General features: G+C 66.4%; 101 protein-coding genes, 2 rRNA genes, 4 pseudogenes and 1 riboswitch (1 of these 108 only partly in view). Of the genes and pseudogenes, 61 read left to right on the forward strand and 46 right to left on the reverse strand.

Annotation, left to right across the window (positions count from 1 at the left end):
• Positions 1–50: 50 nt before the first annotated feature.
• Positions 51–1,394 carry an MATE family efflux transporter gene (locus tag DWG20_RS14185; RefSeq protein WP_115434414.1) on the forward strand — a complete coding sequence of 448 codons (1,344 nt, stop codon included), beginning with the start codon at positions 51–53 and terminating at the stop codon, positions 1,392–1,394.
• 74 nt (positions 1,395–1,468) lie between these two features.
• On the opposite strand, the gene DWG20_RS14190 is transcribed toward DWG20_RS14185, so the two are convergent.
• Together DWG20_RS14190 and DWG20_RS14195 are read right to left on the reverse strand one after the other, a co-directional pair.
• Entirely contained in the window at positions 1,469–2,932 is a 1,464-nt protein-coding gene (locus DWG20_RS14190; RefSeq protein WP_115434415.1) for a protein adenylyltransferase SelO, read from the reverse strand.
• 90 nt (positions 2,933–3,022) lie between these two features.
• A complete protein-coding gene (locus DWG20_RS14195) occupies positions 3,023–3,934 on the reverse strand; it encodes a LysR family transcriptional regulator (protein ID WP_115434416.1) in 912 nt (303 codons plus the stop codon).
• Between the two features lie 287 nt (positions 3,935–4,221).
• Between DWG20_RS14195 and DWG20_RS14200 the strand changes: the two genes are divergently transcribed.
• The 12 genes from DWG20_RS14200 (at position 4,222) to rraA (ending at position 16,565) form a co-directional block, all read left to right on the forward strand.
• Positions 4,222–4,530, forward strand: a complete 309-nt coding sequence (locus DWG20_RS14200) for a DUF485 domain-containing protein (protein ID WP_115434417.1) — start codon at positions 4,222–4,224, stop codon at positions 4,528–4,530.
• Complete coding sequence (locus DWG20_RS14205; protein ID WP_115434418.1) at positions 4,527–6,191, forward strand: cation acetate symporter; 1,665 nt, start codon at positions 4,527–4,529, stop codon at positions 6,189–6,191. The genes DWG20_RS14200 and DWG20_RS14205 overlap by 4 nt, the downstream gene beginning before the upstream one ends.
• 52 nt (positions 6,192–6,243) lie before the next feature.
• The gene (acs, locus tag DWG20_RS14210) at positions 6,244–8,211 is read left to right on the forward strand and encodes an acetate--CoA ligase (RefSeq protein ID WP_115434419.1); all 1,968 of its coding nucleotides are present in this window, start codon (positions 6,244–6,246) and stop codon (positions 8,209–8,211) included.
• A gap of 183 nt (positions 8,212–8,394) precedes the next feature.
• Positions 8,395–8,976, forward strand: coding sequence for an electron transport complex subunit RsxA (rsxA, locus tag DWG20_RS14215; protein ID WP_115434420.1), 582 nt, complete (start codon positions 8,395–8,397; stop codon positions 8,974–8,976).
• Positions 8,973–9,545 carry an electron transport complex subunit RsxB gene (gene rsxB / locus DWG20_RS14220; protein WP_115434421.1) on the forward strand — a complete coding sequence of 191 codons (573 nt, stop codon included), beginning with the start codon at positions 8,973–8,975 and terminating at the stop codon, positions 9,543–9,545. The genes rsxA and rsxB overlap by 4 nt, the downstream gene beginning before the upstream one ends.
• Positions 9,542–11,449, forward strand: coding sequence for an electron transport complex subunit RsxC (gene rsxC, locus DWG20_RS14225; RefSeq protein WP_115434422.1), 1,908 nt, complete (start codon positions 9,542–9,544; stop codon positions 11,447–11,449). The genes rsxB and rsxC overlap by 4 nt, the downstream gene beginning before the upstream one ends.
• Positions 11,446–12,459, forward strand: coding sequence for an RnfABCDGE type electron transport complex subunit D (locus DWG20_RS14230; protein ID WP_115434423.1), 1,014 nt, complete (start codon positions 11,446–11,448; stop codon positions 12,457–12,459). Before rsxC ends, DWG20_RS14230 begins: the two co-directional genes overlap by 4 nt.
• Positions 12,456–13,082 (forward strand): electron transport complex subunit RsxG, encoded by a 627-nt coding sequence (rsxG, locus tag DWG20_RS14235; RefSeq protein WP_115434424.1) that lies wholly within the window; start codon positions 12,456–12,458, stop codon positions 13,080–13,082. Before DWG20_RS14230 ends, rsxG begins: the two co-directional genes overlap by 4 nt.
• A 9-nt stretch (positions 13,083–13,091) precedes the next feature.
• Positions 13,092–13,838, forward strand: coding sequence for an electron transport complex subunit E (locus DWG20_RS14240; RefSeq protein ID WP_115434425.1), 747 nt, complete (start codon positions 13,092–13,094; stop codon positions 13,836–13,838).
• Positions 13,835–14,467, forward strand: a complete 633-nt coding sequence (gene nth, locus DWG20_RS14245; protein WP_115434426.1) for an endonuclease III — start codon at positions 13,835–13,837, stop codon at positions 14,465–14,467. The genes DWG20_RS14240 and nth overlap by 4 nt, the downstream gene beginning before the upstream one ends.
• 100 nt (positions 14,468–14,567) lie before the next feature.
• Positions 14,568–16,013: a DegQ family serine endoprotease gene (locus tag DWG20_RS14250; RefSeq protein ID WP_115434823.1), complete on the forward strand. Its 1,446-nt coding sequence runs from the start codon at positions 14,568–14,570 to the stop codon at positions 16,011–16,013.
• A 138-nt stretch (positions 16,014–16,151) separates the two neighbouring features.
• Positions 16,152–16,565 (forward strand): ribonuclease E activity regulator RraA, encoded by a 414-nt coding sequence (gene rraA / locus DWG20_RS14255; protein ID WP_425451615.1) that lies wholly within the window; start codon positions 16,152–16,154, stop codon positions 16,563–16,565.
• A 156-nt stretch (positions 16,566–16,721) separates the two neighbouring features.
• On the opposite strand, the gene DWG20_RS14260 is transcribed toward rraA, so the two are convergent.
• From DWG20_RS14260 to pdhA, 10 genes are all read right to left on the reverse strand, one after another.
• A complete protein-coding gene (locus DWG20_RS14260) occupies positions 16,722–17,183 on the reverse strand; it encodes a GFA family protein (RefSeq protein ID WP_181880932.1) in 462 nt (153 codons plus the stop codon).
• Between the two features lie 175 nt (positions 17,184–17,358).
• Positions 17,359–17,739 carry an aspartate 1-decarboxylase gene (panD, locus tag DWG20_RS14265; RefSeq protein WP_115434427.1) on the reverse strand — a complete coding sequence of 127 codons (381 nt, stop codon included), beginning with the start codon at positions 17,737–17,739 and terminating at the stop codon, positions 17,359–17,361.
• A 76-nt stretch (positions 17,740–17,815) separates the two neighbouring features.
• Positions 17,816–18,649, reverse strand: a complete 834-nt coding sequence (gene panC, locus DWG20_RS14270; protein ID WP_115434428.1) for a pantoate--beta-alanine ligase — start codon at positions 18,647–18,649, stop codon at positions 17,816–17,818.
• A gap of 92 nt (positions 18,650–18,741) precedes the next feature.
• A complete protein-coding gene (gene panB / locus DWG20_RS14275) occupies positions 18,742–19,536 on the reverse strand; it encodes a 3-methyl-2-oxobutanoate hydroxymethyltransferase (protein ID WP_115434429.1) in 795 nt (264 codons plus the stop codon).
• 56 nt (positions 19,537–19,592) lie between these two features.
• Positions 19,593–20,207, reverse strand: a complete 615-nt coding sequence (locus DWG20_RS14280) for a deoxynucleoside kinase (RefSeq protein ID WP_115434430.1) — start codon at positions 20,205–20,207, stop codon at positions 19,593–19,595.
• A 32-nt stretch (positions 20,208–20,239) separates the two neighbouring features.
• Entirely contained in the window at positions 20,240–20,719 is a 480-nt protein-coding gene (folK, locus tag DWG20_RS14285) for a 2-amino-4-hydroxy-6-hydroxymethyldihydropteridine diphosphokinase (RefSeq protein ID WP_115434431.1), read from the reverse strand.
• Entirely contained in the window at positions 20,716–22,071 is a 1,356-nt protein-coding gene (gene pcnB / locus DWG20_RS14290) for a polynucleotide adenylyltransferase PcnB (protein ID WP_115434432.1), read from the reverse strand. Before pcnB ends, folK begins: the two co-directional genes overlap by 4 nt.
• A gap of 156 nt (positions 22,072–22,227) precedes the next feature.
• Positions 22,228–23,352 carry a dihydrolipoamide acetyltransferase family protein gene (locus tag DWG20_RS14295; RefSeq protein WP_115434433.1) on the reverse strand — a complete coding sequence of 375 codons (1,125 nt, stop codon included), beginning with the start codon at positions 23,350–23,352 and terminating at the stop codon, positions 22,228–22,230.
• Positions 23,353–23,404: 52 nt separating this feature from the next.
• Positions 23,405–24,385 (reverse strand): alpha-ketoacid dehydrogenase subunit beta, encoded by a 981-nt coding sequence (locus DWG20_RS14300; RefSeq protein WP_115434434.1) that lies wholly within the window; start codon positions 24,383–24,385, stop codon positions 23,405–23,407.
• Positions 24,378–25,451, reverse strand: coding sequence for a pyruvate dehydrogenase (acetyl-transferring) E1 component subunit alpha (gene pdhA / locus DWG20_RS14305; protein ID WP_115434435.1), 1,074 nt, complete (start codon positions 25,449–25,451; stop codon positions 24,378–24,380). The genes DWG20_RS14300 and pdhA overlap by 8 nt, the downstream gene beginning before the upstream one ends.
• 246 nt (positions 25,452–25,697) lie before the next feature.
• Here pdhA and DWG20_RS14310 point away from each other — a divergent pair, with 246 nt between their 5' ends.
• The 6 genes from DWG20_RS14310 (at position 25,698) to DWG20_RS14335 (ending at position 32,116) form a co-directional block, all read left to right on the forward strand.
• Positions 25,698–26,441, forward strand: a complete 744-nt coding sequence (locus DWG20_RS14310) for a 3'-5' exonuclease (protein WP_181880933.1) — start codon at positions 25,698–25,700, stop codon at positions 26,439–26,441.
• 248 nt (positions 26,442–26,689) lie between these two features.
• Positions 26,690–27,004, forward strand: a complete 315-nt coding sequence (locus DWG20_RS14315; protein ID WP_115434436.1) for a hypothetical protein — start codon at positions 26,690–26,692, stop codon at positions 27,002–27,004.
• A gap of 189 nt (positions 27,005–27,193) precedes the next feature.
• Entirely contained in the window at positions 27,194–28,582 is a 1,389-nt protein-coding gene (locus DWG20_RS14320; RefSeq protein WP_115434437.1) for an MATE family efflux transporter, read from the forward strand.
• Between the two features lie 7 nt (positions 28,583–28,589).
• On the forward strand, positions 28,590–29,618 hold the full coding sequence (murB, locus tag DWG20_RS14325) for a UDP-N-acetylmuramate dehydrogenase (RefSeq protein WP_115434438.1): 1,029 nt from the start codon (positions 28,590–28,592) through the stop codon (positions 29,616–29,618).
• Positions 29,619–29,919: 301 nt separating this feature from the next.
• The gene (gene leuA, locus DWG20_RS14330) at positions 29,920–31,608 is read left to right on the forward strand and encodes a 2-isopropylmalate synthase (RefSeq protein WP_115434439.1); all 1,689 of its coding nucleotides are present in this window, start codon (positions 29,920–29,922) and stop codon (positions 31,606–31,608) included.
• Positions 31,609–31,750: 142 nt separating this feature from the next.
• A complete protein-coding gene (locus DWG20_RS14335) occupies positions 31,751–32,116 on the forward strand; it encodes an esterase-like activity of phytase family protein (protein WP_115434440.1) in 366 nt (121 codons plus the stop codon).
• Here the strand turns inward: DWG20_RS14335 and DWG20_RS14340 are convergent.
• Both DWG20_RS14340 and DWG20_RS14345 read right to left on the reverse strand, forming a co-directional pair.
• Positions 32,113–32,694, reverse strand: a complete 582-nt coding sequence (locus DWG20_RS14340; protein ID WP_115434441.1) for a hypothetical protein — start codon at positions 32,692–32,694, stop codon at positions 32,113–32,115. The genes DWG20_RS14335 and DWG20_RS14340 overlap by 4 nt on opposite strands.
• A gap of 42 nt (positions 32,695–32,736) precedes the next feature.
• On the reverse strand, positions 32,737–33,669 hold the full coding sequence (locus tag DWG20_RS14345) for a LysR family transcriptional regulator (RefSeq protein WP_115434442.1): 933 nt from the start codon (positions 33,667–33,669) through the stop codon (positions 32,737–32,739).
• A gap of 175 nt (positions 33,670–33,844) precedes the next feature.
• On the opposite strand from DWG20_RS14345, the gene DWG20_RS14350 reads away from it, so the two are divergent.
• From DWG20_RS14350 to aguB, 3 genes are read left to right on the forward strand one after another with little or no spacing between them, the layout of a single operon-like run.
• Positions 33,845–34,939 carry a polyamine ABC transporter substrate-binding protein gene (locus tag DWG20_RS14350; RefSeq protein WP_115434443.1) on the forward strand — a complete coding sequence of 365 codons (1,095 nt, stop codon included), beginning with the start codon at positions 33,845–33,847 and terminating at the stop codon, positions 34,937–34,939.
• Positions 34,940–34,956: 17 nt separating this feature from the next.
• On the forward strand, positions 34,957–36,090 hold the full coding sequence (locus tag DWG20_RS14355) for a class II histone deacetylase (RefSeq protein WP_115434444.1): 1,134 nt from the start codon (positions 34,957–34,959) through the stop codon (positions 36,088–36,090).
• Positions 36,083–36,955 (forward strand): N-carbamoylputrescine amidase, encoded by an 873-nt coding sequence (aguB, locus tag DWG20_RS14360; protein WP_115434445.1) that lies wholly within the window; start codon positions 36,083–36,085, stop codon positions 36,953–36,955. Before DWG20_RS14355 ends, aguB begins: the two co-directional genes overlap by 8 nt.
• 76 nt (positions 36,956–37,031) lie before the next feature.
• Here the strand turns inward: aguB and DWG20_RS14365 are convergent, their stop codons facing one another.
• Together DWG20_RS14365 and DWG20_RS14370 are read right to left on the reverse strand one after the other, a co-directional pair.
• A complete protein-coding gene (locus DWG20_RS14365) occupies positions 37,032–37,799 on the reverse strand; it encodes an ABC transporter permease (RefSeq protein ID WP_115434446.1) in 768 nt (255 codons plus the stop codon).
• Position 37,800: 1 nt separating this feature from the next.
• Positions 37,801–38,469 carry an energy-coupling factor ABC transporter permease gene (locus DWG20_RS14370; RefSeq protein ID WP_115434447.1) on the reverse strand — a complete coding sequence of 223 codons (669 nt, stop codon included), beginning with the start codon at positions 38,467–38,469 and terminating at the stop codon, positions 37,801–37,803.
• A 117-nt stretch (positions 38,470–38,586) separates the two neighbouring features.
• On the opposite strand from DWG20_RS14370, the gene DWG20_RS14375 reads away from it, so the two are divergent.
• Entirely contained in the window at positions 38,587–39,330 is a 744-nt protein-coding gene (locus tag DWG20_RS14375; protein ID WP_147289970.1) for a hypothetical protein, read from the forward strand.
• A gap of 79 nt (positions 39,331–39,409) precedes the next feature.
• On the opposite strand, the gene DWG20_RS16190 is transcribed toward DWG20_RS14375, so the two are convergent.
• Complete coding sequence (locus DWG20_RS16190) at positions 39,410–39,829, reverse strand: hypothetical protein (protein ID WP_181880934.1); 420 nt, start codon at positions 39,827–39,829, stop codon at positions 39,410–39,412.
• Between the two features lie 409 nt (positions 39,830–40,238).
• On the opposite strand from DWG20_RS16190, the gene DWG20_RS16195 reads away from it, so the two are divergent.
• The 3 genes from DWG20_RS16195 (at position 40,239) to ppnP (ending at position 42,021) form a co-directional block, all read left to right on the forward strand.
• A complete protein-coding gene (locus tag DWG20_RS16195; protein ID WP_181880935.1) occupies positions 40,239–40,400 on the forward strand; it encodes a hypothetical protein in 162 nt (53 codons plus the stop codon).
• Between the two features lie 413 nt (positions 40,401–40,813).
• On the forward strand, positions 40,814–41,656 hold the full coding sequence (nadC, locus tag DWG20_RS14385) for a carboxylating nicotinate-nucleotide diphosphorylase (protein WP_115434449.1): 843 nt from the start codon (positions 40,814–40,816) through the stop codon (positions 41,654–41,656).
• A 53-nt stretch (positions 41,657–41,709) separates the two neighbouring features.
• The gene (gene ppnP, locus DWG20_RS14390) at positions 41,710–42,021 is read left to right on the forward strand and encodes a pyrimidine/purine nucleoside phosphorylase (protein ID WP_115434450.1); all 312 of its coding nucleotides are present in this window, start codon (positions 41,710–41,712) and stop codon (positions 42,019–42,021) included.
• A 61-nt stretch (positions 42,022–42,082) separates the two neighbouring features.
• Here ppnP and DWG20_RS14395 read toward each other — a convergent pair whose 3' ends face one another.
• The 8 genes from DWG20_RS14395 to DWG20_RS14430 form a co-directional block, all read right to left on the reverse strand.
• The gene (locus tag DWG20_RS14395) at positions 42,083–42,691 is read right to left on the reverse strand and encodes a CoA pyrophosphatase (RefSeq protein ID WP_115434451.1); all 609 of its coding nucleotides are present in this window, start codon (positions 42,689–42,691) and stop codon (positions 42,083–42,085) included.
• 9 nt (positions 42,692–42,700) lie between these two features.
• On the reverse strand, positions 42,701–43,324 hold the full coding sequence (locus tag DWG20_RS14400; protein WP_115434452.1) for a trimeric intracellular cation channel family protein: 624 nt from the start codon (positions 43,322–43,324) through the stop codon (positions 42,701–42,703).
• A gap of 124 nt (positions 43,325–43,448) precedes the next feature.
• A complete protein-coding gene (gene rho, locus DWG20_RS14405; RefSeq protein WP_115434453.1) occupies positions 43,449–44,705 on the reverse strand; it encodes a transcription termination factor Rho in 1,257 nt (418 codons plus the stop codon).
• Positions 44,706–44,842: 137 nt separating this feature from the next.
• Positions 44,843–45,169, reverse strand: a complete 327-nt coding sequence (trxA, locus tag DWG20_RS14410) for a thioredoxin TrxA (protein WP_115434454.1) — start codon at positions 45,167–45,169, stop codon at positions 44,843–44,845.
• 114 nt (positions 45,170–45,283) lie between these two features.
• Positions 45,284–46,885, reverse strand: coding sequence for an ABC transporter ATP-binding protein (locus DWG20_RS14415; protein WP_115434455.1), 1,602 nt, complete (start codon positions 46,883–46,885; stop codon positions 45,284–45,286).
• A 2-nt stretch (positions 46,886–46,887) separates the two neighbouring features.
• A complete protein-coding gene (locus tag DWG20_RS14420; protein ID WP_115434456.1) occupies positions 46,888–47,907 on the reverse strand; it encodes an ABC transporter permease in 1,020 nt (339 codons plus the stop codon).
• On the reverse strand, positions 47,904–48,959 hold the full coding sequence (locus tag DWG20_RS14425; RefSeq protein WP_115434457.1) for a microcin C ABC transporter permease YejB: 1,056 nt from the start codon (positions 48,957–48,959) through the stop codon (positions 47,904–47,906). The genes DWG20_RS14420 and DWG20_RS14425 overlap by 4 nt, the downstream gene beginning before the upstream one ends.
• 3 nt (positions 48,960–48,962) lie before the next feature.
• Positions 48,963–50,759, reverse strand: a complete 1,797-nt coding sequence (locus tag DWG20_RS14430; RefSeq protein ID WP_115434458.1) for an extracellular solute-binding protein — start codon at positions 50,757–50,759, stop codon at positions 48,963–48,965.
• A 203-nt stretch (positions 50,760–50,962) separates the two neighbouring features.
• On the opposite strand from DWG20_RS14430, the gene fabI reads away from it, so the two are divergent.
• Positions 50,963–51,751 (forward strand): enoyl-ACP reductase FabI, encoded by a 789-nt coding sequence (fabI, locus tag DWG20_RS14435; RefSeq protein WP_115434826.1) that lies wholly within the window; start codon positions 50,963–50,965, stop codon positions 51,749–51,751.
• 302 nt (positions 51,752–52,053) lie between these two features.
• Positions 52,054–52,209, forward strand: a pseudogene (locus tag DWG20_RS16515) (IS110 family transposase); the annotation flags it as partial.
• Positions 52,210–52,214: 5 nt separating this feature from the next.
• Here DWG20_RS16515 and DWG20_RS16520 read toward each other — a convergent pair.
• Together DWG20_RS16520 and DWG20_RS14450 are read right to left on the reverse strand one after the other, a co-directional pair.
• Positions 52,215–53,251, reverse strand: a pseudogene (locus DWG20_RS16520) (IS5 family transposase).
• Positions 53,252–53,320: 69 nt separating this feature from the next.
• The gene (locus DWG20_RS14450) at positions 53,321–53,890 is read right to left on the reverse strand and encodes a histidine phosphatase family protein (RefSeq protein WP_115434461.1); all 570 of its coding nucleotides are present in this window, start codon (positions 53,888–53,890) and stop codon (positions 53,321–53,323) included.
• Positions 53,891–54,078: 188 nt separating this feature from the next.
• Between DWG20_RS14450 and DWG20_RS14455 the strand changes: the two genes are divergently transcribed.
• Together DWG20_RS14455 and DWG20_RS14460 are read left to right on the forward strand one after the other, a co-directional pair.
• On the forward strand, positions 54,079–54,291 hold the full coding sequence (locus DWG20_RS14455) for a CbtB domain-containing protein (RefSeq protein WP_115434462.1): 213 nt from the start codon (positions 54,079–54,081) through the stop codon (positions 54,289–54,291).
• 10 nt (positions 54,292–54,301) lie between these two features.
• Positions 54,302–55,087, forward strand: coding sequence for a CbtA family protein (locus tag DWG20_RS14460; protein WP_115434463.1), 786 nt, complete (start codon positions 54,302–54,304; stop codon positions 55,085–55,087).
• Between the two features lie 136 nt (positions 55,088–55,223).
• Here the strand turns inward: DWG20_RS14460 and DWG20_RS14465 are convergent, their stop codons facing one another.
• Positions 55,224–56,708: a cobyric acid synthase gene (locus tag DWG20_RS14465; protein WP_115434827.1), complete on the reverse strand. Its 1,485-nt coding sequence runs from the start codon at positions 56,706–56,708 to the stop codon at positions 55,224–55,226.
• A 124-nt stretch (positions 56,709–56,832) separates the two neighbouring features.
• Between DWG20_RS14465 and cbiB the strand changes: the two genes are divergently transcribed.
• The 18 genes from cbiB to bluB all read left to right on the forward strand — a co-directional run bounded on the left by cbiB (position 56,833) and on the right by bluB (position 78,435).
• Positions 56,833–57,762 carry an adenosylcobinamide-phosphate synthase CbiB gene (cbiB, locus tag DWG20_RS14470; protein ID WP_115434464.1) on the forward strand — a complete coding sequence of 310 codons (930 nt, stop codon included), beginning with the start codon at positions 56,833–56,835 and terminating at the stop codon, positions 57,760–57,762.
• A complete protein-coding gene (gene cobD / locus DWG20_RS14475) occupies positions 57,755–58,738 on the forward strand; it encodes a threonine-phosphate decarboxylase CobD (RefSeq protein WP_115434465.1) in 984 nt (327 codons plus the stop codon). The genes cbiB and cobD overlap by 8 nt, the downstream gene beginning before the upstream one ends.
• A gap of 314 nt (positions 58,739–59,052) precedes the next feature.
• A riboswitch (cobalamin riboswitch) is annotated at positions 59,053–59,232 on the forward strand.
• A gap of 99 nt (positions 59,233–59,331) precedes the next feature.
• Positions 59,332–60,384, forward strand: coding sequence for a HoxN/HupN/NixA family nickel/cobalt transporter (locus DWG20_RS14480; protein ID WP_115434466.1), 1,053 nt, complete (start codon positions 59,332–59,334; stop codon positions 60,382–60,384).
• Positions 60,381–60,716: a (2Fe-2S) ferredoxin domain-containing protein gene (locus DWG20_RS14485; protein WP_115434467.1), complete on the forward strand. Its 336-nt coding sequence runs from the start codon at positions 60,381–60,383 to the stop codon at positions 60,714–60,716. The genes DWG20_RS14480 and DWG20_RS14485 overlap by 4 nt, the downstream gene beginning before the upstream one ends.
• Positions 60,713–64,786: a cobaltochelatase subunit CobN gene (locus DWG20_RS14490; protein ID WP_115434468.1), complete on the forward strand. Its 4,074-nt coding sequence runs from the start codon at positions 60,713–60,715 to the stop codon at positions 64,784–64,786. The genes DWG20_RS14485 and DWG20_RS14490 overlap by 4 nt, the downstream gene beginning before the upstream one ends.
• The gene (locus DWG20_RS14495; RefSeq protein WP_115434469.1) at positions 64,783–66,717 is read left to right on the forward strand and encodes a putative cobaltochelatase; all 1,935 of its coding nucleotides are present in this window, start codon (positions 64,783–64,785) and stop codon (positions 66,715–66,717) included. Before DWG20_RS14490 ends, DWG20_RS14495 begins: the two co-directional genes overlap by 4 nt.
• On the forward strand, positions 66,714–67,472 hold the full coding sequence (cobA, locus tag DWG20_RS14500; RefSeq protein WP_115434470.1) for a uroporphyrinogen-III C-methyltransferase: 759 nt from the start codon (positions 66,714–66,716) through the stop codon (positions 67,470–67,472). Before DWG20_RS14495 ends, cobA begins: the two co-directional genes overlap by 4 nt.
• A complete protein-coding gene (locus DWG20_RS14505; RefSeq protein WP_115434471.1) occupies positions 67,469–68,197 on the forward strand; it encodes a cobalt-precorrin-7 (C(5))-methyltransferase in 729 nt (242 codons plus the stop codon). The genes cobA and DWG20_RS14505 overlap by 4 nt, the downstream gene beginning before the upstream one ends.
• On the forward strand, positions 68,194–69,765 hold the full coding sequence (locus DWG20_RS14510) for a precorrin-8X methylmutase (RefSeq protein ID WP_115434472.1): 1,572 nt from the start codon (positions 68,194–68,196) through the stop codon (positions 69,763–69,765). Before DWG20_RS14505 ends, DWG20_RS14510 begins: the two co-directional genes overlap by 4 nt.
• A complete protein-coding gene (cbiD, locus tag DWG20_RS14515; RefSeq protein WP_115434473.1) occupies positions 69,762–70,910 on the forward strand; it encodes a cobalt-precorrin-5B (C(1))-methyltransferase CbiD in 1,149 nt (382 codons plus the stop codon). Before DWG20_RS14510 ends, cbiD begins: the two co-directional genes overlap by 4 nt.
• Positions 70,907–71,635: a precorrin-2 C(20)-methyltransferase gene (gene cobI / locus DWG20_RS14520; protein WP_115434474.1), complete on the forward strand. Its 729-nt coding sequence runs from the start codon at positions 70,907–70,909 to the stop codon at positions 71,633–71,635. Before cbiD ends, cobI begins: the two co-directional genes overlap by 4 nt.
• Positions 71,632–72,441: a precorrin-4 C(11)-methyltransferase gene (gene cobM, locus DWG20_RS14525; RefSeq protein ID WP_115434475.1), complete on the forward strand. Its 810-nt coding sequence runs from the start codon at positions 71,632–71,634 to the stop codon at positions 72,439–72,441. Before cobI ends, cobM begins: the two co-directional genes overlap by 4 nt.
• Positions 72,438–73,196: a cobalamin biosynthesis protein gene (locus tag DWG20_RS14530; protein WP_115434476.1), complete on the forward strand. Its 759-nt coding sequence runs from the start codon at positions 72,438–72,440 to the stop codon at positions 73,194–73,196. The genes cobM and DWG20_RS14530 overlap by 4 nt, the downstream gene beginning before the upstream one ends.
• Positions 73,193–74,737 (forward strand): precorrin-3B C(17)-methyltransferase, encoded by a 1,545-nt coding sequence (gene cobJ / locus DWG20_RS14535; protein WP_115434477.1) that lies wholly within the window; start codon positions 73,193–73,195, stop codon positions 74,735–74,737. Before DWG20_RS14530 ends, cobJ begins: the two co-directional genes overlap by 4 nt.
• Positions 74,734–75,858 (forward strand): CobW family GTP-binding protein, encoded by a 1,125-nt coding sequence (locus tag DWG20_RS14540; RefSeq protein ID WP_115434478.1) that lies wholly within the window; start codon positions 74,734–74,736, stop codon positions 75,856–75,858. Before cobJ ends, DWG20_RS14540 begins: the two co-directional genes overlap by 4 nt.
• 11 nt (positions 75,859–75,869) lie before the next feature.
• Complete coding sequence (cobO, locus tag DWG20_RS14545) at positions 75,870–76,475, forward strand: cob(I)yrinic acid a,c-diamide adenosyltransferase (RefSeq protein ID WP_245944729.1); 606 nt, start codon at positions 75,870–75,872, stop codon at positions 76,473–76,475.
• 2 nt (positions 76,476–76,477) lie between these two features.
• Complete coding sequence (locus tag DWG20_RS14550; protein WP_115434480.1) at positions 76,478–77,779, forward strand: cobyrinic acid a,c-diamide synthase CobB; 1,302 nt, start codon at positions 76,478–76,480, stop codon at positions 77,777–77,779.
• Entirely contained in the window at positions 77,776–78,435 is a 660-nt protein-coding gene (bluB, locus tag DWG20_RS14555) for a 5,6-dimethylbenzimidazole synthase (RefSeq protein WP_115434481.1), read from the forward strand. Before DWG20_RS14550 ends, bluB begins: the two co-directional genes overlap by 4 nt.
• A gap of 268 nt (positions 78,436–78,703) precedes the next feature.
• On the opposite strand, the pseudogene DWG20_RS14560 reads toward bluB, so the two are convergent.
• From DWG20_RS14560 to DWG20_RS14570, 3 genes and pseudogenes are all read right to left on the reverse strand, one after another.
• Positions 78,704–79,243 (reverse strand): annotated as a pseudogene (locus DWG20_RS14560) (IS5 family transposase); the annotation flags it as partial.
• 291 nt (positions 79,244–79,534) lie between these two features.
• On the reverse strand, positions 79,535–80,578 hold the full coding sequence (locus DWG20_RS14565) for an IS110 family RNA-guided transposase (RefSeq protein ID WP_115434482.1): 1,044 nt from the start codon (positions 80,576–80,578) through the stop codon (positions 79,535–79,537).
• An 87-nt stretch (positions 80,579–80,665) separates the two neighbouring features.
• Positions 80,666–80,971, reverse strand: a pseudogene (locus DWG20_RS14570) (transposase); the annotation flags it as partial.
• A gap of 599 nt (positions 80,972–81,570) precedes the next feature.
• Between DWG20_RS14570 and DWG20_RS14575 the strand changes: the two are divergent.
• The 13 genes from DWG20_RS14575 (at position 81,571) to DWG20_RS14630 (ending at position 93,839) form a co-directional block, all read left to right on the forward strand.
• Entirely contained in the window at positions 81,571–82,014 is a 444-nt protein-coding gene (locus tag DWG20_RS14575) for a YciI family protein (RefSeq protein ID WP_115434483.1), read from the forward strand.
• Positions 82,015–82,053: 39 nt separating this feature from the next.
• Complete coding sequence (locus DWG20_RS14580; RefSeq protein WP_115434484.1) at positions 82,054–82,467, forward strand: VOC family protein; 414 nt, start codon at positions 82,054–82,056, stop codon at positions 82,465–82,467.
• 118 nt (positions 82,468–82,585) lie between these two features.
• A complete protein-coding gene (locus DWG20_RS14585; protein ID WP_115434485.1) occupies positions 82,586–83,014 on the forward strand; it encodes a YciI family protein in 429 nt (142 codons plus the stop codon).
• On the forward strand, positions 83,011–84,297 hold the full coding sequence (locus DWG20_RS14590; RefSeq protein WP_115434486.1) for an RNA polymerase sigma factor: 1,287 nt from the start codon (positions 83,011–83,013) through the stop codon (positions 84,295–84,297). Before DWG20_RS14585 ends, DWG20_RS14590 begins: the two co-directional genes overlap by 4 nt.
• 601 nt (positions 84,298–84,898) lie before the next feature.
• A complete protein-coding gene (locus DWG20_RS14595; protein WP_115434487.1) occupies positions 84,899–86,392 on the forward strand; it encodes an AMP nucleosidase in 1,494 nt (497 codons plus the stop codon).
• A gap of 153 nt (positions 86,393–86,545) precedes the next feature.
• Complete coding sequence (locus tag DWG20_RS14600) at positions 86,546–86,968, forward strand: M67 family metallopeptidase (RefSeq protein ID WP_115434488.1); 423 nt, start codon at positions 86,546–86,548, stop codon at positions 86,966–86,968.
• Positions 86,965–87,264 (forward strand): MoaD/ThiS family protein, encoded by a 300-nt coding sequence (locus DWG20_RS14605; RefSeq protein ID WP_115434489.1) that lies wholly within the window; start codon positions 86,965–86,967, stop codon positions 87,262–87,264. Before DWG20_RS14600 ends, DWG20_RS14605 begins: the two co-directional genes overlap by 4 nt.
• The gene (gene moeB, locus DWG20_RS14610; protein WP_115434490.1) at positions 87,248–88,414 is read left to right on the forward strand and encodes a molybdopterin-synthase adenylyltransferase MoeB; all 1,167 of its coding nucleotides are present in this window, start codon (positions 87,248–87,250) and stop codon (positions 88,412–88,414) included. Before DWG20_RS14605 ends, moeB begins: the two co-directional genes overlap by 17 nt.
• Positions 88,404–89,366, forward strand: a complete 963-nt coding sequence (locus DWG20_RS14615; RefSeq protein ID WP_115434491.1) for a PLP-dependent cysteine synthase family protein — start codon at positions 88,404–88,406, stop codon at positions 89,364–89,366. The genes moeB and DWG20_RS14615 overlap by 11 nt, the downstream gene beginning before the upstream one ends.
• Positions 89,367–89,565: 199 nt before the next feature.
• The gene (locus tag DWG20_RS16285) at positions 89,566–90,147 is read left to right on the forward strand and encodes a hypothetical protein (protein WP_220271968.1); all 582 of its coding nucleotides are present in this window, start codon (positions 89,566–89,568) and stop codon (positions 90,145–90,147) included.
• 228 nt (positions 90,148–90,375) lie between these two features.
• Complete coding sequence (locus DWG20_RS16290) at positions 90,376–90,846, forward strand: hypothetical protein (RefSeq protein ID WP_220271969.1); 471 nt, start codon at positions 90,376–90,378, stop codon at positions 90,844–90,846.
• Between the two features lie 613 nt (positions 90,847–91,459).
• On the forward strand, positions 91,460–92,611 hold the full coding sequence (locus DWG20_RS14625; protein ID WP_115434492.1) for a porin: 1,152 nt from the start codon (positions 91,460–91,462) through the stop codon (positions 92,609–92,611).
• A 226-nt stretch (positions 92,612–92,837) separates the two neighbouring features.
• Positions 92,838–93,839, forward strand: coding sequence for a class 1 fructose-bisphosphatase (locus DWG20_RS14630; RefSeq protein WP_115434493.1), 1,002 nt, complete (start codon positions 92,838–92,840; stop codon positions 93,837–93,839).
• A gap of 72 nt (positions 93,840–93,911) precedes the next feature.
• Here DWG20_RS14630 and gspN read toward each other — a convergent pair whose 3' ends face one another.
• The 15 genes from gspN to DWG20_RS14705 form a co-directional block, all read right to left on the reverse strand.
• Positions 93,912–94,646, reverse strand: a complete 735-nt coding sequence (gene gspN, locus DWG20_RS14635; protein WP_181880936.1) for a type II secretion system protein N — start codon at positions 94,644–94,646, stop codon at positions 93,912–93,914.
• An 8-nt stretch (positions 94,647–94,654) separates the two neighbouring features.
• Positions 94,655–95,158 (reverse strand): type II secretion system protein GspM, encoded by a 504-nt coding sequence (gspM, locus tag DWG20_RS14640; RefSeq protein WP_115434495.1) that lies wholly within the window; start codon positions 95,156–95,158, stop codon positions 94,655–94,657.
• Positions 95,159–96,301, reverse strand: coding sequence for a type II secretion system protein GspL (gene gspL / locus DWG20_RS14645; RefSeq protein WP_115434496.1), 1,143 nt, complete (start codon positions 96,299–96,301; stop codon positions 95,159–95,161). It lies immediately after the preceding gene.
• Positions 96,298–97,200, reverse strand: a complete 903-nt coding sequence (gene gspK, locus DWG20_RS14650; protein ID WP_115434497.1) for a type II secretion system minor pseudopilin GspK — start codon at positions 97,198–97,200, stop codon at positions 96,298–96,300. The genes gspL and gspK overlap by 4 nt, the downstream gene beginning before the upstream one ends.
• Positions 97,197–97,721 carry a prepilin-type N-terminal cleavage/methylation domain-containing protein gene (locus tag DWG20_RS14655; RefSeq protein WP_147289972.1) on the reverse strand — a complete coding sequence of 175 codons (525 nt, stop codon included), beginning with the start codon at positions 97,719–97,721 and terminating at the stop codon, positions 97,197–97,199. Before DWG20_RS14655 ends, gspK begins: the two co-directional genes overlap by 4 nt.
• Positions 97,718–98,089 (reverse strand): type II secretion system minor pseudopilin GspI, encoded by a 372-nt coding sequence (gene gspI / locus DWG20_RS16200; RefSeq protein ID WP_181880937.1) that lies wholly within the window; start codon positions 98,087–98,089, stop codon positions 97,718–97,720. Before gspI ends, DWG20_RS14655 begins: the two co-directional genes overlap by 4 nt.
• On the reverse strand, positions 98,086–98,532 hold the full coding sequence (locus DWG20_RS14665) for a prepilin-type N-terminal cleavage/methylation domain-containing protein (RefSeq protein WP_115434500.1): 447 nt from the start codon (positions 98,530–98,532) through the stop codon (positions 98,086–98,088). Before DWG20_RS14665 ends, gspI begins: the two co-directional genes overlap by 4 nt.
• A gap of 5 nt (positions 98,533–98,537) precedes the next feature.
• Positions 98,538–98,978, reverse strand: a complete 441-nt coding sequence (gspG, locus tag DWG20_RS14670) for a type II secretion system major pseudopilin GspG (protein ID WP_115434501.1) — start codon at positions 98,976–98,978, stop codon at positions 98,538–98,540.
• Between the two features lie 2 nt (positions 98,979–98,980).
• Positions 98,981–100,174 carry a type II secretion system inner membrane protein GspF gene (gene gspF / locus DWG20_RS14675; RefSeq protein ID WP_115434502.1) on the reverse strand — a complete coding sequence of 398 codons (1,194 nt, stop codon included), beginning with the start codon at positions 100,172–100,174 and terminating at the stop codon, positions 98,981–98,983.
• A 4-nt stretch (positions 100,175–100,178) separates the two neighbouring features.
• On the reverse strand, positions 100,179–101,645 hold the full coding sequence (gene gspE, locus DWG20_RS14680; RefSeq protein WP_181880938.1) for a type II secretion system ATPase GspE: 1,467 nt from the start codon (positions 101,643–101,645) through the stop codon (positions 100,179–100,181).
• Positions 101,642–103,648: a type II secretion system secretin GspD gene (gspD, locus tag DWG20_RS14685; protein ID WP_115434504.1), complete on the reverse strand. Its 2,007-nt coding sequence runs from the start codon at positions 103,646–103,648 to the stop codon at positions 101,642–101,644. Before gspD ends, gspE begins: the two co-directional genes overlap by 4 nt.
• Before the next feature lie 10 nt (positions 103,649–103,658).
• Entirely contained in the window at positions 103,659–104,528 is an 870-nt protein-coding gene (locus DWG20_RS16035; RefSeq protein WP_147289973.1) for a hypothetical protein, read from the reverse strand.
• A 76-nt stretch (positions 104,529–104,604) separates the two neighbouring features.
• Entirely contained in the window at positions 104,605–106,530 is a 1,926-nt protein-coding gene (locus DWG20_RS14695) for a methyl-accepting chemotaxis protein (protein ID WP_181880939.1), read from the reverse strand.
• 802 nt (positions 106,531–107,332) lie between these two features.
• Positions 107,333–107,445: ribosomal RNA gene (gene rrf / locus DWG20_RS14700) — 5S ribosomal RNA — on the reverse strand.
• A gap of 123 nt (positions 107,446–107,568) precedes the next feature.
• Positions 107,569–110,021: ribosomal RNA gene (locus DWG20_RS14705) — 23S ribosomal RNA — on the reverse strand; it runs 450 nt beyond the window's last position.

Below are 110,021 nucleotides of genomic sequence, written 5' to 3' on the forward strand. Positions count from 1 at the left end.
TCTTCATTCAACGGGCCGGCCCTGACCGGCCCGTTTGTTTTCCTCTACCCATGCCGACCGCCACCCTTCACTACAGCCCGGGCTACCCGGCGCTGATCCGCTTCGCGATTCCGGTCGCCTGCGCCGGCATGGCGACGCCGCTGATGGGCCTGGTCGACACCGCCGTACTCGGCCGGCTCGGCGACCCGGCGGTGATCGCCGCCGCCGGCATCGGCGCCACCATTTTCACCGTCATCTACTGGTGCTTCAGCTTCCTGCGCTTCACCACCACCGGCCTCGTCGCGCAGGCGGCCGGCTCTCATGACGAAGACGAGGTCGTGCTCGCCGGCTTGAGGCCGATGCTCGCCGCCGTCGCCGGCGGGCTCGCGCTATGGCTGTTGCAATGGCCGATCGGCCTCGTCGCGATGAAGCTGCTGTCGCCGCCGGCCGAGGTCACCCCGTTGGCCGAGGCCTATTTCGACGCGCGCATCTGGTCGGCTCCGTTCACGCTGCTCGGCTACGCGCAGTTCGCGTGGCTGATGGGGCTCGGCAGATCGCGCACGGTGATGCTGCTGCAGATCGCGATGAACGCGCTGAACGCCGCGCTCGCCATCCTGTTCGTACTGGGTTTCGGCTGGGGCATCGCCGGCGCGGCGTGGGCGACGGTCGCGAGCGAAGCCGTCATCGGCGTCGCCACCGGCCTCCTGATCCTGCGCCTGATGCCGCTCCCGCGCTGGAAGGCGGCCTTCTCGCGCGCCTTCGTCGCTCACGCGTGGCGGCGGCTGTTCTCGGCCAACCTCGACATCATGATCCGCACGCTGTTGTTGACCGGCGCGTTCGCGCTGATGACCGAGCGCGGCGCGCAGATGGGCACGCTCGAGCTGGCCGCCAACCAGATCCTGCTGCAGGCCTTCATGCTGTGCGCGAACCTGCTCGACGGCTTCGCGATCGCCGCCGAGGTGTTCGGCGCGCGCGCGATCGGCGCCGGCGCGCGCGACGCGCTGATCGCCACCGTCAGGCGCGCAGCGTGGCTGTCGCTCGCTTGGAGCGCGATCCTCGCCGCAACGCTTGCCGTGCTCGCGCCGGTCTACCTGCCGCTGATGAGCGCCGACGTGTCGCTGCAGCGCGAGGCGCTGCGCTTCTGGCCGTGGCTCACCATCATGCCGCTCGTGTGCATCTGGGCCTTCTTCTGGGACGGCGTGTTCATGGGCGCGGTCGCGACGCGCACGATCCGCAACGCGATGATGGCGAGCTTCGCCGTCTACGTGCCCGCGCTGTTCGGCCTGTCCGCATGGTTCGGCAACCACGGCGTGTGGGCGGCGATGGTCGCGCTGATGGTCATGCGCAGCCTGATGCTGACGCTGGCTTGGCCTAAGCTGCGCGACGGCGTGCGCGACACTGCGCCGGCGCACTGACGCGCCGCCCAAACGTCACACGCCAAAAAGCTCGGCCAACCCTTTCGAGGTTGGCCGAGCTGCGTTGCCGGTGTTCAGCTCGAGCAGCTTACCGACAGCTCGCCCGCCCAGTCGGGCGGAAACGCCGCGTAGTCGTCGAACTCGGGCACGTCGTCGAACGGGCGGCGCAGGCAACGCAGCAGCCGGTCGACCTCGGAGAAGTCGCCTTCGCGCGCCTTGCGGATCGCAGTCTCGGCCAGGTGGTTGCGCAGCACGTACTTCGGGTTGACGCGATCCATCGCCGCCGCACGCTCCGCCGCCGGCCGCGCGTCGGCCGACAGGCGTTCGCGGTAGACGGCAGCCCAGGCGTCGAAGCCTTCGCGGTCGAGGAACAGGTCGCGCAAGGGTTCGTTGAGCGCGCCTTCGGCGGCGCAGAAGCCCGACAGGCGCCGCCAGAAGATCGTGTAGTCGACGCGGTTGGCGTGCATCAACAGCAGCAGCTTCTCGGCGAGGTCGACGTCGCCTTCGCGGGCTTCGGCGAAGCCGAGCTTGGCGCGCATCTTCGCCAGGTACGCGGTCTCGAAGCGCGCCTGGTAGCCGCGCAGCAGCGCGACGAGTTCGGCCTCCGTCACCAGCGGCAGGAAGGCGGATGCGAGGCAGTTGAGGTTCCACTGCGCGACCTGCGGCTGCTGGCCGTAGGCGTAGCGGCCGGCGTGGTCGGAGTGGTTGCAGATGTGCGCGGCGTCGAACGCGTCGAGGAAGCCGAACGGGCCGTAGTCTATCGTCAGGCCGAGCATAGACATGTTGTCGGTGTTCATCACGCCATGGCAGAAGCCTACCGCCTGCCAGTCGGCCAAGAGGCTCGCTGTTCGGGCGATCACCGCGTCGATCAGCGCGGCGTAGGGGTTGGCCGAGCCTTGTAGCTGAGGGTAGTGATGGCGGATCGTGAAGTCGGCCAGCTCGCGCACGCCGTCCTCGTCGCCGCGGTGGTAGCAGTGCTCGAAGTGGCCGAAACGCAGGAAGCTCTCGGAGACGCGGGTGACGACGGCGGCGGTCTCTACCGTTTCGCGGTAAACGGGGGAATTCGAACCGGTCACCGCCAGCGCGCGCGTGGTCGGGATGTTAAGGCCGGCCATCGCCTCCGAGCACAGGTATTCGCGGAGGCTGGATCTCAACACCGCGCGCCCGTCGCCCATGCGCGAGAACGGCGTCAACCCGGCGCCCTTGATCTGGATCTCCCAGTCGCGGCCCTCGAGGTCGCGCCATTCGCCGAACATCAGCGCGCGGCCGTCGCCGAGCTGGCCGGCCCACACGCCGAACTGGTGGCCGCTGTAGACGGTGGCGAGCGGCGTGGGTTCAACCTTGGCCGAGCCGGTCAACAGCGCGACGCCGTCGGGCTCGGCCAACCTTGCCGGGTCGAGCCCGAGCTCGAGGGCGAGGCTTTCGTTCAGGTGGACGAGGTAGGGGTCGGGCAAGGCGGTCGGCTCGACGGCGCGGTAAAAGCGCGGCGGCAGCGTCGCGTAACGCTGCGGCAGCGAGGCGAAGGGATGCGGTTTCATGCCCCGATTGTAGCCTTACACCCGCCGCGCGAACACGCGCAGGCGTTGGGGTTATCGGGGGTGGCTGGCCGAGCCCCGTGTCGCAAGAGGCTACGCTACGCCGGCGCGTGCGAGCACCGCAGGCGACAACCCCCACACCGGCGCGAGTTCGGCCAGCAGCACCGACAGCAGCGGATCGCCGACTCTCTCGGCCGGGTAGACGAACAGGAGCTCGGCCGACTTGTGGTAGCCGGGCAGGATGACGATGCGCCCGGCTGCCGCCAGCGCCTCGGCGCCCTCCCGGCGCGCGAGCGCGACGCCGACGCCGGACGCGACCAGTTCGAGCATCGTCGACAAGTGGTCGCATTCTGCGACCTTCTTCGGCGAAATATTCAGTTCTCGCCACAGTTCGGCGGTGATCTTCGACAGGCTGGAGAACTGCGACACGCCTATCCACGGCAACCGGCCGAGCTCCTTGGGCTGGCTCAGGTCGGCGCGTTTTTCCCAGCCTGCCGGCACCACCACGCACAGCGGCAGCTCGGCAAGCTTGACCGCGTGCACGTTCACGTACGGGTTCTTGCCGAGGTAAAAGCCGCAGTCGAGTTCCTTCTTGCGCACCAGGTTCAAGACGTCGCCGGTCACGCCGTGCTGCAGCCGCAATTCGAGCAGCGGGTAGTGCTCGGTCAGCGCCGCGACCCACGGCCCGATGCGCAACAGCTCGGGCGTCAGCGTCACGCCGATCTGCGCGCGGCCCGACAGCTGGCCCTTCAGCCCGCGCGCGTGGCTCAACAGCTCGCTCGCCGCGCCAAGGATGGCCTGCGCGCGCGGCAACAATTCCTGACCGGCGCGCGTCAGCCTCACGCCGCCGGCCGAACGCTCGAACAGCGGCATGCCGACCTCCTCCTCGACCGCCTTGATCTGCGCCGTCACCGCCGGCTGCGACAGGTGCAGGATTTCGGCCGCCTGCGTCAGGTGGCCCTGCTGGGCGACGGTCACGAAGGCGCGCAGTTGATAGATTTCCATGGGGGAGCCGATCCGGTAAAACGCGTCATAACGTAGGTATTTACCCTATTCTTGGCAGCGTTGATGCGGCTTGTCGAGCCCAGTAAAACCCTCGAAACTGGCGTCGGCGAAGGGGTTTATGGAGCAAAAACACCAGCGCAACGCCTTGAAAAATCTAGTTTTTTGCACTGCATCATTCGCGAGACAAATTTCGCCGATCAGAAAATGCGATTGGCACGGCGTTTTCGGCGTCCCTTACAGTCGGATCCAGCGAGCCCGCATGGGCCGCCGTCTCCAAGGAGGATGCAATGAACGAAGAGGTTCTGAAGCGCGTGCAATCCAACCCGAAGTTTCTAGAGCTCGTGCACAAAAAAACGAGCCTGGGTTGGGCCCTGACCCTGGTCATGCTGGTGATCTACTACGGCTTCGTGCTGATGCTGGCCTTTTCCCCGGCCACGCTCGGCACCCCGCTCGGTAGCGGCGTGATGACGGTCGGCATTCCGGTCGGGGTGCTGATCATCCTGTCCGCTTTCGTGTTGACCGGCATTTATGTCCGCAAGGCCAATACCGAGTTCGACCAGCTCAACCAACAGATCGTCGAGGAGGCCAAGCAATGAAGCGCTGGTTCACACCCCTGGCCGTAGCCGGCCTCGCAGCGGTCCCGGCGTTCGCGCTGGCCGCCGGCGCCATCGAAGGCGAAGTCAAGCAGGCGGCGACCAACTGGTCCGCCATCGTCATGTTCTTCATCTTCGTCGCGTTCACGCTCGGCATCACCTACTGGGCGGCGCGCCGTACCAAGTCGGCGAGCGACTTTTACGCGGCCGGCGGCGGCATCTCCGGCTTCCAGAACGGCCTGGCGATCGCCGGCGACTATATGTCGGCGGCGTCCTTCCTCGGCATCTCGGCGATGGTGTTCGACAAGGGCTACGACGGCCTGATCTACTCGATCGGCTTCCTGGTCGGCTGGCCGGTGATCCTGTTCCTCGTCGCCGAACGGCTGCGCAACCTCGGCAAGTACACCTTCGCCGACGTCGCGTCGTACCGGCTGAAGCAGGCGCCGGTCCGCATCTTCGCCGCCACCGGCACGCTGGTCGTCGTCGCGCTCTACCTGATCGCGCAGATGGTCGGCGCCGGCAAGCTGATCCAGCTCTTGTTCGGCATGAACTACACTTCGGCGGTGGTTATCGTCGGCGTGCTGATGGTGATGTACGTGATGTTCGGCGGCATGCTGGCGACCACCTGGGTGCAGATCATCAAGGCGGTGATCCTGCTCTTGGGCGCGAGCTTCATGGCCTTTATGGTGATGAATTCCGCCGGCTTCAGCTTCGAGGGCATGTTCGCCAAGGCCGTCGAGGTCCATCCTAAGGCGAGCGAAATCATGGCGCCGGGCGGCCTGGTGTCCAACCCGATCGACGCGATCTCGCTCGGCCTCGCGCTGATGTTCGGTACCGCCGGCCTGCCGCACATCCTGATGCGCTTCTTCACCGTCGCCGACGCCCGCGAGGCGCGCAAATCGGTGTTCTTCGCGACCGGCTTCATCGGCTACTTCTACATCCTGACCTTCATCATCGGCTTCGGCGCGATCTACCTGGTCGGCACCAACCCGTCCTTCCTCGACGACGCGGGCAAGATCATCGGCGGCAACAATATGGTCGCGGTGCACCTGGCCGATGCGGTCGGCGGCGACCTGTTCCTCGGCTTCATCTCGGCGGTGGCGTTCGCGACCATCCTCGCGGTGGTGGCCGGCCTGACGCTGTCCGGCGCGTCGGCGGTGTCGCACGACCTGTACGCCAGCGTGATCAAGAAGGGCCACGCCAACGAGGCCGACGAGATCCGCGTCTCCAAACTGACCACGCTGGCGCTCGGCGTGATCGCCATCCTCCTGGGCATCATCTTCGAGAAGCAGAACATCGCGTTCATGGTCGGCCTCGCGTTCTCGATCGCGGCCTCGGCCAACTTCCCGCTACTGTTCCTGTCGATGTTCTGGAAAGGGCTGACCACCCGCGGCGCGGTGCTCGGCGGCTTCATCGGCCTCGCCAGCGCGGTGGGGCTGATCGTGGTCGGCCCGACCGTATGGGTTGACGTGCTGCACAACGAGACGGCACTGTTCCCGTACAAGAACCCGGCGATCTTCTCGATGACGCTGGCCTTCGTGTTCACCTGGCTGTTCTCGGTGCTCGACAGCTCGCGCCAGGCCCGCGATGAGAAGGCCAAGTTCGACGCGCAGTTCGTGCGCTCGATGACCGGCATCGGCGCCTCCGGCGCGTCCAAGCATTAAGGCAATAAGCAAACCGGCCGCGCCCCCGGGCGCGGCCACCTAAGGAGATGCCATGTCCACCCTCGAATCGATCCTGAAGGAAACCCGCAGCTTTGCGCCGGCCGACGACTTCCGCCACAAGGCCGCCGTCTCCGGCATGGAAGCGTACAACGCGCTGTGCGAACAGGCCGACGACCACTACCTCTCCTTCTGGGGCGATCTGGCCCGCGAACTGATCACCTGGAAAAAACCGTTCTCGCGGGTGCTGGACGATAGCAACGCGCCGTTCTTCAAGTGGTTCGACGACGGCGTGCTGAACGTGTCGTACAACTGCCTCGACCGCCACCTAGCGCTCAACGGCAACAAGATCGCGCTGATCTTCGAAGCCGACGACGGCGAAGTCACCCGCGTCACCTACGCCGAACTGCACCGCCGCGTGTGCCAGTTCGCCAACGGCCTGAAGAGCCTCGGCGTGCAAAAAGGCGACCGCGTCGTGATCTACATGCCGATGTCGATCGAAGCCATCGTCGCGATGCAGGCGTGCGCGCGCATCGGCGCGATCCACTCGGTGGTGTTCGGCGGCTTCTCGGCCGGCGCGGTGAAAGACCGCATCCAGGATGCCGGCGCGAAAACAGTGATCACCGCCAACGAAGGAGAGCGCGGCGGCAAGAGAGTGCCGCTGAAGGCGACTGTCGACGAAGCGCTGGCGCTCGGCGGTTGCGACTCGGTCACCAGCGTCATCGTCTACCAGCGCACCAACGCCGGCGCCGAGTGGAGCGAAGGCCGCGACGTGTGGTGGCACAAGCTGATAGAAGGCCAGGCCGAGACCTGCGAACCGGAGTGGATGAACGCCGAAGACCCGCTGTTCATCCTCTATACGTCGGGATCGACCGGCAAACCGAAGGGCATCCAGCACAGCACAGCCGGTTACCTGTTGGGCGTGGCCAACAGCTTCCGCTGGGTGTTCGACTACAAGCCTAACGACGTGTTCTGGTGCACCGCCGACGTCGGCTGGATCACCGGCCACTCGTATATCTGCTACGGCCCGCTCGCCAACGGCGCGACGCAGATCGTGTTCGAGGGCGTGCCGACCTACCCGGACGCCGGGCGCTTCTGGAAGATGATCGAGAAGCACAAGGTCACCATCTTCTACACCGCGCCGACCGCGATCCGCTCGCTGATCAAGCTCGGCGGCGACCTGCCGAAACAGTACGACCTGTCGAGCCTGCGTCTGCTCGGTACCGTCGGCGAACCGATCAACCCCGAAGCGTGGATGTGGTACTACGAGGTCGTCGGCGGCAGCCGCTGCCCGATCGTCGACACCTGGTGGCAGACCGAGACCGGTGCTATCCAGATCTCGCCGCTGCCGGGCGCGGTCGCGACCAAGCCGGGCTCTTGCACGCTGCCCTTGCCGGGCGTGATGGCCGACATCGTCGACGAATCGGGCGCGCCGGTAGAGCCGGGCCGCGGCGGCTTCCTCGTGATCAAGAAACCGTTCCCCAGCCTCGTTCGCACCATCTGGAACGATGCGGAACGCTTCAAGAAGACCTACTTCCCCGACGAGTTCAACGGCCAGTACTACCTCGCCGGCGACTCGGCCAACCGCGACGAGAGCGGCTACTTCTGGATCATGGGCCGCATCGACGACGTGCTCAACGTGTCCGGCCACCGGCTCGGCACGATGGAGATCGAGTCGGCGCTGGTCGCGAACCCGCTGGTCGCCGAGGCCGCCGTCGTCGGCAAGCCGCACGACGTGAAGGGCGAGGCGGTGGTCGCTTTCGTCGTCCTCAAGGGCAGCCGCCCCGAGGGCGAGGACGCGAAGAAGATCGCGGCGGAACTGAAGAACTGGGTCGCGCACGAGATCGGCAAGATCGCGCAGCCGGACGACATCCGCTTCGGCGAGAACCTGCCGAAGACGCGCTCGGGCAAGATCATGCGCCGCCTGTTGCGCTCGATCGCCAAGGGCGAGGAAATCACGCAGGACACCTCGACGCTGGAGAATCCGCAGATCCTGTCCCAACTGCAGGAACCCGTGCAGTAAAGCGCCTCACTCCCTCGCGAGATCCGCCGCAGGGACTTCGGCCGCCCCCTCCAAGGGGCGGCCTTTTTTCGTTCCCGGGCTTGGCCGAGCCCCTTCTTTCGTAAAGCCCCTACCCTTCATGTGTTGAAGCCGCAAGGCCGCGGGTAGATAATTGTGCGTTTTGCCCAACCTTATCGGCAACGCATGGATCTCGGACATTACCTGCTCGTTCTGGTCGCCGCCGTCCTCGTCAACAACGTCGTGCTGGTGCGCGTGCTCGGCCTGTGCCCGTTCATGGGGGTTTCCAAGAAGCTGGAAGCGTCGATCGGCATGGGCGCCGCGACCGCCTTCGTGCTGACGCTCGGCGCCGGCACCAGCCACCTGATCAACGAACTGTTGACGTCGTTCGGCCTCGAATACCTGCGCACGCTGTCGTTCATCGTCGTGATCGCCGCCATCGTCCAGTTCACCGAGATGGCGATCCAGAAGACGAGCCCCTTGCTCTACCAGGTGCTCGGCATCTACCTGCCCTTGATCACCACCAACTGCGCGGTGCTCGGCGTGCCGCTGCTGAACGTCCAGGAGAAGCATAGCTTCGCCGAGTCGCTCGTGTTCGGCTTCGGCAGCGCGGCAGGCTTCTCGCTGGTGCTGATCCTGTTCGGCGCGATGCGCGAGAGGCTCGAGGGCGCCGACGTGCCAGCCCCGTTCAAGGGACCGGCGATCGCCTTCATCACCGCCGGCCTGATGAGCCTCGCCTTCATGGGCTTCGGGGGGCTAGTGAAATGACGAGCCTTCTTGCCGCCATCGCGCTGATGGCCTTGCTCGCGCTGCTCTTGGGCAGCGTGCTCGGCTACGCGTCGGTCAAGTTCCGCGTCGAGTCCGACCCGCTAATCGACAAGATCGACGCCATCCTGCCGCAGACGCAGTGTGGCCAGTGCGGCCACCCGGGCTGCCGGCCGTACGCGAGAGCGATCGCCGATGGCGTCGACGACATCAACAAGTGCCCGCCCGGCGGCGAGGACGGCATCCGCAAGTTGGCCGAGCTTTTGGGCGTCGACTACAAGCCGTTCGACGAGGGCGCCGCGCAGCCGAAACCCAGATCGGTCGCGATCATCGACGAGGAAACCTGTATCGGCTGCACGCTGTGCCTGCAGGCCTGTCCGGTCGACGCCATCCTCGGCGCGGCCAAGCAGATGCACACCATCATCGAGGCCGAATGCACCGGCTGCGAGCTGTGCGTCGCGCCGTGCCCGGTCGACTGCATCTCGATGCAGCCTGTCGAGGCGACGCTCAAGAGCTGGAAATGGGCGTATCCGGCCATCACTATCCATCCCGTCAAGGAAAGCGCCGCATGAGAGTCCTCCACGCCTTCCACGGCGGCGTCCACCCGCCCGAGAACAAGGCGCAGTCGACCGGCACGCCAATTGCCACAGCGCCTATCCCGCCGCGCCTTTTCGTACCGATGAGCCAGAGCCTCGGCAACGCGGCGCTGCCGTGCGTCAAGACCGGCGACGAGGTGCTCAAGGGCCAGAAGATCGGCGAAGCCGACGGCCGGCTGTCGGCCGCCGTCCACGCGCCGACCTCGGGCAAGATCGTAGACATCGCGCCGCACGCCTACGCCCATCCGTCAGGGTTGGCCGAGCTCTGCGTCGTGATCGAGCCGGACGGGCTCGACGCCTGGGGCGAGCGCAAGCCGCTCGCCGACTGGCAGGCGCTACCCGCCGCCGACGTGCGCGCCTTCCTCGCCGACATGGGCGTGGTCGGCCTCGGCGGTGCGGTGTTCCCGACCCACCTCAAGCTTTCCGCACCGTCGCTCGACACACTCGTCATCAACGGCGCCGAGTGCGAACCCTTCATCAGCTGCGACGACATGCTGATGCGCGAACGCGCCGCCGACGTCGTCGCCGGCATAACTATCGTCGCGACGCTGATGCGGCCCAAGGAAATCCTGATCGGCATCGAGGACAACAAGCCCGAGGCGATCGCCGCGATGCGCGAAGCCTGTAAAGGAAATCATTTCGAGGTCGTCACCGTACCGACCATCTACCCGAGCGGCGGCGCCAAGCAGCTGATCCGGCGGCTCACCGGCAAGGAAGTGCCGCACGGCACGCGCTCTACCGACATGGGCGTGCAGTGCTTCAACGTCGCGACCGTCTATACGGTGGAGCGCGCGATCGAGCACGGCGAACCGGTGACCAGCCGTATCGTGACGCTGACCGGCGACGTCGAACGGCCGCACAACGTCGAGGCGCTGATCGGCACGCCGATGAACTTCCTGATCGACTACGCCGGCCGGCGCACCGGCGTCAGCGAAGTACTGATGGGCGGCCCGATGATGGGCTTCGCGCTACCGGACGAGGACGCCGGCGTCACCAAGGCGAGCAACTGCCTGATCGCCAGGAGCCCGGCGCTGCTGCCCGATCGACCGCCGGCAATGCCGTGCATCCGCTGCGGCGACTGCGCGAGCGCCTGCCCGGCCGAGCTGCAGCCGATGGACCTCTACTGGTTTGCCAAGGCGAAGAACTTCGGCAAGGCGCAGGAATGGAAGCTGTTCGACTGCATCGAGTGCGGCGCGTGCAGCTACGTCTGCCCGAGCCAGATCCCGCTGGTCGACTACTACCGTTTCGCCAAGGGCGAGATCTGGGGCGCCGAGCGCGACAAGAAGGCCGCCGACCGCGCGCGTGCGCGCCACGAATTCCGCCAGTACCGCGTCGAGCGCGACAAGGAGGAAAAGGCGCAGCGCCTGGCCGAACGCGCCGCGGCGAAGGACCTCGCCGCGCCTAGCAGCCAGAGCACCCTGCCCGCCGACGACGCCAAGGCGGCAGCGATCCGCGCGGCGATGGAACGCGCGGCGAATGCGACCTCGGCCAACGTTGCTGCTCCGACGCTGAGCGACGACGCAAAGAAGGCGGCGATCGAAGCCGCGATGGCGCGCGCCGCCGCCCGAAAGGCAGAGAAGCAGGCCGGCGAAACCCAGCGCTCGGCCAACGTGACCCAACCCGCAGCGCCCGCCGGGATGGACGACGCGAAGAAAGCGGCGATCCAGGCCGCGCTGGAGCGTGCCGCCGCGCGCAAAGCCGAGAAGCAGGCCGCCGATACTCAAGAGCAGGGCTCGGCCAACAGGGTCAAACCCGCTGGCCCCGCCACGATGGACGACGCGAAGAAAGCCGCGATCCAGGTCGCCATGGAACGCGCCGCCGCGCGCAAGGCGGTGCGCGAAGCGCAAGACGCCGGACAGAAAGACAAGAACCGCCGATGACCTCCTCCCCCTTCATGGCCCGGCCGACGACGGTGTCGATGGTGATGCTCAAGGTGCTCGGCGCCTTGCTGCCCGGCATCGCGCTCTACGCGTGGTTCTACGGCGCCGGCATGCTGGTGCAGATCGCGCTGGCGAGCATCAGCGCGCTCGCCGCCGAGGCGGCGATGCTCAAGGCGCGCGGCCAGCCTATAGGCTTTTTCCTGAAGGACGGCAGCGCGCTCGTCACCGCGTGGCTGTTGGCGCTGTCGATGCCGCCGCTAGGCGCGTGGTGGATGATCGTCGTCGCGACGCTGTTCGCCATAGTCATCGCCAAGCAGCTCTACGGCGGGCTCGGCAACAACCCGTTCAACCCGGCGATGGTCGGCTTCGCGGTAATGATCGTCGCCTTCCCGGCGCAGATGGCGCAGTGGGGCTCGGCAGGCGCACACCTTAGCGCCGGGGACCAGCTCGCCTATATCTTCACGCGCGCGCTGCCGCCGGGCGTCGACGCGATCGCGTCGGCGACGCCGCTCGACCACCTGAAAACGCAGCTCACGCTCGGCGCGTCGGTTGGCGACACGTTGGCCGAGCCGGTCTACGGGCATCTCGCCGGCGCCGGCGGCGAATGGATCGCGCTCGCGTATCTGGCGGGCGCGCTGTTCCTGTGGCGGAAAAGGCTGATCCCGTGGCAGACGCCGCTCGCCATGCTCGCCGGCGTTGCCGCACTCGCGCTGCCCTTGTGGCTCGTCGACCCGGCGCACTTCGCGAACCCGCTGTTCCACGTCTTCGCCGGCGCGACGATGCTCGGCGCCGCCTTCATCGTCACCGACCCGGTGACTGGCCCGACCACGCCGCGCGGCCGCCTGATCTTCGGCTTCTCGGTCGGCGTGCTGGTCTATGTGATCCGCGTGTTCGGCGGCTTCCCCGACTCGGTCGCGTTCGCGGTGCTGATCATGAACATCGCCGTGCCCTTCATCGACCAGGCGACGCGGCCGCCGGCGTTCGGCGCCAAGAAGGGAGGCCGCGCATGAACGATACGCCGCAGTCTCAGGCGCGCCGCAGCGCGTTCACGCTGCTGGCGTTCGCCGTCGTGTGCACCGCGCTGCTCGGCGCAACCTACGCGCTGACTTCCGACCGGGTCGCCGCGAACGAGGCGGCGGCGCGCCGCGCGCTGATCGGCCAGACCTTGCCGGCGGGCAGCTTCGACAACGACCTGATCGCCGAAGCGCACCCGCTGAGCGCAGAGGACGCCGAAGCCCTGGGCCGCGACGACGGCGCGCGCGTCTACGTCGCGCGGCTCGCCGGCCAGACGACCGGCTACGTGTTCGAGGCGGCGGCGAGGAACGGCTACGGCGGGAGGATCGAGCTCCTGGTCGGTCTAAGTACCGACGGCGCGATCAGCGGCGTGCGCGTCGTGTCGCACAAGGAGACGCCGGGACTCGGCGACTATATCGACAGCGGCAAATCGGCGTGGCCGGGCCAGTTCCTCGGCCGGCGCGACGATAGCGACAAGGCGTGGAAGGTGAAGAAGGACGGCGGGCGCTTCGACGCGCCGGCCGGCGCGACCGTCTCGGCGCGCGCGGTCACCGGCGCGGTCGGCCGCGTCGCGCGCTACTGGCGCGACCATCAAACGCAACTGAAAACCCTGCCCTAGGGAAGCGCAATGCTTACAAATTCTTCACCGGCCGACGGCTCGGCCAACGCCGACAAGGCCCGCTGGCGCAAGATCGCCGCAGACGGCCTGTGGAAACAGAACCCCGGCGTCGTGCAGCTTCTCGGCCTGTGCCCGGTGCTCGCGATCAGCTCTACCGTCGTCAACGGCGTGTCGCTCGGCCTCGCGACCGCGCTCGTCACCGCGCTGTCGGGCGCGACGGTCGCTGCGCTGCGCCACTTCATCCCAAACGAGATCCGCAACCCGGTGTTCATCATGATCATCGCCGCGCTGGTCACCTGCGTCGACATGGCAACCAATGCCTACCTGCACGGCCTGTACGGCGTGCTCGGCATCTTCATCCCGCTGATCACGACCAACTGCATCGTGCTCGCGCGCGCCGAGGCGTTCGCATCCAAGAACCCGGTACGCGAATCGGCGCTCGACGGGCTTGCGATGGGCCTCGGGCTGACGCTGGTGCTGGCGGTGCTAGGGGCCTTACGCGAACTCATCGGCCGCGGCACGCTGTTCTCCGGCGCCGAGCTCGTGTTCGGCGACGCCGGCCGCGCACTCACCATCCACGTTGTCCCGGCCGAGCTGAACTACCAGTTCCTCATCGCGCTCTTGCCGCCGGGCGCCTTCCTCGGCCTCGGCTTCCTGATCGCGGCGAAGAACGCGTTCGACGCGAAGAGCAAGCATCGCGCGCTGCTGCGCTTGGCCGAGCCCCCTGCCCACCCCAAGCCCGAGGCCGCGCGATGAACGCCGAAAAACGCCGCCAGATCTTCGAGCGCCTGCGCGACGCCAACCCCAAGCCGACGACCGAACTCGAGTACGCGACGCCGTTCCAGCTCTTGATCGCCGTACTGTTGTCGGCGCAGGCGACCGACGTCGGCGTCAACAAGGCGACGCGGCAGCTGTTCCCTATCGCGCCGACCGCCGAGGCGATGCAGGCGCTCGGCGTCGAAGGGCTCGAAGACTACATCAAGACGATCGGCCTCTATCGCACCAAGGCGAAGAACGCGATCGCGGCCTGCCGCATCCTCGTCGAGCAGTACGGCGGCGAAGTGCCGCAAACGCGCGAGGCGCTCGAGGCGCTGCCCGGCGTCGGCCGCAAGACGGCCAACGTCGTGCTCAACACCGCCTTCGGCCAGCCGACGATCGCGGTCGACACCCACATCTTCCGCGTCGCCAACCGCACCCGCCTCGCGCCGGGCAAGGACGTCCGCGAGGTCGAGGACAAACTGATGAAGGTGGTGCCGGTGGAATTCCGCCATGACGCCCACCACTGGCTGATCCTGCACGGCCGTTACGTGTGCAAGGCGCGCCGCCCGGAATGCGAGCGCTGCCCGATCGCCGACCTCTGCGAATACCCGGCAAAAACGGTATGATTGCTATATTACGTCGCATTTTTGCGGCGCACACCTGACACCGACAAGAAAGGACAAGTCAGTGACTTCGCTGTTACGTTCCGCGCTCGTTGCCACGCTGATGGTCAGCACGCTCGCGGGTTGCGAGAAGGTCGAAAGCCTGTTCAAGGGCGGCAGCGGCGCGCCCGTCGCGGTACCGGCCAAGGAAGACGGCACGGTGCAGATGCTGCTTCCCGACTTCACGCAGCTCGTCGAACGCGAAGGCCCGGCCGTCGTCAACATCCAGGCCAACAAGCTCGAGCAGACCGCGCAGAACGAACTGCCGTTCCCGATTCCCGAAGACGACCCGCTGTACGACTTCTTCCGCCGCTTCATCCCGAACCCGAACGCGCCCGGCGGCGCGCCGCAGGAACCGCAGGGCTCGGAGAGCGTGTCGTTCGGTTCCGGCTTCATCATTAGCCAGGACGGCTACATCCTGACCAACGCGCACGTCGTGTCCGGCGGCAGCCAGATCAAGGTGATGATGACCGACAAGCGCGAGATGAACGCGAAGCTCGTCGGCCTCGACAAGCGCACCGACGTCGCGGTGCTGAAGATCGAGGCGTCCGGCCTGCCGACGGTCAAGATCGGCAACCCGGCCGGCCTCAAGGTCGGCGAATGGGTCGCCGCGATCGGCGCGCCGTTCGGCTTCGAGAACACCGTCACCGCCGGCATCGTGTCGGCCAAGGGCCGCAGCCTGCCCGACGAGAACTACGTCCCCTTCATCCAGACCGACGTCGCGATCAACCCGGGCAACTCGGGCGGCCCGCTGTTCAACCTGAAGGGCGAGGTCGTCGGCATCAACTCGCAGATCTACAGCCGTTCCGGCGGCTTCATGGGCATCTCGTTCGCGATCCCGATCGACATCGCGATCGGCGTCTCCGACCAGATCAAGGCCAAGGGCAAGGTCAGCCGCGGCCAGCTCGGCGTGCACATCCAGGAAGTGACGCAGGAGCTGGCGCAGAGCTTCGGCCTCGACAAGCCGCGCGGCGCGCTGGTGGTCAACGTCGAGCCGAACGGCCCGGCCGCCAAGTCCGGCCTGCAGATCGGCGACATCATCGTCACGCTGAACGACAAGCCGGTCGACAGCTCGAAAGACCTGCCGGTGATGATAGGCGCGCTGCAGCCGGGCACCAAGGTCAAACTCGGCGTGTGGCGCAAGGGCCGTGCGGCGGCGGTCGAGGTGCAACTGGGCGAGCTGTCCGGCGAGGCGCAGCCGACGCCGCAGCCGACGCCGCAGGGCAGCCAGCAGAGCTACCAGTTCGGCAAGCTCGGCCTGACGCTGGCCGAGCTGTCGACCGAGCAGCGCGACGAACTCGGCGTGCGCGGTGGCCTCCTGATCCAGAAGGCCCAGGGCCCGGCCGCCCGCGCCGGCCTGCAGCACGGCGACGTGATCATCGGCGTGAATCAGGCGCAGATCACCGACCTCAAGAGCTTCGAGAAGGCGGTCAACGCCGCCGGCAAGAACATCGCGCTGCTGGTGCGCCGCCAGGAAACCACGCTGTTCGTCCCGCTGCGCATCGAATAAGCCCGTATGGAAAGGCCGCCCGAGGGCGGCCTTTTTGCTGGGCACGCCCACCAGCGAAGATAAGGAGAACCCGATGGATTTTCTGACCACCGACCTCGTCGACGCGCACGAAGACAGCGTCGGCGTGCTCGACCCATCCTGCGGCCCTACGGCGGCACACCGCGCTTTGCCGGCCCCATCGCCACCGTCAAGCTGTTCGAGGACAACTCGCGGGTGCGCGAGGCACTAGCCCAGCCCGGCGAAGGCCGCGTGCTGGTCGTCGACGGCGGCGGCTCGATGCGCTGCGCGCTGCTCGGCGACATGCTGGGCGAGATGGCCGTGTCCAACGGCTGGGCCGGCGTCGTCGTCTATGGCTGCATCCGCGACTCGGTCGCGCTGGGGAAGCTGCCGCTCGGCATCCGCGCGCTGGCGACGCACCCGAAAAAATCACAGAAGCGTGGCGAAGGCCAGAGCGGCCTGACGCTGCATTTCGGCGGCGTCGACTTCGTGCCGGGCCACTGGCTGTACGCCGACGAGGACGGCGTCGTGGTCGCCGACCGCAAGCTGCTCTGAATGCGTTTTACCGACCGCAAAAAAGCTCGGCCAACCTTGAAGGTTGGCCGAGCTTTTTTCTGGCTTGCGTGACAGCGGATCTTTCGTGCTGCTCGCCGCAGTGAAAACCATCTTCCATGACTATCGATCCCGGCGTATCACCCCACTCGCACGGCGTCACAAGCCGACGTCGTCGTCCGGCAATCGCGGACGCCCGTGGTGCGACGGCAGCATGTCCATACGTGCCCTCAGATGCATCGGCAGCGCCGACAGCACCGTCGGCGCCGCCCACAACAGGTGCTCGCTCCACCAGGTGTGATGCTCGGGCAAGAGCCGCAGCGGCTCGTCGAGCGAGCAGACGGTCAGGTCGATCTCGTCCGGTGACGATGCGTGCTGGTAAGACAGGGTGGCACCGCAGTTAGGGCAGAAGCCGCGCTCGACCGCGGCCGACGAATGGTAGACCCGCATCGGCTCGCCCTGCCACTCGACCTCGGCCAGCCTGACGGTGAACCAGGTCACGAACGCGGCGCCGCTCGTCTTGCGGCAGCTCGTGCAGTGGCAATGCGTGATGTGGTAGGGCTCGCCGTAGACCCGATAGCGGACCGCCCCGCACAGGCAACCTCCTCCGATGACGCTCATCGCGCGTCCCCCGCATAGGCACCGCCCGGGGAAGGGTCGGCACTCTAGGCCCGTCGGTTATGAATTGTTATGAAATTCAATTCATTATGCGGGAACAATCGGGTAAAAAACAATGTGGTGCGGCCAGACAAACAGGACGCCCTCGGGCGTCCTGTTTGTCTGGCCGCCGCGACGGTCAGGCCGGCTGCACCGGCGTCTTGTTCACGAGCTCGGTGATGCGGTTCTTTTCATCGACGAACACCAGCCTGGGCGCGTGGTCCTTCAGTTCGGCGTCTTCGTACTGGCCGAAGCTGGCGATGATCAACAGGTCGCCCGGCGCGGCGCGGCGCGCGGCCGAACCGTTGACCGAGATGATGCCCGAGCCGCGCTCGGCGCGGATCGCGTAGGTCGCGAAGCGCTCGCCGTTGTTCACGTTCCAGATCTGCACTTCTTCGTATTCGCGGATGTCGGCGGCCTCGAGCAGGTTCTCGTCGATCGCGCACGAGCCGATGTAGTGAAGCTCGGCATGGGTGGTGGTCACCCGGTGCAGCTTCGATTTGAGCATATTGCGCTGCATGTATTGCTTTCCTTACGTCCTCGGTCTTTTCCGGTGCGACAGGGCGCTGCCGCCCCGTCCTGTGCCTCGCGGGAGATTAACGCGTCGCCTCGACGTTGTCGATCAAACGCGTACGGCCAAGGCGCGCCGCCGCCAGCACGACCAGGCGGTGCGCGCCGGCGTGGGCGATCTCGAGCGTGGCCGCGTCGCGCACCTCGACGTAGTCGACCTGCCAGCCGGCGCCTTCCAGATCGGCGCGTGCGGCGGCCTCGAGGTCGGCGTAGTCGCTGTTGCCGGCTTCGAGCGCGTCGCGGATCGCCGACAGCTTGCGATACAGACGCGGCGCCTCGGCGCGCTCCTGTTCGATCAGATAAGCGTTGCGCGACGACAACGCGAGGCCGTCTTCGGCGCGGCCGGTGTCGACCGGCACGACCTCGACCGGGATATTCAGGTCGTCGACCATCGCGCGGATCACGAACAGCTGCTGGTAGTCTTTCTTGCCGAAGCAGGCGACGTCCGGCGCTACGATGTTGAACAACTTAGTGACGACGGTCGCCACGCCGCGGAAGTGCCCCGGACGGAACGCGCCGCACAGCTCGCTCTGAATGTGCGGCGGTTCGACGTTGAAGTCCTGCTTGATGCGCGGGTAGAGTTCGTGCTCGTCAGGGTGGAACACGACGTCGACGCCCTCGGCCTCGAGCTTGGCGCAATCTTCCTCGAAGGTGCGCGGGTAGGCGCCGAAGTCCTCGCCCTGGCCGAACTGCAAGCGGTTGACGAAAATACTCACCACCACCGCGTCGCCGCGTTCGCGCGCCGCGCGCACCAGCGACAGATGCCCGTCGTGCAGGTTGCCCATGGTCGGAACGAAGGCGACGCGGCCGGCGTTCTTGCGCCAAGCGCGCATGTCGGCGATGGTCTCGATGATCTGCATGGATGGTTTCCTTGTTGCCGGTTGGCCGCGCCGAAGGGCTCGGCCAACCTTTGATTCGACGGGCGGCCGGGCCGCCCTGCGCTCGGCGCGACTCAGAACATGTGTTCGTCCGCGGGGAAAGTCTTCGCGCGCACGGCATCGGCGTAGGCCTTGATCGCGCCGGCGATGCTGTCGGCGCCGACCATGAAGTCCTTCACGAACTTGGCCTTCTTGCCCGGATAGATGCCGAGCATGTCGTAGACGACCAAGACTTGGCCGGAAACATCGAGGCCGGCGCCGATGCCGATGGTCGGCGTAGCCGGGATCGCCTCGGTGACGCGGCGCGCGACGTCTGACGGCATGCACTCCATCAGCACCAGGCTCGCGCCGGCGTCGGCGAGTGACTTCGCGTCGTCAAGCAGCCGCGCCGCGTCTTCGTCGGTCTTGCCCTGCACACGGTAGCCGCCCATGGTGTTGACCGACTGCGGCGTCAGGCCGATGTGCGCGCAGACAGGGATGCCGCGCTCGACGAGGAAACGCGTCGTCTCGGCCATATAGGCGCCGCCTTCGAGCTTCACCATGTGCGCGCCGGCCTGCATCAGGCGGGCGGCGCTGGCGAAAGCCTGTTCGCGGCTTTCCTGGTAGGAACCGAACGGCAGGTCGGCGAGCACCAGCGCGTTTTTCGCGCCGCGCGCGACCAAGCGGGTGTGGTAGACCATTTCATCCAGCGTGACCGGCAGCGTGGAGTCGGCGCCCTGCAGCACGGTGCCGAGCGAGTCGCCAACCAGCAGCACGTCGACGCCGGCCTCGTCCATCACTTGCGCGAAACTGGCGTCATAGCAGGTGAGCATGACGATCTTTTCGCCGTCCCGAGCCTTCTTGTGGAGGGTATTGACGGTAACTTTCATGCGGTTTCTTCCTCGATGCCGCGGCGGCAAAGAGAAAAGCCGCCGGGAGAGCCGTTTCAGACGGCCTTGTTGAAGTAGCTGCGCTGACCGCGCATGTCGGTGATGCAGCGCAACAATAGCTCGAAGTCTTCGTCGCTCGCAAGGTCGACGTGGTCGGCGTTCACGATCAGCAGCGGCGCGCGCTCGTAGCGGTGGAAGAAGGCGCTGTAGGCCGCATGGCTGCTCTCGACGAGGCCCTGCGGCACGCCGATGTCGGCGAGCTTTTCGAGGCTTTTTTCGAGGCCGGGCTGCAGGTAGATCGTGAGGTCAGGCACCGGGAACTCGGGCAAGAGCGTGTGCGCGAGGCGGCGGTACAGCGCCTGCTCGTCGCTATCGAGCACCAACTCGGCGTAGAGCGCGTCGCGTTCAAACAGGAAGTCCGACACCATCGGCTCGGCCAACAGTTCGCCCTTGAGCATATGTCGCGCGATCTCGGCGCGTTCGGAGAGGCTGTGCAGCTGCGTCGCGAAAGCGAGCGCCGGCTGTCCCTTGAGGAAGCGCGGCAGGAAGGGGTTGGCGTCGAGCGGGTCGGGCACGAAGCGCATGCGCCAGGCGCGCGCCAGACGCTCAGCCAGCTGCCGCTTGCTGATGCCGACCGGCCCTTCCACGACTACGTAACGGTATTCAGCCATCGCTTATCTCCTCGTCGCTATTCGGATGCCGCTCAACCCAGCTTTTCTATGCCCTGGCCGGCGAGCGAGGCCGCCAACGTCGCCGCATCGCCGTGCGCGCCGATCGCCAACTCGGGCGCGATCTGAGCCAGCGGCACCATCACGAAGGCGCGCTCGTGCATGCGCGGGTGCGGCAGCGTGAGTCGCTCGCTGTCCTGCGTGACGCCCTCGAACCACAAGAGGTCGAGGTCGAGTACGCGCGGCGCGTTGCGGAAGGTGCGTACGCGGCCGAATTTTTCTTCGGTCGCGTGCAGCGTGTCGAGCAGTTCGTCGGCCGACAGCGCGCTGTCGAACTCGGCGACCGCGTTGATGAAGTCGGGCTGGTCGAGGTAGCCGACCGGCGCGGTGCGGTACAGCGACGACGCCTTGACCAGCGCAAGACCGGGAAGCTCGGCCAAGGTCGAGATCGCGGCCTTCACTTGGGCTTCCGGCGCTTCGAGGTTGCTGCCGAAGGCGACGAAGGCGCGGCTCATGCGCCGTTCCCCTGGCCGTCGGCGGCGCCCGGGGCTTTCTTGCGGCGACGGCGCTTGCGTTGCGCGCCGGCGCGCGGGCCGTCGTCCTTGACGTTGGCGATCATGTCCAGACGCGTGTCGTCGTTCGCGCTCTGGAAGCGCGTCCACCAGTCGACCAGTTCGCGGTCGACCTCGCCGACCTCGGCGCGCAGCGCGAGGAAGTCGTAGGCGGCGCGGAAGCGCGGCTGCTCGAGGAAACGGAACGGGCGCTGGCCGCTGCGGCTCTCGAAACGAGGCTGCAGCATCCAGATCTCGCGCATCGTCGTCGAGAAACGGCGCGGGATCGCGAAGTCGTTGTCCTGCAGCGCCTCGACGTCGGCCATCGCCTCGAGCAGCGCGCCGACCGACTTCTCGCCGTTCTCGACGCGGCGCTGCCAGCGGTTGTAGACCTGGTGCCACAGCATGGTCGCGAGCAGGAAGCCGACCGACACCGGCTTGTCGGCGCGGATGCGCGCGTCGGTCGAATCGAGCGCGAGCTTGACGAAGGCTTCGCTGCCCGGCTCGTCCATCACGGCGGCGAGCAGCGGGAAGTTGCCGTGCGACAGGCCCTCGTCGCTCAGCTTCTTCAGGCACTCGAAGCCTTGGCCCGAGTGCAGCAGCTTGAGCAGTTCGTCGAACAGGCGTGCAGGCGGCTCGTTCTTCAACAGGTGGGCGTGCGAGCGGATCGGCTTTTGCGTCGCCTCGTCGATCTCGAAGCCGAGCTTGGCCGCCAGACGCACCGCGCGCAGCATGCGCACCGGGTCTTCCTGGTAGCGGCGCGCCGGCTGGCCGATCATCACCAGTTTCTTCGCGTTCAGGTCCTTCACGCCGTGGTGGTAGTCGATGACCGTCTCGTCGCTCGGGTCGTAGAACAGCGCGTTCACGGTGAAGTCGCGGCGGTGCGCGTCTTCCTCCTGCGAGCCGTAGGTGTTGTCGGCCATGATGCGGCCGGTCTCGTTCTTGTCGCCGACCTCGCCGCCGCGGAAGGTGGTGACCTCGATCGTCTCCGGACCGACCATCACGTGCACGATGCGGAAGCGCCGGCCGATGATGCGCGAACGGCGGAACAGGTGATGGACCTCTTCCGGCGTCGCGTTGGTCGCGACGTCGAAGTCCTTGGGGTCGACACCGAGCATCAGGTCGCGCACCGCGCCGCCGACCACGTAGGCCTGGAAGCCCGCCTCCTGCAGTCGGGTGGTGATCTTGAGCGCGGCGAAGCTCAGACGGTCGCGATGCACGCCGTGCTGGGTGACGGGATAGATTTTGGGCCTGATGCCCTGGCGCGAACGGGCGCCGGGCAGGTCGAATACGCGTCGGATAAGCTTGCGGATCATGAAAGAAATCGGCTGGGAAAGGTGGGATCGCAAGAAGATTGCAAGGGGCAGATTATAGCCGGAACGCCCCGGCAAATACAGGCGTAGCCGGCCGTCTTATCGAGACAGGCCCGCCGGAGCGCCGACCGGGCCCCGGCGGGCGTCGGTTTTACGCCCTCATTCGGCGCGTTCGAGGTCGGCGAGCAGCGCCGCGAGAAATCGCGCCGCCTCGGCGCCGGTGCAGGCTCGGTGGTCGAAAGTGATCGAGATCGGCAAGCTGCGGTGCAGACCGATCGCGTCGCCGACCGCCACCGCCTCGAGCCGCGCGCGGCCGGCGCCGACGATGGCGACCGTCGGCGGCATCACCACCGGGCTCGCGTAGCGTCCGGCGAACATGCCGAAGTTCGACAGCGTGATCGTGTGGCCCTTCAGCTCGGCCGGAGACAGCGAACGCGCCTTCACCCGTCCCTTCAGCGCGTCGAGCGTGCTGCGGCTTTTTGCGCGATCGAGCGACTCGGCGTGGCGGATCACCGGCACGTAGAGCGCGTCGTCGGTGTCGAGCGCGATGCCGATGTCGATATGGTCGAACACGCGGCGCGACAGCGTCTTGCCGTCGAACCACGCGTTGAGCGCCGGCACCGCGCGGCAGGCGGCGACCATCGCGCGCAGCAAACGCCAGGTGGTGTCCTCGCCACGGGGCCACGCGTGGATGTCGGCGTCGTCGACCAGCAGCACCGGCACCACCTCGGCGTGCGAGAGCGCCATGTTCTGCGCCATCGTGCGGCGCGGCCCGCGCAAGGCCTGCGATTCGGGCGCGGCCGGCGCGTCGTGGCGCGCGGCGGCCTCGACGTCGGCGCTGGTGATCGCGCCGTCCGGCCCGCTGCCGGTGAGCATGGCCAGATCGACGCCAAGCCGCGATGCGAGCGCCCGCACCGCCGGCGCCGCGCGCACCGCGACCGGCGCGGCCTTGGCCCCGGCCGGCGCCACGTTGGCCAAGGGCTTGTCCCTGGCTTGATGAGCGGCCGATACGTGACTGTCGCCGACCACCGTGCCGCTGTCGTCGGGCGCGCCGTCGTCGATGTCGACCAGCGGGTCGCCGAGCGGCACGATGTCGCCGACCTTCGCATACAGCTTGACGACTTTCCCGGCGAACGGCGCCGGCACGTCGACGATGGCCTTGGCGGTCTCGACCGACAACAGCGGCTGGTCGAGCACCACCTTGTCGCCCTCGCCGACCTGCCAGGCGACGATCTCGGCCTCGGCCAACCCTTCGCCCAGATCGGGCAGCGTGAAGGTCTTCATGGTCTTCCCCCTCAACGATTCTCAACGCGACGCCGCTCGACCCCCGGGCGTCTCAGCGATACGCCATCAGGCCGAGCGCGGCATCGACGATGCGCGCCGCCGACGGCAGGTAGTCGTCCTCGAGGCGCGCCAGCGGCATCACCGTGTCGTAGCCGGCGAGCCGGCCGACCGGCGCGACGAGGCTCATCAGCGCCTCGCTCGCGATCTGCGCGGCGATCTCGGCGCCGGCGCCGTAGAGCCTCGGCGCCTCGTGCACGATCAGGCAGCGGCCGGTCTTCTTCACCGACGCAAGTATCGTTTCCGAATCGAGCGGCCTCAGGCTCGCGACGTCGATCACCTCGGCGCTGACGCCCTGCTCGGCCAACGTTTGCGCCGCCTGACCGACCTCGACCAGCGCCGCCCCCCAGCCGATGAGGGAAATATCCGTCCCCTCGCGCCGCACGAACGCGCGGCCGAGCGGCAGCGCGACCCCGTCGTCTTCGACCGGCTCCTTGAGCAGGCGATAGAGCCGCGTCGGCTCGAGGAACACCACCGGGTCGGGATCGCGGATCGCCGCGAGCAACAAGCCGTAAGCGGACGCCGGGCTAGCCGGCGTGACGACCTTGATGCCCGGGATGTGCGAAAGCCAGCCTTCCGGGCTCTCCGAGTGGTGTTCGGGCGCATGGATGCCGCCGCCGACCGGCGTGCGCAGCACCATCGGGCAGGAGAGCCTGCCGCGCGTGCGCGTGCGCAAACGGCCGGCGTGGTTGATCAACTGGTCGAAACAGGAATACATGAAGCCGGCGAACTGGATCTCGGCGACCGGCTTCATGCCCTGCACGGCCATGCCGACCGCGCTGGCCGCGATCACCGTTTCGGCCAGCGGCGTGTCGCGCACGCGTTGTTCGCCGAAGCGCGCCAGCAGCCCGCCGGTGGCGCGGAACACGCCGCCGTTGACGCCGATGTCCTGGCCGATCAGCACCACGTCCGGGTCGTCTTCGAGCGCGCGCGCCAATGCGAGGTTCACCGCCTCGAGCAGGGTCAACTCAGCCATGATGCCCTCCTTCGCGGGCCGCCAGCTCGGCGCGCTGCGCGACGAGTTCGGCCGGCAGTTCGGCGTACAGGTAGTCGACGATGCTGGTCAAGGGCTGCGGCGGCGTGGCGAGGTACTCGGCGACCGCGGCCTCGAGCCTCGCCTGGTTGTCGGCGATCAGCGCCTCTTCGTCGGCCTTCGCCCACAGGCCTTCGCGCGCCAAGAGTTTGCGCAGGCGCACGAGGGGCTCCTCGGCCCACGCGGCGCTCACCTCTTCGGCGCTGCGATAGCGGCGCGCATCGTCGGCGGTGGTGTGGTCGGTGAGACGGTAGGACAACAGTTCGACGACGGTCGGCCCATCACCGCTTCGTGCGCGCTCGATCGCCTGGCCGACGACGTGGCGCACCGCGACGACGTCGTTGCCGTCGGCCTGCACGCCGGGAATGCCGCCGGCGATCGCCTTCTGCGCGAAGGTCGCGCACGCCGTCTGCCTGGCCGCCGGCACCGAGATCGCCCAGCCGTTGTTGATGACGACGAAGACCGTCGGCAGGCGCCAGATGCCGGCGAGGTTCACCGCCTCGTAGAAGTCGCCCTTCGACGTCGCGCCGTCGCCGAGCACGCACACGGCGACGCGCGCTTGCTTGCGGTGCTGAAAGGCAGCGGCGACGCCGGTCGCGTGGCCGCAGTGGCTGGCGATCGGCACCGAGATCGGGAAGTCTTCGCGCGGACCGGCGACGCAGCTGCCGCGTTCGTCGCCCGCCCAGTAGAGGAAGATCTCGACCGGGGTGACGCCGCGCCACAGGAAGGCGCCGGTCTCGCGATAGGTCGGCAACAGCACGTCTTCGGCGCGCATCACGCTGGCGAGACCGACGGTGGCGGCCTCCTCGCCGAGCGACGACGGAAAGGTCCGCAACTGGCCGGTGCGCTGCAGCGCGACCGCGCGCGCGTCGAAGGCGCGGGTGAAGGCCATCGTGCGGTAGACCGGGATCAGCGCGTTCAGCGCCAGACCCGGTGGCGGCTCGGCCAACTCTCCCCTCGCGTCGAGAAACTGGAAATAGGGTACGGAAAACTGTGCGGCGGTTTTCATCTGCCTCTCCTTAAGCAGAAGCCCGTCTTGCCGCCCGGATCCGGACGGCGCCCTTCACGGTGCGCGAGGATCGCCCGCGCGCCGTCGACATCATCTTTCCCGCTCGCGCGGGATACCCTCAGCATAGTAGTGTCCGGCGGCGATCCGGCAAGGTCGAAGCATGACGCGTCGCAACAGCCGGCGCGATTGCCCGGCGGGCTTTGCGCCGCCTACAATCTGACCTCGACAATCGCTGCCCTGCCCACCGTGACCCCCATCCTCAGCTTTGACATCGAAACCGTCCCCGACGTTGCCGGCATCCGCCTGCTCACCGGTTTCGACGACACCATCACCGACCACAACGTCGTCGAGTACGCGCTGCAGCGCCGCCGCGCCGAAATCGACGCCGACTTCGTCGCGCCGCACCTGCAAAAGGTCGTCGCGATCGCCGCCGTCCTCGGCAGCGACGAAGGCGTCGCCCTCCACAGCTTCGGCGCGCCGGAGCTCGGCGAAGCCGGCACGCTCGCCGCCTTCTTCGCGCTGGTGGAAAAACACGCGCCGCGGCTCGTCAGCTGGGCGGGAAGCGCGCAACTGCCGGCGCTGCACTGCCGCGCGCTGATGCACGGCGTCGCCGCGCCGCGCTACTGGGAACAAGACCGCCACCTCGACCTCGCCGAGCGGCTCGCGCTGGCGTCAAGGGAATCGCGCGTGTCGCTGGTCGACATCGCCCGGCTGTCGGGCCTGCCGGGCAAGGCCGGGCTCGACAGGCTCGCCATCTGGCACGCGTACGAGAACGGCCGTCTCGACGCGATCCGTGCAAAGAGCGAGACCGACGCGGTTTACACCTGCCTCGTCCACCTGCGCTTCGAACACCTGGCGGGCCGCCTCTCGCCCGACGCCTACCGGGCCGAAGTCGGACGCGTGAGGCGCGCGCTCGAGGCCGCCGACTCGGCCCGCTGGCGCGATTTTCTCGCCGCCTGGCCGCTTGACCCGCTCGGCGCCAGCCGGTAGATTCAAACCTCGCGCCGATTTGGGACTGCTTGCGGGCGCGTTATAAATGCCAGCTAAATGTCGAGGGATGAACCCGCGCAAGCCTGGCTTGTGCGGGTTTTTCGTTTTCCGGGCCGCGCGGCCGGGACGCCTCCCCTCGCATCACAGGCGCCGATTTAATCGACAACTTGCAGAGCGCCTCTCCCAATCTGCTAAAGCGTCGCCCGACGGGTCGGGCGGCCAGATTTCAATGCTTCAGGAGCCTTGCCATGTACGACTGCCAGCACGACCACTACACCGACTTTTCCGAACCTGTCTTCAAGGACTCGGCCAAGCTTGCGCTCGCCGGTTCGCTGATAGCGCGCTCTCTGCCGGGTCAGCCTCAAGCCGACGCCGCGTTGGCCGAGCTCGAAGCCTTCGCGCAACGACTGGGTTACAGCGTCGAGCGAAACGGCTCCACCGCGCGTGTCGCCGACGTCAGCCTCGTCGACGCGCTGCGCCTCAATGCCTGTTTCGGCCCGCACCTGCTGATCGACTGCGACCTCAGGGCGCGCCGCGCGGTGCGCCAGAGCCACATAGACTGAGGCCGCGCGACGGGGCCCGGCCGGATCGGCCGTCTCGCCCCACAGCGCTATATAACGGCGAAGTCACCACCGTCGACGCGGCCGCGAAGCGGGTTATAATCCCCGCCTTGCGGCCTGCGTCCGGTCTCCCACCGCGATGCGCAAGCCCGGCCAAGCCCGCGGCGTCACGCCCGCCCATCCCGGAGCCCTATGCTGTTCGAACTCAACCGCGCGTCGCGCCAGGAAATCGGGCTCGAAGCGAAGTCCATCCTCAAACTCGCGCTGCCGATGATGATCGCGCAGATCGCACAGGTCGCCACCGGCTTTGTCGACATGGTGATGGCCGGCCAGGTCGGCACCGACGACCTGGCCGCCGTCTCGCTCGGCGCCAGCGTGTTCATCATGAGCTACGTCACGCTGATGGGCGTCGTCAGCGCCTTGAACCCCATCCTGTCGCACCAGCTGGGCGCCGGCGAACACGAAAGCATCGGCGCGACCGGCCGCCAGGGTCTGTGGCTCGGCCTGTTTCTGGGCCTCGTCGGCATGCTCGTGATGCTCGGCTCGCGGCCGGTGCTCGCCGCGTGGCTGACGCTGCCCGCACACGTGGTCGACATGGTGAACCTGTTCGTCACCGGCGCGGCGCTCGGCATGCCAGCGGCGATGATGCACCGTTCGCTGCACGCTTACGCGTCGAGCCTGAACCGCCCGAAACCGATCATGTTCATGAGCCTGGCCTGCCTCGCTCTTGTCGTCCCGCTCAACTACGTGCTGATCCACGGCCTGTTCGGTCTGCCGGCGATGGGCGGCGCCGGCTGCGGCTGGGCGACCGGCATCGTGTTATGGGTGAACTGCCTCTTGCTCGGCGGCTATATCGCGCGCCACCGCTACTTCAAGCCGTTCGGCCTGTTCGAACGGTTCGATCCGCCCGACTTCGCGCGCCTTCGCGAATTTTTGAAGCTCGGCGTGCCGATCGGGCTGTCCTTCTTCGTCGAGGTCAGCCTGTTCTCGCTGATCGCGCTGTTGATCGCCCAGTTCGGCACCGTCGTCGTCGCCAGCCACCAGGCGGTGATCAACGTGTCGAGCATCGCCTACATGGTGCCGCAGAGCCTCGCCGTCGCGATCTCGGTGCGCGTCGGCCAGGCGAACGGCGCCGGCGACTACCGGCGCGCGCGCTTCGTGTCGGGCGTCGGCCTCGTCGTCGGGCTCGCCGGTGCGCTGATCACGATGGCCGGCGTACTCGGCGCGCGCCACGGCATCATCGGCCTCTACAGCAACGATGCGCGCGTGATCGCGATCGGCGCGAGCCTGCTCGTCTACTCGGCGGTGTTCCAGCTGGTCGACGCGGCGCAGTCGGTCGCCTCCGGCGCGCTGCGCGGCTACAAGCTGACCACCGTGCCGATGATCATCCACACGCTGTCGTTCTGGGGCGTCGGTCTCGGCCTCGGCATCCTGCTCGGCCTGACCGACTGGCTGCGCCCGGCGATGGGGGTGTACGGCTTCTGGAGCGCGCTCGTCGCAAGCCTGGTCGCCGCCGCCGTCCTGTTGATCGTCTACCTCGCCTTCGAGAGCCGCAGACGCCTGCAACGGCAAAACGTTTAGGACACGCATGAGCCTCACCTTTCACGAGCGCGTGTCGCTCAAGCCGTACAACACCTTCGGCATCGCCGTGTCGGCGCGCCGCTTCACGACGCTGCACGACCTTGACGACCTGCCGGCGCTGCTCGACTGCGCCCCGTACCGCGAAGGCCCGGTGCTGTTTCTCGGCGGCGGCAGCAACCTCTTGTTCACCCGCGACTACCCGGGCCTCGTCGTCAAACTGGAGCTGTCCGGCGTGCGCGTGCTCGCCGAAGACGAGACCGGCGTGCTGGTCGAAGCCGCCGCCGGCGAGGCGTGGCACCCGTTCGTAAGATTAACGTTGGCCGAGGGCTGGTCGGGGCTCGAGAACCTCAGCCTGATCCCCGGCACCGTCGGCGCCGCGCCGATCCAGAACATCGGCGCCTACGGCGCAGAGGTGAAGGACACGATAGAAGCCGTCGTCTGCGCCGACCTCGACAACGGCGGCGCCGAAGTCGTACTCGGCAACGCCGATTGCCGCTTCGCCTACCGCGACAGCGTGTTCAAGCGCGAGGCGGCCGGCCGGCTGCTGGTGACCGCGGTGCGCTTCAGATTGTCGAAGACGCCCGACGTCAAGACCGGCTACGGCGACATCGCCGGCGAACTCGCGCGCATGGGCATCGAGGGCGAACCGACGCCGCTTAACGTCAGCGAAGCGGTGATCCGCATCCGCTCGAGCAAACTGCCCGACCCGGCCGAGCTCGGCAACGCCGGCAGCTTCTTCAAGAATCCAATTGTCGACGCAACGTTGGCCGAGCAGCTCGTTGAACGCTTTCCGGCGATGCCGCACTACCCGGCAGGCGAAGGCCGCGTGAAGCTCGCCGCCGGCTGGCTGATCGATGCGGCTGGCCTCAAGGGCTATAGAGAAGGCGACGCGGCGGTGCACGACAGGCAGGCGCTGGTGCTGGTCAACCACGGCGGCGCGAGCGGCGTTGAGATCCGCGCGCTCGCGCAAAAGGTGCAGGACACGGTGTTCGAACGCTACGGCGTCGCGCTGGAGCCGGAGCCTATCGTGCTCTGACGCGCGCTTTTCCCCTGCAAAAAAGCTCGGCCAACCTTAGCAAGGTTGGCCGAGCTTTTTTCGTTTCCGACGTTCGACAGCACCCTTTCGCCGCCGGCCGGCTGTTGTCAAAACCCAACAGGAGAATCGCCCCATATCGGACAGCTTGTCGCAAAAAACACCCTGATTTCTACTGAACGTCCAATTATCCGTACCTGTCTATAGAGGTGACGGAGGGGCCGGTCAATGATTTTTGACCTTATGTCGACAACGCCACTAGCATAAGTGACCGTACCCCATCGCAATAGACAGGAGAACCGCCATGCTCGCCCACCCCGACCGCAAGTACCGAGCGTTCCAAGCCGTCGCGCTGCCCGACCGCCGCTGGCCGGACGCGCACCTGACTGCTGCGCCGCTCTGGATGAGCACCGACCTGCGCGACGGCAACCAGGCGCTGATCGAACCGATGAACGCCGAGAAGAAACTGCGGCTGTTCGAGACGCTGATCGCCGCCGGCTTCAAGGAGATCGAGGTCGCCTTCCCGTCGGCGTCGCAGACCGACTTCGACTTCGTGCGCCGCCTGATCGAAGACGGCCACATCCCCATTGACGTGACGATCGAGGTGCTGACGCAGTCGCGCGACGAGCTGATCGAGCGCACCTTCGAGTCGCTGAAGGGCGCGCGCCGCGCCATCGTCCACCTCTATAACGCGGTCGCCGAACCGTGGCGCCGCATCGTGTTCCACGCGAGCCGCGACGAGGTGAAGGCGATCGCCGTGCGCGGCGCCGAAAAGATGAAGGCGCTCGCCGACGCGAACCCGGGCACCGAATGGGTGTTCGAGTACTCGCCCGAGACCTTCTCGGCGGCCGAGATCGACTTCGCGCTCGAAGTGGTCGACGCCGTGTCCGAAGTCTGGCAACCGACGTCCGAACGCAAGATGATCGTCAACCTGCCGGCGACGGTCGAGATGGCGACGCCGAACACCTACGCCGACCAGATCGAGTGGATGCACCGGAACATGGCGCGCCGCGACGCCATCATCCTGTCGGTCCACCCGCACAACGACCGCGGCACCGGCGTCGCGGCGGCGGAACTGGCGCTGATGGCCGGCGCCGAACGCGTCGAGGGCTGCCTGTTCGGCAACGGCGAACGCACCGGCAACGTCGATATCGTCACGCTGGCCTTGAACCTGTACAGCCAGGGCGTGCCCCCGGGGCTCGACTTCTCCGACATCGACGCGGTGCGCCACGTCGCCGAGGAATGCACCGGCCTGCCGGTCCACCCGCGCCACCCGTACGTCGGCGACCTGGTGTTCACCGCGTTCTCCGGCTCGCACCAGGACGCGATCAAGAAGGGCATGAACGCGCAAAAACCGGATGCGGTCTGGGAAGTGCCCTACCTGCCGATCGACCCGGCCGACCTCGGCCGCAGCTACGACGCGATCATCCGCGTCAACAGCCAGTCGGGCAAAGGCGGCGTCAGCTACCTGTTGCAGCACGAGCACGGCTTCGACCTGCCGCGCCGCTTGCAGATCGAGTTCAGCCGCGCGATCCAGCGCGTCAGCGACCTGACCGGTTCCGAGGTCACCGGCGACGACATCTTCCACCTGTTCGCCAGCGAATACCTCGAACAGACGCAGCCTTTCGGCTACCGCGGCCACCACGCGACGCGCGGCGAGCACGACGTGAAGATCGAGGCCGAGCTGACCCTTTCAGGCGAGAAGAAGACGCTTGCCGGCCACGGCAGCGGCCCGCTCGACGCCTTCGTCAACGCGCTCGGCTACCCGATCGCCGTGATCGACTACCACGAGCACGCGCTGGGCAGCGGTTCGGCGGCGCGCGCGGTGTGCTACATCGAGATGCGCGTCGCGGGCGGCGCGACGCGCTACGGCGTCGGCGTCGACAAGGACATCGTGTCGGCGGCCTTGCGCGCGCTGCTGTCGGGCCTCAACCGCCACTGCCTCACCGAAGGGATGCCAAAGGCGGCCGTGCTGGCCACCGAAGCGAAATAAGCGCGGCGCCAGAAATCGGCAAAACGCTCGGCCAACCTCACGAAGGTTGGCCGAGCTTTTTTACATCCCCGCCTGGTCGCGGCGCCCGCCCGCACCGACCGTTTATACCAAAGCGCTCTAACAAAACAAAAATCGATTCCTTATGGTTCGTAACACTCTCGCGCCCCTCGACCGCAACGGCAAGGCGCTCGGCCAGTTCGTCTACCCGATCGAGCCGATCCCGGCCGTCCCGGGGGCCGGCCCGGCTAGCCAGAACGGCTTGTCGGAAATCCTCGCGATCGACGAGCACCGCTTCCTCGCGCTCGAGCGCATCGTGGTCAGCGGCAGCGGCGGCGTGAAGAGCTACGCCCGCGGTGCTCGCGTCGGACGACAACTTCGACCAGTTCAAGGCCGGCCAGGTCACGCAGTTCCTCGTGTTCGACGTCGCGCTGCGCAAGTAAGCACCCCATATGAAAAAGCTCGGCCAACCCTCGCAAGGTTGGCCGAGCTTTTTCAAGGCAGCGTTTAACGACGCCGCTTCAGGTAGGTCTCGGGGTCGAAGTCGTGCAGGTCGACCTTGCCGTAGTCGCGCGGCGGCGTATAGACGCGCGTCTTGGCCTTGCCCGGCTCGCTCGTGTGGAAGCTAGCCTCCTCGGCGCGCACCAGCTGCCAGCTGCGGTCGATGCGCGAGTAGTTGAAGGTATAGGCGTTGCTCCAGCGCCAGTTGCTGCCGCCGTAGTGCGACACGGTGAACGATTTGCGCTTCGCTTCGATGCCCCCGAAGGGGTCGCCGAACACGCCGCCGCAGCCGGCGCACAGCACCAGCTTGTCGTTGCGTTTTGCGAGCCTCAAGGCACCACCCTCGTCGCGGCGGATCAGGAGCAAGGGGCGCGCGTCCTCGCTGTTGCGAGCGGCGTCCGGGCCGGCCGTCTTCTTGTCGAGCACCAAGAGGTAGTCGTCGCGGCCGTCGCCGTCGAGGTCGGCCTTTGCGAGCGCCAGCGGCGCGTAGCCCTTGAGCACGAAGGGCTGGAGCTCGGCCGGCACGGCGACGGGCTCGGCCAACGTGATCGCCGGTAGCAGGGCAAGGCAGGACAAGAGGCGCTTCATCGACGACCTTTCATAAAGACAAACACATAACGCCCTGCCGGCTCAGCCCCAGCAGGCAGGGTCGAGCGGCGGAAACTGCTCGGCCGACCACAGCATCAGCTCGTCGATGAAGGCGCTCACCTTCGGCGACGCGCGGCGGCTCTTCGGGTAGACCGCATACACGTAGTCCTGACCGAAGCTCTCGCCGGAAAACAGGTAGGGCGTGAACAGCGGCACCAGCCTGCCCTCGCGGATATGGCCGGTCACGCTCCACGCCGGACAAGGCAGGATGCCGAGCCCGGCGAGCGCGGCGTCGAGTAGCAGGTTGAAGTTGTCCGACTCGATCGGCCCCTGCGGCACGACACGGACGCTGTCGCCCGCCGAGACGAAGCTCCACGCCGGGTTGAGCTGCGGGTGACGAAACACGAGGCAGGCGTGTGACTTCAGTTCGTCGGGCGACACGGGCGTACCGGCGCGCGCGAGGTAGTCGGGGCTCGCGCACACCCACACGCGGTTGTCGGCGACCTCGCGCACGATGTGGTCGGGCAGGTCCTGGCGGCCGAGCCGCAGCGCGAGGTCGAAGTCCTCGGCCTGGATGTCGACGAAGCGGTCGCACAGCGACACCGACAGCGACACCTCCGGATGGCGCGCGATGAACGCCGGACAGAAGCCGCCGAGAACGGTGCGCCCGTACGACACCGGCGCGGTCAATTTCAGCACGCCGCGCGGCATGCCGTCGGCCTCGGCGGCCAGACGCGTCGCCGCCGACAGCTTCATCAGCACCTCGCTCGCCGTCTCGAGATAGACGCGGCCGGCCGGCGTCAGCGTCACCTGGCGCGTGGTGCGCGTCAGCAACTTCATCCCCAGCGTGTCTTCGAGCGCGGTGATCGTCTTGGTCAACGCCGACGGGCTCTTGCCGAGCCTTGTCGCCGCCCTACTGAGGCTGCCGCACTCGGCCACCGCCACAAACGCTTCGAGTCCCGCGAGTCTGTCCATTTGTTCCAAACAGGAAATAAAGTTGTGCCGTTTCACCCCCTACCGGGACAAGGAGGGCCACCCTACTATCGCTTCAAGCCCATCGATCCGGGCCGCGATGCACAGAAGCGTAACACCCTTAAGCCACGGCTGCCCCATCGGGGCCGGCCAGTATGGATACCCGAGGAGCTCCGCCATGTCCCGTCTGACCCGCGCCGCCGGCGCCGTATCTTTCGCGCTCTTGTCCGGTCACGCCTTCGCCGCCGGCGGCGTGCTCAACGTCTACAACTGGGGTGAGTATTTCGCGCCCGACACCATCGCCCGCTTCGAGAAGGAGACCGGCATCAAGGTGAGGCTCGACACCTACGACAGCAACGAGATGCTGCAGGCCAAGATCCTGACCGGCAACACCGGCTACGACATCGTGTTCCCGTCGAACGACTTCATGGCGCGCCAGATCCGCGCCAACGTCTACCAGAAGATCGACAGGAACAAGCTTTCCAACTACCGCAACCTCGACCCGGCGGTGCTCAAGAAGGCGGCCGAGGCCGACCCGGGCAACCAGTACAGCGTGCCCTACATGCTCGGCACCACCGGTCTGGGCATCAACGTCGACAAGGTGAAGAAGGCGCTCGGCGGCAAGCTGCCCGACAACACCTACGACCTGATCTTCAAGCCCGAGGTCGCCGCCAAGCTGAAGGACTGCGGCATCGCGCTGACCGACGCGCCGAGCGCGATCTTCCCGATGGCGCTGCGCTACCTGGGCCGCGACCCGAACTCGAAGAACCCGAAGGACTACCAGGACGCGGCGGCCATGCTCAAGACCGTGCGCCCCTACATCCGCCAGTTCATCTCGACGCCGGTCATGAACGACCTCGCGCGCGGCAACGTGTGCGTGACGACCGGCTACTCGGGCGCGGTGCTGGTCGCCAAGACGCGCGCGGCCGAGGCCAAGAACGGCCAGCGGATCGCGTACGACATCCCGAAACCCGGCGTTCAGTTCTGGTTCGACAGCATGACGATCCCGAAGGACGCGAAGAACGTCGACAACGCCTACCGCTTCATCGACTACATCCTGCGCCCCGACGTCGTCGCGCGCATCAGCGACACGGTCAACTATCCGAACCCGAACAAGGCGGCGACGCCGCTGGTCGCCAAGCGGCTGACGGGCGACGCGAACATCTACCTCAGCCCGGAAAAAATGCAGGCGCTGTGGGTGCAAAAACCGTTCGAGCCGCAGCTGTTGAGCCTGCAGATGCGACTGTGGACCGGCTTCAAGACCCGCAAATGAGACGAGAAAACGACGCCATGATCGCCACCGGATTCGTCTACGACGAACGCTTCCTAGCCCACGACGCCGGCCGCATCGAATACCGCGGCGGCGAAGGCTCGGCCGACTGCGGCGAGGAGTTCGACTCCCCACAGCGCTTGCTGCACATCAAGCGCCTGTTCGACGCGGTAGGCCTGACGCCGCGCCTTGCTTCACTTTCTTGTGAACCGGCTAGCGACGAACAACTGCTGCGCGTGCACACACCGGCCTATCTCGAATCGCTGGCGACCATTTGCCGCGAAGCCGGCGATGCCGTCGTCAGCTTCGGCGACGAGGCGCGCGGCGACGGCAAGACTGAAGAAACGGCGCGGCTCGCCGCCGGCGGCGCGTGCGCGGCTATAGACGCGGTGCTGACCGGCAAAACGCCGCAGGCCTACGCGCTGTTGAGGCCGTCCGGCCACCACGCCGGCCCCGACTTCGCGATGGGCTACTGCTACTACAACAACGCAGCCGTCGCCGCGCGCCACGCGCAGGCGGTGTATGGGCTGAAGCGCGTCGCCATCGTCGACTGGGACGTCCACCACGGCAACGGCACTCAAACCTTGTTCTACGACGACCCGTCGGTGCTGTTCGTGTCGCTGCACGAGGAAGACAACTACCCGCTCGATGGCGGCGACGCAGCCGAGACCGGCAGCGGAGCGGGCGAAGGCCTCAACGTGAACATCCCGCTGCCCTCGGGATCGGGCAACACCACTTATCGAGCCGCCTTCGAACGCGTGGTGCTGCCGGTGCTCGCTGCGTTCGAGCCCGAATTGATCCTGATCTCGGCCGGCCAGGACGCCAACGCGTTCGACCCGCTCGGACGCATGCGCGTCACCCGCGACGGTTTTTCTGCGATGGCGCGCTGGGTTCGCGAAGCGGCCCAAACACTGTGCGGCGGCCGCGTCGTCGTGCTGCAGGAAGGCGGCTACAGCCTGCCCTACCTGCCGATCGCGACGCTCGGCGTGCTCGAAGGCCTGACCGGCTGGCGCGCCGACTTCGAAGATCCACACCGTGTGCACGACTGGCCGCTGAAGTCGGCCGAGGCCGCCGCGATCGACAGGGCAAGACAAGCGCAGGCCTGCCACTGGCCCACCCTCAACGTCAAACCGAAGGAAGATCAACATGCGTAACGTGACCGTCGCCGCCACCCAGATGGCGATCAGCTGGGATCTCGACGCCAACCTCGACAACGCCGAGCGCCTCGTGCGCGACGCCGCAGCGCAGGGCGCGAACATCATCCTGCTGCAGGAACTGTTCGCCGCGCCCTACTTCTGCATCGACCAGCTCGCCAGCCACCGCCGCCTCGCCCACCCACTCGAAGGGCACCCGTGGCTGCCGCGCTTTAAGGCGCTGGCCAAGGAATTGGGCGTCGTGCTGCCGGTCAGCTTCTACGAGCGCGCCGGCCAGGTCGACTTCAACAGCATCGTGATCTACGACGCCTGCGGCGCCGAGCTCGGCCTGTACCGCAAGACGCACATCCCCGACTTCCCGGGCTACACGGAGAAGTTCTACTTCTCGCCCGGTGACACCGGCTTCAAGGCGTGGGACACCGCGTTCGGCCGCATCGGCGTCGGCATCTGCTGGGACCAGTGGTTCCCCGAGTGCGCACGCGCGATGGCGCTGATGGGGGCGGAACTGCTGCTCTACCCGACCGCGATCGGCTCCGAACCTGCCGACGCGAGCGTCGACTCGAGCCGGCACTGGCAGGCGACGCAGTGCGGCCACGCGGCGGCCAACCTGACGCCGGTCGTCGCTAGCAACCGCATCGGCACCGAGCACGGCGAAGACAGCCAGATCACCTTCTACGGCAAGAGCTTCATCGCCGACGCCGACGGCCAGAAGGTCGCCGAGGCCGGCCGGACCGAACGCGAGATCCTTGCCGCGACGTTTGATCTGGACGCGCTCGCCGAGAAGCGCCGCACCTGGGGCGTGTTCCGCGACCGCCGCCCCGAGTGCTACGGCACGCTCGCGACCTACGACGGCGTGCGCGGCTGAGGCTTCGCCCCGGAAAACGAAACGCCCGGCAGAAAACCTGTTGGGCGTTTTACATTGCAAAGGTTGGCCGAGCTTTTCAGGTAAGCAGGCGCCGCCGCGTCAGCCACACGGCGGCGACGAAGGACACCAGCGCGTAGGCGGCGAGCACCGAAATGTTCAGGACGATGTCGGTCGGCACCTGCCCGTTGACCAAAGGCCGCGCCAAGTGGATCGCGTGCGTCAGCGGCAGCAGCGACGACACCGACTGCAACCAGAGCGGCAGCTGTTCGACCGGGTAGAACACGCCCGACAGCAGCATCATCGGGCTGACCACCAGCGTGAAGTAGTACATGAAGAAGTCGTAGCTCGGCGACACCGCGGTCACGACCAGCCCCATGCCGGCGAAAGTCAGCCCGGACAGCGCGACGAGTGGCACGATCCACAGCACCAGAGGGCTGTGCACCAGCCCCAGCGCGGCCATCACCAGCAGGATCGCGAGGCCGGACAAGAGGCTCTTCGAAGCCGCCCACAGCCATTCGCCGAGCACGACGTCGTCGACCGTCAACGGCGCGTTGATGATCGCGAGCCACGTCTTCTGCACGTGCATGCGCGAGAACGCCGAGTACAGCGCCTCGAAGGTCGCGCTGTTCATCGTGCTGTAGCAAACGGTGCCGGCGGCGAGGAACTGGATGTAGGGCACGCCGCCTATAGACGGCAACAGCGCGCCGATGCCGAAACCGAGGCCGAGCATGTAGAACATCGGGTCGGCGAGGTTGCCGAGCATCGACGGCAGCGCGAGCTTCTTCCAGACGAGGAAGTTGCGGCGCCAGACCGGCACGAAACGCCAGGACAGTTGCGGCAGCATGTCAGCCCTCCGGATCCTTGAGATAACGGTCATCGTCGAAAGTCGACACCCAGTGCGGACGGTAGACCACCAGCACCGCGGTCAGCAGGCCGGTCGTGAACGCCTCCGACCACGACAGCAGGAAGTAGAACGGCAGCGCGTCGGCCAACAGGTACTCGGCCTCGTAAGCGCCGGCCAGGCCCAGCACCGTGACGCCGGCCAGCGACGCGGCGAAATAGCTCGCGCCGCCGGCCAGGAACGCGTTCACGAACACGTAGACGAACAGGTTGGCCGGCAGCAGCCTGTGCGCGAGCCACAGGCCGGTTCCTGCGACGCCGACCGGCACCGCCACCATCGTCCACCAGTTGAGGCCGATGGCCAGCCAGCTGCCCGCGCCCATCGCCGTCGCACCGGCGAGTACCGCGGCGAGCGCCAGCAAGGCGAGCCACGGCCCCATCAACAAGGTCATGAGCGCCGCACCCAGCAAGTGAAAACTCAAGCCCGGCTTGAAGCCGCCCGACAGCGTCCACATCAGCAGCGTCAGCACCGTCGCGCCGGCCCACGCGTTGGCGCGGCCCGGCGTCAGCGTCTTCCAGTCTACCCGCCACGCGGCGCCGGCGAGCGCCAGCGCGGCCGCCCCCAGGGCGGACCACAGCAGAACGGCATCGAACAGGAAGGCGGGGACATTCATGCTAAATCGTGCGGGAAATGGACGGGAATCCTCCGATGATACACCGGCGCTCCGCTACTCTGGTGATGAGGGCCGACGTCCGACGCCGGCGCCCCCCACCGAAAGCACCGGATGAAGATGAACCGCCGACCGCTCGCACTGATCGCGCTCGCGATCGCGCTCGCCGCGCTGACCGCCTGGCTGTCCCCGCTCGCGCTGCCCGCCGGCTACCATGACTTCGCCGACCGGCGCGCGCTCCTTGGGTTGCCCAACGCCTCCGACGTGCTGTCGAATATCGGTTTCGCGCTGGCCGGCATTCTAGGATTGGCCGAGCTCGCGCGCGGCCGGCTCGCCGTAGAACGCGCCGCCCTGCCCGGCTACGCGCTGTTCTTCGCCAGCCTCGTGCCGACCGCGATCGGCTCGGCCTGGTACCACCTCGCACCCGGCGACGCGCGGCTGTTCTGGGACCAGCTGCCCATCGTGCTTGCCCTCGCCGGCCTGCTTTCCGCAACGTTGGCCGAGGCGCTTCGGCCGCAGCGCGGCGTCGTCCACACCGTCTTGCTGTCCGTGCTCGCCTCGCTTGCGGTCCTGCACGGGCGCGCGAGCGGCGACCTCGCGCCCTACGTCGCCATCCATCTCGCGCTCGTCGTCTTCGTCCCGCTCCTGCAAGCGCTCTACCCGACGCCTTTTCGCCAGCGCGTGTCGATCTGGCTGGCGATCGCTTTTTACCTCGTCGCGCGCGCGTGCGAGATCGCCGACCTTGCGCTCTACGACGCGTTCGGGCTCGTCAGCGGCCACACGCTCAAGCACCTGTTCATGAGCGTCGCCGCGCTCGCCGTGTGGCGGGGGTTGCCGCGCCGCCGCAGGCCCGTACAGCATTGAACCCTACCGCCTCCGTGTCGGCGGCGCACGCAAAAGCCCCCGGCTTGAACCGGGGCCTTTGTGCGAAGTCCCTCAGCCCCTACCTGCGGCCGCCCATGCCGCCGCGACCGCCACCGAAGCCACCGCGGCCGCCGCCGAAGCCGCCATGACCGCCGCCGAAGCCGCGGCCGTCGCCACCGCTCATGCCGCCGCCCCCCTTGCTGCCGCCGCTGCTCGTCCCGCTGCCGCCTGCTCCGCCGGCGCTCATGCCGCCGCCGCCCTTGCCGCGGCCGCTGCTGACCCCGCCGCCGCCTATGCCGTCGCCGTTCATGCCGCCGCTGGCCGTACTGCCGCCGCTGCTGATGCCACCGCCGCCTATTCCGTCGCTGCTGATGCCGCCACCGCCCGTGCTGCCGCCGCTGCTCGTGGCTATGCCGCCTATGCCGCCGCCTATCATGCCGCCGGTGCCCGTGCTGCCGCCGCTGCTCGTGCCACTACCGCCTATATCGCCGCCGCTCATGCCGCCGCTGCCCGTACTGCCGCTGCTGCTCGTGCCGCCTCCGCCTATATCGCCGCCTCCCGGGTTACCTCCGCCTCCCGGATCGCCTCCGCCTCCCGGATCGCCTCCGCCTCCCGGATCGCCTCCGCCTCCCGGGTTGCCTCCGCCCCCCGGATCGCTGCCACCAGGGCCGCGCGCACGGCGTCCGCCGGGCTCATGGCCGTTATCACGCGGGTAAAGCACGACGGTACTGTCTGCAACCACCAGATAACGGCCGGCGACTGCGGAATCGTCGAGCTTGTCCGACGGCGGGGGCGCCGTGTCAGGAATGACTTCCAGCTCGGTTGCGAATGCCGTTCCGCCCATCAGCACGGCGAGGGCAAGCGCTAATGCTTTGGATTTCATTTTTAGTCTCCCTGCGAAGAGTGGCATGGACTTCATCGCCGTTATGCTCGATGCGGACCGGCCCCGGCCTTGGTCCGTTCAAGAGAAGCCAACTCACTCGCCGATATGCGAAAAATGTGCCAAACGCATCGGCTGGCGCCGAAAAAAAGGCGAGCCGCCCCTCGTCGCGGGCGGGAAGACCGAATAAACCCTTATGAATCAGCACATTGAAAAGGCCATGCGGGAAGAACCCGTCCCGTCCGCGCCGCAACGGACGAGCCGGAAACCGCCGTCCCTGCGGCGAAGCGGCGACGGAACGCCACCGGCATCCCGTTCAAACCTGCGCCGGTTCCGGGACACTCCGCGCGCCGCCCCCTCCTTGCGGGACGCCGGCGGTCAAGCGCTGCGCGCGTTGCGGCCGGAAATCAAAAGCTGTTCCATTTTCGGGACAGTCCGACGGTTTTTTGCGAGGCCTTCACGGCCGGCCCCGCGACGGACGCCGCGCCTGTCGGCGGCACCCAAACCGTCCCGTTCCTGAGACAGCGGGCGGGATCTTTGCACGCCCTGAAAGCCGCCGCTTGCCGTTACAATATCGTTCTTTACGATTTCCGGATCACGACCATGTCCACCCTGCCCCCGTTCCACCTGATCGCCCAGCAAGTGAGCGGCGCGCTCGTCGAGGACGTCGGCGAGCGCGACTGGACCGCCGAACTGATCCCGGACCACAAGGTCGGCCGGGCAACGGTGATCGCGCGCCAGACGGCGGTGGTCTGCGGCCAGCCATGGTTTGACGAGTGCTTCCGCCAGGTCGACGCACGCTGCACCGTGACTTGGAGCGTGAAGGAAGGCGAGACGGTCGACGCCGGCCGCCTGCTGTGCGAGATCGAGGGCCCGGCGCGCGCGCTGTTGACCGCCGAACGCTCGGCGCTCAACTTCCTGCAGACGCTGTCGGCGGTCGCGACCGTCACCCGCCGCTATGCCGACGCGGTAGAAGGCACCCGCGCCCGCGTGCTCGACACGCGCAAGACGCTGCCCGGCCTGCGCCTCGCGCAGAAGTACGCGGTCACCGTCGGCGGCGGCGACAACCAGCGCATCGGCCTGTTCGACGGCATCCTGATCAAGGAAAACCACATCATGGCCGCCGGCGGCATCGCCGCGGCATTGGCCGAAGCGCGCCGCATCGCGCCGTCCCACGTCACGCTGCAGGTCGAGGTCGAAACCCTGGCCGAGCTCGACGAAGCGCTGGAGGCCGGCGCAACGCTCTTGCTGCTCGACAATATGAGCCTCGAAGACATGAGAGAAGCGGTAAGGCGCAGCGCCGGCCGCGCCGAACTGGAGGCGTCGGGCGGCGTCGATATCGCCAGCATCCGCGCGATCGCCGAGACCGGCGTCGACCGCATCTCGGTCGGCAAGCTGACCAAGGATATCGAGGCGGTCGACCTGTCGATGCGTTTCAAGCTGTAAGCAAGCCCATCCTCCAATAAGATTCAAACCACAACACAGACAAAGGAATCGCCATGTCCCAGTTCGACAACGTCAGCGTCGTCAAGAAAGCCAACGTCTACTTCGACGGCAAATGCGTCAGCCACTCGATCGTGCTCGCCGACGGCACCAAGAAATCGGTCGGCGTGATCCTGCCGTCCAGCCTGACCTTCAACACCGGTGCACCGGAAATCATGGAAGTGATCGCCGGCGAATGCCGCGTGAAACTGGCCGGCGACAGCGAAGCGAAGGCCTACAAGGCCGGCGACTCGTTTAACGTGCCGGGCGACTCGAGCTTCGACATCGAAGTGACGAGCACGCTGCACTATGTCTGCCACTTCGGCTAAGACGCCGCGCGCAAAAAAAGCTCGGCCAACGTTGGCCGAGCTTTTTTCATGACCGCATGTTTTACGCGTAGGGCTCGCGCCCGGCGAGCGTCTGTCCCAGCGCCCGCAGCATCGCCGCCGTCGCGCCCCATACACGGTCGGGCCCATACTGCAGCACCCAGTATTCGCCCTTCACGCCATTGCGTTCATAGCGTTCCTTCAGGAATCCGCCCGGCGCGCACGCCCGTTCGAGCGGCAACTCAAACACGCTGTCGACCTCGGCCGGCTGCGGCGTCAGCGCCACCGGCGGCACGAGCACGCCGACCACCGGCGTGATGTGAAATCCGGTCACCGTCACGTAGTCGGCGAGCCGCCCTACCACGCGCACCTCGGCCGGCGCGATGCCGACCTCTTCCTCGGCCTCGCGCAAGGCGCCTTCTACCGCGTCGCCGTCGCACGCTTCAAGCTTGCCGCCGGGAAAGCTGATCTGGCCGGCGTGCGTCGGCAGCGACAGCGTGCGACGCGTCAACAGCACCGTCGGCGCGCCGGCGTGCCAGATCAGCGGCAACAGCACCGCCGCCGGCGTCAGCGGCCCCGCCACGAGGTCGGCCGGCCGCGTGAACGGCACAGCCGAGGCCGCCAGGCGTTGTTGCAACCAGCTAACGGCGTCATCCGGGTGCTCGGGCCACATGGTTTTCCTTTATTCGGTGTTGGCGGGTTTGACGATCCTGGGCAGCGCCAGTTCTTTCCAGTGTGCAAGCAAACGTAGCGCCAGCCCGCCCCAGAACAGCGCCTGCAGACCCAGCGCGGTCACCGTGCCGAAATGGTCGAGCAGATACAGGCCGCCGGCCACCAGGATCGCCACCGTGCCGTAGAAGTCCTGGTTCAGGATGAACGGGATCTCGTTGACCATCATGTCGCGCACCATGCCGCCTCCGACGGCGGTGACAAAGGACAGCATCACCACGCCGAACGCGTTCAGCCCGAGCGACAGCCCAACCATCGCGCCCGTCAGGCTGAACGCGACGAGCCCGATCGAGTCGGCGACGATGAAGAGCCGCGCGATCAGGCCGCTCTCGCGCTGGTGCAGACGCATCACCCACGCGACGATGAGCGTCGCGGTGATGACGATCAAGGGCTCGGTGTCGTGAAACACCAGCGGCATGCGGCTGACCAGCGCGTCGCGGATCAGGCCGCCGCCGATCGCGGACAGCAGGCTGACGATCACCACGCCGAGCACGTCCAGGTGCTTCCTCACCCCGACCAAGTAGCCGGAAAAGGTGAACGCCACCGTCCCCACCACCGCGAACCAGTCCATCTGCATCAGTTTCCCTTTCGGCCCGCCCCGCCGGGCCGGCCGTGCCGTTCGGATTTCATCGTTTCATTATCGCGCAAAAAGAAAAGCGCCAGACCTCGGTCCGGCGCCTCGAATCGGAGAACGCAAGCGCTTAGCGACGCATCGAGTCGAAGAAAGCGGCGTTGCTCTTGGTGGCGCGCATCTTGTCCTGCAGGAATTCCATCGCCTCGAGGTCGTCCATCGGGTACAAGAGCTTGCGCAGCACCCAGATGCGCTGCAGCTGATCCTGCGGGATCAGCAGTTCTTCACGGCGGGTGCCCGAGCGATTGATGTTGATCGCCGGGAAAACCCGCTTTTCCGCCATTTTGCGGTCCAGATGGAGTTCCATGTTGCCGGTGCCCTTGAATTCCTCGTAGATCACGTCGTCCATGCGCGAGCCGGTGTCGATCAGCGCGGTGGCGATGATGGTCAGCGAGCCGCCCTCCTCGATGTTACGCGCGGCGCCGAAGAAGCGTTTCGGGCGTTGCAGCGCGTTGGCGTCGACACCGCCGGTCAGCACCTTGCCCGACGCCGGGATCACCGTGTTGTAGGCGCGGGCCAGACGCGTGATCGAATCGAGCAGGATCACGACGTCTTTCTTGTGCTCGACCAGGCGCTTGGCCTTCTCGATCACCATTTCGGCGACCTGTACGTGGCGGGTAGCCGGTTCGTCGAAGGTCGACGACACCACCTCGCCGCGCACCGAGCGCGTCATCTCGGTCACTTCTTCCGGGCGCTCGTCGATCAACAGCACGATCAGCTCGACATCCGGATGGTTGGAGGTGATCGCGTGCGCGATGTTCTGCAGCATCACCGTCTTGCCGGATTTCGGCGGCGCCACCAACAAACCACGCTGGCCGCGGCCAATCGGCGCGATCAGGTCGATCACGCGGCTGGTGGTGTTTTCCTCGGACTTGATGTCGCGCTCGAGATGCAGGCGCTCGGTCGGGAACAGCGGCGTCAGGTTCTCGAACAGGATCTTGTGCTTGGAATTTTCCGGCGGCTCGCCGTTCACCTTGTCGACCTTCACCAGCGCGAAGTAGCGCTCGCCCTCCTTCGGGGTGCGGATCTCGCCCTCGATGGTGTCGCCGGTGTGCAGGTTGAAGCGGCGGATCTGGCTCGGGCTGACGTAGATGTCGTCCGGGCCGGCCAGGTACGAGGTGTCGGGGCTGCGCAGGAAACCGAATCCGTCCGGCAGGACCTCGAGCGTGCCTTCGCCGTAGATGCTTTCGCCTTTCTTGGCCTGGTTTTTCAACAGCGCGAAGATCAGGTCTTGCTTGCGCAGCCGGTTGGCGCCGTCGATCTCGTTGGCGATCGCCATGTCGACGAGCTCACTGACGTGAAGGTGCTTGAGGTCGGATAAATGCATAAGGGAGGGAGTGCGAGCCTTGGCTACAGGGTTTGAGCGGTACGACAGGGAAGCGTGCGGACAACTAGGGGGACGGGCGGCTTTGCGCCGCCCGTTTTGATACTGCAGAGAATAGAAGCTTTACAACCGGGTGTCAATCAGATGTGGCTATCGAGGAAGGCCGTCAGCTGGCCCTTGGCGAGCGCGCCGACCTTGGTCGCGGCGACTTCGCCATCCTTGAACAGCATCAGCGTCGGGATGCCGCGGATGCCGAATTTCGGCGGCGTCTGTTCGTTCTGGTCGATGTTCAGCTTGACGACCTTCAGACGGCCTGCGTACTCCTTGGCGACTTCGTCGAGGATCGGGGCGATCATCTTGCACGGACCGCACCACTCGGCCCAGTAATCGACCAGGACCGGGCCCTCGGCCTTGAGAACATCCTGTTCAAAGGAATCGTCGGTAACGTGCAGGATCAGATCGCTCATAGCTTCCTCTTATCGTCAAAGCATTTCAGTTAGCGTTTATGGTAACAAGCGCGCGGCGTACGCGGCAAGCCCGGCGTCGGCATGATTTGGGTATGGGGGTGACCGTCCGACATTTCAAGGCAGCGATGGCGCGACTTCGCCTTCTCTGCCTTCTCTTCCAAGGCGCGCCGCTTCGACCAGCCTTCGAGTATACGCGTCGCGCGGCGCGGCGAGCAGCGCCGCGGCCGGCCCCTCCTCGACCACGCGGCCGTCCTTCAAGACCAGCACCTCGTGCGCGAGCGCCCGCACCACCGCGAGGTCGTGGCTGATGAACAGGTAGCTGAGCCCGTGCTCGGTCTGGAGCCTCAGCAGCAATGCGATCATCTGCTTTTGCAGCGTCGCGTCGAGCGCGCTGGTCGGCTCGTCGAGGATCAAGAGCCGCGGCTTGAGGATCAGCGCGCGCGCGAGCGCGATGCGCTGGCGCTGGCCGCCGGAAAATTCGTGCGGGTAACGGTGCAGCGCGTCGGGCGACATGCCGACCTCGGCCAACGTCGCTTCCACTCGCCGCGCGCGTTCGCCGGGCCTCAGGCCTGGTTCGTGCTGCGTCAAGCCTTCGCCGACGATCTCCTCTACCGTCAGCCGTGGCGACAGCGAGGCGAACGGGTCCTGGAACACCATCTGGTAGCCGCGCCGCGTCGCGCGCAGCGCCTCGCCCTTGAGGCCGTCGATCCGCCGCCCTTCGAGCTCGATCTCGCCTTGCGAGGCGACCAGCCGCATCAGCGCCAGCGCCAGCGTCGTCTTGCCCGAACCCGATTCGCCGACGACACCGAGCGTGCGCCCGGCCGGCACCGACAGTTTCACGCCGTGCAGGATGGGCACCGCCTCCTTGCGCCACCAGCCGCGACGACGCGAGAACGCCACCGACAAGTCGCGCACCGCCAGCCGCTGCGGCGCGTGCTCTCGATTGTCGGGCAGGGGATCGGGCCGGCTCGCCAGCAATTCGCGTGTATACGGATGCGCCGGGTGGGCGAACACGGCGTCGACTTCGCCGACCTCGACGATCTCGCCGGCGCGCATCACCGCGACACGGTCGGCGAAACGGCGTACCAGGTTCAGGTCGTGCGTGATGAAGAGTACCGCCATGCCGGTGTCGCGCTGCAATTCGTCCAGCAGGTCGAGGATCTGCGCCTGCACCGTCACGTCGAGCGCGGTGGTCGGCTCGTCGGCGATCAAGAGTTTCGGTTTGCCGGCCAGCGCCATCGCGATCATCGCCCGCTGGCGCTGGCCGCCGGAGAGCTGGAACGGGTAGGCGTCGACCCTGTGCTCGGGGTCGGGAATGCCGGTGCGCGCCAGCAGCCTGATCGCCTCGGCGCGCGCCTCCGTCGCCGGCAGCCCCAAATGCAACGCCAGTACCTCGGCGATCTGCGTGCCGACGGTCTGCACCGGGTTGAGCGCACTCATCGGCTCCTGGAAGATCATCGCGATGTCGCGGCCGCGCACCCGGCGCAGACGCCGCTCGGGCAGCGCCATAAGGTCGTCGTCGCCGAACACGACGCGGCCGGACAGCGTCACGTCGGGGTTCAGGCGCAGGATGGCCTGCGCGGTGACGCTCTTGCCCGAGCCGGACTCGCCGACCAGCGCGAGCTTTTCGCCCGGCGCGATCGCGAAGCTCGCCCCCTTGACGGCGGCTTGTTCGCCGAAGTGCGCGGTCAGGTTCTCGACGGTCAACAGGTTCATGTTCAGCCCTTGCGCGTGTCGAGCGCCGAACGCAGCCCCTCGCCGATAAAGATCAGCAAGAGCAGGGTCGCGGTCAGCACGGTGAAGGTGGACAGCGCGATCCACCAGGCGTCGAGGTTGTCCTTGCCCTGCGACAACAGCTCGCCGAGGCTCGGCGTCGACGCCGGTACGCCGAGGCCGAGGAAGTCGAGGCTGGTCAGCGCGAGGATCGCGCCGCTGACGCGGAACGGCAGGAAGGCCAGCACCGGCGTCAGGCTGTTGGGCAACAGGTGGCGCCAGATGATGCGCGGGTTCGACACGCCGAGCGCGCGCGCGGCGAGCGCGTATTCCATCTGGCGGTTCTTCAGGAACTCGGCGCGCACATAGTCGGCCAGGCCCATCCAGCCGAACAGCGCCAAGAGCGCGAGCAACAGGCCGAGGCTGGGGTTGAAGAACGACGAGAGAATGATCAGCAGATACAGCTCGGGCAGGCTGCCCCAGATCTCGCTCGCGCGCTGCAAAGTCAAATCCACCCTGCCGCCGAAGTAGCCCTGCAGCGCCCCCATGACGATGCCGACCAGCGTGCCGACGACGGTCAGCGCGAGCGCGAACAGCACCGACAGCCTGAAGCCGTACACCAGGCGCGCGAGGATGTCGCGGCCGCGGTCGTCGGTCCCCAATAGGTTGGCCGAGGAAGGCTGAGCCGGGTTGGGGCTGCGGGTGAATTCGTTGATCGTGTTGGCGCTGTACGGGTTGGGGGCGAACAGCGCCCAGTTGCCGGGCTCGGCCAAGCGGTCGCGGATATAGGGGTCGAGGTAGTCGGCCGGCGTGTCGAAGTCGCCGCCGAAGGCGGTCTCGTTGTAGTCCTTGAGCACCGGCACGTACCACTCGCCGTGGTAGCGGACGACCAGCGGCTTGTCGTTAGACAGCACTTCGGCGAACAAGGACACGCCGAACAGCACCGCGAACAGCCACAGGCTGACCCACGCGCGGCGGTTCTTCTTGAAGCGGCCCCAGGCACGCGCGAGCGGGGACTGGCTCATTGCCCGCCCTCCTCGAAGCTGACGCGCGGGTCGACCCACAGGTAGGACAGATCCGACAGCAGCTTGGTGACCAGCCCCATCAGCGTGAAAACGTAGAGGCTGCCCATCACCACCGGGTAGTCGCGGCGGATCACCGACTCGTACGACAGCAGGCCGAGCCCGTCGAGCGAGAACAGCGTCTCGATCAACAGGCTGCCGGTGAAGAAGGCGCCGATGAAGGCGGCCGGGAAGCCGGTGATCAGCGGGATCAGCGCATTGCGGAAAACGTGACGGTAGAGGATGGCGCTCTCGCTCAAACCCTTGGCCCGCGCGGTGTAGACGTATTGGCGGCGAATTTCCTCGAGGAACACATTCTTGGTCAGCAAGGTCATCACCGCGAGGTTGCCGACGGTCGACGCGGTCACCGGCAGCGCGATATGCCACAGGTAGTCGAGCACCTTGTCGACGAGGCCGAGCTCGGCCCAGTTGTCGCTGGTCAGGCCGCGCAAGGGGAACAGCTGCCAGAAGCTGCCGCCGCCGAACAGCACCAGCAGCACGACGCCGAGCACGAAGCCGGGAATCGCGTAGCCGACCAGGATGAAGGTGCTGGTCGCGAGGTCGAAGCGGCTGCCGTCGCGCACCGCCTTGGCGACGCCGAGCGGGATGCAGATCAGATAGGTCAGGAAAAACGTCCACAGGCCGAGCGACATCGACACCGGCAGCTTGTCGAGAATCAGCACGCCGACGCTCTGGTGGTGGAAGAAGCTCTCGCCGAGCTCGAAGCGCGCGAAGTTGCCCAGCATGTCGGTAAAGCGCGTCAGCGGCGGCTTGTCGAAGCCGTACAACGCCTTGAGTTGGCCGAGCTCCTCGGGCGACAGGCCCGACTGCCCCTTCAGCAAGGACCGCGTATCGACGGCGGCGGTTTCGCCGGCGACGCCGCTCCGGGTCAGGGTCTGCACCATCTGTTCGACCGGACCGCCCGGCACGAACTGGATCACCGCGAAGGTGATCGCGAGGATGCCGACCAGCGTCGGGATCATCAGCAACAAACGTTTGACGAGGTAATGGCCCATGCATCAGTTCCCAGGCTTCGCCCACCAGGTCTGGATCGCCCAGTTGGTGACGTCGTAATAGCGCGGCAGCGTCGCGGGCTGGCCGAAGCGGTCCCACCACGCGGCGCGGTGATAAGGGATATGCCAGTTTGGCACCACATAGCGCCCGGCGCGCAGCACGCGGTCGAGCGCGCGCGCGGCGCTCACCAGCTGCTGCCGGTTCTCGAAGCGCTGGAAGCGCGGCAGGATCGCCTCGATGCCCGGGTCGCACAGGCCGGCCCAGTTGCTCGAACCCGGCGTCTTCGCCGCCTGGCAGCCGTGGAAATTCTGCTGCTCGTTGCCCGGGCTCTGGCTCGCGCCGTAGACGACGACGGTGGTGTCGTAGGCGAAGTCGTTCATGCGGCGCTGGAAGATCGCCGGGTCGACCACGCGCACCGCCAGCTCGACGCCGAGTTTGCCCAACTGCTTCTGCCACTGCGCGACGATGCGCTCGTAGGTGCGCGAGTAGCTGAGGAATTCGAAGCGGAAAGGTTGGCCGAGCTTGTCGACCAGTCGCCCCCCCTGATAACGCCAGCCGGCCGCCATCAAGAGGCTGCGCGCGCGCTTGAGGTTTTCACGCACGCCGTAGCGGCTGTCGGACACCGGCGGCTCGACCGCGAGGCCGAACACTTCCGGGTCGAGTTTGGCGCGCACCGGCTCGAGGATCGCGAGCTCCTCCTCGCTCGGCCAACCCTGCGCGGCCATTTCGCTATTGCTGAAGTAGCTGCCGCTGCGCTTGTACTGGCCGTAGAACAGCTGGCGGTTCAACCATTCGAAGTCGAAAGCCAGCGTCAGCGCCTCGCGCACGCGCCTGTCGGCGAACAGCGGGTTTCGCAGATTGAACACGAAGCCCTGCATGCCGGACGCCGCGCCGTGCGGCAGCGTCTTCTTGACGATGCGGCCGTCGTCGAACTTGTCGCCCTGGTAGCCGCGCGCCCACTGCTTGGCGACGTTCTCGGCCGACAGGTCGAACTCACCGGCCTTGAACGCCTCGAGCCGTGCGGTTTCGTCCTTGTAGTAGCGGTAGACGATCCGGTCGAAGTTGTACATGCCGCGCCGGCTCGGCAGCTTCTGCGCCCAGTAGTCGGTGCGTCGCGCGAATTCGCTCTGGCGACCGAGCGCGTAGCTCGACAGCTTGTAAGGCCCGGTGCCGATCGGCGGCGTCATCGACACGTCGGCCAGCGTCTTGCCCTTCGGAATCCAGTCGCGCGAGAAAATCGGCAGCTGCGCGACGATCAGGTGCAGCTCGGCGTTCGGCCGCTTGAAATCGAAGCGAACCGTTTGCGCGTCGACGGCGACCGCGCGCGCAACGTCGCCGTAATAGAAGCGGTAGCCCGGCGTCGCGCTCGGGTCGCGCGTCAGCGTATCGAACGAGAACACCACGTCTGCCGGGGTGACCGGCTTGCCGTTGGAGAAGCGCGCGCGGGGATCGAGCTTGAAGGTCACCGACAGTTTGTCCGGCGCGAGGGCGATGTCGCGTGCGATCAGCGGGTAGGCGCTAAACGGTTCGTCCTCGCTCTGTGCCATCAGCGATTCGACCGTCATCGCGCTGATGCCGGCCTCCTTGTCGCCCTTGAGCGTGTAGGGATTCAGCGTGTCGTAGCCGCCGATCGCCGGCAGCACCAGGCGTCCGCCCTTGGGGGCGGCGGGGTCGGTGTAGTCGAAATGGGCGAAGTCGGCCGGGTACTTGGGCCGATAGCCGAGCGCCATCGACGGCGTCGCCGCGAGTTCTTGGGCGGCCAGCAGGGTGAGAGCGAAAATCAGCAGTCGGCGAAAGCGCATGGGCGGTCGGGGTCGCTCGGTCTTGTTTGAATTGTCTGTCATTGCGCCCCACAGGTCGGGATGCCGGAGCGCTCGCCCTGTATTCAATACCAAATCCCGGAGCGCGGCCAGCCCCGCCGGATACTGCCGGACCGTCCGGCCGGATATCGCGCCGGCACGAGCGTGGTTATAATGCCGGCACGTTTTCCTCACAAGGACTCATGATGGGTTTCCTGCAAGGCAAAAAGATTCTGATCACCGGCATGATCTCCGACCGCTCGATCGCCTACGGCATCGCTCAGGCTTGTCATCGCCAAGGCGCCGAACTGGCGTTCACCTACGTCGTCGACAAGCTCGAAGACCGTGTCCGCAAGATGGCCACCGAATTCGGCTCCGACCTCGTTTTCCGCTGCGACGTGCAGAACGACGACGAGATCAACCAGCTGTTCGTCGACCTCGGCCAACGTTGGGACGGCTTGGACGGTCTGGTGCACGCGATCGCCTTCGCGCCGCGCGAAGCACTGGCCGGCGACTTCCTCGACTCGCTGTCGCGCGAAGCGTTCCGGGTCTCGCACGACGTATCGGCGTACAGCTTCCCGGCGCTGGCCAAGGCCGCGCGCCCGATGATGAAGGGTCGCAACAGCGCCCTCTTGACGCTGACCTACCTCGGCGCGGTGCGCGCGATCCCGAACTACAACGTGATGGGTCTGGCCAAGGCCAGCCTCGAGGCGTCGGTCCGCTTCACCGCCAGCGCGGTCGGCAAGGACGGCATCCGCTGCAACGGCATCTCGGCCGGCCCGATCAAGACACTGGCCGCCTCGGGCATCGCCGGTTTCAGCAAGCTGCTGTCGCACGTCGCGCACGACGCGCCGCTACGCCGCAGCGTGACGACCGAAGAAGTCGGCAACGCCGCCGCCTTCCTCTTGTCCGACCTCGCGTCGGGCATCACCGGTGAAATCACCTACGTGGACGCCGGCTACAGCATCAACGCGCTGAACGTCGACAGCGAATAAGGTTTTCTTGTTGTAGGGAGTCGTAATAAGTGAAAACTCTGCTCACACTTTGAAAAAACGCCCCAACTTGGTGCAATGACCTAAGCCTCGGCCCTTACGGCTGAGGCTTTTTTATTTGGCAAGCACCGCACTCACCGAGATCAGGTATCGATTTCTACAGCGCCTGAAAAAACTGGCTAGACCTGTGAGAAAGGTATCCATGCAAGCGGCTTTGTTAATGGTATGGACGCCCCCTTCCTGAAGCGGCATCGCGGTGCCACAGTGAGATTGCTATCGCCTCACTGATCGAAGGGAGCGTCACCATGAACAGTAGAACGATCGGGCTGGATCTGGCCAAGAATGTGTTCCAGGTGCACGGTGTGGATGCGCATGGCAGAACCGTGCTGCGCAAGCAACTGGCGCGACACCAGGTGGCAGCCTTCTTTGCCAACCTGCCGCCCTGCCTCAGGGCTGTTCAACGCTATCAACCAGAGCACAGCCGGAGTAGCGCTTCAGGACTCCAGCCCAGCGTTTGCCGAGCTGCTTTGATATTCTCGTAACCCGCAACACGCAACAGGTTCAACGCCCACGTGCGCAGCTGGGCAAACACGCCAGGCTGCTTGCGGACCCGGCTCGCATCTTCGCCCAAGGCCACATCGCGCACATGATGCAACGCGTTCTCTATCAGCCAATGATCGCGAATCGCTTGCGCGGCGTCCTCCGCTGTCACTCTCCGGGTGCTGATAGCCCACGTCGTGTCGCTGCGCTCGCGCCAGTTCTGCAAGCCGGTATCAAAGAGCTGGGTCTGCCTCTGCACTCGAATCAGACAGCGTACGCCTGACCAATCGTGATCAAGCACTCCGGCGGAAATTGTCCAGACCGTGGTTCGCCGCCGCTCAATTACGCCGTCTGCACTCACCGAAGCCATCCGTTCATACTCGGAAATTTGGGACAACCGTTCCGACCGCATCGGCGCATCGCCGACCGAGTTGCCGGTGATCTCGATGGCCCGGATTTCCACGGTCTCGGCATCAATGCCCTGATGAACGTTGCGCCATTGGCGACGCTACTCCGCGCCGTACTTTTTCGTTATCCCTGAGCGAATTGAAAATTCGCACGCAGCCCACTCGCCCTCGCCCAGCATTTTGATGCCGGTACTGTCGATCAGTAGGTGCAGCCCCGAACGGGTCAGGCGAGCAGGGATTTGAACCGTCAGATACTGCTGGCGACGACAGAGCGTGCTGAAGTTCCGGTACGGTCCAATCCAGACCCGCCAGCTTGAGCAGGCTCTCCACCATGCCCACAGTCTGGCGCAAGGCCAGGCCGAACAGGCCTTTTATCGTCGGGCAGAACGGGGTGGCGGCATCGCTGAACTTTGGGGGGCGACCGCGCGGGCCGCTGGGCTCGCCTTGCCAGGCCATGTCTTTGTCTAGCCAGATCAACAACGAGCCCCTGCTTGAGCGCGGCGTTATAGGTCTTCCAATTCTTCGTGCGGTACTTGGCCGGGGTAGGTCGGGTCATCGGCTCAGCTTACCGGAACCGCTGGACAGCCGCTTCCGAGCCGATTTCTGCAACAGAGCCACCAACAACTCAACCTATCAGCGATTCACCAATCCGCAAACGCCATCTGTCCTTGAATGCTGTCAGCGCGACTCTCGACAAAGGAGCGACATCCACACTCGAAAAAGCGGTCAGAGGTGCCCCCACCGCCTCCAGCAGCAGCACCTTGATCACGCTTGCGTGTGTCACCAACAAGGTGCACCCCGGAAAGTGCACGGGATTCTTCAGCCTGTCGACGACCCGTCTGGCAAGCGCTTCGATGCTTTCTCCCCGATGGGGCGCGGTAGCGGGGTCGGCGAGCCAGTGCTGCAAGCCTTCGGGGTCGTCCCGAACAATCTCTTTCAGCGACCGCCCTTGCCAATCGCCATAGTCCAATTCCCGAAGCGCCGAGTCCACCGTTGCCGTCAACGACAACGCCGCTGCCGTCTCGCGCGCGCAGCGAGCGGGGCTAACCAGCACACGCTCGAACGACAGGGCATCGAGTGTCATGCCGGCTGGCAGATATTCCGGCCACTCGATGGGATCTTCAGCGCAAGGGAACATCCCCGCGCGCATCGCATGGGTCGGGGCATGGCACAGCAAGGTCAGTTCCGTTTTCATGAGGCCGGATGGAAGTTCTTTGACTTAGTCGTGCCCCATTCTAAAATGCGACACACTTGTGCGAGAAGAAGCGGGTGAGAATCCCGCGCGGTCGCGCCACTGTGAGCCTGACATCTAGTTTGCCGGCAAGCCAGACCTTCCGCACGAGCCACCTTTAACCGGGGCGCGTCATTCCCCAGGAGAATCAAATGCTTACGACTTCCTCTTTTCCCGTAGCGGTAGCGCCGGTAACGATTCCGGTCCGTGAATTGCTGCCTTGGGCCATTTTCACCGGATTGCTGCTGTTGCTCGCCATTTACTTTGTCGGTGTCGAGCAAGGCGCTACCTCGCTGTTCCCCGGCATGTACATTCACGAGTTCGTGCATGACGGCCGCCACCTGCTTGGCTTCCCCTGCCACTAAAGGACCCCCGATGATTAGAGATCTCCTCATTAGGGGCTTGATAACGGGCGTCGTTGCCGGCCTGTTGAGTTTCGGGTTCGCCAAAACTTTTGGCGAACCCCCGGTAGAACTTGCGATTGCATTCGAAGAGCAGCAGGCCCATGCAGGCCACTCACATCATGACGACCATGCACATGGCACAACGACGGCGGAGGCAGCAGAGGCCGAACCCGAGCTGGTGAGCCGGGACGTCCAGGCCGGCCTCGGACTTATCACCGGCGTCGTGGTGTACAGCGCCGCGCTGGGCGGCATTTTCGCGCTGGTGTTCGCCTTCGCTTACGGCCGGCTGGGAGCACTGCGGGCCCGTGCAACGGCCGCCACCCTCGCACTGTTCGGGTTCGTGACCATCACACTCGTTCCGTTCCTGAAATACCCTCCCAATCCCCCGGCCGTCGGCAATCCTGAGACACTCGACCTTCGTACCATCCTGTTCTTCGGGGTCATTGCCCTGTCCATCGCGGCAGCGGCGCTGTCAGTGTCGCTGTTCCGTCGCTGGCAAGCACGACGGGGTAGCTGGAACGCGGCACAGATTGCAATCGCAACGTTTGTCGGCCTGAACGCGGCCGCGCTATTCATGCTCCCTAGCTTCAACGATGTACCGGCAGCCTTCTCGGCGTCGCTGCTCTGGGACTTCCGGATCGCGACCTTCGGCGTCCAGGCGGTGTTGTGGGCGACCTTCGGGCTACTCTTCGGCGCACTGGCCGAGCGTCTCCTCGAGGCCAAGAGGCCTTCGCGCATGACACTACAACGAGGCTAGTGCTCCCCCGCTGGCCTTGCAGGTCCCAAACAAAACGCCACCGGGCTTCCCTGGTGGCGTTTTTTGCTTCCACGCGTCATCAAACCAATACAGACCCCAAAGCGAACCGTTCGGCCAAGCCGAACCCTTGCTCTGGCTAGCACGCGCCCTGCAACAGGGCCGAAGGCAGGAGTGCGGTGAGACGCTCCAGCTGGAGGTGCTGCTCAAGCATGTCGGCCAGGCGGTCAATATGTGCTTCCCGTTCGGCGCGGTAATCGAGCCGAACGGCCTCCTCCAACCCGGCCCAACGGAGCAGCGCAAGGCAGGCTTCCGGATGGTCGAGCAAGCCATGCAGATAGGTACCCAACACCTGTCCGTCGGCCGAAACGGCGCCGTCTGCCCCATCGGGCAGGCTGACGGCGGGGCGCTCAAGGGCTGGCCCGCTCGACACCCCCATATGGATCTCATAGCCGCTGACCGCCGCATCGGCGATAGCCAATCTTCCTTCCTGCCGTTCCAGCCGCTTGTGCGCTGTCAGCGTGGTTTCCATCTCAAGCAGGCCGAGTCCTGCCGTACTCCCGGCGGCGCCTTCAACCCCTAGCGGGTCATGCAGCATGCGGCCCAGCATCTGGAAACCGCCACAGATACCAATCAGTTTCCCGCCGAAGCGCAGGTGACGCAGGATCGCCGGCTCCCAGCCGTTGGCGCGGAGCCAGTCGAGGTCGTTGCGGGTGTTCTTGCTGCCCGGCAGGATGATCAGGTCGGCGGCCGGGATGGCCTGCCCTGGCCCGACCAGGGTGAACTCGACCTGTGGGTGCAGGCGCAAGGGGTCGAAGTCGGTATGGTTGCTGAGGCGCGGCAACACCGGCGCCACCACGCGCAGGGTCTGCGCGGTGCCCAAGGTTGGCCGAACGCTGCTTCGGCTCAGGCTGTCCTCGGCTTCAATGTGCAGCCCTTGCAGATACGGCAGCACGCCGAGCACCGGCTTGCCAGTGTAGTGTTCGAGCCAATCGAGCCCCGGCTGTAGCAGACCAACGTCGCCGCGGAAGCGGTTGATGACAAAGCCGACGACGCGGCGCTGCTCCGACTCGGACAACAGCGCGAGCGTGCCCACCAGGTGCGCGAACACGCCACCACGGTCGATGTCTGCCACCAGAATCACCGGACAATCGACCGCTTCGGCGAAGCCCATATTGGCGATGTCACCGGTGCGCAGATTGATCTCCGCGGGACTGCCCGCCCCCTCCACCACGATGCAGTCATAATGCCCGGCCAGGCGACGGTGCGACGCCAGCACCGCATTCATCGCCTCGGGTTTGTAGCGGTGATACGCGGCGGCGTCCATATTGCCGATCGCCCGCCCCTGCACGATGACCTGCGACCCGATGGTGCTATTAGGTTTGAGCAGGATCGGGTTCATGTCGGTATGCGGCTCGATCCCGCAGGCCAGCGCCTGCACGGCTTGCGAGCGCCCGATCTCGCCGCCGTCGATAGTCACCGCACTGTTCAGCGCCATGTTTTGTGGCTTGAATGGCGCGACCCGTACCCCACGGCGGGCTAACAGGCGGCACAGGCCGGTGGCCAAGGTGCTCTTGCCCGCGTCGGACGTCGTGCCCTGGATCATGATGGTTTTGGCTGGCATGGTTTTGCTCCGAACGCGCTTTTTTTTGTCGGCGGCTCTAAAATCGCGCCTTTCGAATCGGTTTTGCCCACTTGCAATGCAAGTCTCATCAAAACCGGGGCTCGTCATTATAGAGGCGCCGTTTGTGACCCCCTCCATTTTTCTGTTCCTCGCCGTACTGCTCGACAAGCTCTTAGGCGAGCCGCGTCGCTGGCATCCGCTGGTCGGTTTCGGCGCCCTGGTGCGCCGCATCGAGGCCGCCCTCTACCCGGCCACGCCCGAACTCGAACCCAGCTGGCGCATGCGGCTGCGCGGTCTACTGGGGATTGCGCTGTTGCTGCTGCCGTTCGCACTGGCGGCGGCCGGTCTAGCGTCACTTCCAGCCATCGGACCGATCTGCCAGGTGCTGCTGCTCTACTTGGCCATCGGTGCGACCAGCCTGGCCCAACACGCCCAGGCGGTGGTCGAAGCATTGATGAGCAACGACCTGCCGCTCGCAAGAGAGCGCGTCGGCATGATCGTCAGCCGCGACACCTCGGCGCTGAGCGAAGAGGACGTGGCCCGTGCCACCATCGAGTCGGTACTGGAAAACGGCAGCGACGCGATCTTCGCAGCGGTGTTCTGGTTTCTGCTCTTGGGTGCGCCGGGCGTGGTGCTTTACCGGCTCGCCAACACGCTGGACGCGATGTGGGGCTATCGCAGCGAGCGCTACGTGTATTTCGGTTGGGCGGCGGCCCGGTTCGACGACGTGCTGAATTACATTCCGGCGCGGCTGACCGCGCTGACCTATATCGTCCTCGGCAATGTCCGCGACGGCTGGCGTTGCTGGCGCGCGCAGGCACCGACTTGGTACAGCCCGAACGCCGGCCCGGTGATGGCGGCGGGCGCCGGGGCGCTGGGTGTAGCGCTGGGCGGTGCGGCGGTGTATCACGGCCAGCTCAAACAACGGCCGGCACTGGGCCTGCTACGTGCGCCAGACGCCAGCGACATTCAGCGGGCGATTCAATTGGTGGAGCGTGGATTGTGGCTGTGGGTGGTATTGGCTTTGATCGTGGGGGGGGTTCTGCATGCTTGAGCACGGCGGGGGAGTTATCGCGGCGGCGCGTCGTTACGGTATTCCGGAACGCGATTGGCTAGACCTATCCACCGGGCTGAACCCGCACGGCTGGCCGGTGCCCGCCTTGCCGGCTGACGCTTGGCAGCGTTTGCCAGAAACTAACGACGGGCTGGAACAGGCAGCGGCAGCGTATTACGGCAGCGCCTTGCTATTGCCCGTGGCTGGCTCGCAAGCGGCGATTCAGACCCTGCCGCTGCTGCGTGCGCCTGGCACGGCCGGCCTATTGAATCTGAGCTATGCCGAGCATGCCTACGCCTGGGAACGCCGCGGCCATCAGGTGCAGCGCTTTGCGCCCTCCGAACTGGACGCCGCAGTGAATACCTTGGATGTATTACTGCTGTGCAACCCGAACAACCCCACCGGCCAGATGTTTACTCCCGAGCAACTGGAAGGCTGGCGGCAACGCTTGGCGATGCGTGGCGGTTGGCTGGTAGTCGATGAAGCGTTTATGGATTGCACGCCTCAGTTCAGCATCTTGAACAAGGTTGGCGCGCCGGGCTTGATCGTGCTGCGCTCGGTGGGCAAGTTTTTTGGCTTGGCCGGTATACGAGCGGGCTTTGTATTTGCCTGGCGCGAACTGCTGGATGCCTTGCAGGAAGAATTAGGACCGTGGGCAGTCAGCGGCCCGGCGCGGGCGGCAGTAAAGCTCGCCCTGCAGGATATGGCCTGGCAGCAGCAAACGCGCGCGCGGCTGACAGCCGATAGGGAACGCTTGGCTAGCCTGCTGAACCGATACGGCCCCACCCCGCATGGCGGCTGCGCGCTGTTTCAATGGCTGGCCGGGCCGCATACTTTTGCTGCGCATACCTTCCTGGCCGAGCGCGGCATTCTGACTCGCTATTTTGCCGAGCCGGAGAGCATTCGTTTTGGTTTGCCGGCTAACGAAGCTGATTGGCAACGGCTGGAAACCGCATTGGCCGCTTATCTTTTGTAGGGCGCACTCGAAGCATCGCGGGCGAATCCATCACTGAGCGAATCAAAGATTCGCACGTAGAGATCCGCTCAGCAAAGCGCGGTGCGCCGAATGACATCCTTCGCCTCCCCCCATAATCCGCACCATCCTTAACCGCTTATCATGCGGCGCATTGCGCTTCACTTCGTTACGCTTCGAATGCGCCCTACGCAACTGCGACGTGCAATGACATTGACCAATCATCTCACTAAATAATTACCAAAACGGTTACAAACACGCCATCCGGCTATAGGATTCCCCTCAAAACCCATTCACAATCAAGCCGTTGTAACGTATCATCGGCCGCCTGTGACGGTGCCCTTTGAAGGGTGAAACGGGAATGCGGTGCAATGCCGCGGCTGCCCCCGCAACTGTAAGCGACGAGCCTGCGTTTAATTGCCACTGGAACCATCTGGGAAGGCCGCGCAGCGCGATGAAGCGCAAGCCAGGAGACCGGCCGTCACGCGTGTCGACGCGAGCAGCGACTGGGCGGGGTGTACCGGTGGATTGCAAGAATGGCTATGCGCCCATTCATGCCCTCGCTCGCGGCGACGTTACGTCTCCCGAGGGTACACATGACAGCTCCGCTCACCGGATTTACCAGCGGCCGCACTGCCAGCCGCCACGCCTTCCCGGTCGGCCTTCTTAGCCTATTGGTAGCCGCCAATCTTCTGGCTTGGCTCTGGGCGTTTAGCGCCTTCTCCCACCAGCCCGCCCTGCTCGGCACCGCCCTGCTCGCCTATTTATTCGGCCTGCGCCACGCGGTGGATGCCGACCATATCGCCGCCATCGACAACGTGGTGCGCAAGCTGATGCACGAACGGCAGCGCCCGTTTTCGGTCGGCTTCTATTTCTCGCTTGGGCATTCCACCATTGTGATTCTGGCGGTGGCCGCTATCGCTTTGGCCGCCACGCAGTTCAAGCAACAGCTCGGCTCGTTCGAAGCAGTGGGCGCGGGGGTTTCGGCCTTTTTCCTGCTGGCGCTGGCCGTAATCAACCTCTCAATTCTCAAAGGCTTGTGGGCCAGCTTCCAGCGCATGAAGCGCGGCGAAACGGTGAGCGAGGAAGAAATGGACACGCTGCTATCCGACCGTGGCTGGCTGGCGCGGCTGCTGCGCCCGCTGTTCCGGCTGGTACGCCGCAGCTGGCATATGTTCCCGATTGGCTTGCTGTTTGGGCTCGGCTTCGACACCGCCAGCACCATCAGCCTGCTGTCCCTTTCCGCCGTTAACGCTGCAGAAGGCATCTCGCCGTGGTCGCTGATGGTGTTCCCGGCGCTGTTCACCGCCGGCATGGCGCTGCTCGACACTCTGGACAGCACGCTGATGGTAGGCGCGTACGCCTGGGCCTTCAATAACCCGCAACGCAAGCTTTGGTACAACCTGAGCATCACCGCCGTTTCCGCGCTACTAGCGCTGCTGATCGGCGGACTGGGCGCACTGAGCCTGCTGGCCGAACAGTTTCAGCTGTCCGGCCTAGTGTGGAATGCGGTGGCGCTGCTCAACGATGGCCTGGAAAACTTCGGTTATCTGATGATTGGCGTGTTCGCGGCAGCCTGGGCGCTGTCGGCCGCCGTCTACAAATGGAAGCGTTATGACGTGCAATACAAGGCGCAGGCAAGCCGATGAGAACCCACAATAAACACGTGCTGATGTGCACCGGCCCGCGCTGCACCGAAGGCGGCATGCAGGCGGAACAGATGTTCAAGAAGCTGGGCCAAGCGATTGATGCCTGCCCCGGCATCGGCGTGAAGCGCACCCGCTCCCACTGCTTTGCTGTATGCAAGGAGGGGCCGATTCTGGTGGTGTACCCGGATGGCGTGTGGTACCGCAAGGTGGACGAAGCAGCGATCGAGCGCATCGTCGATGAGCACTTGGTTGGCGGCTGCCCGGTGGAACCGCTGATCTTCCACAAGCTCGGCATCGGCGACGTTGTGGATTTGAGCGAGGATCAAGCATGAGCATCGTGCTGCTGACCCACGCCGGCACCGACCTTTCCGCCTTGCACCGGGCCGAGGCCGAATTGCCGGAGGGCTTCGTGCCGGTCGCCGGCGTCAACCTGCAGACAGTGGATGGCCCCGAGCGCATGAGCGCGCTGCTTGCCACCACCGTCGCCACGGCGCGCATCGTCGTGGTGCGCGTGCTGGGTCGCGCCAGCGCTATCCCCGGCTTCGAGGAACTGGTGAAGGACGCGCAGCACCACGGTCGCGCACTGATCGTGGTCAGCGGCACCGGCGAACCGGACCCCGAGCTGGCCGCGCTATCGAGCGTGCCGCCGGCGCTGCAGCACGACGTCACCGCCTACCTGCAGGCCGGCGGCACCGCCAATATGGCGCAGCTGCTGCGCTGCCTATCCGACCGGCTGTTGATGACCGGCTTCGGCTATCTGCCGCCGACCCCGCTACCCGAGCACGGCATCTACCACCCGGAGTTGTCGACGCTCTGCACGCTCGACGACTGGGCCGAAATCCGCAATCCGACCTGGCCGACGGTCGGCATCACCTTCTACCGGGCGCATTGGATCAGCGGCAACACCCGTTTCATCGACATGCTGGTGGACATGTTGGCCGAACGGCAGCTCAACGCGCTGCCGGTCTACACCGCCTCACTGCGCACACTGGACGACGCCGGCATGCCGGCCGCGCTGCAGTTCTTCAGTGACGTTGGCCGCATCGACGCGCTGATCAACACCACCTCCTTCGCGATGGGCGACGTCAACGCCGACGGCCCGACCGCGGCGGGCTGGTCGGTGGCGGCGTTCGAGCGGCTGGACATCCCGGTGATCCAAGCCATCACCAGCAGCATGACGCAGCAGCAGTGGGAGCAATCCGAGCGCGGGCTCAATCCGCTCGACACCGCGATGAACGTGGCGCTACCGGAATTCGACGGCCGCATCATCAGCGTGCCGATGTCGTTCAAGCACGAGCAGGACGAGACCCACTATGCGCCTCTGGCCAACCGGGTACGGCGCGTGGCCGGCATCGCCGCGCGCCAGGTGGCGCTGCGCCGCAGCCCGGCAGACCAGAAGCGCATTGCCTTCATCTTCACCAACTCCAACAGCAAGGCCTCGCAGATCGGCAACGCGGTCGGCCTCGACTCGCCGGCCTCGCTGTTCGCGCTGCTGCATGCGATGCAGGCGCAGGGCTATCACATTCCCGGCCTGCCCGAGACCAGCGACGCGCTGATCCACGAGCTGATCGACCGCGGCGCCTACGACGAGGATTACCTGACGGCGGACCAGCTCGAACGTGCCATCGCCAGCGTGCCAGCGGCACGTTACGCCGAATGGTTCGGCCAACTGCCGCAAGTCTTACAGCAAAAGATGCTGGAGCACTGGGGCGCCGCCCCGGGCAGCGCCTACGTGCACGAAGGCAAACTGGTGTTCGCCGGGCTGGAATATGGCAACGCCTTCGTCGCGCTGCAGCCGCCGCGCGGCTACGGCATGGACCCGGACGCGATCTACCACACCCCGGACCTGCCGCCGACTCATCACTATTACGCGCTGTACTGCTGGCTGCGCGACGACTGGCAGGCCGACGCCATCGTCCACGTCGGCAAGCACGGCACGCTGGAATGGCTGCCGGGCAAGGGGGTGGGGGTGTCGGAGCATTGCTTCCCCGACGCGCTGCTGGGTGACATGCCGATGTTCTACCCGTTCATTTTGAACGACCCGGGCGAAGGCTCGCAGGCCAAGCGCCGCGCGCATTCGGTGGTGATCGACCACCTGACGCCGCCGATGACCACTGCCGACACCTACGGCCCGCTGGCGCAGCTGACTCAGTTGGTGGACGAGTACTACCAGGTCGAGATGCTGGACCCTGCCAAACTGCCCTTGCTGCAGCAGCAGATCTGGGACCTGATCAAGGAAGCCAAGCTCGATACCGATCTGGCGGCGATGCTGAGCCACGATCACGATCATGATCATGATCATCACCATCATGCGCACGCTCATCAGCATGAACCCGCTGCGGCACCAGTCAGCCAGTACCGCATGCAACCGGCCAAACCGGCCGTCGCCCACGCCACCCCAAGTACCACCGGCAAATACCGCCCGAGCGTGACCAAGCCACACAGCCACGGACACGATCACCACCACGGCCATCATCACGGCCACGATCACCACCATCATGATCATGACCATCACCACGACCATGATCACGACCACGAGTGGGACGCCACGCTGAACGAAGACGGCGTGCCGCTGACGCTGGCCAAGATGGAAGGCGTCGACGTCGCCCACCTTATCGAGGACATCGACGGCTACCTGTGCGAGCTGGGCGCGGCGCAGATCCGCGACGGCCTGCACGTACTGGGCCGGGCGCCCGAGGACGACGCGCTGATCGACATGGTGTGCGCGCTGGTGCGCCTGCCCAACTTAGGCATCCCCAGCCTGCCCGCCAGCATCGCCGAAGCACTCGGCATCGCCTGGGATGGGCTGCAGGACGACAAGGGCAAACGGCTAGACCGCGTGCCAGCGCTGTTGCAGGCGCTGGCGACCAAGCCGCTGGTGACCCGCGCCGACGCGCTCGACGAGATCGCCGGACTGGGCCGCCGACTGGTCGCCGGGCTGGCCGAACAGGGCTTCGCTGCGGCCGCGCTCGACGCGGTGCTGGCGCAGGTACTGCCCGGTGTCACCGCCCACAGCGCGTTGCAGCGCACGCTGACCTTCGTCTGCCGCGAACTGGTGCCCAACCTGGCGCGCACTACCGAAGAAATCGACAACCTGCTGCACGGCCTGGCCGGCGGCTACGTCCCGGCTGGGCCAAGCGGCGCGCCGACCCGCGGCATGGCGCACGTGCTGCCCACCGGGCGCAACTTCTACTCGGTCGACCCGCGCAGCCTGCCGTCGCAGGCCGCCTGGCACATCGGCACCGAACTGGCCAACGAAGTGCTGGCCCGCCACCGCAAGGAAACCGGGCACATGCCGGAGACGGTCAGCATCAGCGTGTGGGGCACCAGCGCGATGCGCACCCACGGCGACGACATCGCCGAAATCCTGGCGCTGCTCGGCGTGCGCCCCAAGTGGCAGGCCGAGAGCCGGCGCGTCACCGGCATCGAGGTGATCCCACTGGCCGAACTCGGTCGCCCGCGCATCGACGTCACGGTGCGCATCAGCGGCTTCTTTCGCGACGCCTTCCCGCACCTGATTCACCTGGTGGACGAGGCGGTGCATGCCGTGGCGCAGCTGGACGAACCCATCGAGCAGAACTTCATCCGCAAGCACTATCTCGCCGACCTGACCAGCGAACTGCTCGGCCAGCTGCCGCGCGACACAGCCGAGCAGCGTGCGCTGTACCGGGTGTTCGGCTCCAAGCCGGGCACCTACGGCGCCGGCATCCTGCCGCTGATCAACGAGCAAAACTGGCAGGACGATGCCGATTTCGCCACCGCCTACATCAACTGGGGCGGCTACGCCTACGGCCGCCATGTCAACGGCAGCGACGCGCGTGAAGACTTCCGTCACCGCCTGTCCGGCGTCGAGGTGGCGCTGCACAACCAGGACAACCGCGAGCACGACATCTTCGACAGCGACGACTACCTGCAGTACCACGGCGGGATGATCGCGACGATCCGCAGCCTGACCGGCCGCCAGCCGCGCCACTACTTCGGCGACAGCCACAACCCGGACAACCCGGCGGTACGCGGACTGAAGGAGGAAGTGCTGCGCGTGTTCCGCTCGCGCGTCGCCAACCCGAAGTGGATCGCCGGCATCCAGCAGCACGGCTACAAGGGCGGGCTGGAGCTGACCGCCACGGTCGACTACCTGTTCGGCTACGACGCCACCGCGCACGTGGTGGACGACTGGGTGTACGAGCAGTTGGCCGAAACCTATGCGTTCGACCCGGCGATGCAAGCTTTCTTCGCCGAGAGCAACCCGTGGGCGCTGGGCGCCATCACCGAGCGGCTGCTCGAAGCCGCGCAGCGCCAGCTGTGGGAAGCTCCGAAGCCGGACACCCTGACCGCGCTGCGCGAACTGCACCTGCAAAGCGAAGCGATGCTGGAAGCGCGCGGGGAGAACCCGAAACGATGAAACACAACTATCCCTTCGCCGCCATCGTCGGCCAGGAACAATTGAAGCGTGCGCTGCTGTTGTGCGCGGTCGACCCGACGCTCGGCGGCGTGCTGATCCGTGGCGACAAGGGCACCGCCAAGAGCACCGCCGCGCGCGGCCTGACCGATGTCTTGCTTCCTATCCAGCGGGTTAGCGGCTGCGCCTTCAACTGCGCACCGGAAGCGCCGCTGGCCGAGTGCGACGCCTGCCAGAACGCTGACACGTTGGCCGAGCCCTCGCCGGTGCCGTTCGTCAACCTGCCGCTCGGCGCCACCGAAGACCGCGTGCTCGGCAGCCTGGACTTCGAAAAAGCGCTGCAGAACGGCAGGCAGGCGTTCAAGCCCGGCCTGCTCGCCGCCGCGCATCGCGGCCTGCTCTACATCGACGAGGTCAACCTGCTGGCCGACCACCTAGTCGACGTGCTGCTCGACGTGTCCGCCATGGGCACCAACACCGTGCAGCGCGAGGGGCTGTCGGTCAGCCACCCGGCGCGCATCACGCTGCTCGGCACCATGAACCAGGAAGAAGGCGAGCTGCGCCCGCAGCTGCTCGACCGCTTCGGCATGATGGTGGAAGTCACCGCGCCGCGCGACCCGGCTGTCCGTACCGAGGTGGTGCGGCGCCGCCTGGCGTTCGAGGCCGACCCGGCCGGCTTCGTCGCCGGCTGGCAGGCCGACACCGACGCGCTGCGCTCGACGATCCAGGCAGCACAGACGGGGTTGGCCGAGGTCGCGCTACCCGACTCGCTGTTCGCCTTCATCAGCCAGCTGTGCTGCGAGTTCGAGGTCGCCAGCCTGCGCGCCGACATCGTGATGCACAAGGCGGCGCGGGCGATGGCCGCGCTGGATGGCCGCGACGCGGTCACCGCCGAAGACGTGCGCAACGCCGCCGAGCTGGTGCTGCCGCACCGCCGCCGCCGCAAGCCGTTCGAGCAGACCGGGCTGGACCGCGAGCGGCTCGACGAGCTGACTCAGCAGGCGTCCGCGCCGCCCCCACCGCCGCCCGAGACGGAATCTCCGTCCGGCGACGATACGTCAGACGCCGAGCCATCCGAGGATGAGATCAACGACGACGCCCAGCCGGGCACCGCGTCCGAACAGCTGTTCGCCACCGGCGCCGCCAGCGAGGTCGGCCGTATCGAGGTCCGTGCACTGCAGGCGCACGAGGCCAGCGGCCGGCGCAGCAGTAGCGCCGGCGCCCGGCGCGGCCATTACGTGCGCGCCGTGCCGAACGAGGCGCCGAGCCAGCTCGCCGTCGATGCCACGCTGCGCAGCGCTCTGCTGCGCAACCCCAACGAATTCGCCGTCACCCGCGCCGACCTGCACGACAAGGTACGCGTCGGCAAGCAGGCCAACCTGATCCTGCTGGTAGTCGACGCCTCCGGCTCGATGGCGGCCAAGCGGCGCATGGAAGCGGTCAAGGGCTGTGTGCTCGGCCTGCTGCAGGACGCCTACCAGCGCCGCGACCAGGTCGCGGTGATCGCCTTCCGTGGCAGCGAGGCCGAGCTGGTGCTGCCGCCCACGCGCCAGGTGGAACAGGCGGAACGGGCGCTCTCCGAGCTGCCCACCGGCGGGCGCACCCCGCTGGCGCACGCCTTGCAGCTGGCGGTCCAAACGCTGGCGCAGCACGCGCGCCAGGACAACCTGACGCCGCTCCTAGTGGTGCTGAGCGACGGCCGCGCCAACATCGCGCTGGATACCCGGCAAGACCCGTGGAGCGAGGCGCTGGCGCTGGCCGCCGGCCTGGCCGACCAAGGCACGCCGGCGCTGGTGCTCGACACCGAAGAAGGCTACGTGCGGCTGGGCCGTGCGCGCGAGCTGGCCGAGGCGCTGCAGGGCGAATACCTGCCGCTCGACAGCCTGTCGGCCGACCAGCTGACGCTGACGATCCGCGAAAGGCTGGGACGATGAGCGGCAAGGGAAAGGTCTACCTGATCGGCGTCGGCCCCGGCGACATCGAACTGTTGACACTGAAGGCGGTGCGCCGGCTGGCACTGGCCGAGGTGGTGCTGCTGGACGACCTGGCCAACCCCGAGGTGCTGCAGTTCACTGCGCCCGGTGCCGAGGTGGTCCACGTCGGCAAGCGTGGCGGTTGCCCGTCGACGGCGCAGACCGACATCGAACAGCGCATGCTGGCCGAAGCGCTGGACGGCCGCTGCGTCGCCCGCGTCAAGGGCGGCGACCCGTTCATGTTCGGCCGTGGCGGCGAGGAAATGCAGACCCTGCTCGCCGCAGGGATCGAGGTGGAAGTGGTCAACGGCATCACCGCCGGCATCGCGGTGCCGGCCACGCTGGGCATCCCGCTCACCCACCGCGACCACGTGCACGGCGTCACCTTCGTCTCCGGCCACACCCACCAGGGCGACGAACCCGACTGGCGCCTGCTCGCGCAGAGCGGCATGACGCTGGTGATCTACATGGGCATGGGCCGCCTCGCCCACATCGCCGGACAGCTGCTGCAGCACGGCCTGCCGGCCGATACGCCGGCGGCGGCGATCCAGCACGGCACCCGCCCGGAACAGCGCCAGGTGCTGAGTACGCTCGAATGCCTGGCCGCGGACGTGGCGACGGCGCAACTGGGCAGCCCGGCGCTACTGGTCATCGGTCGCACCGTCGGCCTGGCCGCCCGCCCGCTACCGATTACGCAAATAAAGGAATTGCCATGATTATCTGTATCGGCGCCGGCCCCGGCGACATCGGCTACCTGCCGCAACGCTCGGCCCAACTGATCCGCGAGGCCGACGTGGTGGCCGGCTTCAATGCGGTGATCGACGTGGTGCGCCCGCTGATTCCGGAGACGGCCGAGGTGATCCAGATGGGCTACCGCGACCAGGTCGCCCAGCTCGACGAGGTCGCCAAGCTGCACCATGCCGGCAAGAAGTGCGTGGTGGTGTTCATGGGCGACATCCACTTCAGCGGCTTCCAGTACCTGGAACGCGTCGAGCGCGCCTGCGGCCACCCGGTGGACACCATTCCCGGCATCTCGTCGGCACAAATCCTGGCCTCGCGCGCCAAGGTGTGTTTCGACGAAACCACCTTCATCACCTTCCACCGCCGCGGCGACCTGACCCCGTTCAAGCGTCATCTGGCGCACGTGCTGCAAGACCAGCGCAACGCCATCGTGATTCCCTGTCCATGGGACGAGGCGCGCTCGTTCATGCCCTGGCACATCGCCGCCTACCTGTTGGAAAACGGCATTCCGCCCGGGCATCGCGTGGAAGTCTGGGAGAACCTCACCCGCGGCGACGCCGAATGGCATGGCACCTTGGCCGAATGCGTCGAGCAGCGTTTCTCGGACATGAGCATCATGCTGATCCGCACGCTGGACCCCATGGCTAGCCAAATCGAACCAGCCCCTAGCCAGATCGAACCTCCGCCGGAGGCCGTATGAGCGCGGCCGACGATTACGCCATCGTGCTGGCCGGCCACGGCAGCCGCGACCCGGACGGCGTCAACGAGTTCATGGCACTGGTCGAGCTGCTGCGCGAGCGCGCCGCCGGCCGCCGCGTCGAGCATGGCTTCCTGGAATTCGCCACGCCGACCATCGACCAGGCGGTCGGCGCGGTGATCGCCGACGGCGCGAAGAAGGTGGTGATGGTGCCGGGCGTACTGCTCGCCGCCACCCACGCCAAGAACGACATGCCGAGCGAGCTGCTGGCGCTGCAACGCGCCCACCCCGACACCGAGTTCCACTTCGGCGCGGCGATGGACCTGCACCCCAAGCTCTTGGAGCTGTGCCGCCAGCGCATCATCGAGGCCGAGGGCACATCCGGCCAGACCGTGTCGCGCGCCGACAGCTGTCTGGTGGTAGTTGGCCGAGGCACCTCGGACCCGGACGCCAACTCCGAGATTTCCAAACTGACGCGCATGCTGGAAGAAGGCATGGGCTTCGGCACCTCCTTCGTCTGCTATTCCGGCACCGCCAAGCCGCTGGTGGCCGACGGCCTCAGGGCCGCCGCCCTGCTCGGCCACCAACGCATCGTGGTGTTGCCCTATTTCCTGTTTGACGGCGTGCTGGTCAAGCGCATCTACGCCGCAGCGAACGACTTACAGGCGCGTCACCCCGAGATCGAGGTGCTACCCGCGCCGTATCTGGGCGTGCATCCGCACGTCGCCGACGTGTTCCTGGAACGCGCCCGCGAGGGCGTCGAGGGCCGCGCCGCGATGAACTGCGCGCTGTGCAAGTACCGGGTACAGATCGTCGGCTTCGAGGAACAGGTCGGCACGCCGCAGCAGGGCCACCACGGCCTGGTGCGCGGCCTGCTCGGCCGCTCAGACGCTGCTCCGGCGCCGACAACGGAGTGGCCGGCCTATGTGCCGCACCCGATCGAAGCGGAGAGCATGCGCATCATCGACGAGGGGCGCGACTGGTCCGACGTACCGGCCGATCACCAGGTCGTATTGAAACGCCTGGTGCATACCAGCGGCGACTTCGACATCGTCGACGACCTGTACTTCTCGCCGGGTTCGGTCGACACCGGCATCCGCGCGCTGCTGCGTTGCCGGCGCATCGTCGCCGACGTCACCATGGTGCAGACCGGCCTCAAGCGTGCGGTGCTGGATCAATTGGGGGTGGAGACCTGGTGCGGCGTGCACGACAAGGAAACCCACCTGTTGGCCGAAGCGCATGGCATCACCCGCTCGGCCGCCGGCATCCGCCGCGCCTGGCAGAAGTTCGGCAACGACGTGGTGGTGGCGATCGGCGACGCGCCGACCGCGATCATGGAAGTGGTGCGGCTGGTGCGCGAGCACGGCTGGCGCCCACAGCTGGTGGTCGGCCTGCCGGTCGGCTTCGTCGGCACGCGCGAGTGCAAGGACGAGCTGCGCCGGCTGATGCAGGTGCCGCGCATCACCAACCGCGGCACGCGCGGCGGCTCGCCGTGGGCGGCGTCGGCGGTGAACGCACTGATGATCGCCGCGATTGATCGCATCTACCAGGAACAGCAACAACAGCCATGAGCGCCCCGCTCCGCCGTCCCTTCGACCTCGCCACGCCGGCGCCCAACGGCCTGCGTCGCGGGCGCACCACAGGCAGCTGCGCCACCGCCGCGGTGAAGGCGGCGCTGCTGATGCTGGTGCGCGATCAGCGCGCTGATGAAGTCGAGGTGAGCCTGCCGGACCCGGACTACTACCTAGAGGTGCCGATCCAACATGTAGAGCGCCTGGCCAGCGGCGCAGTGCGTGCCGAGGTACTGAAGTACGGCGGCGACGACCCGGACAACACAGACGGCGCGACGATCTTCGCCGAGGTGGCGGTGAACGACACCGGCGCGGTGCGATTTCTCGCCGCCGAAGGGGTCGGCACCGTTACCCAGCCGGGTCTGCGTGTACCGCCGGGCGAACCGGCGATCAACCCGGTGCCGCGCCAGATGATGCAATGGGCGGTGAACGAAGTGCTAGCCGGTTCGGCCAACCCTGGGTTTGACCTAGCGGTCGGCTGCGTCGACGGCGAGAAGATCGCCAAACGTACCTTCAACCCGATGCTCGGCATCGTCGGTGGCATCTCGATACTCGGCACCAGCGGCATCGTCGAGCCGATGTCGCTGGCGGCGTGGATGGCGTCGATCGAGGTGTATATCCGGGTGGCGCTGGGCGAACGCCCCGACGCCATAGCCTTCACTCCGGGCAAGATCGGCCGCGGCTACGCCGCCGACACGCTGGGCTTGCCGAAGAAAGAAGTGGTGCAGATCGCCAACTTCGTCGGCGTGTCGCTCGACTACACGCAGGCGACGCTGGAAGAACAACAGGCGCGGCTCGGCACGCTGTGGGTGCTCGGCCACCCCGGCAAGATCGCCAAGCTGCTCGACGGCGTGTGGGACACCCACTCCAGCAAGAGCGGCATGGCGATGGGCTCCGTCGCCGCCGTGGCCGCCGAGCTCGGCTTTGACGCCGGGCTGGCGGCACAAATCGAGAAAGCCAATACCGTGGAAAACGTCGTACAGATTTTGCGAAACGAACCGGGCGCGCAGGCGTTCTGGATCGACATAGAACGGCGCGTCGCCGCACTGATGCAACCGAAGGTGCCGCGCGTCGACCGTGTGGCGGTGCGGCTGTTCAGCATGGACGGCACGCCGCTGGGTGAAGCAGCCGGAGAAGCGGCATGAGCCTCGGACACTTCGTCGGCGTCGGCGTCGGCCCCGGACCAGCCGGGTTGATCCCGGTGGCGGCGCTGGTCGCGCTGCAGGCGGCCGACCTGATCTACCTGCCGCGCGCGCGCTCGAGCGAAACCTCGGTCGCTCGCCAATGCCTGGCCGGCCTCGCCATTCCGGACGAGAAATTCCGCGAGATCGAGTTCCAGATGGACCCGGACCGCAGCGTGCTGTCGAGCCACTACGGCGAATTGGCCGCAGCGGTCGCCGCCGAGCTGCGAGCCGGGCGCCACGTCGCCTACCTGACCATCGGCGACTCGATGACCTACTCGACCTACGGGTATTTATTGGCCGCGCTGCGCGACCTGGAGCCCGAGCTGCCGCACACCACCTTCCCCGGCGTCACCAGCTTCGCCGCCACCGCGTCGGCCTTGTCCTGGCCGCTGGGCGAAGGCAAGGAGCGGATCTTGATCCTGCCCTGCCCGGACGAGATGGCCGAACTGCGCGCCGACATCGCCAGCCACGACATCGTGGTGCTGATGAAGATCGGCGCGCGCCTGCCGGACGTGCTGAATCTATTGAACGAAATGGGCATCGCCCGCCACTGCGCCTTCGCCCGCCGCATCGGCCTGCCCGGCGAAGTGCTGTGCGATGACGTAAGCACCCTGACCCCGGACGCCAGCGGCTACCTCGCCACCATGCTGATCCGCCACAACGCCCGCGAGAAACGCCACCCATGAAAGTCTATTTCATCGGCGCCGGCCCCGGTGCCGCCGACCTGATCACGCTGCGCGGCAGCCGGCTGCTCGGCAGCGTACCGGTGGTGCTATACGCCGGCTCGCTGGTGCCGGCCGAGATGCTGCAGCACTGTAGGCTTGACGCCGAGATCTTCGACACCGCAGAGCTGTCGCTCGACGAGCAGGAGGCGCTGTATCGCCGCGCCCAGCTCGAGGACAAGGACGTGGTGCGGCTGCATTCCGGCGATCCGGCGATCTACGGCGCCACCGCCGAGCAGATGCGCCGTCTCGAGAAGCTCGGCATCGAGTACGAGATCGTCCCCGGCGTGTCATCGTTCACCGCCGCCGCCGCGGCACTAGGCAGCGAGCTGACGCGTCCGGCGGTGTCGCAGTCGATCATCCTCACCCGCGTGTCGGGCCGCGCCTCGGCGGTGCCGGAGCTGGAGTCGATCGCGCGCTTCGCCGAACACCAGGCGACGATGTGCATCTTCCTGTCCGGCCAACGGCTGAAACAGACCATCGCCGACCTGTTGCTGCACTACCCGGCCGACACGCCGGTGGCTCTGGTGCGCCGCGCCAGCTGGCCGGACCAGGCGATCCACCGCAGCACGCTGAGTGCGCTGATGAGCGAGGTCAAGCAAAAGGACTGGCTGCTGACCACGCTGCTGCTGGTCGGCCATGCGCTGTCGCGCGAGGGCGGGGTCGAGTCCAGCCTGTACGCGGCCGGCTTCACCCATATTTTCCGCGACGGCACCGACCGCAAGACGCCGCGCCCGAGCAAGCGCAAGGCCGCGAAGGATTCGGCGTGAGCACCGGCATCTGGCTGGTACGTCCCGACGCGCTGGACCTCGGCCAACGTCTGGCCGAAGCGCTGGGCGCGACGCTGTACCAGCCGTGGGCCCTGCCCGACAGCCCGCGCGAGCAGTTCCGCCGCGCCTTCCACCAGCACCGCCAGTGGATCGCGGTGATGGCGAGCGGCATCGCGGTGCGCTACCTCGACGGTCTGCCGGCGAGCAAGTACACCGACCCGGCGCTGGTAGTGCTGGACGAAGCGGCGCGCTTCGCCATCCCGCTGCTGTCCGGCCACGAGGGCGGCGCCAATGCGCTCGCCTACGCGGTGGCCCGGCTCACCGGCGCGGTGCCGGCCGTCACCACCGCTACCGAGGCGCTCAAACCGTTGACGCTCGGCATCGGCTGCCGGCGTGACAAGTCGGCGGATGACATCGAACGCGCGGCGACCAGCGCGCTAAATGGCAGAACCTTGGCCGAAGTGCGCGAAGTCGCCACCATCGATCTCAAGGCCGACGAGGCAGGCCTGCTGGAGTTCTGCGCGCGCCATGAGCTGCCGCTGCGGGTGATCGCGCGCGCCGACGTGGCCGCGCGCGCCTGGGTGGGCCAGCCTTCCGCGTGGGTGCAGCAGAACGTCGGCGTCGATGGCGTGTGCGAGCCGTGCGCGCTGATCGCCAGCCCGCGCGGGCGGCTGATCGTGCCCAAGACCGCATTGGACGGCGTCACCGTCGCCGTCGTAGAAGACAACATCGAAATGAAAGTACCCAACCCATGACCGGCAAACTCTACCTGGTCTCCGTCGGCCCGGGCACCAGCGAACTGATCCCGCCGATGGTGAAGACCGCCCTCGCCGCCAGCGAGGTGATCGTGTCCTACGAGCTGTACCTGACCTGGATCCAGCCGTGGATCGCCGGCAAGGACATCCGCACCCTGCCGCTGACCCAGGAGCGCGACCGCGCCCAGCTGGCGCTGGAGCAGGCGCGCGCCGGCAAGACCGTGGCGCTGATCTCCAGCGGTGACATCGGCATCTACGCCATGGCCACGCTGGCGTTCGAGGACATGCGCGAGGACGACAGCTTCGATGTGCAGCTGATCCCCGGCATCACCTCGGCCAACGCCTGCGCCTCGCTGCTGGGCGCGCCGCTGTCGCACGACTTCGCCACCTTGAGTCTGTCCGACCTGCTCTGCCCGTGGGAGTGGATCGAGAAACGCGCGCGCCACATCGCCGCGGCCGATCTCGCCGCTGTCTTTTACAACGTGCAGAGCAAGCAGCGCCAGGAAGGCGTGTACCGCATTCTCGACATCATGCTCGAGCACAAGCGCCCCGAGACGCTGTGCGGCATCGTGCACAACGCCTACCGCGAGGGCCAGACCGTCGAAGTCGTCACGCTGGCCGAACTGCGCACGCGCCGCTTCAACATGCTGACCTCGATCGTCATCGGCAACCGTTTCACCAAGCGCAAGCGCGACTGGATCTTCTCGCCGCGCGGCTACGGCAACTGGGACGACACCCCGGACACCGTCAAGGCCGCCACCCTGCCCGAGCGCGCGGTGTGGGTGTTCTCCGGCACCAGCGACGGCAATGCCTTGGCGCGCGAGATCGCCGCCCAGGGCCAACCGGTGGTGGTGTCCAGCGCCACCGACTACGGCGCCGAGCTGGTCGAGCAGAACTGCCCCGGTCTCACTACGGTGTCCGGCCGCCTCGGCATCGAGCGTCGTCGCGAGCTGCTGCGCGATAGTGGCGCGCGGGTGATCGTTGACGCCACCCACCCCTACGCCACCGAGATGTCGCAGCAGCTGATCGCGCTGGGTCAGGAACTCGGCCTGCGCTACCTGCGCTACGAGCGCCCCAGCGCCGCCGACACCCATCCGGCCGAACACGTCGCGACGATGGAAGACGCCGCCAGGCTGGCGATGGCACGCGGCCAACGCATCTTCCTCGCCACCGGCTCCAAGGACCTGGCCGCCTTCGTCAAGGCCGACGGCGCCGACGAATGCGAGTGGTTCGTGCGCCTCGCCCCCGATCCGCAGCATCTGCAGCGCGCCATCGACGTCGGTATTCCGCGCTCGCACCTGCTGGCGATGCAGGGCCCGTTCTCGCAGGCGGCCAACGAGGTGCTGTGGCGCGGCTGGGGCATCGACTGCGTGGTGACCAAGCAGTCCGGCGACGCCGGCGGCTACGGCGCCAAGGCCGCCGCCGCCGCGGCGCTCAGCATCCCGCTGATCGTGGTCGACCGGCCCAAGGTCGACTATCCGGCGGTCGCCAGCGATTTCGCCGGCGTACTGGCCGCGCTGAATCAGGCACAACCGGCATGAGCGCACCACGCATCCCGGTCACCGTCGTCACCGGCTTTCTTGGCGCCGGCAAGACCACGCTGCTGTCCAATCTGATTCGTGACAGTAAGCAGCGCCGGCTGGCGATTCTGGTCAACGAATTCGGCGAGGTGTCGATCGACGGTGCGCTGCTGCGCGTCGAGGGCGAACGCGGCGAGGTGGAAATTCACGACCTGTCCAACGGCCTCGTCGCCTACGACGACGACGAGGACTTCCTGCCGACCATGCTGGCGCTGTGGCAGCGCCGCAGCCTGATCGACCACGTGCTGATCGAAACCTCCGGCCTGGCGCTGCCCAGCGCGGTGATGGAACAGCTGCAGGGTGAGGCGCTGGCGCCGTACTTCGTGCTCGACGCCACGCTGGCGGTGGTCGACACCCCGCTCTTGCTCGCAGGCGGCTTCGGCCAACCTGCAGCACCGGACGTTACTACGTCAGCAGCCGATCTCCCGATCGCCACGCTGTTCGAACTGCAGCTGGCCAACGCCGACATCGTGGTGTTGAACAAGATCGACGCACTCGGCGACGAGGCGCTGCTGGCAGCCGAAACCCGCGTGCGCCAGCTGGCGCCGTCGATCCGCTTCATCGAACTGGCCTACCAGGCCCGGCTCGACACCCGGCTGACGCTGGGGCTACACCTGCACGAACCGGCCAATGCCGCGCACCGCCACTATGGCCCGGTGTCCAACATGCCGGGCCTGGCGATGCGCCCGCTGGCCAACCAGGGGCAGCTCGACGGCCACAGCCATAGCGGCCTCGGCGCGCACAGCCACGGCTTGGCCACCCATAAGCACTTCCACGAACAGGACCCGGGCTGGCAGTCGTTCATGATTCGCAGCAAGGAAGCGCAGGATAGCGACGTCCTGCGCGAAGCCATCGTCGCCATCGCCCGCAGCGAGCCGCTGTTGCGCATCAAGGGTTTTGCGCCGCCACGCGCGGGCGGCGGCCGGCTGCTGATCCAGGGTGTGCGCAGCCGCATCGAGTTGCAGCACGAACCGGACGCCGCACCGGCACGCCAGGCGCAACTGGTGTTCATCGGCTACCACCCGAGCCGCCCGCGCATCGTCGAACAGCTCTGCGAACTGACCGGCACCGCCTGGCACTAACCAAGGAACCCATGATGAAAACCGACCCGACCTCCCACCAGCGCATGACCGAACGGCGCAAGGCCGGCTTCGAGAAGAAGAAGGCCGCCGCCACCAAGGAAAAGGGGCTGCTGATCGTCAACACCGGTACCGGCAAGGGCAAGAGCAGCGCCGCCTTCGGCATGGGGCTGCGCGTGGTCGGCCACGGCATGCGTCTGGGCGTGGTGCAGTTCATCAAGGGCGCGCTGCACACCGCCGAGCGCGACCTGCTGGGCGGCTTCGACAACTGCGATTTTCACACCATGGGCGACGGCTACACCTGGAACACCCAGGACCGCGACGCCGACATCGCCACCGCGCGCAAGGGCTGGAACGAGGCATGCCGCATGATCGAAAGCGGCGAGTACGACATGGTGATCCTCGACGAGCTCAATATCGTGCTCAAGTACGACTACCTGCCGCTGGACGAGGTGCTGACGGTACTCGCGGGACGCTCGGCCGACCTGCACGTGGTGGTCACCGGCCGCCACGCGCCGGAGGCGCTGCTCGAGGCAGCGGATCTCGTCACCGAAATGAAGCTGGTCAAGCACCCCTACCGCGAGCAGGGCATCAAGGCGCAGCAGGGCGTCGAGTTCTGAGTATGAGCACCGACACCGTGCGCCGCTGCCCGGCGCTGTTCCTCACCGCGCCGGCCTCGCATCAGGGCAAGACCACGCTCACCGCCGGCCTGGCGCGCTACCACCGTGACCAGGGCCGCACCGTGCGCGTGTTCAAGACCGGGCCGGACTTCCTCGACCCCTACATCCTCGAGCGCGCGTCGGGTAACCCGGTGTACTCGCTCGACCTGTGGATGACCGGCGAAGCCGACTGCCGGCGGCGGCTGTACGAGGCAGCGGCCGATGCCGACCTGATCCTGATCGAGGGCAGCATGGGCTTGTTCGACGGCACGCCGTCGAGTGCCGATCTGGCGCAAACCTTCGGCGTGCCGGTGCTGGCCGTGATCGACGCCACCGGCATGGCGCAGACCTTCGCTGCCGTCGCGCACGGGCTGGAGAGCTTCCGCCCCGGCCTGCCGTTCTACGGCGTGCTGGCCAACCGCGTCGCCAGCGCCCGTCACGCCGAGATGCTGCTAGAGGCGCTGCCACCGGCGCTGCGCTGCCTCGGCACCGTGATGCGCGAAGACGCCATGACGCTGCCGGAGCGCCACTTGGGACTGGTGCAGGCGCAGGAGATCGGCGACCTCGAACGACGCCTGCAGACCGCTGCGGTGCAGATCGCCGACACTGAACTGACGGCTCTGCCGCCGGCCGTCGAATTCCAGCCGGCGCCTATCGTGCCGGTGCCGCCGCTGCTTTCCGGCGTGCGCATCGCCATCGCCCGCGACAAGGCGTTCTCGTTCATTTACCCGGCCAACCTGGAGCTGCTCGCCGCGCTCAGGGCGGAACTCGTGTTCTTCTCGCCGCTGGCCGACGAGCCCCTGCCGCCGGCCGACGCCGTCTACCTACCGGGCGGCTACCCGGAACTGCACCTCGCCGCGCTCTCGGCCAACCTTAGGACCAAGACCGACTTGCAGGCGCACGTCGCGGCCGGCAAGCCGCTCTACGCCGAATGCGGCGGCATGCTCTACCTGCTCGACGCGCTCACCGACAAGGCCGGCCACCGCGGTGCCCTGCTCGGGCTCCTGCCCGGCAGCGCCACGCTACACGGCAGGCTGGCCGGGCTAGGGCTGCAATCGGTCGAACTGAACGGCGAGACGCTGCGCGGCCACACCTTCCATTATTCGAGCCTGCAGACACCGCTCGCCCCGCTCACCCACGCGCAGCGCGCCAGCGGCACGGCGCCTGGCGAAGCGGTCTACCGCCACGGCAGCGTGCTGGCGAGCTATCTGCATACCTACTTCCCGTCCAACCCCACCGCCGCCGCCGGCCTGTTCCTGCCATGAACCGATACAGCGACACCGACATCGCCGCCGTCTACCGCGTGATCCGCGAGCGCCGCGACATGCGCCATTTCCGCCCCGACCCGCTCGGCCCCGCGCTGCTCGAGCGGCTGTTGCAGGCCGCGCACCTGGCGCCCAGCGTCGGCTTCATGCAGCCGTGGCGCTTCATCCGCATCAGCGATGCGGCGCTACGCCGACAGATACACGCGCTGGTCGAGGCCGAACGTATACGCACCGCCGATGCGCTCGGCGAGCGTCAGGACGAATTCATGCGGCTCAAGGTGGAAGGGATTCTCGACTGCGGCGAGGTGCTGGTCGCGGCGCTGATGGACGGACGCGAGCACCACGTGTTCGGCCGGCGCACGCTGCCGGAGATGGACCTGGCCTCGGTCGCCTGTGCCATCCAGAACCTGTGGCTGGCCGCGCGCGCCGAGGGCATCGGCCTCGGCTGGGTGTCGCTGTTCGACCCGGCCGCGCTGGGCGAGCTGCTGCAGCTGCCACCGGGCGCCAAGGCCGTGGCCATCCTCTGCCTCGGCCACGTCGACGCCTTCTACGCCAAACCGATGCTGGAACAGGAAGACTGGGCCAGTCGCCAGCCGCTGGCGGCATTGCTATCCGAAAATTATTGGCAAAATGATGCGTCGATCCGTCGGGAATAATGCCCCTCCCAAGACGCACACGAGCTTAGGCATGCCGGTTCAAACTCATACCTCCATGTAAAACATGGCTTTGTTATTTGTTAAAGGTATGGACGCTCCCTTCATCCAGTGAGTCGCTTGCAACTTGCTGTGGCACCTCAATGCCGCTTCAGAAAGGGGGCGGCCATACCCTTCACAAAGCCGGTCGGAACCGCAGGCCTTACTAGATCTGATGGGCGCTGTTGTACAAATGCCGGTCAGAGCGCAAAGCCCCTTTCCCCAGATGGATTTATGCCACACGGACGGTGGCCGGCGTGCCCAGATGGGTGAAGCGATTCAGGATCGCCGCCCGCACCTGCAACTCCGCCACCTGACGATCGAAGTCTCTGGCCATCACCCGTTCGCCCAGGAGCTTGAAGCAGCGCATCTTGGTTTCCACCAGGCTGCGCCGGTGGTAGCCGCTCCATGTCTTCCAGATCGCCCGACCCAGATGCCGGGTGGTGCGCAGAATCTCGTTACGAGCAGCGGCACCCGGTCGATTCGCTTTCCACGGCTTGGCATTCTTGCGGGTCGGTATCACCGCGACGGCCTGGCGCCGGGCGATGGCCTCATGGCAGCCCTGGGTGTCGTAGGCGCCATCGCCGCTCACAGAAAGAACCGTTTCATCGGACGGGATCTGATCCAGTAACTCGGACAGCATGGGCGCGTCGCCCACCGTGTGGTCGGTGACCTCGATGGCCCGGATCTCCAGGGTCTGCGCATCGATGCCCAGATGGACCTTGCGCCACTGGCGGCGATACTCGGCGCCGTGCTTTTTTGTCTTCCACTCGTACATGGACGCCCCCGGTTTGCCAAGCCCTCAATTCATGACAGCGTGAAGGTATAGATTGCACCCGTACATTCGGACTTTGTTCGTGGAACCATGCCACTGTCCCTGATGGGTTACGCTGGTTGACGCCTCAATCGCCTTCTCGCACTCAAGGTGCCGCGAATGGAACGGGCTTTGCCAACCACGGTCTGACCTGTCTTGCCATCACTTCATGATTGCCTGAGCAATCGGTGGTTCTGCTCTCCCCGCATGGCTATTGCTGGACTTGGTGACGACGACTCGGTCGGTTGATCAGGCGCGGGGCTTGATGGGGGCATATCCCGCCTGATACTGACGATCATGAGCCAACAATGCCCAGACGATGCGAGCATTCTTGTTGGCCAGCGCCACCGCCGCCACGTTCTTGTTGCGCCGGTTGACCACCTGGTTCACCCAGTTGCAGGTCGCGTCAGGTTCCGTCTTGCGGGCTGCTTGAAAGATCACGGCTCGTGCGCCATGAATCAGCAAGGTTCTGAGGTACGTGTCACCGCGCTTGCTGATACCTAGCAGGTTTTGTTTCCCTCCGCTGGAGTGTTGGCGAGGCACCAGCCCCAGCCAGGCCGCCACCTGCCGACCCCCATCAAAGTTCTTGGCATTGCCCAGAGAGGCGACCAGTGCACTGGCGGTGATGGGGCCAATGCCCGGTATTTGCTCTAGTTTCTTGCTGAGCTCGCTTTGGCGGTGCCAGGCTAGGATCTGCGTTTCGAGTTCGCTGGCCTGCTTGTCCAGCGCCTTCAGATGATCGAGCAGGCGCTGAATCAGCAGTCGAAACGATCCAGGCAGTTCGTTGCTGGCATCTTCAATGAGCTCTGGCACCTGGTTGGCAATGTGGCCCATGCCCTGGGGAAGGATCAGCCCGAGCTCAGCCAGCAGACCACGGATCTGGTTGGCCTGGGCAGTGCGGGCTTTGACAAAACCCTGACGTACCCGGTGCAACGCCAGCACGCTTTGCTGTTCCACATTCTTGATTGGCACAAACCGCATGTTCGGGCGGGTCACTGCTTCGCAGATGGCCTCGGCATCCGCGGCATCGTTCTTGTTGGTCTTGACGTAGGGCTTGACGTGCTGGGGCGCCATCAGTTTAACGGCGTGGCCCATGCTCTGGAGCTTGCGAGCCCAGTGATGGGCGCTGCCGCAGGCCTCCATGCCAATGAGGCAGGGCGGCAGGTTGGCAAAGAAGGCTGCCACCTGGTGTCGCGTCACCTGTTTGCGCAGCACCACCTTGCCATGCTCATCGACTCCGTGAACTTGAAACACGTTTTTGGCCAGATCCAGCCCGATCGTTCTACCGTTCATGGTGACGCTCCCTTCAATCAGTGAGGTGATAGCCATCTCACTGTGGCACTGCGATGCCGTTTAGAGGAGGGGGCGTCCATCCCATTGACTCGGACGTACCGGGATGGCGACCACGAGATCCTTTTGACGCCGGCAGACGGTGCTGTAGTCGGGAGCCGGCCAGTTCAGCCCGGCCAGCTTCAACAAACTTTGCACGAAACCGATGGCTTGTCGCAGGGCGAGGCTGAACCGCCCCTTGATGGTCAGACAAAACTGAATGGCCGCGTCGCTGAAGGTCGGAGACCGTCCCCGCTTGCCGGTGGCCAGCCCCTGCCACTGCATGTTCTTGTCCCAGATCATTAGCGCCCCGCGCGCCTTGAGGGCGGCGTTGTCCCCCAAGGGGATTTCCTGCAGGGCATAGGCTTTCCAGTTGGTGGTGCGGTACTTGGCGGCGGCTTGCTCATGATGGCAGCTTACCTGATGATGCCGTCAGGGCGCTGACCGGGGGATTTATGCAACAGCGCCTCGAGGTAGCACCAATTTGGTGCATCCCGGACAAGGCATCACAAAACGGCGTCGCAAGGATGCTAGCTCAGGGCCTCAACCTTTACGGTTGAGGCCCTTTTTTATTTTGGGCATCAGCATCCGACTCTTTTCAGAAAACTTGAAAGCATGAACCGAAGGTGGAGATATCTCACATGGAGACCGCCCTACAACACTGCCCGCAAAGGTCCGGCTCGGGATGGGCGTCACGCGCGCGGCGCAGTCGGCCTGGGTGGTCGTGCGTGACCACAGCAAGCGATCGATCGGTGGACCATCACGACTGCGGGATGAAAAAAGTCACCGCATCGCCGACACTTAGCCAGTACTCCCCCCCCCCCCCCCAAAAAAAAAGATACAGTACCTGTCGATTTCTCTGTCCCTCGTTCGTCGTGTCAGTGGAGCCTAGGTTCAGCCGGTCCAGACCGTCCGGCAACCCAGCTCCGAACCCGAAACCAGAAGGAGTCAATACGATGCGATTCATGATCCTGCGCAAGGCCGACAAGGACACCGAGGCCGGCGTGATGCCGAGCGAGCCGCTGCTTACCGTGATGGGGCAGTATATGGAAGAGATGACCCAAGCCGGCGTGCTGCTCGCGGCCGAGGGGCTGCAGGCGAGCGCTAAGGGGGCGCGCGTCAGGTTCTCGGGCGGCAAGCCTGCCGTGATCGACGGGCCGTTCACCGAGACCAAGGAGCTGATCGCCGGCTTCTGCCTGATCCAGGTGAACTCGAAGCAGGAGGCGGTCGACTGGGCCAAACGCTGGCCGGCGCTCGACGCCGACGGCGAGACAGAGATCGAGATCCGCCAGGTGTTCGAGGCGGAAGACTTCGGCCCCGAGTTCACGCCCGAGCTCAGGGAAGCCGAGGAACGCATGCGTACGCAGGCCGAGCAGCTGGCGAACGACGCGAAGCGCTAAACCCGCAACATCACCCCCAATGCTTGAGAAGGAGACGTCATGCAAGTCCAGCCCTATCTGTTTTTTGACGGCCGCTGTGAAGAGGCGGTCGAGTTCTACCGCAACGCGCTCGGCGCCGAGGTCTTGATGCTGATGCGCATGAAGGACAGCCCCGAGCCGCCGCAACCGGGCATGGTGCCGCCCGGTGCCGAGGACAAGGTGATGCATGCGAGCTTCCGCATCGGCGAGACCACGGTGATGGCTTCCGACGGCCGCTGCCTGGGGCAGCCGAGCTTCCAGGGCTTTTCGCTGTCGCTCTCGGTGGCCGACCAGACCGAGGCCGAGCGGCTGTTCGCGGCGTTGGGCGACGGTGGCCAGGTGCAGATGCCGCTAGCCAAGACCTTCTTTTCGCCGAGCTTCGGCATGGTGGCCGACCGCTTCGGCGTGTCGTGGATGATCATCGTGGAAGCTTGAGCGCCGTGTCGATTTGGCCAGGCCCCGTTCGTCGTACAGATAGAGCGGTGGCTTGGCCGGTCGGGTCCGTCCGCCCCGCTCGCAACTGAAATCACTGAAATCACTAAGGAGTAACAAGATGCGATTCATGATGCTGATGATCCCGAAGGGCTACGAGAACGCCGCGCCGGGCAGCATGCCGGACGCCGAGGCTGTCGCCGCGATGATGAAATACAACGAAGCGCTGCAGAAGGCCGGCGTGCTGCTGGCGCTCGATGGCCTGCACCCGCCGTCGATGGGCGCGCGCGTCTCGTTCGATGGCGGCAAGCCGAAGGTGACCGACGGGCCGTTCGCCGAGGCGAAGGAGGTGGTCGGCGGCTACTGGATGATCCAGGTGAAGTCCAAGGAAGAGGCGATCGAATGGGCGTCGCGCTGCCCCGCCTCGGCCAACGAAGTGATCGAGATTCGCCAGGTGCAGGAATTCTCGGACTTTCCGGCCGATGTCCAAGAGGCCGCGGCCGGGTTTTCCGAGATGCAGGCCGAGGCCGGGCAGCGCCGGGAGACATGACGGCTTGTGCCACCCACCGCGCGATCGACGCGGTCTGGCGGATCGAGTCCGCCCGGATCATCGCCAGCCTCGCGCGCATGGTGCGTGACGTCGGCCTCGCCGAGGAGCTGGCGCAGGACGCTCTGGTCATCGCGCTCGAGCGCTGGCCAGAGTCGGGCATCCCGGACAATCCGGGCGCCTGGCTGATGGCCGCCGCCAAGCATCGAGCGCTCGATCACTTGCGCCGAAAGAAGCTGCTCGAGCGCAAGCACGAGGAGTTCGGTCGCGAACTCGAGGTGCAGCAGGAGCTGGCCGTGGACGACGTCGACACCGCGCCCGACGATGACATCGGCGACGACCTGCTGCGCCTCGTGTTCACCGCCTGCCATCCGGTGCTCTCGACCGAGGCGCGCGTCGCGCTCACGCTGCGCCTGCTCGGCGGGTTGGCCACCGACGAGATCGCGCGTGCGTTCCTCGTTCCGGAGCCGACCGTCGCGCAGCGCATCGTCCGCGCCAAGCGCACCCTCGCCGAGGCGCGCGTCCCGTTCGAGGTGCCGCGAAGAGACGAGCTCGCCGCCCGGCTGGCGGCGGTGCTGCAGGTCCTCTACCTCGTCTTCAACGAAGGCTACTCGTCCACCGCCGGTGACGACTGGATACGACCCGCGCTGTGCGAGGAGGCGCTGCGTCTCGGCCGTATCCTGGCCGAGCTCGCGCCACAGGAGCCGGAGGTCCACGGCCTGGTGGCGCTGATGGAGATCCAGGCGTCGCGCACGCGGGCGCGGATCGGCCCGTCCGGCGAACCGATCCTGCTGCTCGAGCAAAATCGGGCGCGCTGGGATCAGCTGCTGATCCGTCGCGGCCTTGCCGCACTCGAGCGCGCCGAAGCGCTCGGCGGCGCGTTCGGCCCATACGCGTTGCAGGCCGCGATCGCCGCCTGTCATGCACGAGCGCGCACGTCGGAGGAGACGGACTGGGCGCGCATCGCGGCGCTCTACGATGCGCTCGCCCAGCTTGCACCGTCACCCGTCGTGGAGCTGAACCGGGCGGTCGCGCTCGCGATGGCGTTCGGTCCGGCAGCGGGGCTCGAGCTCGTCGACGCGCTGACCTCGGAGCCGACGCTCAAGGGCTACCACCTGTTGCCGAGCGTGCGCGGCGACCTGCTCGCCAAGCTCGACCGCCTCGACGAGGCGCGTGCGGAGTTCGAGCACGCGGCTTCGCTCACGCGCAACGAACGCGAGCGCGAGCTGCTCCTCGAGCGTGCTCGAGCGTGCGCACGCGGATCGGCACCGCCCGAGCCGCGGTGACGAAAGCGGCGCGTCTCGCGCTTTACACGCATGCCAGGCGAGCCGATGGCGCTCATCGCTCGCCATGGGGGCGCCTTTAAGGCGTCGATCGTCTGGTAGGCTGAGGTCCAGAAATCGAGATCGGCTTCACCCAGTCCTCGGGTAGCTAGACGCGGTGGCATCAGGATCGCGACCCTGTGCAAAATCGCACGCCACTTGCGCACCCTGCGTCATTCAATTTGCACTGCCGTCCTCACCGCGCACCCGTTACCTCGACTTGCGCGCCTAGCCATGAGCGGTTCCGTGACATTCGTGGTTAGATAGTTAATTGTTTTTTCAGCTGTAAGAGTGAATCGGCACAGGTGTTCTAGCTCACAAAGCGTCTGCTTTGGGTCGTGTTGACGACCTTTGGCTTGCGTCCGCCGGGCCCGCAGCCATTTCGTGCGCCCATCTTGAGCTGTCGCACGAGGGTCATTTACCCAATAATTTGAACTGAAGACGTCGCCATGCTCGCAGTCCGGGACGCATACTGACGGCAGCTCGGCACTCCATCCAAGTCTTTCCATAAAGACACCGACGCCGGAACCAATGACACTGAACGTGCTTCCTGGACAATAGCGCCATGCCATACTTGCCCACATTCATTCCCCCTTCCCGCTACAACGACCCGGTTGCCGCGCTGGACCAGGTTCGCCACATTTATGAGAGCAGCCTCGCCCACCTGCGCGAGGCGATGCAGCGCTTCGTCGCCGGTGAAAACCTGCCCGGCCATGTCCGCGCCTTTTATCCCTTCGTCAGGATCCAGACCGAGACCGTGTCGCGTTTGAACCCTGCGGAGAATGCACGCCTGAGTTACGGCTTCGTGGCGGGCCCGGGCCGCTTCGAGACCACGCTGACCCGACCGGACCTGTTCGGCGACTATTACCTCGAGCAATTCACGCTATTGCTGCAAAACCACGGCGTCGAACTGGAAATCGGCACCAGTTCGCAGCCGATCCCGGTGCACTTCTCGTTTGCGGAGAGCGACCACATCGAAGGCAGCATGAGCGCGGAGCGCCGGCAGCTGATGCGCGACGTGTTCGACCTGCCGGACCTCGCCGCGATGGACGACGGCATCGCCAACGGCACGTACGAGCCCCGCTCGGGCGAGCCGCAGCCGCTGTCGCTGTTCACCGCTCCGCGCGTCGACTACTCGCTGCATCGCCTCCGGCACTATTCGGGCACCCTGCCCGAACACTTCCAGAACTTCGTGCTGTTCACCAACTACCAGTTCTACATCGACGAGTTCATCCGCCTCGGCCTCGAAAGCATCGACGACCCCGACAGCGACTACACGGCCTTCGTCGAGCCCGGCAATGTGATCACCCGCCGGAAAGGGCTGGCCGCCGAGGCGGGCGACGCCTCGGGCAAGGCCCCGCCGCGCCTGCCGCAGATGCCGGCCTACCACCTGATGCGTGGCGACCGCTGCGGCATCACCATGGTCAATATCGGCGTCGGCCCGGCCAACGCCAAAACCATTACCGACCACATCGCCGTGCTGCGCCCGCACGCCTGGGTCATGCTGGGCCACTGTGCAGGCCTGCGCCAGACGCAGCAGCTCGGCGACTATGTGCTGGCGCACGGCTATGTGCGGGACGACCACGTGCTCGATCAGGACCTGCCGCTCTGGGTGCCGATTCCCGCCCTGGCCGAGATCCAGCTGGCGCTGGCCGCCGCGGTGTCCGACATCACCGAGACCCGCGGTCCCGAGCTCAAGCGCATCATGCGCACCGGGACCGTGGCCAGCACCGACAATCGCAACTGGGAACTGCTGCCCGACAACCGGCCGCAGCGCCGCTTCAGCCAGAGCCGGGCCGTGGCGCTGGACATGGAAAGCGCCACCATCGCCGGCAACGGTTTCCGTTTCCGGGTGCCGTACGGCACGCTGCTGTGCGTGAGCGACAAGCCCTTGCACGGCGAGATCAAGCTGCCCGGGATGGCCAATCACTTCTATCGCGAACGCGTCGATCAGCACCTGCGCATCGGCATCCGGGCGATGGAACTGCTTCGCGAGCAGGGCGTGAACCAGCTTCACAGCCGCAAGCTGCGCAGCTTTGCAGAGGTGGCGTTTCAGTAGGCGGGAGCGTTCTCCCGCACGAAATTCGACGCGCCGTTCAGCTGCTTGACTTGCTCCCTGCATAGGGCTAGCGCCCCATGTCCGAAACGGGGGGCGCTTTCTATACTGGCTAGGAGTGGCGTGAGCCGTCGGATGCGCCGCCGGAGGCGCGACATGTCAGCGATCCTGCACCTTCCCTTGCCCGTCCTGGACGCGCTGCGCGCCGTTGCGCACGCGGGCTATCCGCACGAGACCTGCGGCCTACTCATCGGCCAACGAGAAGAGCCGCAGTACTGCCGTGTCCACTCGATGCACCCGGCGCGCAACCTCAACCGGGAACGCGCGCGCGACCGCTACGAACTGGACCCCGCCGACTACCTCGCGGCCGAGCAGGCGGCGCGGGACGCTGGGCTGGACGTCGTCGGCGTCTGGCACACCCACCCCGACCACCCCGCCGTGCCGAGCGAGACCGACCGCGCCGCCGCTTGGGAGGGCTGGTCCTACCTGATCCTGTCGGTAAACCGCGATGGTGTGGCGGCGGTCAAATCCTGGCGGCTTAGCGGGGATGTCTTCGAGGAAGAGGAGCTTGAATCATGAGCGCGCTCGTGGTGATTCGTATTCCCACCCCTTTACGTACTTACACCGAAGGCGCCGACGAGGTCGCTGTGCAGGCCGACACGGTGGGGGAGGCATTGGCCAGCCTGTTCCAACGGCATGAAGGCATCGGGGAGCGCATCCTCGGTCCGGATGGCGAGCCGCGCCCCTTCGTGAACATCTATCTCGGCAAGGCCGACGTGCGCGCCCGGCAAGGCTTATCCACCCCGGTCAAGGAGGGCGACGTGATCGCGATCGTGCCTGCCGTCGCGGGAGGCCGCCATGAAAGCGAAAGATAGGCAGCTCGCCGAGCTGAAATCGCGCATCGCCGAAATCACGCCGGGCGAGGCCTTGCAGCTGCAGGTGCAGGGTGCGGCCCTCATCGACGTGCGCGAGGCCGAAGAGATCGCGCAGGGCAGCCCGCCCGGCGCGCACCGGCTCGGGCGCGGCTTCCTGGAGCTGCGCGTAGAGGACGCGATCCCGGACTTCGGCCAACCGGTCGTCGTGATGTGCAACGGCGGCACGCGCTCGCTGTTCGCCGCGGACAGCCTCGCGCGGCTGGGTTACAGCACGCTCTATTCGATGGCGGGCGGCTTCGCGCGCTGGAAGGCCGAAGGGCTGCCGTTCGAACAGCCGTCGCGACTCGACGCCTCGGCGCGCGAACGCTACGCGCGCCATCTCTCGATCCCCGAGGTCGGCGAGGCGGGCCAGACGCGGCTGTTGGCGTCCCGGGTGCTGCTGATCGGCGCCGGCGGCCTCGGCTGCCCGGCCGCGTTCTACCTCGGCGCGGCCGGCGTCGGCACGCTAGGCATCGTCGACCACGACGTCGTCGACCGCAGCAATCTGCAACGGCAGATCCTGCATGCCGAGGCCAAGATCGGCATGCCCAAGGTCAGATCGGCCCGGCAGGCGATCGAGGCGCTGAACCCGACCATCAAGGTCGAGACCTACGAGACGCGCCTCACGAGCGAGAACGTCGAGGACATCTTCTCCGGCTACGACGTCGTGGTCGACGGCTCGGACAACTTCCCGACGCGCTACCTGGTGAACGACGCGTGCGTGAAGCTCGGCATCCCCAACGTGCACGGCTCGGTCTACCGCTTCGAAGGGCAGGCCAGCGTGTTCTGGCCCGGCTACGGCAAGCGGCGCGGCCCGTGCTACCGCTGCCTGTATCCGGAACCGCCGCCGCCCGAGTTCGCGCCGTCGTGCATGGAGGCCGGCGTGCTCGGCGTGCTGCCGGGGCTGATCGGCCTGATCGAGGCGGTCGAAACGCTCAAGCTGCTGCTCGACATCGGCGACCCGCTCGTCGGCCGGCTGCTGTGCTACGACGCGCTGAAGGCCGAGTTCACCGAGCTGCAATTGCAACCCAACCCAGACTGCGCCTACTGCGCCGCCGGCCGCACCTTCCCCGGCTACGTCGACTACGAGCGCTTCTGCCATGCAGCCTGACGCGGCGGCGCTACCCGCGCCCGCCCGCGCGCTCATCGCCGCCGTCGGCCACACGCCGCTGGTGGAGCTTTCCTTCGTCGCCGAGGTGGCGCCCGGCACGCGGCTGTTCGCCAAGCTCGAGAGCGTCAACCCCGGCGGCTCGATCAAGGACCGGCCGGTCGCGCGCATGCTGGTCGAGGCGTGGCGGGCGGGGACCTTCGCCGGAGGCAGGCGTCTATTGGACTCCTCGTCGGGCAACGCCGGCATTTCCTACGCGATGCTCGGCGCGGCGCTCGGCGTCGGCGTCACCATCGTCGTGCCGGGCAACGCCAGCCGCGAGCGGCTGGACCGCATGCGCGCGCACGGCGCCGAGCTGATCGTCACCGACCCGATCGAGGGCTACGACTTCGCGCTGCGCGAGGCAAGAAGGTTGGCCGAGGCCGACCCAGACCGTTACTGGCATTGCGACCAGTATTCCAACTGCAACAACTGGCTCGCCCATTTCGACGGCACGGCGGAGGAGATCGTCACGCAACTGTCCGAGCTGGGCCTCGGCCCGCCCGACGCGCTCGTCGCCGGCATCGGCACCGGCGGCACGCTCACCGGCACCGGCCGGCGGCTGCGGCAGGCCAACCCGCACACGCATATCGCCGCGGTGATCCCCGAGACCTTCCCCGGCATCGAAGGGCTGAAGCCCTATGGCTCGCCCGGCGACATCGTCCCCGAGCTGCTCGATGCCACGCTGATCGACGAGACCCTCGCCGTCACGTCGGACCAGGCCGTCGCGATGTGCGCGCGCCTCGCCCGGCTCGGCCTGTACGTCGGCCCGTCGTCCGGCGCCTTCGTCCACGCCGCGCTTGAGGTCGCGTCGCAGCGACGCTACCCGGTGATCGTCACCTTTCTCAACGACACCGGCGAGCGCTACGTTTCGACCGGGATGTGGCAGCAGATCGCGACCTTGCGTCGTACGTAGACAAAGACCCGCCCGCCCCCGACGTTTTCCATCGACTACCCTCAGCCTGAGGGCCCACGAATGACGATGCCGATTGCGTTCACCCGGCGCATCGCCCTTCCCGATACCCTTTTACGCGCCGCCCACCGTGCATGCCGTTCCGGACCGTGAAGCGCCCGCCTTCAAGGCGGTTCCTCGTCCCCCACCTCGATAGGTCGCCATGAAAGCCGCCCAACACCTGATGCTCGCCGCCGGCCTGTTTCTGGCCGGCCTGCCCGCGCACGCCGCCGGCGTGCAGACCTTCAGCCCGCAAGGCGAAGCCCGTGCGCCCGAGCAGGTCCGGATCAGCTTCGCGACGCCGATGATCCGGCTCGGCGACACCGCGGCGCCCGCGCCGATGCAGATGTCGTGCGCGCTCGATGGCAAGGGGCACTGGGTCGACGACAAGACCTGGGTGTTCGACATCAAGGAGGCGCCGCCGGCCGACACAAGCTGCCGTTTCACGCCGCGCGCCGGGCTCAAGGACCTCGCGGGCACTTCGATCGCGCCGACCTCTTACGGCTTTTTCACCGGCGCGCCCGCCATCGTGAAGAGCTGGCCGTCCGCCGGCGCGCGCGTGACGAGCACGCTCGACGCCGACCTGCAGCGCTACGCGACCGCGACGCTCAAGCGGCATCTGGCGGCGCTCGCCGAGCGCAACGTGCAGGACGGCGCCGCCGTCGTGCTCGACAACGCCAGCGGCGACATCCTCGCGTGGGTCGGCTCGAGCGGCTCGCTGTCGGCGCGGCCGACATCCGGCTGATCGATCTTGCCAACGCCTACCGCACGCTCGCCAATCAGGGGCTGTACAGCGCGATGCGCTGGACCTTGGCCGAGCCTCGCTCAAAACCTATACGCAAGCTCGACGCGGCGACCAGCTTCATCGTCGCCGGCATCCTCTCCGACCGCACCGCGCGCGCGGACCTTCGGCCTGGAGAGCGCGCTGTCGACGCGCTACTGGAGCGCGGTCAAGACCGGCACCAGCAAGGACATGCGCGACAACTGGGCGGTCGGCTTCTCGCGCCGCTACACGGTCGCGGTCTGGGTCGGCAACGCCGGCGGCGAATCGATGTGGGACGTCTCGGGCATGCACGGCGCGGCGCCGGTGTGGCTGGCGCTGCTCGATCATCTGCAGCGCTCCGCGCCGTCGCAGCCGCCCACAGCCCCCGCCGGCGTCACCCGGCGCACGGTGCGCTACCAGGACGGCATCGAAGCCGGCCGGCACGAATGGTTTCTCGCCGGCACCGAACGCGACCGGCAGGTGAACCAGCCGGCCGGCATCGCAGCGCCCTTGGACGGCAGCGTGTTCGCGCTCGACCCGGACATCCCGCCGGCCAACCAGCGCCTGCTGCTGCGCGCGCGCGGCGTGAACGCGCCGCAATGGTGGATGGACGGCAAGATGATCGGCCGGGGCGCCCCCTACCCTGGATGCCCTGGCCGGGACGACACACGCTGGAGCTGAAGGACGGCGCCGGCCAGGTGCGCGGCCGCGTTCGTTTCTCGGTCCGCGGCGCCTTCGTCAAGACGCCGTGACGGCGACGGCCGTCGCGATGAACTTTCCGCCCCGGCAGCGAACGCTTCGCCGAAACAGCATTTCCCCCACAATGATCAGCATTAATTTCTCGATAAAAACCATGCCTATACGATGTTTGTAATTACAGATTACGTATCATATACTCTGCAAAAAAAAAGAATGGATCCGATGCCGTGCCGCGACAGGTCGGGCTCCCGGCCGGTCGTTCAAGCCACCGACGGTCTTGGCGGCCCGCCGAAGCCAGCACGGCCCCCGACCGTCAGGAGTATCCGTATAGGCACGGGCTCGGCGGCGGTCCTAGATGGGTCCCGGCGCGATGATTCACCGTTCTTTGGCAACCCATCCCGGCACGCGATGTTGCAACGCGCCGCCCTTTGCCCCGGCACGCGACGCTGGCAAACCCTGCTGGCATGACCAGTAAGACCTCTATAAGTTTTCACCTGCCACGGAGGACATTCGCCAGAACCTCACGCTTGCGCACAACAATACGGGCCACAGAGCCCGACACACAGCCGCACCCCTACAAAGGAGAACCTGCACTATGCAGAACAAGAAAAAACTCGCCCTCGCGCTCGCCATCCTGCCGTCCCTGCCGCTGGCCGCGCACGCCGACGTCACCGTCTACGGCTTCCTCAGCGGCGGCGTCGAGAGCACCAAGGCCACCGGCAACGGCGACACCGCCAAGGACTACCGCTCGACCACCCGCGTGCTCGACAACAACTCGCGCATCGGTTTCAAGGGGAACGAAGACCTCGGCAACGGCCTGAAGGCGATCTGGCAGGTCGAAAGCAGCCTGCGCAACTTCGAGCAGGGCGGCATCAACGACAAGGGCGAAACGGCGACCCTGGCCACGCGCAACACCTTCGTCGGCCTGCAGGGCGGCTTCGGGACTTTCCTGCTCGGCAACTACGACACCGCGTACAAGCGCCTGCCCGGCTCGGTCGGACTGAACATCCTCGGCGACACCGCCGGCGACACCCATGGTGGCGTCGGCATCCACAGCCGCCGGGAAACCCGCCTCAAGAACAGCGTGAACTACACCTCGCCGATGTTCTTGGGCATTCAGGCCGGCGTCTCCTACGGCGTCGACGAAGCGCGCACCGTCGGCTCGGTCGACGGCTACCGCCAGAACGATGACCGTCTGTCGGTCGCGGCCAGTTACGCCAACGGCGGCCTGAAGCTGGGTGCGGGCTACGATCGCGAAGGCTCGCGCCTCAACAGCAGCACGCCTGCCAACCAGACCAAGTCCATCGACAAGACCGAGGGCTACAAACTCGCCGCCGGCTACAAGTTCGCGACCGGTACCTTCGTCGGCGCCGGCTTCGAACAGGTCAAGGTCGACAATGCCTCCGCCGCCGACACCACGCAGAACGACTGGCTGGTCGCGCTTGGCCAGGACTTTGGCGCCGTCACCGTGAAGGCGGGCTACGGCCGGCTCGGCAAGCTGAAAAACGCCGCAGCCGGCACCGAAGACGACTACAAGGCCAGACAGTGGCTGCTGGGCGCGACCTACGACCTGTCCAAGCGCACCCAGCTCTACGCCTACGCCACCAAGATCAAGAACGAGAGCAAAGCCAGCGTGAACTTCGTCACCAACTCGGTCTACAGCGAAGGCGGCGGCACCGGCGCCGCCAAGCTGACCGCCGGCAACGACCCGCAGGCCTTCGGCATCGGCATGAAGGTCTCGTTCTGAAGCCTTCCAATCGTTGACCGCGCATGAGCGCCTCCGCATTGCGGGGGCGCTTGGGCGGGGTGCTTACTTGCTCCGGGTCGAACAGCCAGGTCCGCACCTTCGGGTGCGTCCGACGACCCCGGTCGGGTCCGCCGCGCACCCGTCTGCGACGTGACCCCGCCTTTGCCGGTATAATCTCCGCCGTTACGCCGCCCGAGGGGCGGCCTTTGCCATTTCGAGGACCCCCATGAGCCGCATCACCCTCTCGCGCTTTCTCATCGAGCAGCAACGCTCGGCCAACCTGTTGCCGGCCGAACTGCGCTTTTTGATCGAAACCGTCGCCCGCGCCTGCAAGGCGATCAGCCACTCGGTCAACAAGGGCGCGCTGGCCGGCGTGCTCGGCGAGGCCGGCACCGGCAACGTGCAGGGCGAGGCGCAGAAGAAGCTCGACGTGATCGCCAACGACGTGCTGCTCGAAGCCAACGAATGGGGCGGCAGCCTCGCCGGCATGGCGTCCGAGGAGATGGACCTCCCGTACGCCATCCCCGGCCAGTACCCGAAGGGCGCCTACCTGCTGCTGTTCGACCCGCTCGACGGCTCGTCGAACATCGACGTCGACATCTCGGTCGGCACCATCTTCTCGGTGCTGCGCTGCCCGGAAGGCGTGACCGAGCCGACCGAGCAGGACTTCCTGCAGCCGGGATCGACCCAAGTCGCCGCCGGCTACACGCTGTACGGCCCGCAGACCATGCTGGTGCTGACCGTCGGCAACGGCGTGAACGGCTTCACGCTGGATAGGGAAACCGGCAGCTTCGTCCTGACCCACCCGGACATGAAGGTGCCGGAAGCGACGAAGGAATTCGCGATCAATATGTCGAACCAGCGCCACTGGGAAGCGCCGGTGCAGCGCTACGTCGGCGAACTGCTCGAAGGCAAGACCGGAGTGCGCGGCAAGGACTACAACATGCGCTGGGTCGCGGCTATGGTCGCCGAGGTGCACCGCATCCTCGTGCGCGGCGGTGTGTTCATGTACCCGAAGGACGCGCGCGACCCGAGCAAACCCGGCAAGCTGCGCCTCTTGTACGAAGGCAACCCGATGGCGTGGCTGATCGAGCAGGCCGGCGGCGTCGCGACCAACGGCCATCAACGCATCCTCGACATCGTGCCCGGCCAGTTGCACGAGCGCGTTGCGGTGTTCCTCGGCTCGAAAGAAGAAGTCGAAACGGTGACCCGATACCACGCCGAGTAAGCCGTCCCCGACAAAGAAACAGGCCGCCCATGGGCGGCCTGTTCTGTTTCCAGCCGAGAAGGTTGGCCGAGCCTAACGGCCCGCGTCACCGAGACGCCACTCGACGCTGCCGTCGCCGCGCGGCGCGCCGATCAGCGCCAACAGCGGCTTCAACGCCACGCCGACTTCGTCGTCCGCCCCCGCGGCCAGCCCCACCGACCCGGCGAGCGCCAGGCCGCGCGCCGCCTGCCAGTCGCCGCTGCCCGACAAGGTCAGCGGCCCCGACAGCGTGGCCAACGTGAGCGACGCCGCCTGTCCTGCCGCGTTGACGTCGAGGCGATAGTCGCCGAGCGGCTTGACCGTCACCCGCGGCGACGACAGCCCCTTCAGCTCGGCGCGCGCACCGCCCTGCCATTGCCCGCCCTGCCAGCTCAGCGACGGCAGATCGAGCCGCAAGGCTCCGGAGAGGCCCAGCGGTCCTAGCGCACCCGACAGCGGCGGCAGCGGCAGACGCAGCGACAGTGCGGACACCTCGCCCCCCCACGGCGACAGCGCGATCCGCCCTTCCGCGCCGTCCGACTCGAGCCCCCAGGCCAGCCGGCCCGACAAGAGTTCACGCGGCGCGAAGCGCCAGCCGACGCGGCTACCCTGCTGCGGCGCGCCGACGAGCTCCAGCGTCCCCGCGCCGTTCCACACCGTCCCCTCGACGCCGGCCAGACGCCAGCGCCCGTCGGTAGCGCTGGCCAGCGCCGCGTCGAACGCGCGCGCCGGCAAGGCCGACACCACGCCGGCGGACAAGGCCAGCGCGCCGAGCAGCCCGTATTTCACCCCCGCCCTCATTCCACGGCTCCCGCGTGACGATAATGCGCGACGAGCCGCACGCGGCCAGCGACCGCAGGCGTCGCCTCGAACGACACCAGCCTTACCTGCTGCGTCGCCTGCATCTTGCCGGCCCATGCGAGCCACGCGTCGAAAGGCAGCTCGGCCTCGTGCACGACGCCCGACTCGCCGTCGACCGCCCAGCGGCTGCCGGCGGCATCGAGGCCGGCCTGCGCCGCGGCGGTCTTCAACAAGGTCAGCAAGGGCTCGGCGGCCAGCGGCGTCAGCGCCGGGCGCGCCTTGAGCGCGGCGGCCTCCTTCGCGAGGACCTCGACCACGGCCAGTTCGCCGGCGAGCGCCGCGCGCTTCTGCCGGCCCTTGTGAATGGCATCGGTCAGCGCGGAAAACGCGAGGAAAAGGATGGCGACGCCTGCAACGGCGGCGAGCGCCGCGATCAGCTTCTGCTCGCGCGCACTGCGGCCGCGCCAGTTGGCGGCGAGCGGTTCGAGTCTTGCGTTCATTCAGGGCTCCCAGCGAACGGTGAGGCGGACCGCGCCGCCGTCGGCCGATTGTTGCAGTCGGTAATGGCGCGTCGCGAGCGCATCGCGCCAGCGCGCGAACGGCTCGGGCGTGACGCCGGCGACCCACACCGAGACCTGCCCGTCAGCGGCCTCGACGCGCGAAAGCGTCGGCCCGACACCGGCCTCGGCCAACGCCGCGAGCGCAGGCAGCGGCGCCAGGCGGGCCGCATCGCCGCGCTCCAGCCTCAAGCGGTCGACCGAGCGCACCAGCGCCTGCAGAGTGCCGCCCGGCGGCAGCGCCTGCTTGCCGAGGATGGGCGACGCGAGCTCGGCGATCTGCGACTTGAGGCTCTTCTGCTGCCAGCTCAGCCACGACAGCTCGGCCAACGATAGCGCCGCACACGCGAGCGCGCCGATGGTGAGCCAGCGGCCGGCGCGCACCACGGGCTCGCGCCATTCGCCGCGCGCAAAATCGAAAGGCAAGACCGGCTTCGCCGAGCGCCAGTCGTAGGCGGGCGCCCCGGCCGCCGGCCAGCGCACGGCAAACGGCCAGTCGCCCACGTCGCCGCGGAAGGACAGCGGCGGCGGCGCTGCGCCGAACGCGTTGGCGAAAAGGGGCTCGGCCAACGTCGGTGCGAAAGGCACGGCGAGCGCACGCTGTCCCGGCACGCGCAACAGCCACGCGTCGCGCGTCGCCGCAACGTCCGCCTCGCCCGGCGCCGGAGCGGGCAGCAGCGCCTCCTCGGGCACGATCGCATCGACGCCACGACCCGCGGCCTTCAAGGCCGCGACCGCGCGCCTGAGCGGCGCGGCGGCGGTCAGCGCGACGGCGCGCCTTCCTTCGCCTGCCGCATCCCCGAGCGAGTAAAGGTTGGCCGAGGGGTCGGTCGCGAGAGCGTCTTCGAGCGCGTAGCCGATCAGCTTATCGTCGGGCTGGCGCAGCTTGGCCGGCAACGCGACCTCGGTGAACAGCGTGCCGCCGGCGGCGAGGATCAGCTCGACGCGCTCCGCCGCCGGCCAGGCCGAGGCCGGGCCGCGCCCGCTGTCGCGGCAGCGGGCGGCGGCGTCGAGCAGCGCCCAGTCATATTCGGCTTCGATGCCGGGGTCGGCCGAACCCGGCCAGTAGAGTCGCAAGGTTTTCATTCTGTCGTTTCCGTTGCGGGGCGCATGTCGTGCCAGCGCGCGACGACCACGCCGCTGCGCCGCTCGAAGAGCGCGGTGAGGCGGTAGCGCTCGTCTTCGCCCTTGAGCCGGCCGTCGAGTTCGAAAAAGCGGCTCGCCGCATCGGTCGGCACATCGGGCGGCGCCGCGCCGCGCGGCAGACGCGCGGTGAAGTCGGCGCCGTCCTTGAAAGGCTGCGCGAGCCGCGAACGCACGACAAACGCGAGCGCGCCCGGGTCTGCGCCCGGCAACAGCGCGGCCATCAGTTCGGGCGTCGCGGTATTCGGGTTGATCGTCGTGCCGGCGTCGGGCAGCACGGTGACGTGCGGCGCGAGCGCGGCGAGTGTCTTGGTATCGAAGCCTTCCAGCGCCAGCAGGTTTTCCAGCCGCTTGAGCGGCTTGGCAAGATTCACCGGCGGCTCAGTTTCGTCGCCCTGCGGCTGCGCGGCGATGCCGAGCCTCTGCAGGATCCGCCCGGCCAGCTCCTGAGGTTGGCCGAGCCGTGTCAACAGTCGCCGGAACAGCGCCAGCTGCGCGACGTCGGCGCGCCCGCCTTTCACCAGGTTGTTCAGGTTGAAGCGCCCTTGCGCGTCGGCGAGCGAGCCGCTCAGCGTCATCGTCTCGATCTTCGTCTCGGGCATGATCTGCGCCCACAACTCGGCCAGATGGTCGTTGGCCGTCGTCTCGGCGTCGAAGCGCAGCACCTCGCGCCCCCAGGCCAGCCCGGCGTCCGACACCGCGCGGACCTGCGCGCGGCGGTGGTCGGTGGCGACGCGCTGCCACCACAGCCCTTGCTGCCACAACACCAGCGCCGACGCGCTCGCGGCGAGGCCCACCAGCAGCAGTGCCATCACCACCGCCATGCCGCGTTCGCGCCTCATGGCAGCGCCCACACGCGTTCGACGCGGTGGCCGTCGGACAGCGGCAGCGACAGCTTCACCGCCACCGGCCGGCCGCCTCCGTCGGGCAAGGGCCAGCGCGCGAACCAGCGTCCGTCGGACAGGCCGACCTGCCACAGAGGCGCCTTGCCCGGCAACAGCGGCCAGGCGGTGCCGCTGGCGTTGACCTCATGACTCGCCCACCACAGGCCCTGCTCGCGCACGCTGTATTCGATCGTTTCTTCGCCGTCGATCGCATTCGGCGCGTCTGCCGTCAACGCCAGCGCGCCATCCTCGGCCAACCTCAGCGCGGCGCCGGCGGCGCCCGGCGGCAGTCTCGATAGATCTCGCTCGACTCTCGAAAACGCGCGCGCGAGCGCCGTCCACTCGTCGGCGGTCGCCATCAATCTTTCCCGAGAAATCAGCAGGTTGCCGAACGCCCTATAGCCCATCACCGACAGCAGCGCCATCAGTGCCATCGCGACGAGCACCTCGATCAGCGTCATGCCGTGATGTCGGTTCACGGCGCCTCCGGCGTCAGGTAGGCCGTCAGTTCGGCGAGCGGGTAGTCGGGACGCGCGGCCTCGGCTACCGTCATCACCACGCGGCGAAAGCGTTCGTTCTGCGTCGCGGTCACCGTCTGGCGCCACACCAGCGCGTAGCCGCCCTGCTCAGCGCGGCCCTCAGCGACGCCCGGCGCCGGCCAGGTGCCGGCTACTCGCAACAGCGCGACGCGGTTCTCGGCCTCCCAGCCGGTGAGCATCCTGAGGCGCAGCGTCTCGCCGTTGGCGGCGGCGCTGCCGCTCGCGCGCAGCATCGCGGCCAGCGCGATCGCGGTGATCGCGAGCGCGACCAGCACCTCGATCAGCGTGAAGCCGCGCACCCTTTTCATCGCGCGTCCTCTACCGTCGCCAGGCCCAAGGGCGACAAGGTGACCGCGCGGGCGAACTCGCCGGCGGCGAGCGTCACGTGCAACTCCGCTGCACGGTCGCCGCGCCACAGCGCCGTTTTCTGCGCGGCGCCGACAACAACGCCTGCCACGCCTTCCGGCCAGCGGTGCGGCGCGAACAGCGTGTCCGCCTTGGCCGGCCTGCCTGCCGCGTCGACGAGCGCGTAGCCGTCGGCGCGCCATTCGAGCGTCCAAATCTGGCCCTGTTCACCGGCCTCGGCGGCCGCCTCGAGCACGCGCGCGAAGCGCCACGCCTCGTCGTCGAGCACGCGCGCCGGGTTCGGCGCCATCGCGAGGCTCACACTCGTGACCAGCACGGCGACCATCGCGACGACGACCAGCACCTCGAGCAGCGTGAAGCCGTGCTCGGCCAACCTTGAACTCATCACCCTTACAGCGTCCAGTTGCCGATGTCGGCGTCGTTGCCCTCGCCGCCGGCCTCGCCGTCGGCGCCGAGGCTCCAGATATCGAACTCGCCGTGCGTGCCCGGGCTCGCGTACTGGTAAGCGTTGCCCCACGGGTCCTGCGGCAGCCGCTCGAGGTAACCGCCCGGCTTCCAGTTCTTGGGCAGCGGCGCGATCGTCGGCCTCTCGGCAAGCGCGGACAAGCCCTGCTCGGCACTCGGGTAGCGGCCGTTGTCGAGCCGGTAGAGCTTCAGCGCCTGGCCGAGCGAAGCGATGTCCTGTTTCGCCGCGACGACGCGCGCCTCGTCGGGGCGGCTCATTATCTTGGGCACGACCAGCGCGGCGAGCACGCCGAGGATGGCGATCACCACCAGCACTTCGATCAGGGTAAAGCCGCGCAGCGCGGCGGTTTTGCTACGGGTCTTCATGGTCAACGCACCATCTGGTTCATGTCGATGATAGGCAGCATGATGGCGAGCACGATGATCAGCACCACCGCCCCCATGCCGAGGATGAGTAAGGGTTCGAACAGCGTCGTCAGCGCGGCCAGCCGCCGTTCGACCTGTTGCGCCTGCTCGCGCGCAGCGCGGTCGAGCATGGTCGCGAGGCTGCCGCTCGCCTCGCCGCTCTGCACCAGCTGCACCAGCACCGGCGGGAAGAGTTTGGTCTCGGCCAACGAGCGCGACAGCGTGCTGCCTTCGCGCAGGCGCGCCATCGCGTCGGAGACCGCCTGTTTCAACGGTGCAAGATTCATCAGGCTCTTCGCCGTTTCTAGCGCGGTCAAGAGCGGCACGCCGCTGCCGACCAGGATGGACAGGGTGCCGGCGAGCCGCGCGGTGTTGACCGCGGTCAACAGCCGGCCTACGAGAGGCAGACGCAACAGCCGCACCTCGACGCGCTCGCGCCAAGCGGGAATCTTCATCAGCCGCGCGAAGCCTATAGCGACACCAGCGATCGCGATCAGGCAGACGATGCCCCACTCGCGTAGGAATCCACTCGCCGCCATCAGGAGCCGCGTCAAGAGCGGCAGCGTCTGGCGCGTCTGCGTGAACACCTCGGCGACCTGCGGCACGACGTAGGCCATCAGCGCGGCGACGACGCCGATCGCGACCAGCGTCACCACCGCCGGGTAGGCGAGCGCGAACACCACCTTCTGCTGCAGGTCCTGCCGCGTCTCCAGGTGCTGCGACAGCCGCTCGAGCACCTCGTCCAGCCGGCCGCTCGCCTCGCCGGCGGCGACCATCGCGACGTAGAGCGGTGAAAACGCGTGCGGCGCCTCGGCCAGCGCGCTCGACAGGCTCATGCCTTCGAGCACGCGGCTCCTGAGCGACGATAACAGTTCGCGCGACGCCGGCTCCTCGGCCTGTTCGATTAGCGCGGCGAGCGCGCGCTCGAGCGGCAGGCCGGCCGACAACAGCGTCGCCAGCTGCCGCGTCAGCATCGCGAGCAGCACGCCCGGCAGGCGCTTGCGCCGGCGCGACTTCGAAGCGATTTCTTCGACATTAGACGGCAGCAGACCTTCCTCGCGCAGACGCGCACGCGCGGCGCGCGCCGAGTCGGCCTCGATCACGCCTTCTTTCACACTGCCGTCCGGCAGGTAGGCCTGGTAGCGGAAAGCGGCCATAGACTCAGGCCCTCGTCGCGCGCAGCACTTCTTCGAGCGCGGTCTCGCCCGAGCGCACCCAGCGCAGGCCGTCGTCGCGCAGGCTCTTCATGCCGTTTTTCACGGCGTGCGCGCGCAGCTCGGCCTCTGGCGCACGGTCGTGGATCAGCCGGCGCAGCGTGTCGTCGATTTCGAGCAGTTCATAGATGCCGTAACGGCCGCGGTAGCCGTTGCCGGAGCACGCCGGGCAGCCTACCGGCCGGTAGTGCTTCGTGTCGGGGAAGTCTTCTAGCGGCAGCGGGTGCGGCGCCTTGCACTCGGGACACAGCCGGCGCACGAGGCGCTGAGCCATCACGCCGAGCAAGGACGACGCCAGCAGAAACGGCTCTACGCCCATGTCGGTGAGCCGCGTCACCGCGCTCGCCGCGTCGTTGGTGTGCAGCGTGGCCAGCACCAGGTGGCCGGTCAGGCTCGCCTGCACCGCGATCTGTGCGGTCTCCAGGTCGCGGATCTCGCCGATCATGATTACGTCCGGGTCCTGGCGCAGGATCGCGCGCAGCGCCTTCGCGAAGCTCATGTCGATCTTCGGGTTGACCTGCGTCTGGCCGACGCCGGCGAGTTGGTACTCTACCGGGTCCTCTACCGTCATGATGTTGGTGTGGCTCGCGTCGAGCCTCGACAGCGCCGCGTACAGCGTCGTCGTCTTGCCCGAGCCAGTCGGCCCGGTCACGAGCAGGATGCCGTGCGGCTGGCTTATCAGACTGTCTACGCGGTCCAACGTTGGCCGAGCCATGCCAAGCGTCGCCAGATCCAACCGCGCCCCGTCTTTATCAAGCAAACGCAGCACCGCGCGCTCGCCGTGCGCGGTCGGCAAGGTCGATACGCGCACGTCTACCGGCCGGCCGGCGAGCCGCAGGCTAATCCTGCCGTCCTGCGGCAGCCGTTTCTCGGCGATGTCGAGCGCGGCCATGATCTTGATGCGCGACACCAGCGCGCCGTGCAGCGCGCGATGCGGGCGCGCGACGTCGCGCAGCACGCCGTCGCGCCTGAAGCGCACGACCGAGTGGTCCTCGAACGGTTCGATGTGCAGGTCGGACGCCCCGTCGCGCAGCGCCTGCGTGAACAGCGCGTTGATCATGCGGATGATGGGCGCGTCGTCGTCGGCTTCGAGCAGGTCTTCCACCGCCGGCAGCGTCTCGATCAGCCGCGACAGGTCGACCTCCTGGCCGAGGTCGTCGACCAGCTCGGCGGTATCGCCGGCGCCGTCCGAATAGAGCTCGGCCAACCTCTTGTCGAAAACGGAAGGCTCCAGCGTCTCGATGACGTCGACCCGTCCGTACACGCGCAGCACCTCGGCCCACGCGGTCGACGCCGTCGCCTGGGTGATCGACATCGTCCGGCCGGCCGCGCCGTCGGCGAGCGCGACACGGTTGGTCTGCGCGAAGCCGAAGCTCAGCAGCGGCTTGAGCCTCTTGTCCGCGGGTGCGTTCACCGCGGCGCTCCGGCGCGGCGCGCGAGTTCCGATTCGATCGCCGAATCGCCGTTGATCGAGTACGGCGCCGCCAGCTCGAGCTTCTTCGTCGCCTGCTGCCGGCGCTCGCCCAGCAGATAATCGTAGCGGTCGCCGGCCAGGCGTTCGGCCGACCCGCCGTCGCGCATGATCACCGGGCGCAGGAACACCATCAGGTTGGTCTTCTTGCGCGTCTTCTTCTGGAACTTGAACAGCCAGCCGAGGCCCGGAATGTCGCCGAGCAGCGGCACCTGGTCGACGCCGTCGCTGGACGTGTCCTGGATCAGCCCGCCGATCGCGACGATATTGCCGTCGTCGACCTGCACCGACGTCTCGATCGAGCGCTTGTTGGTGGTCAGGCCGGCCGGGTTGTTGCGGCTCGCCTCGTCGACCGACGACGCCTCCTGGAAGATCTTCAGTCGCACGAGCCCGCCCTCGGAGATCTGCGGCGTCAGCTTCAAGGTGATGCCGACGTCGCGCCGTTCGAAGGTCTGGAACGGCGACGTGGGCGTCGTGCCGCCGCCGGTGTTGCTGAACTGGCCGGTCAGGAACGGCACGTTCTGGCCGATGACGATGCGCGCCTCCTCGTTGTCGAGCGTCATCAGGTTAGGCGTCGACAGCACGTTGCCCTCGGCGGTGCGCTCGAGCGCGCGCGCGAGGAAGCCGAGGTTGGTGATCGTGCCGAGGCCCGGGATGTTGACCGTGCCGTTGAGGATGCCGACGTTCAGGCCGCTCGAACCGGCAAGCACGCCCGGCGAGATCGACGTGCTGATAATCCCCGGGTTGCCGGTGTTCGGGAAGTTGGTGCCGCCGATCACCTGCGTGCCGCCCTTGCCGAAGCCCGACAACCCCTGCCACTGCACGCCGAGCTCAGCCGCGCGCTCGGCCGACAGTTCGACGATCAGCGCCTCGACGTAGACCTGCGCGCGGCGCCGGTCCAACAGGTCGATCACGTTGCGCAGGTTCTGGTACATCGCGTCCGGCGCGTTGACGATGATCGCGTTGTTGGCCGGGTCGGCCTGGATCGGCGAGCCGGCGAGGTCGCCGCTGTCGCTGGAACTCGTCGCGCTGGCGGTCGCGGCACTGGCCGCCGCGCCACCGGCCGAGCCCACACTCGCCGCCGCGCGCGCGCTGCCGCCCTCCTGGCCGAGCAGCGCACGCAGCGTCGCGGCGACCTTCACCGCCTCGGCGTTCTTCAGGTAAACGACGCGCACGTTCGAGCCGGCCTGGCTCGGCACGTCGAGCGTCCTCAAGAGGCTCTTCACCTTGGCCAGCTTGCCCGGCGTGTCGGCGCGCACCAGCAAGGCATTGGCACGCGAGTCGGGCAGGATGGACAGCTTGCCGCCCTCGGTACCGGCACCGCCGGTCTCCTGCATCAGTTTCGACATCAGCGTCGCCAGCTCGACCGCCGAGGCGAACTGCACCGGCAGCACAGCGAGGTCGTCCGACGCGCCGGCTTCTACCGACTCGACGATCGCCTCGATGCGGCGCAGGTTGTCCGCATAGTCGGTGACGATCAGCGCGTTGGCCTGCGGGAAAGCGGCGACCGGGTTGTTAGGCGATACCAGCGGCCGGATCACCGGCACCAGCTGGCTCGCATTGCCGTGCTTCAGACGGAACACCTTGGTCACGAGCTGGTTGGCACCGGCGCTGCGAGTGCGCGCGCCGGCGTGCAACTTGGCATCGGCCTCGGGCAGTATCTTGGTCACGCCCTGCCCGTCTACCGCGGTGTAGCCCTGCAGGCGCAGCGACGACAGCAGGATCTGGTAGGCGAACGCACGCGGCACCGGCCGGGACGACACGATGTTGACCGTGCCCTTCACGCGCGGGTCGATCACGAAGTTGCGGCCGGAGATCTCCCCCACCGCCTTCACCACCGATTCGATGTCGGCGTTGACGAAGTTCAGCATCACCTCGTCGGTTTGGGCCAGGGCCTGGAGGGCCATGAAGCTCGCGGCCGCCACGGCCAGTCTTACGAATCGCATGCGGGTTCTTTTATTTGTTGGAGTTGGGATCGTAGGCTTCGGAAGGCCCCGCCGGCGCTGCCGGTGCCGTCGTGGGAGCCGATGGGGCGGCGAGGGCTTGCGGCGCGGCGGCCGGCTCGCCTGGCGTACCTGCCGCCCGCTCGATCACGAGGCGGCTTTGGGCGCCGCCCAGCGTAAACAAGGCGGCCGACGCGTCGAAACCGGCCAGTATCCAGCCGGAAGGCAAGGCCTTGCCCGGCGTCAGCACATGGCGTTGACCGCCGGCTTCGACGATGGCAAAGCCGCCACTCGCGCCCTGCGGTGCCCACATTCCGATCAAGCGCCCTGCCGGCGTCGCGGCAGCCGGCGCAACCTGGCGCGCGTCGCCGAACCAGTGCGCGGCGGCGGCCTGTGCCGCGGCGAGCGCCGGGTCGGCGTCGGGCAAGCCGACGGCGCGCGGTGTCGGCGCGCCCAGCGGTGCCATCAGCGCACGGCCGAGGCCGAAAGCGGCCAAGAACAGCACGACATAGGGCAGCAGTGATGGAAGGCGCTCGAAGCGCATAAGACTCTGACCGGATTTCACGACGAATGACTTGAGGAATAGAGCGGGTATCGTATTGCTGATTTGTTGCAGGATCATGTCCAGGAGCAGAAAAGGTCCGCATCCGCCATTCGGACTAGCCCGTGCCATATAATCTATACGAATCAATCGATACGGAAAATGAATTAAATGGAATAAAAAAAGCACCGCAAACGCGGCGCCTTGGGCAAGGCCGGGAAACGCAAGAGCTTGGCAGTCGACCTTGACACGTATGAAGCTGCACCCGCGGGGCTCAATATCCTCCGCGTCGGGTGCGCCCGGCAGGATGGTCCAAGCATGTGCGAGCGTATCGCCCGGCATGCTCCTTCGCGGGAGTGCCATGTAAAAAAAAACGCCCCGAAAGCGGGGCGTTATCTTTTTCGATGCGTGACGTGGCCTACACGTGGAACTGCTTCACCAGGTTCTCCAGCTCCCCCGCCAGGCGCTTGAGATCGCGACAGGCTCCACTGGTCTCGGTCGACGCATGTTCGGTGCGTTCGTTCACCGCGTTGATCTCGACGATGCTGCCTGTGATGTTCTTCAGCGCCGCGCTCTGCTGCTCGGTCGCCGTCGCCACCCTCAGGTTCAGGTCGTTGATCTGGCCGACCATCTCGGCGATCTCGTCGAGCACGCGGCCCGCGCTCTGCGACGCCTCGATGCCGACCTGCGTCAGCCCGGTGCCCGACTCCATCGTGCTGACCGCTTCGCGCGCCTGCTGCTGCAGCCGCACGATGATCGTCTGGATCTCGGCGGTCGACTGGTTGGTCTTGTGAGCGAGGTTGCGCACCTCGTCGGCGACCACCGCGAAACCGCGACCGGCCTCGCCGGCGCGCGCCGCCTCGATCGCCGCATTCAGCGCCAGGAGGTTGGTCTGGTCGGCCACATCGCCTATCACGTCGAGCACCTTGCCGATTTCCTCGGACTGTGCCGCCAATTGCGCGATCACCTCGCCTGAACGCGCCATCGCCTCGCCGACGCCGCGGATCTTAACGATGCTGTCCTGCACCACGCGCTGGCCGTGCTCCGACTGACCGGCCGCCTGGCTGGCCGAGCTCGCTGCCTGGCTCGCGTTGCTGGCGACCTCCTCGACGGTGGCCCCCACTTCCTGCAGCGACTGGCCGAGCGAACGCGAATGTTCGCTCTGGCGCACCACGTCGTCGCGTGTGCCCTCGGCCATATTGTCGACCCGCTGCGCGCCGCGGTTGAGCGCATCGGCGGTCGATTTCACCTGGGCAACGATGCCCTGCACGCGCTCGATGAAGCGGTTGAAGTGCGTGGCCACTTCGGACAGCTCGTCTCGCCCCTGCACCGGCAGACGCTGCCTCAGGTCGCCCTCGCCCTCGGCGATGTCCTTCAGCAGGCTACCCATGCGGCGCAGCGGGCGCGTCAGGCGATCGGCGAACAGCACCGCCAGCAAGATGAAGACCACCGCCAGCACAACCCCGACCAGCAGGACCTTGCTTACCGCCAAATCAAGTTCGCCGTACAGCTCTTTCTCCGGAATCTCGGCGACGACGTACCAGTTCAGCGTCGGCAGGAAACGGCTGGCGACCACGTAGCCTTCGCCATCGCGCTCAACCCTCTGCATATCAAACGGCTTACCCGACAGGAGTTCGCTGACGACCGGCTGGAACTCGGGCAAGGTCTTCAGCGAGTCTCGGCCAACCTTGGCCACATCGGCGTGCACCTTGACCTGCCCCTGCCCGTCGACGAGATAGACGATGCCGCTCTGGCCGATCTTCATCTGTGCGATGGTCTTGGACAGATCAGACATCTTGATACCGAGGCCAGCCAGCCCCGCACCCTGCGGCATGCGCACGTTGATGAACAGCGTCAGGTCCTTGGTCGCTGACGCTGCATCGATATCGAGCGCAAGCTCTTTCGGCTGGCCCGAACCCATGAAGTTGCCGAACCACTTCTCCTTCTGTGGATCGATGGTGCGGCTCAGACCCTTCTGGTCGTAATAGTGCAGCGTCTTTGCCGACGCGAAGAACACCGTGTCGGCCTTGCTGTCCTCGCGCGTCTGCATCGCGTAATGCGTCCAGCGCCCCAGCTCGTCCGCCGGCTCGCCGCGTGCGACCCAGTCGCCGACGAAGGTATTGGACGCAATATGCTGCGACAACGCCATCGGCACCGCGATCCGCCCTTCGACGTCGTTGCCGATCGACGTCACCACCGCCGGCAGCTCCTGATCGCTCAAGCGCTTGAGCACCACCTCTCGGCTCAGGAAGTTGCTGTAGCTCAGCGTCGCGGCCAGCAGCACCACGATCGTCAGCGCCAGCGCTGCCACCAATTTCTGCCGCAAAGACAGACTCCTGAACATATTCCTCTCCTCCATCCCCGGTTTACGCCGGAATTATCTTTATACAGAGCCAGATGAGTACCGGTCCGATGACAATCCCGCCGCCACAGACCCAATTTCGAACAGTTTTTAAGCTTCTTTGCGAGCAACAACGATCGATTCGCAAGCCAGCATTACACCCTGTCTTCATAAGCTTGGCAATCTCAGGGATTTCAAATGTGTAGCCTCATTTATCTTTAAGCCAAACGATAGACAACGCGAACAACACATTCCTCTTGGCATAACTTTTCTGTCTCTTAACTACAAACGAAAAACCGAGTTCGTATCCGGCGCTGATTCGTCAGCTACCCTGACAGCTTTGACCGTCAGTATCGCCGTTGGCGAATTTGGTGGCACGACCAGGGGGAAAAGGCTTGGCAATCTAAACAGGCTCAGACAATGCACGGGCTCAAATTGCGACTCGACGAGCGCTCTCGACCGTCAAGGTTGGCCGCGTGGGTCAACGGCAGGGGGAATCGTCGAGAAGAAGAGAAGCCAGCGGCAACAACCCAGCAAACCTAGACTGGTGCACAGTCAATCTGCTCAGCATGATTGACCATTGCGGTCAACCTAAGCGCAACAGAGTGCAAGGGAATATGCCGCTCGGCCAACGTAGCGCCAGCCGGTCAAGGTTGGCCGAGGCCTGGCAGAACACGGGCTAGGCCGCGCGGGAGAGGGGCGTCGGCACCCGCCAGCTTGGCCGAGCCGGGCGCGGCAGCGACGCGGGGGCGCGCCGTAACGCAGCAAACCCCCGTGCCAGGGGCACGGGGGTTGCGTAAGGGGCGTCTGGCGGTGACCTACTTTCACACAGGTATCTGCACTATCATCGGCGCTGAGGCGTTTCACGGTCCTGTTCGGGATGGGAAGGGGTGGGACCACCTCGCTATGGCCGCCAGACATAAACTGTCAACAAACTTAGTAAGCCGAAGCGTGCCCCCGAGGGGTCACGGTTCAATCAAATTCTTGGGTGACGATCGTCTCTCGTCGCAGTCACAACACTCTTAAAGTGTCTCAAATGATAGGATCAAGCCTCACGAGCAATTAGTATCGGTTAGCTTCACGCCTCACAGCGCTTCCACACCCGACCTATCAACGTCCTGGTCTCGAACGACTCTTCAGGGAGGTCAAGCCTCCAGGGAAGTCTCATCTTCAGGCGAGTTTCCCGCTTAGATGCTTTCAGCGGTTATCTCTTCCGAACTTAGCTACCCGGCGATGCCACTGGCGTGACAACCGGTACACCAGAGGTTCGTCCACTCCGGTCCTCTCGTACTAGGAGCAGCCCCCGTCAAACTTCCAACGCCCACTGCAGATAGGGACCAAACTGTCTCACGACGTTTTAAACCCAGCTCACGTACCACTTTAAATGGCGAACAGCCATACCCTTGGGACCGGCTACAGCCCCAGGATGTGATGAGCCGACATCGAGGTGCCAAACTCCGCCGTCGATGTGAACTCTTGGGCGGAATCAGCCTGTTATCCCCGGAGTACCTTTTATCCGTTGAGCGATGGCCCTTCCATACAGAACCACCGGATCACTATGTCCTGCTTTCGCACCTGCTCGACTTGTCGGTCTCGCAGTTAAGCTACCTTATGCCATTGCACTATCAGCACGATTTCCGACCGTACCTAGGTAACCTTCGAACTCCTCCGTTACACTTTGGGAGGAGACCGCCCCAGTCAAACTGCCTACCATGCACTGTCCCCGATCCGGATCACGGACCAAGGTTAGAACCTCAAACACACCAGGGTGGTATTTCAAGGATGGCTCCACGCAAACTGGCGTCTGCGCTTCATAGCCTCCCACCTATCCTACACAAGTCTGTTCAAAGTCCAATGCAAAGCTACAGTAAAGGTTCACGGGGTCTTTCCGTCTAGCAGCGGGTAGATTGCATCTTCACAAACACTTCAACTTCGCTGAGTCTCAGGAGGAGACAGTGTGGCCATCGTTACGCCATTCGTGCGGGTCGGAACTTACCCGACAAGGAATTTCGCTACCTTAGGACCGTTATAGTTACGGCCGCCGTTTACTGGGGCTTCGATCCAGAGCTTGCACCCCTTCACTTAACCTTCCAGCACCGGGCAGGCGTCACACCGTATACGTCCACTTTCGTGTTGGCACAGTGCTGTGTTTTTAATAAACAGTCGCAGCCACCGATTCTCTGCGACCCCTTCGCGCTTCGTGAGCAAGTCACTACACGCTACAGGGGCATACCTTCTCCCGAAGTTACGGTATCAATTTGCCGAGTTCCTTCTCCTGAGTTCTCTCAAGCGCCTTAGAATTCTCATCCTGCCCACCTGTGTCGGTTTGCGGTACGGTTCTCGTATAGCTGAAGCTTAGTGGCTTTTCCTGGAAGCGTGGTATCAGTCACTTCAGGTCCGTAGACCCTCGTTATCACGTCTCGGCCTTAAGGAGAGGCGGATTTGCCTACCTCTCCAGCCTACCGGCTTGAACGACCTATTCCAACAGGCCGCTGACCTAACCTTCTCCGTCCCCACATCGCACTATACGAAAGTACGGGAATTTTAACCCGTTTCCCATCGACTACGCTTTTCAGCCTCGCCTTAGGGGCCGACTCACCCTACGCCGATGAACGTTGCGTAGGAAACCTTGGGCTTTCGGCGAGCGGGCTTTTCACCCGCTTTATCGCTACTCATGTCAGCATTCGCACTTCTGATACCTCCAGCAGCCTTTACAAGCCACCTTCACAGGCCTACAGAACGCTCCCCTACCATCTAGACGACACTGACGACGTCTAGATCCGCAGCTTCGGTTATCAGTTTGAGCCCCGTTACATCTTCCGCGCAGGACGACTCGACTAGTGAGCTATTACGCTTTCTTTAAATGATGGCTGCTTCTAAGCCAACATCCTAGCTGTCTAGGCCTTCCCACCTCGTTTACCACTTAACTGATCATTTGGGACCTTAGCTGGCGGTCTGGGTTGTTTCCCTCTTGACGATGGACGTTAGCACCCACCGTCTGTCTCCCATGCTCGCACTTTCCGGTATTCTTAGTTTGCCATGGTTTGGTAAGTCGCAATGACCCCCTAGCCATAACAGTGCTTTACCCCCGGAAGTGATACATGAGGCACTACCTAAATAGTTTTCGGGGAGAACCAGCTATCTCCGAGTTTGTTTAGCCTTTCACCCCTATCCACAGCTCATCCCCTAATTTTGCAACATTAGTGGGTTCGGACCTCCAGTGCGTGTTACCGCACCTTCATCCTGGCCATGGATAGATCACTCGGTTTCGGGTCTACGCCCAGCAACTGAATCGCCCTATTCGGACTCGGTTTCCCTACGCCTCCCCTATTCGGTTAAGCTTGCTACTGAACGTAAGTCGCTGACCCATTATACAAAAGGTACGCAGTCACCCCATTTTTCAAGGGCTCCCACTGTTTGTATGCATCCGGTTTCAGGATCTATTTCACTCCCCTCCCGGGGTTCTTTTCGCCTTTCCCTCACGGTACTGGTTC

The sequence above is a fragment of the Crenobacter cavernae genome, assembly GCF_003355495.1.
Taxonomy (GTDB): Bacteria; Pseudomonadota; Gammaproteobacteria; order Burkholderiales; family Chromobacteriaceae; genus Crenobacter; species Crenobacter cavernae.

Excerpts from the sequence above, each read along its gene's own strand:
- cobO (WP_245944729.1), top strand. The coding sequence starts at position 75,870 with ATGATGAAAACCGACCCGACCTCCCACCAGCGCATGACCGAACGGCGC.
- DWG20_RS14585 (WP_115434485.1), top strand. The coding sequence starts at position 82,586 with ATGCGATTCATGATGCTGATGATCCCGAAGGGCTACGAGAACGCCGCG.
- DWG20_RS16290 (WP_220271969.1), top strand. The coding sequence starts at position 90,376 with ATGCGCGACAACTGGGCGGTCGGCTTCTCGCGCCGCTACACGGTCGCG.
- rsxC (WP_115434422.1), top strand. The coding sequence starts at position 9,542 with ATGAGAGTCCTCCACGCCTTCCACGGCGGCGTCCACCCGCCCGAGAAC.
- DWG20_RS14465 (WP_115434827.1), bottom strand. The coding sequence starts at position 56,708 with ATGCCAGCCAAAACCATCATGATCCAGGGCACGACGTCCGACGCGGGC.
- gspL (WP_115434496.1), bottom strand. The coding sequence starts at position 96,301 with ATGAAAACCTTGCGACTCTACTGGCCGGGTTCGGCCGACCCCGGCATC.
- DWG20_RS14420 (WP_115434456.1), bottom strand. The coding sequence starts at position 47,907 with ATGAGCCAGTCCCCGCTCGCGCGTGCCTGGGGCCGCTTCAAGAAGAAC.
- ppnP (WP_115434450.1), top strand. The coding sequence starts at position 41,710 with ATGTCCCAGTTCGACAACGTCAGCGTCGTCAAGAAAGCCAACGTCTAC.
- pcnB (WP_115434432.1), bottom strand. The coding sequence starts at position 22,071 with ATGATCCGCAAGCTTATCCGACGCGTATTCGACCTGCCCGGCGCCCGT.
- murB (WP_115434438.1), top strand. The coding sequence starts at position 28,590 with ATGAGCCTCACCTTTCACGAGCGCGTGTCGCTCAAGCCGTACAACACC.
- DWG20_RS14600 (WP_115434488.1), top strand. The coding sequence starts at position 86,546 with ATGTCAGCGATCCTGCACCTTCCCTTGCCCGTCCTGGACGCGCTGCGC.
- DWG20_RS14430 (WP_115434458.1), bottom strand. The coding sequence starts at position 50,759 with ATGCGCTTTCGCCGACTGCTGATTTTCGCTCTCACCCTGCTGGCCGCC.
- DWG20_RS14250 (WP_115434823.1), top strand. The coding sequence starts at position 14,568 with ATGGTCAGCACGCTCGCGGGTTGCGAGAAGGTCGAAAGCCTGTTCAAG.
- DWG20_RS14395 (WP_115434451.1), bottom strand. The coding sequence starts at position 42,691 with ATGTGGCCCGAGCACCCGGATGACGCCGTTAGCTGGTTGCAACAACGC.
- panB (WP_115434429.1), bottom strand. The coding sequence starts at position 19,536 with ATGAAAGTTACCGTCAATACCCTCCACAAGAAGGCTCGGGACGGCGAA.
- cobJ (WP_115434477.1), top strand. The coding sequence starts at position 73,193 with ATGACCGGCAAACTCTACCTGGTCTCCGTCGGCCCGGGCACCAGCGAA.
- DWG20_RS14480 (WP_115434466.1), top strand. The coding sequence starts at position 59,332 with ATGACAGCTCCGCTCACCGGATTTACCAGCGGCCGCACTGCCAGCCGC.
- gspG (WP_115434501.1), bottom strand. The coding sequence starts at position 98,978 with ATGAAGACCCGTAGCAAAACCGCCGCGCTGCGCGGCTTTACCCTGATC.
- DWG20_RS14295 (WP_115434433.1), bottom strand. The coding sequence starts at position 23,352 with ATGAAGACCTTCACGCTGCCCGATCTGGGCGAAGGGTTGGCCGAGGCC.
- DWG20_RS16285 (WP_220271968.1), top strand. The coding sequence starts at position 89,566 with ATGAAAGCCGCCCAACACCTGATGCTCGCCGCCGGCCTGTTTCTGGCC.
- moeB (WP_115434490.1), top strand. The coding sequence starts at position 87,248 with ATGAAAGCGAAAGATAGGCAGCTCGCCGAGCTGAAATCGCGCATCGCC.
- cobM (WP_115434475.1), top strand. The coding sequence starts at position 71,632 with ATGAAAGTCTATTTCATCGGCGCCGGCCCCGGTGCCGCCGACCTGATC.
- gspF (WP_115434502.1), bottom strand. The coding sequence starts at position 100,174 with ATGGCCGCTTTCCGCTACCAGGCCTACCTGCCGGACGGCAGTGTGAAA.
- DWG20_RS14460 (WP_115434463.1), top strand. The coding sequence starts at position 54,302 with ATGATTAGAGATCTCCTCATTAGGGGCTTGATAACGGGCGTCGTTGCC.
- DWG20_RS14495 (WP_115434469.1), top strand. The coding sequence starts at position 64,783 with ATGAAACACAACTATCCCTTCGCCGCCATCGTCGGCCAGGAACAATTG.
- DWG20_RS14595 (WP_115434487.1), top strand. The coding sequence starts at position 84,899 with ATGCCATACTTGCCCACATTCATTCCCCCTTCCCGCTACAACGACCCG.
- DWG20_RS14590 (WP_115434486.1), top strand. The coding sequence starts at position 83,011 with ATGACGGCTTGTGCCACCCACCGCGCGATCGACGCGGTCTGGCGGATC.
- panC (WP_115434428.1), bottom strand. The coding sequence starts at position 18,649 with ATGCAGATCATCGAGACCATCGCCGACATGCGCGCTTGGCGCAAGAAC.
- cbiD (WP_115434473.1), top strand. The coding sequence starts at position 69,762 with ATGAGCGCCCCGCTCCGCCGTCCCTTCGACCTCGCCACGCCGGCGCCC.
- DWG20_RS14205 (WP_115434418.1), top strand. The coding sequence starts at position 4,527 with ATGAAGCGCTGGTTCACACCCCTGGCCGTAGCCGGCCTCGCAGCGGTC.
- DWG20_RS14400 (WP_115434452.1), bottom strand. The coding sequence starts at position 43,324 with ATGCAGATGGACTGGTTCGCGGTGGTGGGGACGGTGGCGTTCACCTTT.
- DWG20_RS14300 (WP_115434434.1), bottom strand. The coding sequence starts at position 24,385 with ATGGCTGAGTTGACCCTGCTCGAGGCGGTGAACCTCGCATTGGCGCGC.
- DWG20_RS14375 (WP_147289970.1), top strand. The coding sequence starts at position 38,587 with ATGAACCGCCGACCGCTCGCACTGATCGCGCTCGCGATCGCGCTCGCC.
- DWG20_RS14365 (WP_115434446.1), bottom strand. The coding sequence starts at position 37,799 with ATGCTGCCGCAACTGTCCTGGCGTTTCGTGCCGGTCTGGCGCCGCAAC.
- DWG20_RS14315 (WP_115434436.1), top strand. The coding sequence starts at position 26,690 with ATGTACGACTGCCAGCACGACCACTACACCGACTTTTCCGAACCTGTC.
- rsxB (WP_115434421.1), top strand. The coding sequence starts at position 8,973 with ATGACGAGCCTTCTTGCCGCCATCGCGCTGATGGCCTTGCTCGCGCTG.
- cobA (WP_115434470.1), top strand. The coding sequence starts at position 66,714 with ATGAGCGGCAAGGGAAAGGTCTACCTGATCGGCGTCGGCCCCGGCGAC.
- DWG20_RS16190 (WP_181880934.1), bottom strand. The coding sequence starts at position 39,829 with ATGAGCGGCGGCGATATAGGCGGTAGTGGCACGAGCAGCGGCGGCAGC.
- gspM (WP_115434495.1), bottom strand. The coding sequence starts at position 95,158 with ATGAACGCAAGACTCGAACCGCTCGCCGCCAACTGGCGCGGCCGCAGT.
- DWG20_RS14615 (WP_115434491.1), top strand. The coding sequence starts at position 88,404 with ATGCAGCCTGACGCGGCGGCGCTACCCGCGCCCGCCCGCGCGCTCATC.
- DWG20_RS14485 (WP_115434467.1), top strand. The coding sequence starts at position 60,381 with ATGAGAACCCACAATAAACACGTGCTGATGTGCACCGGCCCGCGCTGC.
- DWG20_RS14335 (WP_115434440.1), top strand. The coding sequence starts at position 31,751 with ATGGTTCGTAACACTCTCGCGCCCCTCGACCGCAACGGCAAGGCGCTC.
- DWG20_RS14625 (WP_115434492.1), top strand. The coding sequence starts at position 91,460 with ATGCAGAACAAGAAAAAACTCGCCCTCGCGCTCGCCATCCTGCCGTCC.
- rsxA (WP_115434420.1), top strand. The coding sequence starts at position 8,395 with ATGGATCTCGGACATTACCTGCTCGTTCTGGTCGCCGCCGTCCTCGTC.
- cobI (WP_115434474.1), top strand. The coding sequence starts at position 70,907 with ATGAGCCTCGGACACTTCGTCGGCGTCGGCGTCGGCCCCGGACCAGCC.
- DWG20_RS14260 (WP_181880932.1), bottom strand. The coding sequence starts at position 17,183 with ATGAGCGTCATCGGAGGAGGTTGCCTGTGCGGGGCGGTCCGCTATCGG.
- DWG20_RS14185 (WP_115434414.1), top strand. The coding sequence starts at position 51 with ATGCCGACCGCCACCCTTCACTACAGCCCGGGCTACCCGGCGCTGATC.
- DWG20_RS14355 (WP_115434444.1), top strand. The coding sequence starts at position 34,957 with ATGATCGCCACCGGATTCGTCTACGACGAACGCTTCCTAGCCCACGAC.
- DWG20_RS14425 (WP_115434457.1), bottom strand. The coding sequence starts at position 48,959 with ATGGGCCATTACCTCGTCAAACGTTTGTTGCTGATGATCCCGACGCTG.
- DWG20_RS14450 (WP_115434461.1), bottom strand. The coding sequence starts at position 53,890 with ATGAAAACGGAACTGACCTTGCTGTGCCATGCCCCGACCCATGCGATG.
- gspI (WP_181880937.1), bottom strand. The coding sequence starts at position 98,089 with ATGAAAAGGGTGCGCGGCTTCACGCTGATCGAGGTGCTGGTCGCGCTC.
- aguB (WP_115434445.1), top strand. The coding sequence starts at position 36,083 with ATGCGTAACGTGACCGTCGCCGCCACCCAGATGGCGATCAGCTGGGAT.
- DWG20_RS14455 (WP_115434462.1), top strand. The coding sequence starts at position 54,079 with ATGCTTACGACTTCCTCTTTTCCCGTAGCGGTAGCGCCGGTAACGATT.
- panD (WP_115434427.1), bottom strand. The coding sequence starts at position 17,739 with ATGCAGCGCAATATGCTCAAATCGAAGCTGCACCGGGTGACCACCACC.
- DWG20_RS14230 (WP_115434423.1), top strand. The coding sequence starts at position 11,446 with ATGACCTCCTCCCCCTTCATGGCCCGGCCGACGACGGTGTCGATGGTG.
- DWG20_RS14605 (WP_115434489.1), top strand. The coding sequence starts at position 86,965 with ATGAGCGCGCTCGTGGTGATTCGTATTCCCACCCCTTTACGTACTTAC.
- rsxG (WP_115434424.1), top strand. The coding sequence starts at position 12,456 with ATGAACGATACGCCGCAGTCTCAGGCGCGCCGCAGCGCGTTCACGCTG.
- DWG20_RS14505 (WP_115434471.1), top strand. The coding sequence starts at position 67,469 with ATGATTATCTGTATCGGCGCCGGCCCCGGCGACATCGGCTACCTGCCG.
- DWG20_RS14370 (WP_115434447.1), bottom strand. The coding sequence starts at position 38,469 with ATGAATGTCCCCGCCTTCCTGTTCGATGCCGTTCTGCTGTGGTCCGCC.
- DWG20_RS14415 (WP_115434455.1), bottom strand. The coding sequence starts at position 46,885 with ATGAACCTGTTGACCGTCGAGAACCTGACCGCGCACTTCGGCGAACAA.
- leuA (WP_115434439.1), top strand. The coding sequence starts at position 29,920 with ATGCTCGCCCACCCCGACCGCAAGTACCGAGCGTTCCAAGCCGTCGCG.
- DWG20_RS14665 (WP_115434500.1), bottom strand. The coding sequence starts at position 98,532 with ATGAGTTCAAGGTTGGCCGAGCACGGCTTCACGCTGCTCGAGGTGCTG.
- rho (WP_115434453.1), bottom strand. The coding sequence starts at position 44,705 with ATGCATTTATCCGACCTCAAGCACCTTCACGTCAGTGAGCTCGTCGAC.
- DWG20_RS14490 (WP_115434468.1), top strand. The coding sequence starts at position 60,713 with ATGAGCATCGTGCTGCTGACCCACGCCGGCACCGACCTTTCCGCCTTG.
- DWG20_RS14280 (WP_115434430.1), bottom strand. The coding sequence starts at position 20,207 with ATGGCTGAATACCGTTACGTAGTCGTGGAAGGGCCGGTCGGCATCAGC.
- DWG20_RS14550 (WP_115434480.1), top strand. The coding sequence starts at position 76,478 with ATGAGCACCGACACCGTGCGCCGCTGCCCGGCGCTGTTCCTCACCGCG.
- DWG20_RS14540 (WP_115434478.1), top strand. The coding sequence starts at position 74,734 with ATGAGCGCACCACGCATCCCGGTCACCGTCGTCACCGGCTTTCTTGGC.
- DWG20_RS16195 (WP_181880935.1), top strand. The coding sequence starts at position 40,239 with ATGGACTTCATCGCCGTTATGCTCGATGCGGACCGGCCCCGGCCTTGG.
- nth (WP_115434426.1), top strand. The coding sequence starts at position 13,835 with ATGAACGCCGAAAAACGCCGCCAGATCTTCGAGCGCCTGCGCGACGCC.
- DWG20_RS14200 (WP_115434417.1), top strand. The coding sequence starts at position 4,222 with ATGAACGAAGAGGTTCTGAAGCGCGTGCAATCCAACCCGAAGTTTCTA.
- nadC (WP_115434449.1), top strand. The coding sequence starts at position 40,814 with ATGTCCACCCTGCCCCCGTTCCACCTGATCGCCCAGCAAGTGAGCGGC.
- DWG20_RS14345 (WP_115434442.1), bottom strand. The coding sequence starts at position 33,669 with ATGGACAGACTCGCGGGACTCGAAGCGTTTGTGGCGGTGGCCGAGTGC.
- DWG20_RS14580 (WP_115434484.1), top strand. The coding sequence starts at position 82,054 with ATGCAAGTCCAGCCCTATCTGTTTTTTGACGGCCGCTGTGAAGAGGCG.
- DWG20_RS16035 (WP_147289973.1), bottom strand. The coding sequence starts at position 104,528 with ATGCCGGGCGATACGCTCGCACATGCTTGGACCATCCTGCCGGGCGCA.
- cobD (WP_115434465.1), top strand. The coding sequence starts at position 57,755 with ATGCTTGAGCACGGCGGGGGAGTTATCGCGGCGGCGCGTCGTTACGGT.
- DWG20_RS14195 (WP_115434416.1), bottom strand. The coding sequence starts at position 3,934 with ATGGAAATCTATCAACTGCGCGCCTTCGTGACCGTCGCCCAGCAGGGC.
- gspD (WP_115434504.1), bottom strand. The coding sequence starts at position 103,648 with ATGCGATTCGTAAGACTGGCCGTGGCGGCCGCGAGCTTCATGGCCCTC.
- DWG20_RS14695 (WP_181880939.1), bottom strand. The coding sequence starts at position 106,530 with ATGTTCAGGAGTCTGTCTTTGCGGCAGAAATTGGTGGCAGCGCTGGCG.
- folK (WP_115434431.1), bottom strand. The coding sequence starts at position 20,719 with ATGAGCCGCGCCTTCGTCGCCTTCGGCAGCAACCTCGAAGCGCCGGAA.
- DWG20_RS14575 (WP_115434483.1), top strand. The coding sequence starts at position 81,571 with ATGCGATTCATGATCCTGCGCAAGGCCGACAAGGACACCGAGGCCGGC.
- acs (WP_115434419.1), top strand. The coding sequence starts at position 6,244 with ATGTCCACCCTCGAATCGATCCTGAAGGAAACCCGCAGCTTTGCGCCG.
- DWG20_RS14510 (WP_115434472.1), top strand. The coding sequence starts at position 68,194 with ATGAGCGCGGCCGACGATTACGCCATCGTGCTGGCCGGCCACGGCAGC.
- bluB (WP_115434481.1), top strand. The coding sequence starts at position 77,776 with ATGAACCGATACAGCGACACCGACATCGCCGCCGTCTACCGCGTGATC.
- pdhA (WP_115434435.1), bottom strand. The coding sequence starts at position 25,451 with ATGAAAACCGCCGCACAGTTTTCCGTACCCTATTTCCAGTTTCTCGAC.
- DWG20_RS14190 (WP_115434415.1), bottom strand. The coding sequence starts at position 2,932 with ATGAAACCGCATCCCTTCGCCTCGCTGCCGCAGCGTTACGCGACGCTG.
- DWG20_RS14630 (WP_115434493.1), top strand. The coding sequence starts at position 92,838 with ATGAGCCGCATCACCCTCTCGCGCTTTCTCATCGAGCAGCAACGCTCG.
- DWG20_RS14320 (WP_115434437.1), top strand. The coding sequence starts at position 27,194 with ATGCTGTTCGAACTCAACCGCGCGTCGCGCCAGGAAATCGGGCTCGAA.
- DWG20_RS14565 (WP_115434482.1), bottom strand. The coding sequence starts at position 80,578 with ATGAACGGTAGAACGATCGGGCTGGATCTGGCCAAAAACGTGTTTCAA.
- fabI (WP_115434826.1), top strand. The coding sequence starts at position 50,963 with ATGGGTTTCCTGCAAGGCAAAAAGATTCTGATCACCGGCATGATCTCC.
- DWG20_RS14350 (WP_115434443.1), top strand. The coding sequence starts at position 33,845 with ATGTCCCGTCTGACCCGCGCCGCCGGCGCCGTATCTTTCGCGCTCTTG.
- gspK (WP_115434497.1), bottom strand. The coding sequence starts at position 97,200 with ATGAGGCGCGAACGCGGCATGGCGGTGGTGATGGCACTGCTGCTGGTG.
- DWG20_RS14240 (WP_115434425.1), top strand. The coding sequence starts at position 13,092 with ATGCTTACAAATTCTTCACCGGCCGACGGCTCGGCCAACGCCGACAAG.
- trxA (WP_115434454.1), bottom strand. The coding sequence starts at position 45,169 with ATGAGCGATCTGATCCTGCACGTTACCGACGATTCCTTTGAACAGGAT.
- DWG20_RS14340 (WP_115434441.1), bottom strand. The coding sequence starts at position 32,694 with ATGAAGCGCCTCTTGTCCTGCCTTGCCCTGCTACCGGCGATCACGTTG.